Below are 115,343 nucleotides of genomic sequence, written 5' to 3' on the forward strand. Positions count from 1 at the left end.
GTGCAATTGACAATAATGCACAAGCAGCTGGTTCAGTTACTGAAAAGTTTTTGGAAAGAGCCATCAATCAAATATTAAAAGGGGAACAACCTAGCCCCAAACAAGTTAGAGCTGTAGGATGTAATGTCAGAAGTTTCTAATCTGTGAGAATAGCAATCATTTCTTTCACCTCTTCCACTTTTTCCATCTCCCCCAACTTCTCAAACGAATTGCCGAGGTTTCTTAAGGTTCTCAATAAGATTTGGAGATAGGCACATGGTTCGAAGTACTCCTCTTTAGGCTCTAACTTCAGATGTTCCAAATAATTAAAAATATCCTGCTTACTAAAGATCAATCCCTTATTGAAAGCATTAATGTAAAATGTTAGATCTTTTGTTTTATAGGTCAAGACAAACAAATTGGGCAAATTCACTCCATAGATTGGAAGCCCTAATTTTTTTCCTACCAATAAATAAATTGCACAAAGACTGAGTGGGTTTCCTCTTTTGGAATCCAATACTGAGGAAAGCATACTGTTGGCAGGAGAATGAAAATTCTTGGTGTTCGCTGTAAAACGGAGTGTATTAAATAAAACGTTGTTGATAGTCCTTATTTGATCATAGGGAGCTAAATCATTTTTAAATGCCGTCCAAACTTCAAAATAGATCTGGTGCATTTCTGCATTCAGCTTTTCATATTCTAAGTCTGGGTACTGGTAGGTATTAATGATCCAGAGGCCTGTCAGCAAATCACGATCTTCAGATTCTTTCCAATCCTTTAATCTCTTTTTCAATAAGGAAAACTGAAGATCATGAACCAAATCCTCAATTTCCTTTTGAATTTCAGGATTGAAGCTTGTCTCCCACTTTTCTTCCAGAAAAGGAATAATTTCAGTTCCCAATGAAATTATTCGATCTCTCACATGATTTCTTACTTCCAAATCTGTATCATCTAAAAGTGAAATCAAAGCGTTTAACTCTGCTGGAGTCAAGTTACTCATATGCAAATGTCTTGAAAGAATGGATGTTGTAATAATTTAATGAAATTGTCTTTAAGTTTGAATAACTCCTACATTAAATCTCTCTGAAATTGGTGCATGGTTGGCAGCTTCAATGCCCATACTAATAACTTTTCTGGTTTCTTGGGGATCAATCACACCATCCACCCAAAGTCTAGCCGCTGAATAATAAGGACTTAGCTCCTCATTATACTTTTCTATAATTTCTTGGAGCAAATTTTTCTCATCCTCTTCACTTATTTCCTGCCCTTTCTTTTTTAGAGAAGCCACTTTAATTTGTAATAGAGTTTTTGCTGCTGAAGCTCCTGACATGACCGCCATTTGGGCTGTGGGCCAAGAATAAATCAAACGAGGATCGTAGGCTTTCCCGCACATGGCATAGTTGCCGGCTCCATAAGAATTTCCTAGAATGATGGTAAATTTTGGCACCACGGAGTTTGCCATGGCATTAACCATTTTTGCACCATCCTTGATAATACCTCCGTGTTCTGCTTTACTTCCTACCATAAAACCACTAACATCCTGCAAGAATACCAAAGGGATTTTACGTTGATTACAATTCATGATAAACCTTGCAGCTTTATCAGCAGAGTCGGAGTAAATCACCCCTCCCATCTGCATTTCCCCTTTAGCGGTTTTAACAATTTTGCGTTGGTTGGCTACGATTCCTACTGCCCATCCATCTATTCTAGCAGTTCCACAAATCAGTGTTTTCCCGTAATCCTTTTTATACTCATTGATTTCTCCACCATCCACTAACCCAGAGATTACTTCCAGCATATCATATGGTTTCACACGTTCCAAAGGAAAAACTGAGAGAAGTTCCTCTTCTGATATACCAGGAACTTTTGGCTCTATCCGATCAAAACCAGCTTTAGGGTTCTCCCCTATTTTGTCAAAAATACCTCGAATCGCATCCAAACAATCCTGATCACTCTCATATTTATTATCTGTGACACCGGAAATTTCACAATGTGTAGTAGCTCCTCCCAAGGTCTCATTATCCACGGATTCCCCAATGGCGGCCTTCACCAAATAAGACCCCGCCAGAAAAATGGAACCTGTTTTATCTACAATCATGGCTTCATCAGACATAATCGGTAAATAAGCCCCACCAGCTACACAGCTCCCCATAATTGCAGCAATTTGAACGATGCCCATGGCAGACATTTTAGCATTGTTTCTAAACTGCCTACCAAAATGTTCTTTATCAGGAAAAATCTCATTCTGCATGGGCAGAAAAACTCCCGCGCTGTCCACCAGGTAGATGATAGGGAGATGGTTCTCCATGGCAATTTCCTGAGCTCTTAAATTCTTTTTGGCGGTCATGGGAAACCAGGCTCCAGCCTTGACAGTGGCGTCATTAGCTACAATTACCACCATTCTTCCTTGAACATACCCTATTCCTGTAACCACACCTGCAGAAGGACATCCTCCCTCCTCTACATACATCCCATCTGCTGCAAAAGCTCCAACTTCCAAAAATTCAGAACCTGCATCAATCAAATAGTCAATTCTCTCTCGTGCTGTTAGCTTTCCTTTGGAATGTTCTTTCTCAATTCTTTTGGCACCTCCACCCAGTTTAACCTGTTCAGTTTTAGATTTTAATTGATCAAGTAGAGATTTAAAAGTAGGTGTTTCCATAGAGGTGTTTGACTTCATGATAAAATTTGGGTTTATAGTTTTAAAACTCAATTTTAAACTCAAGAGTTTGTTTGAATATAAACAAAAGCCCTTTTCCGAGTTGAAAAAGGGCTAAATGATTCTTGGAAAAGCAACTATTAATTGCCTTCTATTCCTTCTTTATAATCACGGATAGATCTAAAAATAGCTGAAGCCATATATTCCTGACCTTTTTGACTCATCAAAAAACGCTCTTCTTCACTGTTGGATAAAAAACCAAGTTCGATCAACACACTAGGCATAGATGGAGTCCAAAGCACATAAAACGGCCCTTGTTTAACTCCTCTACTTTTTCTTCCCACACGATTCTTAAATTGTGTTTCTACATGGTCAGCAAGCGTGACCGAATTCTCAAAATGTACTTTTGACAACAAATTAAAAGTCATGTAAGACTCTGGTGATTTTGGATCAAAACCCTCATAATTTTCCTCGTAGTTATCCTCTAAATAAATTACGGAGTTTTCTCTTTTCACAATATCAAAATTAGCATCAAAATGCTTCATCCCCATCACAAAGGTCTCAGTACCGTAAGCAGACCGGTTAGGAGCAGAATTGGAATGGATGGAAACAAATAAATCCGCTTTATTAATATTGGCTATAATAGGTCTTTCTTTTAATTCTGGAAAGCTATCATCTTTTCTCGTGTAGATAACTTCCACGTCTGGAAGGTATTCTTCTATATATTTACCTACTAATAGTGCGACAGCTAGATTAATATTCTTTTCTTTGGATCTTGAACCAAGATTCCCAGGGTCTTTACCACCGTGACCCGCATCGATAACAATCTTCTTCATGCGAAACGCTGGCATCATTGATTCGTTAGAAATGAATCCTCCGAAGACAAATGGGATTAGGATAATTAATGAGATAAGAATTTTTTTGCTTTTGGACCGTTCCATGAGGGCAATAGAATTAACTTTACGCGAAATTTTACACAAATTAAACAAAGCGCAATCAACTGTGCAGGGATTTAGACTCCTTTTATTATCACTATTCGGTTTATTGATTGCTCCAGAAATGGTAGCTGCACAACAACCTACGAGACAAACAGAGCGGAGGTTAGTGATACCTGACACCCTGGCCTCACCCCTGTTGGATACGTTACCAGAGTCTAACCCTCCTGCATTAAACGACACTTTGCCATCTGATAGTTTGGCAAAAATTATGCCCACTGGACCAATTACCTCAGATATTACTTATTATGCGGAAGATAGTATCGTATCTGACTTCACTGAAAACAAAGTTTACTTATATAATAAGGCTTGGTTTGAGTATGGACAAATGAAGCTTGAGGCAGATCTAATCGTTATAGATTGGAAAAACTCCATGCTTTACGCCTCAGGAGTCACGGATAGTTTAGGAAATATTACCGGCAATCCATTTTTTAAAGATGGTCCTAGCGTCTATGAAATCAGAAAGGAGATGCGCTATAATTTCGCCACTCAAAAGGCAATTATCAAGGACGTAGTAACTGAGCAACAAGACGGGGTTTTACGAGGAGAAACCATCAAAAAGACCGAGGACGGAAGCATCTACCTGAGTCACGGGTATTATACCACCTGTAAGTTAACAGAACCTCATTGGCATATCTCCTCCAACAAAATCAAATCCATACAGGGGAAGCAAGTGGTTTCGGGACCATTTAACCTATACTTCAATGGAATTCCAACGCCATTAGGATTGCCTTTCGGGATTATTCCTGACACGCCGGAAGAAAAAGCCTCTGGGATTGTGTTCCCTTCTTATGGAAGTGAACAAGTCAGAGGACTTTACCTCAGGGATTTTGGGTATTACTTTGCGATCAATGATTACATCCATGCTAGGTTTACCGGTGATATTTACTCCAAAGGAGGTTGGGGGGCAAAGTCTCAAGCTGTATATAAAAAGCGCTACCGATTTGGAGGAAGCTTTAATATTGATTTCCAAAAATTCGTCTCTCCCGAAACTGAATTAAATCCTGTCAACTATAATACTTTTAGGGTCCAATGGAGTCATACACCTGAATCGAGAGGCAATAGTAGATTTTCTGCATCAGTTAACGCAGGAAGTACCAGCTACTTCAACAATGTGATCAATCAGAATAATTTCCAAAATAACATTACTTCTGAGTTCACCTCTAATGTCGCCTATTCAAAAACTTTCACAGGCACACCTTTTTCCATGTCTGCCAATATGAGGCATTCCCAGAGTGTGACCACTGGGGAAGTGAGATTGGATCTCCCTTCTATTTCTGTCAATATGAATAGGCAGAACCCTTTTAGAAATGTAAAATTTGAACCTTTAAAAACATTAAATATTGCCTGGAATTTTGCTTTACAAAACTCCATTACCAACCGGGTAGATCAATCTTTTGGCGTTCCAACTGACTTATCTACCGGAACGGAACAAACTCAATACATTCCATTCAACCTGGCAAATGCAAGTCTTCTATTGGACAATGCCAGCAATGGAGCGAGAAGTACCATTCCGATTTCCTCTAATTTCACCCTATTTAAATACTTTACAGGTACCGCATCCTTCAATTACCAGGAACTTTGGTACCTCAATAGAATCAATTATTACTACAATGCATCTGAAGAACGTGTGGATAAAATCATTGAAGATGGCTTTAATAGAATAGGCACCTATAGTTCTTCTTTTGCCCTCAACACCAACGTTTATGGATTCTTCAATTTCAAAGGAAATGGAAAAATCCAGACGATCAGACAGCACATCCAGCCTTCCATTGGGTTTAGCTTTAGACCTGACTTTTCAGATCCAAGATTTGGATACTACCAAGAGGTTCAAATAAATGAGGAAGGAGATACTCGGCTTTTATCCAGACATCAAGGTTTCATCTACGGAGGAGCCGCAGTAGGCGAGTCTAGGGCCATGACCTTTAACTTGAGAAATGTACTGGAGGCTAAAATCAGAACGGAATCAGATTCTGCAGAGGCAACTTCCAAAAAAATTCCCTTATTGGAGACCCTCAACTTAAGCACAAGCTACAATTTCGCCGCTGATTCCTTTAACCTTGCACCCTTTAGTATAAGCGCCAGAACCAGCTTTTTTGAAAGGAAACTTTCTGTCAATATGAGTACCACCTTGGATCCTTATGCAACCCGTACTTTCCTGAGTAGTACTGGAGCAGAGACGATCAGACGGATCAATGAATTTGCCTGGAAAAATGGTCAGGGAATTGGTACAATTAGAAATGCTTCCTTGAATATGAATATGTCATTGAACCCTGGAGGGAATAAAACACCTGGAGAAGTAAGGGATGAAGTCACCTCTAATTTCATGCAGCAGGGAGGAGTACTCAATGAATTTGTGGAGAGCGAAATCAATCGAATTGTATCAGATCCAAGTCAATACATTGATTGGAATATCCCTTGGAACTTGAGTTTTGGCTATAATTTGAGTTATAGCAAACAGACAACGGGGACCACCAATATCACCCAAGGAATGAATATGAATGGAGACTTTTCACTATCTGAAAAGTGGAAAATCAACTTCAACACAGGCATAGACTTACAAACACAAAAGATTACCCAGTCCATGATCGGTATTGCAAGGGATCTTCACTGTTGGCAAATGAATGTCAGTTGGATTCCATTTGGCCGATTTACTTCATACAATATTGATATTCGAGTGAAATCAAGCATCCTTCAGGACCTAAAAGTGTCCAGAAGAAGATCTTTCTTCGATAGATAACTTATCAAACAAGCAATCCCTTAAACTCTAGACCGACTTAGAGGCATAGTCATACATCTGGGTCCTCCAAGTCCTCTTGAAAGTTCGGAGGAAGGAATCTCCAATACATCCACTCCCAATTGTCTTAATGCCCGGTTGGTATGGATGTTTCTATTGTAAGAGATCACCCTTCTTGGTCCAATAGCAAATACATTCGCTCCATCAAACCACTGTTCTCGAAGTGAATAATCAGGATTCCCATCAGCTGTGTGGAGAATCTCCAAATGTTGAATTTCACGCTCTAAGATGGTTAAGAGGGACTCATTCAACACCTCTCTTTTGATATGGACTTTATCGTCCTTTATTTCCTTCAATGTATAGCGGGAAGTCTGCAATACTGAGTTTAGTGCATCAGGATAAGTTAATACCAGGTTTTCATCCAATATGGTGAAGACTGTATCCAAATGCATGTAATTCCGCTTGTGAGGAAGATGCACTTCGTAAACCCGTTCTACTGACCCTTCAGCCAACATGGCTTTGGCTGCATGGTAAATTGCTTTTTCATCGGTTCTCTCAGAATTCCCTATGGCCACTGCTTTTCCGGATAAGACTATGATATCTCCTCCCTCAATACTTGGAGGATTATCATGCCCCTGAATAGGATACAATCGATTAACATTATCCTTAAAATCGGTATGGTTTTCAAATATTGTTCGCAATAAATCCGCTTCTCTTTGTCTCCCATCCATTTTCATACTAGAAAAAATAATTCCTCCAGGGGTTAAAGCCATAGGATCACGTTGAAAATACAAGTTGGGACATGGGGAAATCGCAAAGGCAGACTCCATCAATTCACCAGAGTTGAGATTGGGAATTTTCTTTCTTAATTCGTGAATTTTTAACCCAGCAGTCAAAATAGAGGCACATTCCGCAGTAGAAAATCTTTCCAAAATATCTTCCGCCAGATGAACCAAGCCTGACTTTTTCAAAGACTCTCTCACCAACTTCAACAGGATATCCTCATCATATAATACACGGATCAATAACTCCCTCAATTGATACACCTGGGCCCCTGTGGACTCCTTAATTAAGTTGGAGAAAGCATCGTGTTCCTTTTGCAAGGCCTCTAAATAGGGAACATCCTCAAAAAGTAAGAACTCCTTATTGTAGGGCGTCAACCGATCAATTTCTTTTCCAGGTCTATGCATTAATACCGCTCGAAGAGTTCCAAATTCTGAGTTTATTCTAAGATTCATCTATTTATCGATTTATTATCTATAATAGGTTTTTATTAATATTTTTCAAAAAAATAACTGTTTTTATAATAATCAATGAACCCAAACAAGCTTTTCATTAATTACCTAAAAATTAGTTTATAAAAAATCAACTACCACTCAATCTACAATTTTATTGGTGAATCATTTCAGGTACTATTGTTGAATCGATTCTAAAAAAGAATAAAGACAAAAAGCATGAAACTCACTAACTATAAAAATACAGTTTTAATCTTTCTTTTTATTGGACTGATTTCTTCCGGCTGCGACACCATCAATCAACTTGGAGGACAGTTCGGATTAGGAACCCCTACCAATGCAGAGATCAATTCGGGGCTCAAACAAGCTTTGGAATATGGTACCAGCTACGCTACAGAACGACTTTCAAAAGAAGATGGGTATTTGGGAAATTTAGCTATCAAAATAGTTTTTCCTGAAGAAGCCAAAAAAGTGGAAAATACACTTCGTTCTATTGGATTAGGAAACCTTTGTGATCAAGTGATCATCAGTTTCAATCGGGCTGCTGAAGACGCAGCAATTGAAGCCAAACCAATTTTTGTCGCCGCTATCAATGACATGAGCATTACTGATGTGAAGAATATTTTGATGGGAGAAAATGATGCTGCAACCACCTATTTTGAGAATATGACGACAAGTTCTTTGGAAGAAAAATTCAAACCAATCATCGAATCTAGTTTAAATAAGGTCGGCGCCACCAAATACTGGGGAGACGTCATTGGAAGGTATAACCAAGTACCTTTAATAAAGCCCATTGAAGCCAATTTGCCCAAGTACGTTACTAAAAAAGCCATTGAAGGACTCTTTTATGAAATCGCCAAAGAGGAATTAAAAATTCGGGAAAATGTAACTGCTAGAAGCACAGTATTGCTTCAAAAAGTATTTGGCTACGCTGAACGTGAAAAAGCAGGTACAGGAACAGTAAATTAATATTCATCCGCAATCACATTAATTAAAAACCGAGCTAAGGGGTTTGGTTTTTATTTTTTTAAAGCCAGACTAACTAGTGATTATTTTCCAACGACTTTGATCAACATTCCTTTGTTTAATTGATCTGTCAAATGTATCCCATTTAGAAGTGAAAGTTCTTCATATCGCTCAGATGGCATTCCATAATACTTAAAGGCCGCTTCTAATGACATTGAATTTGGAACTGTTTTGATTTTTATAATATCGGGTTTTCGGTTTAGTTTTTCCGAATCTCTTAATTCTTGAAAATCACGTATCGTCTTATTAAAAACTGACTGGTATGAATCAAACTTTGCCAGCTCCGTAACCCCCATCAAACTATAAATATTTCCTTCAAATTGAATAAGAGAAGAAAGGACACGGATGGTACTACCTTGCTCTTGTAAATAATCGGCAACCATTAGTATTGCCGGCATGCTGTTGATGGTCTTTTTCTTAGATTCTACCAGCGTCAGTCCATAATTCTCCAAAACTGTATTTGCAGCTTCTTCCAGGTTAGCTCCTGAGGCTAAAGTCAGAATCATCACTGCATCACCAGCCTTTGGTGCCATTTGAAACTGTTGTGGTGAGTTTTGGTGACTCCAATCTGTAGGAAGTGGAAATTGGATTTTTAGAACTGGATGATAAAAAGTATTATTCTCTACAAATCCCTGCTTTGGATCCTCTCCCACTATTAGACCATCAATTTTTCGCAGATAACTGTCTCGGTTTATTTCAAATTCAGTCATTTTAGACTTTTGCTGCCACTCTAATGCAAGTCTCTCAACAGTCGCATTTCGTTCTTCAGGTGAAGGGTGAGTAGAAAGAAAAGGGGGAATTTCACCCGCTCCAGAATTATCCTGTTGTCTTTCTAGTGTTTCGAAAAATCCGGCCATTTCAGTCGCATCATACCCGATTTGGGAAGAATAATCCACACCTAGCTCATCGGATTGACGCTCCGCATCTCTTCCGAATTTCAGCAAAGCCAACTGCATTCCCTGTGACAAAGGCTCTACGAATTCACTGAGCTGAGGGACTAAAATGATCCCCGCTATAAGACCTAGCTGCCCAAGAATCTGATTCCGCTGCTGTATCACTGAATGCCTAGCGGTAACGTGACCAATCTCATGACCTAACACCCCCGCAAACTCAGCTTCATTATTAAAATGCGCCATAATGCCTCGGGTAAAATAGACAAACCCACCGGGCACCGCAAAGGCATTAATTACTGGTGAGTCCACTATTTTGAACTCATAGGCTAATTTTGGACGATGTGAGATTGCCGCCATTTCATTGCCCTTAGTAGTGATAAATTCTTGGAGTTCTGGATCTTCATAAAGGCCAAAAAAGGCAACAATTTCAGGATCTGACTGCTGTCCCATCTCGATTTCCTGAGCTTCAGACATCAATACAACTTGCTTTTTTCCTGTGACAGGATTGATTGCACAGGAACTTAAACCCAAGAGTATAAATGCTGAAAAGAGGCTTAGGTAATTCTTGTAAGTTCTCATTAGAATATAAGTTTGCCGGGTATTTATTAATGATTCATTGAAAATTTCATTCCAATTAATTTTGGGAAGAAAATTTGCTTTTAGCTGCGGTCAAATGTGATTCGTTAAATCAAAGAGACGAGGATTCCCATAACAGACACCTGGGTTTCTTCATTCATGCAGGCAACTAAACAAGAAACCAATTTTTATTAATCCCCTGATATCTTATCCAATCGAATTACGTTAATTGAGTATCATCACAAAATTCAATTAAAATCCCCCAATGCAAATTTCAAAAAGCTTTCAATCCTCATTCCTTTCAGCGATTCTTTTATTCTTTGTTTTTACGCTAGATACTCATTCGACAATTGCCCAAAGTATCTTCAAACCCACAAATGAACAACTCAACGCCGGATTAAAGGAAGCTTTGGCTTTAGCCACAGACATCAGTGCTGATCGACTTCACTTAGAAGATGGCTATCTGAATAATCTGGATGTAAAAATCCTCTTCCCCCCAGAGGCAAAAAACATAGAAAACACCCTTCGGTCTTTGGGGTTAGGTTCCATGGTGGATCAGGTAATAGTAAGTGTAAACAGGGCTGCGGAAGATGCAGCAATTCAGGCAAAACCAATTTTTGAATTAGCTATCAAAGAGATGAGTATTCAAGATGTGAAATCGATCCTGACTGGGGAGAAAGATGCTGCCACTCAATATTTCGCTAATTCTACCAGTGATAGTTTAGCTGTAAAATTTGAGCCTATTATCGATCAAAGCCTCAAAAAGGTGGATGCAACCAAATATTGGGAAGACGTAACAACACGCTATAATAAGGTGCCTTTTGTCAAAAAAGTGAATACGGATCTGACTGGATATGTCACCAAAAAAGCAATTGATGGACTTTTTATAGAAATCGCCAAAGAGGAATTAAAGATCCGTGAAAATATCAATACCAGAAGTACCTTATTGTTACAAAAGGTTTTTGGATACGCAGATAGCCAAACTCAAGGAAACTAAACTGATTAGTTAAAAAGGTAAGGTTCGGAAATCTGTGATTATCTCTTTAATGAAAAGGTTTCCCATTTATAAAGCGAAGTAATAATGAACAAAAAAACCGGGCCTCACAGCCCGGTTTTACTTTTTATCATTTGATCAAAGTAACTGTACTGTCAAAAGGTCTCCATCCTTTTGCACCCTTGCCACTTCTTTTTTGCTTAATCCTTTCATCGCTACATCCCATTTTTTATTACTCAGGCCTGTTTGCTCTTTTAGCTTACCCAAGTCAATCGGATGTTCTTTTTTCAGCAAATCCAAAACCAGCTTTTCTTCCTCTGTCAACTCTACCGCTTTCTTTTCAGGTCTCATCTGAGGGAAGAACAATACTTCCTGGATGGTGGTATTGTTGGTCAAAAGCATGGTCAATCGATCGATTCCGATTCCTAAACCTGAGGTAGGAGGCATCCCGTATTCCAGTGCACGAAGGAAATCCAAATCCATCGCCATCGCTTCATCGTCTCCTCTTTCTGCCAATTTCAACTGATCCTCGAATCTTTCTCTTTGATCGATTGGATCGTTCAATTCAGTATAGGCGTTTGCTATTTCCTTACCATTTACAAATAACTCAAAACGCTCCACCAATCCTGGTTCCGTTCTATGCTTCTTCGCCAATGGCGTCATTTCGATTGGGTAATCCGTGATATAAGTAGGCTGGATCAAGTTGGCTTCCACTTTCTCTCCAAAGATTTCATCCACCAATTTACCCTTACCCATGGTGTCATCGACTGCAATTCCCATTTCCGAACAAACCTTTCTTAAACCTTGCTCATCCATTTGGCTGACGTCGATTCCAGCATATTCCTTGATGGAATCATACATGGACAGCCTTCTATAAGGTCCGGCAAAATCAATTTCATTCTCCCCTACCTTGATTTTGGTCTTTCCATGAATGGACTCAGTCACCTGCTCGATCAACTCCTCTACCATTTCCATCATCCAGATGTAATCTTTATAGGCTACATAAATCTCCATGGAGGTAAATTCTGGATTATGCGTACGGTCCATTCCTTCATTTCGGAACATCTTACCAAACTCATATACTCCATCGAATCCACCTACAATTAATCTCTTTAGATACAACTCATTTGCAATCCGCAAATACAATGGCATATCCAAGGTATTGTGATGCGTTTGAAATGGCCTGGCTGCAGCACCTCCATGGACAGCCTGTAAAATAGGTGTCTCCACTTCTAACCAACCATGATCGTCAAAATAACGACGCATCTGTGTGATGATTTTGGAACGTGTGATGAAGGTTTTTTTCACCTCTGGATTCACCGTCAAATCCACATATCGTTGCCTATATCTTAATTCCGGATCGGTAAATCCATCATGGACATTTCCATCCTCATCTCTTTTTACTACAGGAAGTGGCTTTACTGATTTAGAAAGGACTTTCAGCTCAGTCACATGAAGAGAAATTTCTCCGGTTTGGGTGGTAAAAATATATCCCTTCACTCCAATGAAGTCTCCAATACCCAACAACTTTTTGAATACTGAATTATAAAGAGTCTTATCATCACCTGGGCAGATGTCATCACGACGTACATAAATCTGAAGTCTTCCGGTGGAATCCTGAATTTCACCAAAAGATGCAGACCCCATGATTCTTCTACTCATCAGACGACCTGCAATCGAAATGCTTTTGTAATCGTTTTTACGATTTTCATAATTTCGATGGATGTCGGCTGCGGTCACATTGATTGGAAAAGCTTCCGCTGGGTAAGGATTGATCCCCAATTTCATCAATTCTTCCCGGTCTTTTCTTCTCTCTATTTCCTGTTCGCTCAAAAGTTGCATTTTTTATCTATCCTCTTTTATGATTCACTATTAATTTCAATTCCTATAGCCTGTTAAGCCACTGCTTTTCTTCGCTTCAATTCCCGTTTGATCAATTCAAATTCACGGCTACTTTGTCCTGCAATACTAGAGTTTTCTGCTGCACGTCTAGTTAAATAAGGCATTACCTTTTCTACAGGACCATAAGGCACATATTTCACTACTCGGTAACCGGCATTGGCCAGGTTGAAGGAAATATTATCACTCATTCCATAAAGCTGCGCAAAGAATACCTGATCAGATTTCGGATCAATATTGTATTTATCCATCAAAGCTGTAGCAAGGAGATTACTATTCTCATTATGCGACCCGCACATCAGGAATACCCGCTCATGATGTGATATACAAAACTCTACAGCTGCATTGTAATCATGATCAGTTGCTTGCTTATTGGGCTGAATAGGACTTGGATACTTCAGGCGTTCCGCCCTTTCTCCTTCTTTCTCCATGTAAGCCCCTCTCACCAATTTTGCGCCTAATAAATACCCTTTTTGTTCTGCAGTTTCTTTGGCCTTTTTCAACCTTCCGAGCATGTCATGGCGGTACATCTGATAGGTGTTGTATACTACACATCGCTCCTTGTTATACTTTTCCATGGCATCATAGGTCAGCTCATCTACTGTATCCTGAAACCAAGACTCTTCCGCATCAATCAATATCTTCAACCCTAGATCATGTGCCGTTTTACAAAGCATATCCACTCTTGCTTTGGTCCTGTCATATGCCTCTTGCTCTTCAACTGTCAGAGGTTCGCCTGCCTGGATTTTGATCATAGGATGGTAATCACCCAAACCGGTAACTTTAATCACCCCAAAAGGCATATAATCTGTTTTGGCAGAAGCAATCATGGTTTGTCGAATTTCTTCTGTCGTCTTTTCGAAGCTTTCCTCATCCCCTTTTCCTTCCACTGAATAATCCAAAATGGCCTCAATACCATAGTTTGCCAAGGACTCACAGGCCTTGATGCTTTCCTGAATGGTCTCTCCACCACAGAAATGTCCAAACATGGTTTGTTTCATGATCCATTTGATTGGTAACTTCAATTTCAAAGCAAAATGGGTCAAGGCAATACCAATATCGGAAAGCGTTTTATTATTCAATAAAGAAAACACCAAGTGCGTTCTTTTTAGCTCTGCATCCGTTTTTGAAGCAAAGGCTATTTCCAGATTTTCGAAAGAAATAGTCGGTTTTGTAGGCATATTTCTAAATAAAGGTGCAAAGATATTAAAAAAACTACTTTTACTCGGTTTTTTTGCTCAATAACACTACTTTAAAACAAAGGAAAACAAGAGTGGTTCAGAATTTAATTTTGATTCTTGAAATCCAAGCAAATTTGATCGTAATCAAAACAGTATTTCAGGATGAGATCATTTTTACCAAAAAAATATCAAAGAATTTTAAAAACAATAATCAATTGAAATCAGAATAATCTCCTGCTCCACACTATTAGAAAGTGGAAAAATAGGATTTTCAAGAAGTTTCTTCCATATAATATTGACTTAATAGAAATAGCTTTAAAAATTAATTTTGATTTTAAAACCTACTGCCTTACATTTGGGCCATGTTAATGACAGCAGCGATCTATTTTACCTTCTTTTACTTTTACTTTCGAAGCCAAAATCGAATCGGTGCCGCCTATTGTCTAGCCAAAAACTAAAAGAACATAAACTAACAAAGAGCCCGATTCGAAAGAGTCGGGTTTTTTCATTTAATGCTTAGCCGTATGAAAACGCACAAACAAATCAAAGACTGGGGCCTGGGACTGACAGGACCAATGATCATCGCCGGCCCTTGTAGCGCCGAATCACCTGAACAAATCGAAAAGATTTGTCTTGAAATGAAAGAGGAAAATGTGATTCCTTCTATGTTCAGAGCCGGTATCTGGAAACCAAGAACAAGACCAGGAAGCTTCGAAGGTATCGGAGAAGAAGGTTTGAAGTGGATGGAAATTGTTCGTCATCACCTCAACATTCCTATCACGGTAGAAGTTGGGAATGCAGCCCATGCTGAAATGGCGCTAAAAAACAATGTTGATGTGGTATGGGTAGGTGCAAGAACCACTGTCAACCCATTTGCAGTACAGGAAATTGCAGATGCGTTGAAAGGATCAGATATTCCTGTGATGGTGAAAAACCCAATGAACCCTGACTTAGACCTATGGATGGGAGCTTTGGAAAGATTCCATGCAGTAGGTTTGACTAAACTGGCTGCTATCCACAGAGGTTTCTCTGATGCTTACGATAAGAGATTCCGTAACAAGCCAAACTGGTCTATGCCAATACATTTAAAGCGTGTTTGGACTGGAATGGAAGTAATCAACGACCCTTCTCACATTGTAGGTAAAAGAGATGGAATTCTAGAAATCTCTCAGCGTGCAATCAACTTTGGATTGGATGGTTTGATGATTGAAACGCACCATGATCCAGACAATGCATGGTCTGATGCCAAGCAGCAAGTCACTCCAAAGAGACTAAAGGAAATTTTGAACGCCATCGACTTCAAAAAGCCTTTGGTATCAGAGCAACCTAGCGAAAAGCTAAACGACTTGAGAAGAGCTGTTGACCACCTTGATGATCAGCTTTTGGATATTCTTCAGGAGAGGTTTGCAGTAATCGACCAAATTGGCGCGCATAAAAGAGAGCACCATTTGACGGTATTTCAGTCAGATAGATGGAAAGACGTGATGGAAAGCAGAACTCAAAAAGGAGTACAGCGTCAGCTAAGCGAAAAGTTTATGAAGGAGTTACTTTATTCTATTCATGAAGAATCCGTAAAGCGTCAAGAAAAACAACTTCGTGAATCTGAAGCTGTTAAGAAGTAAAAATTAAGGCTAAGCATCATCAGGTTTTGGGAGGAATATTTCTCCCAAAACCTTTTGCCTACCTGCTAAAATATCCAATTAAATTCCGGTGGACCCAGTCATTTTCTCATCCTCTATTGCCTCAGATTTGGAAAAAGTGCTCCAAAGCATCTCTTTTTCACAACTTTTCGTCCTAACAGACCAGAACACTGAGCAACATTGTTTACCAAAACTCAAATCCATTTTCCCTACAAAATCCATCTTCAAGAAGGTAGCTGCAGGAGAAAAGAATAAAAATTTAAGTACCTGTTCTGAGATTTGGTCTGCAATGACTGAAGCCGCATTGGATAGAAAGGCACTATTTATCAATATCGGAGGCGGGGTAATTGGTGACATGGGTGGATTTTGCGCAAGCATATACAAGCGGGGTATTCGCTTTATTAATATTCCTACCACTCTCCTATCGCAGGTAGACGCCAGTGTAGGAGGAAAATTAGGAGTAGATTTTGAAGGCCTAAAAAATCATTTAGGAACCTTCAATGAACCTGAAACAGTCATGATTTCCCCTGAGTTTCTCGAGACCTTGCCAGAGGAAGAACTTCGTTCAGGCTATGCAGAAATCATCAAACATGGACTGATTCAGGACAAGGCCTATTTTGAGCAGCTTGAAGTAAATGACTGGAAAAACCAAGATTGGAAAGATTTGATCCGACACTCTGTAGGTATCAAAAAACAAGTGGTTTTGGAGGACCCCAAAGAAGCTGGACTCCGAAAAATATTGAATTATGGCCATACCATAGGTCATGCTTTTGAATCTCATTTTTTGAATACTGAGAAGCACTTGTTACATGGAGAAGCCATCGCAATCGGGATGATTTGTGAAGGATATCTTTCTATGAAAAAATTAAACCTGAACCCAAAAGAGCTGGATAGAATAAACCACACTTTCCAAAGCATTTATGGAAAGTTCTATTTTGAGGATTCAGATTTGGCACCTATCCTGGACCTTTGCCTTCAAGACAAAAAAAATGAAGGATCTGTGCTGATGTTCTCCTTATTGGAAAAAATAGGAAAATGCACTTTCAACATCCCGATAACCAGGGATGAAATCGAAGAAGCAATCCTTTACTATAAAAACTTAGAACTCTCTTAAATCCTATTTCCGTGAGTACCGATATAAAAACTGTTTTGCAGTTAAACCAAAAAAGTGAATTTTCTTCTGCGACGATTCCACTTCCTTCTTCCAAAAGTGAATCCAATCGGGTATTAGTCATTGACGCTTTGACAGAAGGAACTAACAAAATCACTAACCTAGCGGAGGCCAGAGACACGCAGACAATGATCCGCCTACTTAGCAAAAACCCTCCGGTTTATGATGTGTTGGATGCGGGTACCACCATGCGCTTTTTAACAGCCTATGCTACCGTGACGAACCAAAACAAAGTCATGACGGGCACTCCCAGAATGTGCGAAAGACCGATTGGGATCTTGGTAGATGCATTAAGAAGTATTGGTGCTGAAATTCACTATTTAGGAGTAGAAGGTTATCCACCTTTGGCAATTCATGGACTTTCTGCCCAAACTGCCAACAAGGTGAAAATCAGGGGAGATGTATCCTCTCAATATATTTCGGCGATGTTAATGATCGCCCCGATTCTACCTCAAGGGTTGGTGATTGAACTGGAAGGCAAAGTAGGATCCAGAACTTACATAGAAATGACCTTGGAATTAATGGCTCAATTTGGCATTGACTACCAATGGAAAAACAATAAAATATCTGTTGAACATCAGGCTTATCAAGCGACTTCATTTGCCGTGGAGAGTGATTGGTCTGGAGCCAGCTATTGGTTCAGTTTACTTGCCTGTGCAGTTTCAGGGGCTTTATTCTTGGAGGGATTAAAAGAAAATAGTCTTCAAGGAGATTCCAAAATCGTAGAAATCATGGATCATCTTGGAGTCAAAAGCACTTTCAAAGAGGGAGGCATTTTATTACAAAAGCAACCTGTGAAAGGCTTAGAAAAGTGGGATTTTACTCACTGCCCTGATCTCGCTCAGACAGTAGCAGTGACATGCGCGATTCTTGGTCAAAACGCGATCTTTACAGGATTGGAAAGCTTGAAAATCAAGGAAACAGATAGAATCTACGCCCTACAACAGGAATTGGCTAAATTCAATGCAGATCTAAAAGAAATTGAACCTGAAGTTTACCAGGTGATCCCATCTGTTACCATGCCTTCCGAAGTTGAAATTCAGACCTACGATGATCATAGAATGGGAATGGCATTTATGCCATTATTGACCAAAACCAGAGTTTTGATTGAAGACCCTGCAGTGGTAAATAAGTCTTATCCAAGCTTTTGGAAGCATTGTGAGATTTTAGGAATAGAAATGGAAACAAAATCCTAAGCCATGAAAATCTTAAATATCGCCATTCAAGGGGTCCCAGGCTCTTTTCACCATCAGGTGGCCTTAACCAAATTCGGTGAAGAAACGAAAATCCTTTCATTTAACACATTTGAGCCTGTTGCAAAATCGGTGGCCAATGGGGAGGCTGACTTTGCAGTCATGGCTATTGAGAATTCTATTGCAGGGGCAATTTTCCCTAACTATGAATTGCTGGATCGATACGAATTAACGATTAGGGATGAATTTTACTTACCGATTGCTCATCAGCTTATGGCGCTGCCTGGTCAAACATTGAGAGATATTAAAGAGGTACGTTCCCATCCAATGGCATTGCTGCAATGCAAGGCATTTTTTGCCGAACATCCAGACATTGAACTGAAAGAGGATATTGATACTGCCGCAGTTGCAAAGCAGATTTCTTCAGAAAATTGGAAAGGAATTGGAGCCATTGCCTCCACCATTGCTGCAGATATTTACAGCCTCGAAATCCTGGCTAAAGACATCCAAACAGTTAAATCCAATTTCACGAGGTTTTTCATTTTGCAAAAACAAAAAGAAAGTCTGGATTATATTCCAAACAAGGCTTCCATTAAGGTGACCCTAAAAAATGAAAAAGGGGTATTGGCAAAGCTACTTACACTGATGAGTGAAAACGACTTGGATTTAAGTAAAATTCAGTCCGTTCCGGTGATCCATAAACCTTGGGAATATTCCTTCTTTATCGACACGGTATTTGAAAACCATGAGGTATTCAAATCCACAATGGAGAATATTCAGAAAAATTTTGGAGAGGTTAAAATATTTGGTGAATACATAAGCAGAAAATAATGAAAGGATTTTCCGAGAAAATCGAAACTGTAGAGGAATACTATTTTTCTGCTAAATTAAGGGAAGTGAATCAGATGATTGCCGATGGGAAACCAATCATCAACTTAGGCATAGGCAGTCCAGATCTTGCCCCCGATAAAAAAGTAATTGAGGCATTAAAAAATACAGCAGACAACCCTCAAGCCCATGGATACCAAAGCTATCAAGGGATCCCTGAATTAAGAATTGCCTTTGCTGATTTTTATGCCAGAGAATATGGCGTCAACCTTCAACCAGACAAGGAAATCCTTCCTTTGATGGGTTCAAAAGAAGGAATCATGCATATCAGTATGACTTTCTTAAATCCAGGGGATGAGGTTTTAATTCCAAACCCAGGGTATCCCACCTATACTTCCGTGACCAATTTATTGGAGGCAAAGCCAGTATTTTATTCTTTGGATCTGAATCAACATGGAAGGCCAGATTTTGAATCCCTAGAGCGCAGAGACCTTAGTAAGGTAAAATTGATGTGGGTCAACTATCCTCATATGCCTACGGGAGCCCAAGGATCCACTGAAATTCTTGAAGAACTGGTAACCTTTGCCAAAAGGCATCAAATCGTGTTACTTCATGATAATCCTTATAGTCATATCCTGACTGAAAAACCCAGAAGCATCTTAAGCATCAATGGAGCCCAAGAAGTGGCTTTGGAATTAAACTCTTTGAGTAAAACATTCAATATGCCTGGATGGCGAGTTGGAATGCTTGCTGGCAGAGCCGATTGGCTTCAAAAGATTTTGAAAGTGAAAAGCAATATGGACTCCGGGATGTTTCTAGGCCTTCAAAAAGGAGCTATTGCTGCCTTAGGTTTAGGAAGGTCTTGGTTTGACGACTTGGACGAACTGTACCAAAACAGGAGAAAGCTTGTATGGAAACTTGCGGATAAACTGAACCTGACTTATTCCCAAGAGGCGGCAGGTTTATTTGTTTGGTGTAAAGTTCCCGAGGGAAAAACAGCTGAAGAAATCGTGGATTCTCTGCTATATGAAAAATACATCTTCGTTACGCCAGGTAAAATCTTTGGAACAGAAGGGGAAAATCACATCCGATTCTCACTTTGCATGCCTGAATTTAAAATCTTGGAAGCCATCAAACGCATTTAACCATAAATCATGAAATCGAGTAAGTCCTTAATCTTCAAACTGAGAGATAGCTTTATTACTTGCGAGATTCCTTCCGATAGTCATCGGAATGACCTATAAACTATTAATAAACAGATGAAAAAAATACACATCATTGGACTGGGACTTCTAGGAGGTTCTTTTGCATTGGGAGCAAAAAAGAAAATAGCTGATTTGACGATTACTGGATATGATGCAAACCCTCAACATCAAAAGAATGCCTTAACTCTTGAAATTATTTCTGAAGTAAAGGAAATTCCAGATGCCGATACAGATTTAGTAATACTTGCGACCCCTGCTGATACCCTAGGGGATTTATTGCTAGCCACTTTGGACCAAGTGGGACCAAACACCTTGATCTTTGATGTAGGATCTACTAAATCCAAACTAACTAGCTTGGTGGCTGAGCATCCTAAAAGAGCACAATATCTTGCGGCACATCCAATTGCAGGAACAGAATATTCTGGTCCAAAAGCGGCTTTTGAAGATTTATTGGACAGGAAAGTAATGATCATTTGTGAACTGGAAAAGACAGATTTACACCTGAAAGAAAAGGCTTATGAATTATTTGAGGTATTAAATCTAAAGCTTCGTTTCATGGATCCTGAGGAGCATGACCGCCATCTGGCGTTCGTTTCCCACCTTTCTCATATCTCGTCCTTCATGCTTGGAGAAACTGTCCTTCAAAAAATGGCTGATGAGAAAAATATCTTTGATATGGCAGGATCTGGGTTTGCTTCGACTGTTCGTTTGGCAAAATCAAGCCCCGCCATGTGGGCTCCTATTTTCACTGAAAATCAAGAGAACATTTTGAGTGCTTTGGATAGCTACATCGCAAATCTTTCCTCATTCCGTGAAAAAATAGCACAGAAAGACAAGGAGGGACTATTTAATGAGATGGATGAAATCAATAAAATCAGAGATATTCTAGACCTAGAAAAATAAGATCAAAAAGAACCACCTTGAAAACCACGAATTATTCGTGGTTTTTTTATTTCTATACTGTATTGATAAATCAGTAAATTCAATGATCTAAACTCAAAAGACCTATGAAACAGCTATTTCTATTTACCCTCTGCTTAATTTGTTCAGTATCGTTTGCCCAAGAAGATACCTGGAAAATTCTGGAAACTACCAATGAGGCTTCCCCAAGACACGAGAATTCTTTCGTGGAATGTGATGGAAAATTCTATGCGCTTGGAGGTAGAACAGACCGACCTGTAGAGGAATTTGACCCCAAAACGAAAACCTGGAAACAATTGGCGGATGTACCTATGAACTTCCACCATTTTCAAGCCATTGCCTTCGACCATGAAATTTATGTAATTGGTGCCTTCACAGGAGGTTACCCTCATGAAACGCCCATCCCAAATTTTTTAATTTTCAACCCTAAAAAAAATGAATGGCGGGAAGGCCCTGCTATCCCAAAAGAGAGATTAAGAGGTTCTGTGGGCGTATTTACGAGAGATGGAAAAATCTATTTGGCAAGCGGGATCATCGATGGACATTGGGACGGCCATGTCACCTGGTTTGATGAATATGATCCTAAAACAGGAAAATGGACCATTCTACCCGATGCTCCAAGAGCCAGAGATCATTTTAGTGCTACTTTAGTTGGTGACAGAGCTTATTTGGTGGGTGGTAGGAGATCTTCTGCAGTCATTGGAAAAGTGCTGGACCTTACTGTACCTGAGGTAGACTATTTTGATTTCAATACAAACACTTGGCATACAATCGATTCCACTCTTCCAACAGAACGAGCTGGCACATCCAATGTAGCGAATGGCCCCTATCTCGTCGTGATGAATGGAGAGAGTATTACACAGGAAGCTGCTCATTCGGAAGTGGAAATGCTGGATACCAGAAATGGAACTTGGACTAGCTTACCAGAACTTAATCAAGGAAGACATGGCACTGGTGTGGTTTACTATAAAGGAAAGATATATGTAGCCGCAGGTTCTGCCAACAGAGGAGGTGGACCCGAATTGAATAATATTGAAGTTTTGGAATGGAAATAAATAGATTTCTATTGTCTTAAATTTCCTAAAACGAAAGCTAATTCTTAGGCAAACCTCTTATGATCTACCTTTCTGGCCTATCATTTGAACTAGTACACCTAAATCAACATACTAAACCATGAAAAATTTATTTGCCCTATTATTCGGTTTACTTTTAACAATTCCGGTTTTAGCCCAAGAAAACATGAACATCCCTCTTATCGAGGTAGAGGGTTTTTCTGAACGAAAATTAGCTCCTGATGAAGCGGTGTTTTCTATCCATTTGGAGGAAAAGTCCATGAAGGTGACAGATGCAACCGAGATATTGAATACCAAAACAAAAAACTTGGCAAAAGCCTTAGAAAAGGCCAAGATCAAAGATTATAAATTGGTAGCAGACAACTTCTCTGTAACTATTAATCGCATCTATAGAAGCGGTTATGCAAGAGATAGTGGATATGTTGCATCACAAAACCTAATGATTACTACCAGCAGCAAAAATACCGATCTTCAAAAGATTGTAGAAGCTATTCAAGACTCTGGAGACATGAGTTTCAATCTAAATTTCCAAGTATCTGAAGCAACTCAGAAATCATTGGAAAATGAACTTTTGACAGAATCCTTAAAGAACGCTGAAAGCAAAGCCAGATTGGTCGCTGAAACTTTGGGAATCAAAAACATCAGGGTTCATCGAGTATCCATTACCAGTTCTCCAAAACCAGTTTATAAGATGCAGGCGATGAGAGCAAGTGCCGATGCTGGAAATGAAGCATTACTGGCTCCGGATTCCCAATCCCTACAGAAAACTGTCATGGTATATTATACCTACTGAATCAACACACATAATCCGTGAAGGAAGAGACACTAACCAGTGTCTCTTTTTTTGTTTGTAATCTGGTTTTTTATCTGTGCTTTAAAGGATTCTTCCTAGTTTTAATAGCCTGTTGGAACTGAAAGGTCAAGGCTGGAATCAAGTCAATTAAACATCCCTTAGATTAAATCCATGGAAGAGTTAAAATCCCTCCTTCAACATGAATTTGGTTTTGAAAACCCAAAAATCGAAAAGCTAAATGGCTATTTTAATATCAACTACCTGGTATCAGATCCTCATAACTCTTTTATTCTTAAAACCTATCAATTTGATCAGGAGCTGTTCGATACCCTTGAAGCAGAGACTCAGGTACTAATCCACCTTCAGACACTATCCAAAGACAAATATCCTAGACCCATTTCATTTGCAAATGGAGAATTTCTTCAAGTATTTAAGTTAGGTGGCGAAAAAACCATAGGAAGATTACTGTCCTTTTTGGATGGTTCATTTTTGGGAGATACTCCTGCCTCTCCTAGCCTTTTTGCAAGCATGGGGACCTTTATGGGCGAGTTAGATCGTAACCTCGAAAGCTTCTCAAATTATGTTTTAAAGTCAAGGGAATTGGATTGGGATATCCAACACCTTGCGCTTAACAAAAAACTAATTACAGATATCCCTAATCCCTCAGATCGAAATTTGGTTAGACACTTTTTCCTTCAGTTTGAAGAACAGGTTACACCGGTTATTCCAGAAATAAGAAAACAAATCATCCATGGAGATGCCAATGAATGGAATGTTTTAACGGAAAACGAAACTGTTTCGGGAATCATTGATTTTGGAGATTTAAGCTATTCACCCTTGATCAACGAAGTAGCCATAGCACTTTGCTACCTTGTCTATGATAAAGAAAACCCTTTAGAATGGACACAAGAATTTTTGAAAGCCTATCATCAAGTAAATCCTCTTCAGGAAAAGGAGATTGAGATCCTATATTATCTAATTGCAGCAAGACTTTGTATCAGCGTTTGCCAATCTGCACACGCGAGAAAAACTGATCCCAACAACCTCTATGCTTCAGTGAGTGAAAAGTCAGCTTGGAAACTGCTCTATAAATGGGTTGGTATCAGCTCACTGGAAGCGAGCAATTATTTTAAAAAAGCCATCGGGTTACCTATTCCTGAGAAACCAAATGTAAAGGAAGTTCTTCATAGAAGACATCAATCCATCAGTCCAATCCTTTCTGTAAGTTATAAAAACCCTATTCCAGTTATTGGTGCTGCCTTTCAATACATGTACGATGCTGCAGGAAACACCATCCTCGATGCCTATAATAATATCCCTCATGTGGGTCACTCCCACCCAAAAGTAGTGGAAGCAGGCCAGCGACAAATGGCAAAATTGAATACCAATACAAGATACCTATACGATCTTCTTCCTCAGTATGCAGAGCAATTGCTGGCCAAATTCCCCCCTTCTCTTAACAAAGTCTATTTTGTCAATTCAGGAAGTGCTGCCAGTGATTTGGCCATGCGTTTGGCATTTGCGCATACCAAACGTAAAAACATCATGGTCATGGAACATGGATACCATGGAAATACTCAAATTTCTATAGATATCAGTGATTATAAATTCTCCAATAAAAAAGGATTCGGGCAAAAACCCAACATTTTAAAAGTTCCTATTCCAGACACTTATCTAGGAAAATACAAGGCCAATGATGGAAGTGCTGGCAAGCAATATGCTCAGGAAGCTATTTCTTTAATGGAGGAATTTCCAGATGAAATTGGAGCATTTATCACTGAACCAATTGTCGGTTGTGGGGGACAAGTTCCCTTGGCAAAAGGCTACTTAAAAGAACTATATCCAGCGATCCGTAAACAGGGAGGTATCTGTATTAGTGACGAAGTTCAAACAGGCTTTGGAAGAATGGGAGATCATTTTTGGGGATATGAAGCCCAGGAGGTTATTCCTGATATGGTGATTTTGGGGAAACCCATGGGGAATGGCCATCCAATGGGTGCGGTCGTAACTACAGAGGAAATAGCAGATTCTTTTAGCAAAGGAGTTGAGTTTTTTAGTTCTTTCGGTGGAAATCCTGTTTCCTGTGCCATTGGACTCTCAGTCTTAGAAGTAATTGAAGAAGAAAAGCTTCAAGAAAACGCAAGAATGGTAGGTAATTACTATACTGAACTTTTTAAATCCTTACAACCAAGTTATGAATGCATAGGAGATGTTAGAGGGTCTGGGCTTTTCTTAGGAGTAGAAATCGTTCAACCAGGCACCATGAATCCAGATACCCAATTGGCAGCATGGATCAAAAATGAGATGAGGGAAAGAAACATCCTAATTAGTACTGATGGACCTCATGATAATGTATTAAAAACAAAACCCCCTTTGTGCTTTTCCAAATCCAACGCAAAAGAAGTCGTAGATACCATTGAAGATATTTTGAAAGCAACGTATTAAAATTCAACTTAGAATTTAATAACATAGCATTCCTCCTTGACCTTCAAGGAGTCTGAATTCATTTTATCAAACCGAAAATCCACCCTCAAATTGAAGCTAAATCTTTAGAGATTGGTTTTACCATGCCTTCTGACTTATACATAGGATACCTCTTAAAAACGTTGATTGCCAGTAAACCAAAAGGGAATTTTCTGGGGCTAGGAACTGGCATAGGGTTATCTCTTTCTTGAATGGTGGATGGAATGGATACAGATTCAACCTTAACCTCTGTGGATAATGACCCTCAATTAGTTAATATCGCAGAGGATTTTTTTGGAAAAGATGTAAGAATTGATCTGGTTTTAGAGGATGGTGCCAAATGGATTGATGAATACAAGGGTCCTGGCTTTGACTTGATTTTTGCAGATGCTTGGCCTGGAAAATACAGTCATTTGGATGAGGTTTTTTCCCTGCTCAAGGTGGCAAGAATCTAGGTGATTGATGATATGGATGAACAAGCCAATTGGCCGGAAGGACATGCAGAAAAAGCGAAGGAATTGGTGAAGCGATTGGAAGAACGTGAAGATTTTCATTTGTGCAAAATGAACTGGTCCTCAGGAGTGATTCTAATGACTAAAATCAACTAGTCTTCCGCTTAAAAACCATTTCATTTCAAACAATCCTGTATCTTAAGTCTGTTAGAAGATAAAACTTAACAATTAAAGCCCTGACCTTCCATGAAAATCCTTTCTAAATGGATTTATTTGATAGGTATAGCCTCCACATTTTCATGTTCCCAACCTGACCCAATTGTTGGAACCTCGGAAATCACCAAATGGCCAGAAGATAAAAAAGGAGCAATATCTGTCACCTATGATGATGGAATTATTAACCAATTCACGATTGCTAAACCGATCATGGATAGTTTAAACTTACCTGCCACCTTTTATATCATTACCGGGAAAGTTCCTGGTTCTGGAAAAGGCAAATTTATAGGAAGGGATCCACAGGAAATTATTTCTGAAACGCGAGAATTCAAAACAGACTCTAGCAATTTCTTTGAGCGGGCCTCACTCATCGCATTCACAGGCACCACAGAGGCAGAAGATTATCATGCCAGAGTAGGATCATTGTTTGAGTCCGGGAGAGTAGAGGACGCCTATGAACTGCTGGATGAAGGCTATGAAAAACTCCGTAATGGCAAAATGGTGAATACTGGTGAAGTTGTTTTTCATAATAATGTGGAAGATACCACGACTTGGGAACAGTATAAATCTTATGCTGCCCAAGGACATGAAATTGCCTCTCATACGGTGACACATCCCCGATTAGCAGTTTTGGATGAAGTAAACATGCTCTATGAATTAGAGCAAAGCAAAGCCGATCTCAAGAAGTTTATTGGAGAGGAATCCATTTTTTCAGCGGAGGGACCATATGGCACTGAAAACGAACGGGTCATGGAATATGCTTATGAAATCTACCCTACACTAAGAAACCGGATGCCTGAAACTTGGCTAGAAGAAATAAACCGTGGAAGTGATGCTGTTCCGGGAGAATCAAAAAAAGAATACGTGCAATGGCAGCGCGGAATCCTAACCCGGCATTCGTTCGAAGACATGAAATCATGGATTGACACGACCCTGAATCATGACAATATCTGGTTGGTTTTAGTGATTCATGGGGTAGAAAATCTGGGCTGGGAGCCAAAGACTAAAAAGCAACTTGAGGAGTATTTTTCATTTATGAAATCCAAAGAAAACGAGCTTTGGATTGATACATTCCGTGACGTAACAAAATATATCCAAGCTCGGCAAAACACACAAGTCATTAGTAAACTTGAGAATGATAAGATCACAATTACCTTGGATTCAGAATTAGATCCATTTGTTTACTCCATCCCTCTTACCATTAAAACTTATATCCCGGAAAATTGGAAAAAGGTAAAAAGTGGTGATGAGAAAAACCTTGAAATAATGGAAGAAGAATCAGTTAGATATGTTTTATTCCCAATGGCATTGGGACAATCGACCACAATTATTTCTGAGTAATTTAAAATTCATTTTAAGAGAATTTATAGTAGTACACCTATCAATCTTTAGATGAATTTCAAACTTTCAATTATTATCATTCTTGTTTTTTCTTAATTCCCTGAATCATTTGCTCAGAAAAAGTTAGAGGGAAAATATTGGCTCAAAAGTTCTAAAATAATTGATGTTTATTCCAAATATGAATTTTCAAAAGATGGGACATTTACTTTAGAATACGGTAGAGATTTAGGCCCAGAGAGTTATGGGTTCGGAACATATTCGCTTTCAAAAGATAGTTTGATTCTCACTTTTTCTTCAAACCAAGATCCAATTAGGAGCAAAATTTCAATGAAAGAAGAGGAAGAACCATCAACAAAAGATTCAGCCGAATTTCACTTTACATTCTATGATTTAAAAAATGAAATGGAAGTCCCAGCAATTATTTTTAAATTCTTTGAGGACAAATCAAAAAACAAGTATTTCCAATCTAATAAAAATGGAGTTTGCAATATAATTCTTCCAAAAGGACCAGAAATTCATACTTACACTATCTCAGCAATAGGCTATGAATCATTTACAGTCGACTTAATAAGTGAATCTTCACAATTTATAACTATTGGATTAGCGGAAAACATTGGAAAACAAATTATTGGAAAGGTTTGGGGATTTGAAATCGCAAAAGCTAATAAAAAATCAATCTACTTAAAGGGAGGAGACCAACTCATAAATTTTGAATAGCAATTCAAGACTAGTATTGATAAATTGAATCCAATGATTTAAAAACCATTCATTCTCAGTAAATTACTTTTAACAAAAGTATCCTAAAAACAAAAACTGATTTTTAATAAATTATAAATCGAACTTTTAATAATCCCCGATTAACCAAACAGACCATGAAAAAATTGAACAAAGAAGATATCCAACAGGAAGTTTTTGACCTGTATGATGCCTATGCACACAACAAGTTAGACCGAAGGACTTTTGTAGAAAAACTTTCGGCATATGCTGTTGGAGGAATTACGGTAGCCTCATTAATGAGTGCGATGATGCCTAATTATGTGGACACCCGTACCATATTACCAGATGATGATCGCCTAGAATCTGATTATATCATGTACGACTCCCCAAAAGGAGGAGGCAAAATCAAAGGATTACTCTCCACTCCTACCGGGATGACTGGCAAAGTTCCAGGAATCGTGGTGGTACATGAAAACAGAGGTTTGAATCCCTATATTGAAGATGTGGGAAGAAGATGTGCGGTTGCTGGTTTTATTTCCTTGGCCCCAGATGCATTGACTCCTTTGGGAGGCTATCCAGGCAATGATGATGAAGGTAGAGCCATGCAATCCAAAAGAGATAGAAATGAAATGTTGGAAGACTTCATCGCTGCCTATGAAACTCTCAAAAAACATCCAAATTGTACAGGCGAAGTCGGAGTAGTTGGCTTCTGCTTTGGTGGTTGGATTTCCAATATGATGGCCGTAAGACTACCTGATTTGGGAGCTGCAGTTCCTTTTTATGGAGGACAGCCCTCTGCTGAGGAAGCAGCCAAAATCAAAGCTCCGTTGATGCTTCAATATGCTGGATTGGATGAACGCGTCAATGCAGGATGGCCAGCATACGAAGAAGTTTTGAAAGCCAACAATATTGAATACCAAGCATTTGTTTACCCAGATGTAAATCACGGTTTTCACAATAATACCACCCCAAGATACGATGAGGCAGCTGCTACCTTGGCTTGGGAAAGAACCATTGACTTTTTTAATAAAAAGCTCAAAAGTTAAAGTTATTAATACTAAAAAAGGGGAGTGATTTGCTTCCCTTTTTTAATGGGATTTTATTAGTAAATCATGCCTAAATAAATCAAAAAGGTCAATATCCCTAGGGCTAAGCCCAAAATAAATACATTGTAAGCATGTCTTAAGAGCATGTATTTTTTATTGAGGACTTTGGCCTGATAAAACAAAGCGATGGACATTTGCTCCTGAATTTCTTTTTTGGAAGGCAGGATCCGATTTACCTCATTCAAGTACTCTTCCATTGATAAATCCGCACTTGAACCAAAAAACATGATACTGGATTTTGGGTCTATATTGGATGTGGTTTTATTACCCATGATTTTCGGCTTTGCTGACTGAACGGCCAGGATAGTAGAAATAAAACAGGTAAATAGCAGCAACAAAATAGGTAACAAAGTAATAGGTCGCTCTATTTCAATCTGATGAGAGATAGTCCCATATCCCATGATGGCAACCACAGATGAAATAACCAAGGCATTGATACTAATAATGATATTTGCCTTGTTGTCAGCAATCTGAAGAAGATTGCAATTATTCTTAAAAGTCACTCGAAAGAAAGTCTGATGCTCTCTATCCGTTTTTTCTTTTTTTAAAATCAGTTGTTCTTCCATAGTATATGAATGTACCACTGGAATTTACACAATAATTTAAAAGAAGGGGAAATAATCTTATTTCAATAATTTTAACAACCAGCCTTTTTACCAAATAACAGGCACCAAAATAGGTTAAAAGATCAATAATCCTTGCTCTCGCAAAATTTCCCATACCTCAGATTCTACCAACTCTTCAAAATCACCTAGCTGACTTTCATAACTTTGGCGAATGGGTTTGAGCGTACTTAATTGCTGGGTATAAGAAACCTGGGAAAGTAAATCTGCCACCCAAATTCCTAATGCCATAGGTAATTCCATTGCAAAATCTTCTTTCTTCCCTGAAAATACCAAATCACAGGAATCCTCATCTTCCAAGGGGATCAATTCAGGTTGTGCCCCGATCCAGAGAATTCGTTGTTGATCCTTATAGGGAATACCTGATTCGCTTTGAATGGCTTTAGCGATGTACTGACGATCAATGGTGGTCTTTGGCATTTTCTTGGCAAACCAATCTTGTAGAGGAATTTCAAAGCCTATCCCATGCATGTAATTAAATAGAGATTTTCTTAATCCATCTCCAAACTCGCCATGTTCAGCTCCTACCGGGTCCTCAAATTCAAGTTCATTATTGGCAAAATCACCTTCTTTCTCTCCCACTCTGGATACACTAAAGGCTTTCGGATCCAACCCTACTGGGCTATGAGCAGTCATTGCAAATCGATGCCAAAATGCTGATTGCAATACCCCCTTTTCAAAAAGTTGCCGGACCATTTCTAAGGAGTCAACCGTCTCTTGTGTAGTCTGAGTAGGAAATCCATACATCAAATAAGCATGAACCATAATTCCTGATTCAGTAAAATGATTACATACTTGGGCCACCTGAGCTACTGTCACTCCTTTTTTAATTAGGGCAAGCAAGCGATCTGAAGCTACTTCTAATCCTCCTGATATGGCAATGCAACCAGAAGCTCTAAGCAAGCGGCAAAGATCTAAAGTAAAGCTACTTTCAAATCTGATATTGGTCCACCAAACTACTGTCAAGCCTCGTCTCAAAATTTCAATTGCCAAATCTCTCATCAAGGCAGGGGGTGCCGCCTCATCTACAAAATGGAACCCATTATTTCCCGTCTGGTCCATAATCTCTTCAATTCTATCTACCAGAATGGAAGCAGTAATAGGCTCATATCGACCAATATAATCCAGGGAGATATCACAAAATGTACACTTCCCCCAATAACACCCATGTGCCAAAGTCAACTTGTTCCAGCGCCCATCACTCCAAAGTCGATGCATGGGGTTGGCTACTTCAATGACTGATAAGTAATCCTGTAATTTCAAATCCGAATAATCAGGAGTCCCTACCTCTCGCTGGGACACATCTTTCACAGATGAATTATTTAGGAACTTTACCTTACCATCTTCTCGAATAAATGTTCTCTTCAGCTCCTCCAAAGACCTCCTCCCATCCAAATGCTCTAACAATAAGCGAACAGGAGCTTCACCATCATCCAAGGTTATAAAATCGATGTAATCAAAAATCCTCGGATCCTTCAAAGATCTAAGTTCAGTATTTGGGTACCCTCCTCCCATCCAAACACTGATTTCAGGAAATTGAGATTTGATAAATTGGCCACATTTCAAAGCTCCATATAGGTTTCCAGGAAAAGGAACAGAAAATGCGATAGAATTAGGCTGAACCTTTTCTATTTCTTTTAGAAGCAGTTCTAGCATTAATTGGTCTATCAAGCCAGTTTCTTGCTTCAATGCAAATTCCATCTCATCAAAATCACTCGCAGAAACAGCGAGTTTTTCTGCATACCTACTAAAACCAAAATTTGGATCAATGGCTTCTGTGATCAAATCTCCTAAATCTTCTAAATACAAGGTGGCAAAATACCGGGCTTTATCACGTACTCCCAAGGTCCCAAATGCCCACTCCAAATCATCCAATTGCTCAAACCTACTTGCTTCCGGTAGGTAATCTCCTTCCGAAATATGATAAGCCAACGTGGGGTTTTTATCCTGCAAAAAAGAAATGACTGCATCAATAGTTTGAAGGTAATTAGCTTGAAGCCTGACTATTCGGGCAGCATTGTCTGATAACTCCAAATCCTGCTGTTCAATCAAATCAAAAACCTTTCGAAGTCCTTTTTTTGAAAACAATACTAAAATCACCTCCATCCCTAAATCCATTTGATTGGAAGGAATTCCCAAGGTATTTAAGTACCCCTTTAAATAAGCTGTCGCAGGATAAGGGGTATTTAGTTGGGTAAAGGGAGGCGTAATAAATAGAACTTTTGTGGCCACAGGTTTTGATTTAGGAAGATTCAAAGTTCGCAAAGAATCCTTGATTCCAAGTACGACTTTCTAAAATAACCTAAACTAGGGAAAACCATTCCTGAGATAAGCACTTAATTTTTGGTAGATTTACTTATTCACAAAAATTAGAGATGAGAGACAATAAATTCAACATCGCAGTACTAATTGATGGCGATAATGCACAGGCGAAATTAATTAAGGAGATTTTAGAAGAGGTTTCCAAATATGGGAAAGCTACCATCCGTCGTATTTATGGAGATTGGACCATTCCACAGATGAATAGCTGGAAAGAAATGATCAACCTTCATTCTTTCAACCCAATCCAAAAATTTTCTTACACCACAGGAAAAAACTCCACAGATAGCTCCCTGATCATTGATGCCATGGATATTCTACATAGCGATAGCGTGGATGGATTTTGTATTGTGTCAAGTGATTCCGATTATACCGGGCTTGCTAAAAGAATCCGGGAAGAAGGTTTGTTTGTAATGGGTATCGGTCGAAGAATTACTCCCAAAGCCTTTGTCCAATCCTGCGAGATTTTCACATTTGCTGAAAACCTCGGCCCAGATACGGAAGAGGATAAAACTCCCTTTAGAAAAAGCGATAAAACTCCTTCCAATACTTCCAAACAAGGAAATACGAGGTCAGAAGATTCTAAGAAAGAAGAAATTTTAAAAGAGGCTCCTACCCTAGATTTAAATTTAATTGACAAAGCTTTTGAGATTTCTTCGGACGAAGAAGAAGAAATTCACATCGCCAAAATCGGATCATCATTGAGAAAGATAGACCCTAGCTTTGACCCAAGATCTTATGGCTTTAGAAATCTTACGGAATTGTTCCGAAGCCTGAAAAAATACCAAGTAATGAAAAACGAAGTAAATGGATTGAACTACCCTTTGGTCAAATTGAAATAAGATCTCTTGGAATATGGAAGATTCCACCTTCATACATCAAGTTGAACAATTCCTTTTAACATCTAATTCGAAATGGAATACTTCACAGGGAATACTTCAGTCTTTACAAATTGCCTCCATTTCTCCTTTGGAATTGGATGAAATGTTACTGAAAGCGTATCAAAAAAGTAGAGACCATCAATTTCGCTATTCCACCTTGCCTTCTAAGAAAAGCTTAGACGTACTCTGGGGGCATATTGATAAAGTCAAAAAAAGAGAGGGAATGGATTTTTTAAAGCAAGATCAAGAGCTCTTATTGGATGAATTGAATAGAAGTGCGGAAAAATCTATGTTTTTATCCCATAGCTTCAAAGATTCAGATAAGGTAGTTGATCTGGCTAAAGCACTTGCTAAACAAGACCTGCATCTTTGGCTGGCAGAAACTGATTTACTGTATCATCAGCATATCAATTCGGAGGTAAAAACGGCAATTGAAAAGCTACCTTTTTTCGCAGTCTTTTTATCGGAAAACATCTTTCATTCAATCTGGTCTGCCAAAGAAATTGAATTTGCCTTGAACAATAAGAAACAGATCATCGGCTTTTTTCATGCAGAAACATTAGAAAAGCTCCTTCAAATCAATTCAAAATCCTCTATAGCTCAGGAACTATTCAGTAGATTTTTCGACAACCATCAAGAAGTAATCTTTGTAAACTATCCGAGCGAGGAACATTCAATTTCATTTCCATTGGGAGAATTTATGAAAATGGATGAATTGGTAGCTTTGCTAAAATAAAAAAGGGCCCGATTGCTCAGGCCCTCCTAGATTTAAAGGTAAGAGCAATTATTTACTCTCCTTGATATATCCCCAGCCTTCTTGCTGCTTCTTGATGATCTCTAAAATCCCATCAGGAACCGTTCCGACACCAGGGATCAAACTGGAAGTGGTTAGTTTATACCTGTCCAAACTCATTTGGCAAACCTTAAAGGTCACATTCTCTTTTTTTGCTAGTTCCTCCAATTCTTTGGAAACCGAGGACTTATCTTTCAAAACCATGTCTAATGCACTGCTATAGACCACCATTTCGAATTCAGAATCAGGGTATTGATTCGCCATCACAGAAATGTGCCTCATAGCTGATTGATGTACCCCTTCCTCACCGCTTGTCACGTCAAAAACAATTTTAACAGGAGGTGTTTGAGCATATACAGCCATGGAAAGAATCAATCCAAACAGGAATAAAACAGACTTTTTCATCATTTCTACATTTTAGCCTCCAGCAAAAACATAAGCGCAGCCGTGCTCTTGAGCTCTACCCAATGCCCATACACCAGAAGGAACGACTTGGATTCCAGGGTGCACTCCACTTATCATATCTTTGTAAACATCTTCCATTTGCAGGTTCATCTGACCCGCTATAGCCCCACTATACACCTGAAGTGCTAAATCACAAACACAAAACATGGCTCCCCTTGCTTGAAGATCTTTGATCCCTTGAATTTGAGGCATTGGAAAATCGCCCGGTTTTGGCTCATAATATAGATTTCTTAAGGACGGAGCACCTGTGGCAGGATCATTCACTTCAAATACTGCCCCTAATTTATACTTTGACCAAAGCCTATCCTCCAGTGCAAATGGAATGGCTCCATGTCTTAGCACCGTCATGGCAGTAATGTCAGAATCAGGACTATCGGTTTGATTATTGGTTAAGTAAAATGCCCAATTCCAAATAATTGGGAACCCATCATGAGGTGTAGAACCATCATATACAATTCGATGCGAACCTTTGATTTTTTTAAACCATTCGTCAGCTTCATGCATCTTCTTCTTATTTTCTTCTATTGGATTTCCAACTGCTGGATTCAATATTCCAGCTAATCCACCAACCGCAGAACCTAATGCGATTTTTTCAAGAAAACTTCTTCGAGAATTACTATTTGATTCTTTCATTTAAAAATATATTAAGTTGAACTAACACACTTATTCAATTGAGGTAGCTAAAAAATTCTAAATGAATATACTATTAAATTAAAGAAATAGCAATGATTTCCTTGAAAATGAATGACTTAAAACATAGGTTGAATTCGCTTTTTTTATCTACATTCTATTAGAGCCCTATTTAAATGGATTTTGACTCCTTTCTTTGAATAATCCTGTAATAAAGTTTCTGCGTTCTAAGAATAGCCATATTTACCTTTTAATAAAAACAAGCGTGAGTTATTTAAGTTTACTAGTAAAAGAAATAAGATGAATCGATATGTTCTTACTATAATCCTCGGAATTGCCTTCAATTTTCACCAGGTGATATTAGCTCAATCTTCTAAAAAAGGTACCCAAGTCTACCAATCCAAGGATCCGAGTTGGGATGGAACAGGGAAAGTTTACTTAGGAAGAGAAATTTCCCAAGTCATGGGATTTGCAGGAAAAGACTGGCTGGAAAGAGCGAGTAGAGAGCGAGAAGAAGGAATTACTGCAGCTTTAAAAAATCTACCCATCAATTCATCAAGCACAGTGGCAGATATTGGTGCAGGCTCAGGATATTACACCTTTCGAATCGCTCCACTTGTTCCGCAAGGAAAAGTGTATGCTGTAGAGATTCAGAAGGATGCAATTGATTACATCAATGCAAAAAGTAATGAGCTAAACTTAAAGAATATTGAGACTGTTCAAGGATCAGAAAAATCACCTAACCTTCCAAAAGGAGCAATAGACCTAGTGATTATGGTTGATGTTTATCATGAGCTATTTTATCCTCAGGAAATGCTGCAAAGTATTTATGAATCCTTATCTCCAAATGGCAAGGTCCTTCTCCTTGAATACCGAGGGGAAGATCCTACTATCAACATTAAACCATTGCACAAAATGACCGAAAAACAAGTCACCAAAGAGCTGAATGCCAATGGTTTTGAATTGGAGAAAAATGGAAAATTCTTACCCATCCAGCACTATCTCATTTATAAAAAGAAAAAATAATTCAATCCTAAACCACACATTAAAGGCCATAGAAGGCTTTTTTTTAAAATCATTTTTTTAATACTAACTACTACTTTCGTGATTTTCCTTTTTTAAAAAAAGTCCTCATTCACCGATGTAGAGTTAACCTATTTATAGACCTTATGCTCGTACTTAATTTTATTATGGGACAGCTTACTAAGCTCTTCATGACAACTCAGTGTGAAAAGTAAAAATGTACCCCTAAAATAAGCTATATACTGAAAAGCTTCTATTCCTATAGTCTTATTATACAGAGGAATAAATGACATAATTCACTTTCCTTCCAGATTTTAAAGTAACCAATTAGCAAATGCTTCTTTCTTTTAGCCTTCTATTTATCTATTTTGAAATCCAACCTGATACCTTATGAAAAAATTACTACTTCTTGCTGTAACCTTCACATATTTTCAAAGTTTTGCTCAAGAATTAAAGAAATCTGAGCTCGAACAATTAACAGAGCAAAATTGGCAACACGGATTATCCTTACTCCAAGAAATTGTCAGTATGCCCAATGATGCATTTTATCCAGAGCAAATTGAGGTAAACATTGCATGGAGCGAAAAGCAATTTGGAGAAAGGGGCTGGACTACCGAACGACTTGCAACTGATGGGATTCCACTGCTTTTAGTTGGAAAAAGATCCCCGGGAGCTACCAAAACCATTCTGTTTTATTTTCATATGGATGGACAGGCGGTAGATAGAAGCAAATGGAATCAAGAGGACCCTTATTCACCTGTTCTCAAAAGTCAAAATTCCAATGGAGATTGGGAAATCATCCCCACTTCCAAACTTCAAAATGAGTATGATCCAAATTGGAGAATATTTGCGCGCTCCACATCAGATGATAAAGGGCCAGTAGCCATGTTTCTTACCGCTTGGGATGGGTTAGCAAAAGAAAATATCACGCCTGATTTTAATGTAAAAATCATTTTGGACTTTGAAGAAGAACAAGGGTCTCCTAAACTTCCAGGAGCCGTAGTAAAATATAAAGAGAAATTAGCTGCAGATATGATGCTGATTTTAGATGGTCCAAGGCACACGAGCAATGAGCCTACCTTGAGTTTTGGAGCGAGGGGTATTTCTGATTTGACATTGACTACCTATGGGCCAAAATTCCCACAACACAGCGGACATTATGGGAATTATGCCCCAAATCCGGCCTTACTGCTTTCCCAATTATTGGCCTCGATGAAAGATGAAAACGGAAGAGTGTTGATCCCAGGATATTATGATGGGATTGAATTGACTAATGAAGAAAAAGAAATTCTTTCGAAAGTTCCAGATGATGAACAGGCAATCCAGAAAAAACTAGGTATCGGAAGAACGGATAACGTAGGACAAACTTATCAAGAAAGTATCCAATACCCTTCTTTGAATATCAGAGGACTAGAATCTGCCTGGGTTGGAAACGAAGCTAGAACCATTGTTCCTGCCACTGCCATTGCAGAGATTGATATTAGATTGGTTCCAGAATCAGATCCAGAGCGATTGTTTGGATTAATCAAAAACCACATCGAAGAACAAGGCTTCCACATAGTGACCAAAGATCCCAGTGATGAAGAAAGAATAAAATATCCGAAAATTGTAAAAGTGAATTTTTCCATTTCCTACCAGGCATTTCGGACTCCGTTAGACTCTGAAGCGGGTCAATGGCTACGTGCTTCTATGAATCGAGCCTTTGGAAAAGAGCCTGTTCAGATAAGGATTTCAGGAGGCTCTATTCCTATTTCCCCTTTTGTGGATGCGTTAGGAATTCCTGCAATAACTATTCCTACAGTGAATGCTGACAACAATCAACACAGTCCAAATGAAAATATACGATTAGGAAATTACAAAGAAGGAATAACAACCATTATGGCAATCCTTACCGAAAAAACCTTAGACTCACTTCCCAAAAAATAAAGATCTATGAGCTTCAACGGGTAAATTGAAAATGGGACAAATGTTCAGATCATGAAATATTTACCCGAAGCTTCAAACAAGTGTTTTTTTATGCTCCCCTTTTTGGTTATCGATTATTTGTTCCCAAAAAATTGATAACCATTATAAACTCCTTGCCTATTTAAATTATTTCAAACCTTTTTAAAGCTGTACAAATAAGGCGCCTTGTGAGAACCTCCGGTGTATAGCTTATCATGCCTTTCCAAGATTCCAAGACTCAACATTTTGCGTTGGAAATTTGCTCTATTCAATACTTCCCCCAGAATAGCTTCATATACAAGTTGAAGCTCTTTCATGGTGAATTTATCTGGCAATAGATTAAAGCTCAATAACTTGTGATCTAAATGAATTCTCAAATGCTCTAAGGCCTTTTCAACCAACTCCCTATGGTCCATCATCAATTCTGGTAATTGATCATAATCATACCAGTCGATGGAATCAGAAAGGGCATCTGGAGTTGGTGTTACGCTTTCATAATTGATTAAGGCATAATACCCTACTGTGATAAATCTTCCCAACATCCAATGATCCTCTACTTGATGACCTTGCTCCTCCAGGATTCTACGCATTATTTCTGGTTTGAACCTCTGCATTGAACCAAATGTATGAAACTGTTCCAAGTATATTTTATCTAAGCCCGTTCGCTCAGACAAGCCTCTTTTTACTGCCTCATCCAAAGGCTCATCTACTCTTACAAATCCCCCAGGAAGCGCAAAAGTATTCATATTATGGTATTCAAGGATAAGGATCTTCAACTTTTCCCCTGAAAAGCCAAAAATGACCGAATCATAAGAAATATGTGGGAGATACTCATTGGTGGGTAATGACATGGGTTTTCTTTGAAAATCTAGGTTATCTATTGGATTTGTAAAAATATGGAACTACTATTGTTTCATAAAGAAACAATAAACTCATTCCTATGAAATCTGCTTTGAAACTAGTTCAGATTTTAACGCTGGCACTTTTGGTTACTTTACCTTTCCAAATGAAAGCCCAAAACCTAAATGCATTTGCTGTGCAAACTAAAATAAAAAACGGAATTATCGAAGGGTCTTATGATACCAAATCAGGGATTCAAAAATTCTTTGGTATTCCTTTCGCCAAAGCACCGGTAGGCGAACTCCGGTGGAAAGCCCCTCAACCCCTTGACAATTGGTCAGGAATCAAAAAAACGATCCAATTTGGCCCTAGGGCAGTACAGGCTCCAGTGTTTGGAGACATGGACTTTAAATCAGAAGGGTTAAGCGAAGATTGTTTATACCTTAATGTTTGGACACCAGCTGACAGAAACACCAAAAATCTTCCCGTGTTAGTTTATTTCTATGGAGGAGGCTATGTGGCAGGAGATGGTTCTGAACCCAGGTATAATGGAGAAGCAATGGCTCAGAAAGGTATTGTAGTAGTCACCGTCAATTACCGGTTGAACATATTTGGCTTCTTTGCACACCCTGAACTAAGTGCTGAATCACCTTACAATGCATCCGGGAATTATGGACTCATGGACCAAATGGCCTCTTTGAAATGGGTTCAAGAAAATATCGAAGCGTTCGGAGGAGATCCTACAAAAGTGACAATCGCAGGTGAATCTGCAGGTTCAATTTCCGTAAGCTATCAAATGGCATCTCCCCTTTCCAAAGACTTAATTGCTGGAGCTATTGGAGAAAGTGGAGCAGGAATCCACCCTACTTTAGCCCCAGTAAGCCTAGAAGAAGCAGAACAAACAGGAGCTGATTTTGCGTCCAAAGCTGGATACAATAGTTTGAAGGAATTACGCAATTTATCTACCAAAGATATTTATGACATCTACAATGAATCCCAAAGATTTGGTTTCCCGGTAGTACTTGATGGGTATTTCTTACCCAAGACTTTACCAGAAATATTTGAAGCCCAAGAACAGGCAATGGTCCCGCTATTAGCTGGATGGAACTCAGCAGAAATCCCAGGGATGGCATTTATGCAGGGAAAACCTTATACTCCTGAAGCATTTATTGAAGTAGTGAAACAAACCTACCCAAATGACTTTGAAGAGGTCTTGAGACTTCATCCGCATGCCGACATAAACGAAGTAGAATGGTCTGCTACTCATTTGGCAGCGGATAGATTTATCGCATACAGCACCTGGAAATGGTTAGATCTACATGCGAAAAATTCAAACCAACCTGTTTTCAGGTATTTATATAGCAAACTTCGTCCACCTCTTAAAAATGCTAATTTATCCCCTGGACTTGCTGGAGGCACGATCGAAGGTGGACCAAAAATGCCTGAACCCATCGGAGCTCCCCATGCCTGTGAAATTGAATATGCAATGGGTAACCTTCACTTGGTAGATGCGTATGCTTGGACAGAGGAGGATTACCAAGTATCCAAAACATTTATGGAATATTTTGCGAATTTCATTAAAACTGGAAATCCAAATGGAGAGGGACTACCAACTTGGGATGTGGTAATAGGTTCGGACGAAACACCTGCCACCATGATCATTGACGTGGAGAGTAAACAAATAGAGGCACAGGATCAGTTGCGGTATGAATTTCATGATAAATACTACGGAAACATTAAAAATTAATCTATTCCCGTTTCCGAGTTGGGGAGTCCTAAAGACTCCCCTTTTATTTTTTAAAACCCAACCTTATTACCTGCAATGACCATTTTGAGCGTTCCATAATCATATTTCCCATCAAAAAATGCTCTCAAATCACTCATACTCTTTTGCTTTTCCAATTGGTCCCTAATTTCTGCTATGACATCTTGAGTCAAGCAATCCTCCAATTCCACTCTGCCTGTTTCAATCCCATAAGCCAAATGACTTTTGATTGTAGATAGCGCTAAACTCCGCTCCTTAGAAATTTCCTTAATGGTTTTTCCTTCTTGAAACAACAGGAAAGTTACTTCCTGAGAATCTCCTTTTTGCCTTTTGGGTGTTAAAGCTCCTTTCTTTTTTCGGCCGGTTTTAGACTTTATATCTTTTATTTTATCTGCAGCATGCTCCTTGGCCATGAATATAAATTGCCTTCTCAAGCTCAGCATCTCTTCTTCTAAATCTTCCATTTTCTCTGGAACACCACCGCTTGAAATCACTTCAATCAATCTTCCTAGCTTACTGATTTCCAGGTATTTTCTTAACAAACTCTCTTCAACCGCCTCCAAGCCTTCCAAATACTTTTTGGTTCTGGAAAATTGCTCGGCCATTCCCATCTGAGAAATGATTTTTTTTAAGGAATTAGCCATCAGATTTCGGTAGTACTGACCTCCTTTGGCAATTCTTTCCTGTATTTTTTCAGATTCTTTTTCTTGAAGTAAAAAGAGAAGTTGCCTCCTAAATTTCTCCGTATTGCCCACCTCTCTGGAAATCGCTTCATAAACCTCCGGAATGGTTACTTGCATTTCAACATCCTCAAACTCCATACTGCTGCTTTGCTCTTTTTGGAAGCTTTCTAACTCCCTCAAAACAGGTAAAAAATCAAAAGTTTGATCCACCAAACTACCCAAATATCGATATTGGTGCTGAAGCAACAAACCAGATAATTCAGGTTGATTTCCCGCACTTTGAGAAAAATTGACAACTTGTTGATCAGAATACACCAAGTTTGATTGGATTTTACTTCTTAAAACCAAGCCTTCTAAGCTTCTTAACCTAGATAGTGCCACATAAACCTGTCCAGGTGCAAAAGCTCTTCCTACATCAATGATTGCCTTGTCAAAGGTTAAGCCTTGGCTCTTATGAACAGTCACCGCCCAGGCCAATTTGATAGGGTATTGAGCAAATGTTCCCACCACCTCATCTTCCAGTTCCTTTGTATCCGGATTGACTACGTACTTTTTATTTTCCCATACTTCTTTCCTCAAAGTGTATTCTTCATGGGTATCCTGCATTTCGACCAAAATCTCATTCTTTTTGAGATGTAGCACCTTAGCGATTTTACCATTGAAGTAGGAAGCATTCCCAGAACTGTCATTTTTTACGAACATAATCTGTGCTCCTTCCCTTAATTCAAGTTTTTGCGGAAGGGGAAATAAGGATTCTGGAAAGTCTCCCTCAAGCTCCGCCTCATAGAAACTGGAAGAACCGGTCAGATTCTCCATCTCTTTTTGATTGATTTGATCCGCTTTGTAATTATGGGTGGTGATGGTGATGTAATCCTCCAATTCCCCTATTTCTTCTGCTGTTTTATAATATTTATTCAAAAGCTGAATATCTTCATGCGTCACCCTATTATCCCGTAAGTGGTTGAGCACAGTGATAAACTGATCATCTTGTTGACGGAAAATCTTATCCAGTTCCAGATAAACCATTCCAGAATTTTGCAACGCCTTGGCCTCAAAAAAATGCATGCTATTATAAAACCTATTGAGCACTTGCCATTCATCATCTTTGACGATAGGAGGCAATTGATATAAGTCTCCAATCATTAAAATTTGGACTCCACCAAAAGGTTCTTTAAAATTCCTTTTGACACTTTTCAACCTGTAATCGATGGCATCTAAGACATCTGCTCGAAGCATACTGACTTCATCGATCACCAATAGTTCCACAGCTTTTAGTACACTTTTTCGGAGCTGGTTCAACGGGTGTCTTCTTCCCAAGGTATGCTGGGTATAGAAGCCATACTGATCTGTAAAATTCCCCTCGGGCTCTCTTACTGGCAAAAAACTTCCTAATGGAAGCAAAAATTGTGAATGAATGGTCACTCCTTTCGCATGCAATGCAGCAATTCCTGTTGGAGCCAAGACCACATGCCTTTTATGAGTTCGCTTAGCCAAATCCCGTAAAAACGTGGTTTTTCCAGTTCCAGCCTTTCCTGTCAAAAATATTGGAGCGTTGGTATTATTGACAAATTTTGCTGCAAACTCGAGTTTATCAGTGGACTGACTATTCATATAACTAAAATAATAAAAATGATAATTAGTGAAATAAGCCCGATTTTCTCTTTCTTCAAAATTTCCTTTTTAATTTCAGACCAGAATCTTTCAAGCAATGTATATACACCCTATTAATCGCTGGGAAAATGAAGATGAAATAATCAACTTAATCCAGCAAAACCCCTTCGCTACACTTGTATCCAAGGTAGACGGAAAACCATGGGCAACCCACCTCCCATTGCTATTAAGCAAAGACAAAAATGGAGATGCGGTCTTATCGGGACATGTAGCAAAAGCCAATCAACAGTGGAAGCATTTGGGAGAAGAAGAAGTATTGGTTCTATTCCAAGGACCTCATGCATACATTTCCTCCTCCTGGTATAACCACGAAAATGTACCAACTTGGAATTACTTAGCAGTTCACATCTATGGGAATATCCGGATCATTGAAGGGGATGAGTTGATGGAACACCTCAAATCGCTTGTCGATACCTTTGAGGAAGGAAGGTCAAATCCTGTGACAGTGGAAGGTATGAGCGAAAAATATCTCAACAGCCAATTGAAAGGTTTAATTGGGATAGAAATAAAAATCAATGAGGTTCACGCAAGTGCTAAACTTTCTCAAAATAGAGATGAAACCAATTATCAATATATCATTAACCATCTAGAGGAAAGTCCCTACCCGCTAGATCAGGAAGTAGCAAAAGAGATGGTCAAGCGAAAGAAAAAATAAAGGAATTCTTTTCCCTTATTGAGTCTATATCCCACAACATTTTCATCATTTAAAACAAAAAAAACGTTCTATTAAGCATTTAGAGAGATGGCATGGTACTGGTTAATAGTTTAGTATAAAAATTTAAGTTTCACTAAACCAACATAACCATGAATACCGATTATCATTTTCCAATTAGTAGCTCGACTACCCATAATTGCACCATTAAAACTGCAAGAGATGAAAAAGTAGGGAAAATCAAAGATTTAATGATTGACACAGAAACCGGAGAAGTAGTGTATGCTGTATTGGCAGTTGACGAAGGCTTCCTAAATATGGGAACCAAACTTCTGGCTTTACCATGGCAAGCATTTCATTTCCAAACTCAACAAAAAGATGTTATCATTGTCAATGTTGAAAAAGAAAAGCTTGAAAAGGCCCCTGGATTTGACCAAGACAATTGGCCTTCAGGTCCACAGCATGAATTCATTGATGATATTCATACGTACTATGGCTTCGAAAGAAGACTAATTAAAGCATAAAAAACAGAAAAAGGAGGCTACCTTTTAAATAATACAAAAGAGGTGGCCTCTTTATTTTTTCCTTCCTCCAATGATTGTTCTGGCTATACCCACTGGGACTATTTCTATTAATCCCTCCTTCGAGGATTCCCAGATCAAATTAAAAGGACCTCTGTACACGTTTCTACTCGTGTTATAACTGGCAGTTTTATAATTTTTGGAGTTAGGAATATTCTCCTTAGAAGTAAATAAGTTTGCAGCCGAATTAATCAAGGTATTCAGTCCCTTTTTTGAATCATCATCTGGAATCATTTCTAATTTCAACTCCCTATAGTCAAAAGCAAGGGTATTTCTGGATGAATATTTTTGGGCATCCATCGTCAATCTTAAACCTAAAAGAATTCCTGAATCGACTCTGAATTTACCCATCTTCGCAAATAGCTCATTGATAACAGGTAAGTTAAACCCACTAATAGTGGCATTTAATTTAAAAACGTCATTTCCATAAGGAACCTGAATATCCATTTCTACATCAGCATGTCCTCTTAACTTTGCGCGTGAATTCAATTTCATGGTTTTACCCTGTTGCAATGAATCGGTAGTAAGAACATTGTAAAGTTCAGCAGAAACATTTTCAAAAGACAAGTTGGCTGGTTCCGAATTACCCTCCCCAATTTCTTGGTAAGAGATTATAGAGTTTTGAATTCTGATAGTATCTAATCTCAAGGGAAAAGGAATTTTTTCTATCAACCCCTCAAACATAGGTTTAACTGGTTCTGAAGGTCTAGGTTTGTTCTTATCCCTTAGGTCTATTAAATCGAGACTGTCAATCGTGACCAACCCTGCAATAAGAGACAAATCACCATAGATACTGCTCTTAGTATCAATATGACTCAATTTTAATTCTTTAACTTCAAATTCAATCAAATCCTTTTGAAACTCGGTTTGACTTAAGGCATCGAGCAGTCCTGAATTATAGGTGAACCCAATCCCATTAAAAATCACCGAATTTTCCTGAGAGTTGTAAGTCATTTCCTTTACCCTTATAAGTTGATCTGGGTTTACTAAGTATTCTATATTCTTCAGATTGGCTACGAGACTTTCCAATGTAAATGGAATATCTTTTTTGATCAAAGCTGAATCAGATTGTAAATCTTTGATTTCTAAATTTAAATCCGTGAATTGCCCAACTCTAACCAAGCTATCCACATCTCTGAAAAATTCAGCATTACCATTCTCGAGAATAATATCCTTAATCTCCCCTCTGGAAATTATATCCTGAAACAACAACTGGAGAGCCATAGAACTCTCTTGTGCAGTTCCTTTTTTATTTTTTTTTTGAATCAATCGGAAAGAGGGTTCTACGATTTTCAATTCATTAATTTCTAGCTTCCTGTCAAAAATTACTTTCAACAAGTCCATTCCTGACATAGAAATTTCTCTTAAGGATCCACTCACTTTTGTATTTACGGAATCATTTAAAGGAACCAGTCTGATCCCCTGCAAATCAACTTTACTTTGCAATAAATGGATGTTGATTTCTTCAAAAAGTAAATCGTAATCTCTATCCTGTTGTTCATTGAGGATTTTGGGAATTCTCTTGGAAAGCCAATTTTCCAAAAAATAGGTGCCTGCTATACTTAAAATAATAAGCAAAATAAGTGCTATCCCGAGTTTTCTCATCTAACTAACTTTATCCTGAATATAGTTGATTCTACAGGATATTTCTCCTATTGAACTTAATCAATTGATAAATTCAATTTCAAGCCTCTATTATTCTCAAAGCCTATTCCCAACCAATTTGAAAATCGATCTAAAATCTATTTCATCCTTTAAAATCAACCTTTCACCAAGGAAACTGGAGAATTTGATGTATTCCTTTTTACCTTTCAACTGAAAATCCAACACTTAATGAATTAATGAAAACTTTTTTCTTAATGCTTTCTTTTTACCTGCTAAGCAGTGTTCTTTTTGCCCAGGACAAAAATGAAATAGTAAAAGTTCTAACTTACAATATTTACCATGGTGAAAACCCCTTTAATCTAGGACAATCAAACCTGGAAGAAATTGCGGGATTGATCAAAGAACTTAATCCGGATATAGTAGCCATGCAGGAAGTGGACAGTATGACTACCCGAACCGCAAAAGTTTATGGCACCAAAGTAGATTTAGTACAGCAACTTTCGGAGTTAACTGGGTACCATGGCTACTTCGCAAAAGCAATGGATTTTGCAGAAGGAGGCTATGGAGAGGGCTTGCTGATTAAAAATCCGGCTACTTTTGAAACTCAAAACTTATCCATACCTGAAGGAGGCGAGCCAAGAGCTGCTGCATGGGCTACTATCACCTTAGACTCTGGTACTAAAATCGCATTTGCTGGCACCCACTTATGCCATCAATTTGAAAAAAACAGAATTGCCCAAGTTTCGGAAGTAAGTAAAAAAGCAAAAAAAGAAAGAATGCCGACGATTTGGGCAGGAGATTTAAATTTTACACCTACTTCCGAAGAATATCGAAGTATCAAGGGAAATTGGAAAGATGCGGGTGCATTACCTACCCCCTATTCTCCTACCTATGGATCTATGGAAGATGGTAAGAGAATAGACTACATTTGGTTTGACTCTAGCAAATTTTCCCTTTTATCATACGAGGTTTTGAATGTTCCACACTCGGATCATTATCCTGTACTTGTCACATTACAACTGAAATAAAATGAAAAAATCAATCAGCTTAGCATTGAGTTGTCTTACTCTTTTTGCCTGTAGTTCGGGCAACCAAACTTCAGTGGAAGAAGAAGTTCCAAAACTTGAATGGCGAGAGTTATTCAGTGGGAAAGATCTGGACAATTGGATAATCAAAATTAGCAAACATGAGTTGAATGACAACTTTGCCAATACGTTTAGTGTGGAAGACGGAATGATGCAGGTACGCTATGACGGATACGATCAATTTGACCAGCAATACGGCCATATTTTCTATGATGAATCATTTTCTAATTATGTACTTCAAGTCCAATATAGGTTTGTTGGAGAGCAGGCAAATGGTGGGGAAGGATGGGCTTGGAGAAATAGCGGAGCAATGTTGCATGGACAAGATCCAAGAACCATGTTAGTGGACCAAAATTTCCCAATTTCAGTGGAAGCCCAATTTTTGGGAGGCAACGGAACAGATGAACGAAGCACATGCAACCTTTGTACTCCAGGGACTAATGTAGTTTTAGCAGATACACTTTTCACACCACATTGTATTAATTCCTCCTCAAAAACCTATGCAGGAGACCAATGGGTTACCGCCAACTTTATTGTGTTGAACGACTCTGTCATTCACCATATGGTGGGTATGGATACGGTTTTCAGTTACAACAAACCACAAATTGGCGGTGGAAGCGTGGCTCCTTTTGATCCAGCTGTAAAAATTGATGGGCAGCTGCTCAAGGAGGGTTACATATCACTTCAAAGCGAAAGTCACCCGATTGATTTCAGGAAAGTATCAATTGTAGAAATTGATGAGTTGATAGGAAAAGATAATCAATTAAATAAAGCCGTAATCAACCTTCTTTCTGATTCTAAAGACTAATTACCGCCATAAATGACAATTAAAAAACGTGACTTTATCAAGGCTATTCCAGTTCTTGATATCAGGTAAAAGGCGAATTCATTAAAACTCCCCCGACATCCGACAGGAAAGTCTAGGTAGAATTATTTTATAAAATATCCCATCCAATATTGGATGCCATGTTACATGGAAAACTCACGGCTTCCATACCTTTGGAAGTTCCCTAGGATGCATCAGGTGACCGGGATAAGGAAACCTATTTAGAAGTCATAGGTAGGCTGCTAGCTGGTTCGGAACCTTAGTTAGTGTTATGAGACATCAAAAGAGAAAAAACTCTATTACAAGAGGAATTAAGAGAAAAAGCTCTTCTGAGCATCAAACATGCAGTAGATCCAAATTCTCCTAATTACATCATTTGGACTAAAGGGACTCAACCATTAGTAGATGGATCATTTTTGGTTATTGGGATCATGCGATGGCCAAAACAACTTTAGGATCCTTTGGAAACGGATGGTATGGAAATGGTCTTAACTTCCATTTAGACTATCACAATTCTTTCCTCATACAACCTATGATCATCCAAGTACTTGAAGTAGCAGCAACAAAACAAAAAGCTTATGAGACTGATTTGAAAGAAGCTAAAATACGGATGCAGCGATTTAGCAGACAGCTGGAATTGATGATCTCTACAGAGGGAACTTACCCTGTTATTGGAAGATCTTTTTATTACTGGAGGATTTATTTATTACGGATCTTGTGCATTCCATCCTTGGGCAGAATTGGCTCTAAAAGAAATACTTCCAGAAGAATTGAGTAACGGTCAGAAAGAGCTGCTTTGACCAAAGTATACACCCGGCTTTTTTCAGCAAAAGATACCTTTGATCCGAACAACTGGCTTCAACTGGGATTGACGGGACTCCTGCCAGGCCTTGCAGAGCCCTATATCAGTACCGGTAGTTTATTCCTCTATTCACTAGGATTCCTACCCTTAGATCTTCCTGCAAGTCATCCTTTCTGGTCAGACCCAGCAGAAGACTGGTCTAAAAAAGATTTGGAATGGAGAGGATCAAAGGAGAGATCATACGATCTAATAACTAAAAATTGAAGATATCATATTTCGACTCCGCTCAATGTGACACTATGTTCAATAGAAAAAATCACTCATTTTCTATTGAACATTAAAAAAGCCCGATAATTGCTTATCGGGCTTCCAATTTTTATCCTCTTAATGTAATAGGAACTGGCTTGTTGGTTTTCCAACTACCCCCTGTAAAGTCAGGTACATCAATAGAGTTGGAACGATTGGCAACAGACCATTCACTCAATGGTGAAATACTACTCCAAAGAGCAGCATCATATACATCCTGATCCAAAGGCAAACCATTTCTCAAGCAGTCAATTAGTCTCCAGTCCATGATGAAGTCCATTCCTCCATGACCTCCAACTTGCTTGGCCAACTCTCCTACTTTTTGTACAATTTCAGGAGTGTATTTTGTTTCAAGATCCTTAAATTCCTCATCATTCAACCAACCATGTCCTCTTGATACTTTAGGGCTTGGGTATTTCTGAGCATAGCCTTCGGTACCACTTACGACATGAAGTCTAGAATAAGGTCTTGGGCTAGTCACATCATGCTGAATCATGATGGTCTTTCCATTTTTAGTCTTCACGACTGAAGTATTCATATTTCCTCTGTAGCTTTTGGCAGCAAAATCAGAGAAGAAATTATCTTGAGCAGCTAATTCTTCAGCTTTCTCTTTCATCATAAAATCATTAGATGAAACAGAGGTTAAATAATCCATCTGATCACCTCTATTAATATTCAAGATTTGGCAAATAGGGCCTAATCCATGCGTAGGGTATAAATTTCCATCACGGTAATTTTCTTTCAATCTCCACATGCCTTGGTATCCATTTTTATCGAAATTAAGTGCAAGCAAATCATGGATATAAGCACCTTCTACATGTAGAACTTCTCCGAAGTACCCTTCTCTTGCCATTTTCAAGGTCATTAATTCAAAGAAGTCATAGCAACAGTTTTCTAACTGCATACAGTGCTTTTTGGTACGCTCAGAAGTCTCTACTAATTGCCAGCATTCATCTAAAGTTCTTGCAATTGGCACTTCACAAGCCGCATGTTTACCAGCTTCCATGGCATAAACAGCCATTGGAGTATGCCATTCCCAAGGTGTAGCAATGTATATCAAATCCAAATCCGGACGATCAAACATTTCCTTCCAGGAATATACTTTCCCAGAATAACCATCAGGGTTATGGGATGTACCTTTTAATTGCTCCTTGGCCTTCTCCACTCTTTCTGGCATCAAGTCACATAGGGCTTTAATCTCAACCCCTTCAATTTTACTCAAACGATTTACGGCACCAGGACCTCTCATTCCCAAACCAACAATCCCCACTCTTACAGTCTCAATTTTAGGGGCAGCATATCCAGACATATTAAATTTTTGAGCTCTTCCAGCATATTTTTGAATTTGTCCTGGCAGCTCATTGATATTTGTTTCTGCAAAAGCAGATCCTGCTCCAATTAAACCTAAGCCTGCAAGTCCAGAAGCTTTTAGGAACTCTCTTCGTTTGTTATTCTTCATGAATTGGTATTTTTTGATTCAAATTTCAATAGTATGGTAAATATTGAAATTTTCAACTTTAAATTCTTTTAGACGGTGAATTTACATCATAAAAAAACCAGAATCTATTCATTCTGGTTTTAAAATTTTTAGTATTTATAAACTATCTTATTTTACAGTGTTATGATGGCATGTTTTGATTCCAACGAGAGCATACAATGGACAATAGCTGACAAGGCTAGTAATTACGAATACCAGTGCCACTACTAATGAAATGACACCTAAAGTTCCTGAAACTATTCCAGAGAAGTATAGTAGCACTAAAACTGCTGCTACAATCAATCTAATTGCTCTATCGATTGTTCCCATGTTCTTTTTCATGATTTCCAAGGTTTGGTTGATTTAAAGGTTCAGTTGAAAATCTCTTTCAACACAATAAACCTACCCGATTTCTCCTAAGAAATTCATGACTTATGTCACATAAAAGGTTGATTAAACAACGGTACATCACCATACATTTAATTGAATATCAATTTTATACTTGTGGGTTTAACCATATTATTAAAGTATATTCAAATTAAGAAAGCAGGTTCTATCGGTTCCATTTAGTCATTCAGATTTCCAATCAACTATTTGTTTTTTCCTTCTTTCTGTTCTTAAAAATGAGAGTCATATTCATTCAAATTATTGATATGAAACTTTTTAAAATTCTTACTTGCCTTTTACTTTTCTCCTTATTCACTAATGGAGTCTTGGCTAATAACCGTGTAAGCAATATTCCAAACGATACGATTTCTCTTGCTCAAGCCTATATGAATTTGTATTTAACTTCCACTTATTATGACTCCATAGATTCCGATCGGATTTCAAAAATTCTAGCTTTTGAGAAAGAAGAAATCGACCAGATTGAAGACCGAATATTTATTAGAATCTTTCAGCCATTATATAGCTTTACACAATCCATCTGGTATCAAAACCAAGCTAAACGTCTCTACCTCAGTGATTCGAAACTTGATAGAAATACCCTAAGAAGATTTAAAAGTGTGTTGGATCGAGGAATTAATTTTTACAACGCCGCCCAACTAGATGAATATTCGAGCTATCCCATTGAACAGCTATCGTTTTATGAAATCATCAATTTTGACTTGGATGCCGCAGAAGATATTAGATCAGAATTCTATCGAGTGAAAAACCAATACAATGCCTTATTCAACGAAAATATCTATCCGGACTTTAAACGCATTTTTATAAAAGCCAAGGAAAGTAATAAGATTGAATTGGATTCACTTACTTACTACGCAGGACTCTTTGAAATACCTATGAGTATGTCCACATTAAATAATACCATTGATTTTCCAATTTCACCTTCATTTAAAAATTACTCCATTAACCCAATTTACCGGTTAGAAAACAGGCTGGAATTAATTTCCAGGTATTTACAATTAAAATTTCTTGCAAGCCAACGGACTAGACCTCCTGCCAATTTTAATACAGAAACCTTATATACGCACTATGATGAATTTATGGAGCTACTTAGTTTTGAAGAGGATGAGTTTATCAAAAAAGAGCTGACTCCTCAAGTCACCAGTACTCTTCTTAGTCAATTAAAAAGAAGATACCCATCCCAACGATCTGATGGTATCTGGGACGAAAGCATGGCAGCTATTAAAGCACCAAATCCAACCCCAAACATCATGTACTTTTTCCCCAACCCTGCACCAAAATCCTCTGCCCATCTAATAATCAATAATTTCAAACCTGAACTTCATACCTTGAATCAAGTCGACCAATTTTTCAAATCGAAAATGCAAGAGGCAGGGTTTAAGAGTAATCATCTTCATTATTATTACGATATGGATGGATACGCCATGACGACCAGCCTAGAAAAATTCAACGAAGACGGCAGCAAAGTCAGCTCAGACAAACGATTCACTGAAAGCATGGGCGAAGATGGAAAGTTCTCTTACTTCGAGATATTCAAGTCTATCTTTTTTGAAGTAGAATCCGAATTCCGGATGTTCGCATTTGTTGTTGCCTCCAAAGCAGCTACTATGAGTGGCGAGATTATGACTTCCACCTTTGCTGAAGAAATCCTCCAAAATAGCTACCCAACCCTTCCTGATGAATTAAAAAACAAATCACTTCCAACAAAAGAACTGACAATTCTAGTATATCATTTCCACCAAAATGATATTGGTCAAGTACCTGAGTTAGATTTAAGTGGCAGTTGGGATGTACAAGATCACCTCAGAAGCGCGGGGATTCTTTCAATCAATCAATAATTGAAGATTAACTATCCTCTGGTGGATTGGCTTTAAAATATTCCTCATAAGAAAAGTTTCTAGTGATGGTGTCTCCCGCATTCAACAATATTTCGATTTTCATAACTGGGCAATACCCATACCCCAAATAGCCTATCGAAAATTGGGATGAAGGATCTCTTGAAATTCTAAGCCGATCTATAAACCCGGGGCAAAAATGATAATGTACTTCTTTGATTTCTTCTTTGCGGAAAGAAGGCACATCTAACCACATGGTGAAATTTCTGTTATTCCCCCCCTTATTCGAAGGACTAACCGAGGCTTCTATAGAAATTAAACTATCCAAAGGATAGGTCCGCTCTTTATAAAGGATGTCCATCAAAGCAGAGTCGGTTACATCCTCATAATTTCTCCCTCGTCCCTTCATTACTAATCTCAACAATTCTTCTGTTCGATCAAGATCCTTTTGCCTGGCTAAATCTCTCTCTAAATCCGCTATTTGAGACCTTCTGTTTTTTATCTCCCGAATCACAAAAAATGAAATACTAACCAGAATAATACTTGCGATCACACCTATCCATATCCTTCTTTCCCTTTTCTTTCTATTCATTTCTAACAACTTATTCTTTGCTGCTAGATCTTTTTGTTCGCGGATGTATTGTTCACTTTTTTTAATCCAGTCAGTTTCCTCCTTGGTTTGCTTGAACTTCTCTAAATAGGGTTCAATAAACACCAATTGCTTTTCGGAAAAATACTCTCTTGCTTCCTCTTTGATTGACACCTGACTTTTGATCAATCGTTTGATCTCCAACAAGGCTTTCTCCTCCACACTTCGCTTTTCAGCAATAGGCTTGGCTAAAGAATCATGTGCTATTTCAAAAGAATCAATGCTCTCATTGTAGCGGAGCATTCGACTATTAATAAAAGCCAAAAGGACTTCTTCCACGAGCTTTTTATCAAAATCCGGTAACCGATCAAAAAGCTCTTTTTTGCTGATTGGTTCTTTAGTACCTTCTAAAGTAGCAAAAGGAGACAAAATTTTCCAGGTGGTTTCTGCGTTTAACTTCGGGTATTTCCCCTTCAATTCACTGGAAATAGAAGCAACCTGCTCCTCCAAAAAATTACTTAGAATATCCCCAATCTCACCCATTTCATTGACTTTGGCCAATGTAAATTCAGCAGGCTTTTCTCGTTTATGATCCCCAGATATATTCAAATACAGTTTATCTAAAAACACCTGCAAGAAGGGTAATTGAATAGTCAGGGATTTCTTACTGCCTTTAATTTTTTGGAAAATAGCCTCTGCAACTGCATACTCTTCACCTGTCTTTATGCCAATATTCGAACCTTCAAAAGTAGCCGCACCAATAATTACCTGCTTCACTTTTTCTAAGTTCATAGGTTCTACTCGAAGTTTTTTCTGTAGAAGTTGAGGGATTTCGCGCTCGAATTCCACCAAGTATCCCAAATACTCTTCCCGAATCGAAAAAATCATTTTAACAGGTTGGTAGGAATGCAAAATTCCCTTAATAGTTTCTAAAAATTCTTGTTGCTCGGATTTAGACCCTAAAATAAATAGTTCCTCAAACTGGTCAAATATTAGGTATATAGGCCTAAAGGATTTTTGATAGATTGCTTTTAACGCTTTGCTGGTGGGAGTCAACTCTTCCCCGTTCTTACCAGTTTCATTATCCCAATCGTCTACCCATTGTGAACTTTCCTCTTCTGCATCTCCACCCGCGTTTTTCAAAATGGTTTTCAAGGAGGTATTAATATTATTTCCACGTCTGACCATCAGATCTAACCAGTCGTGCGGTTGAAACTTTCCAGCCAGTCCACAATTTATCAAACTGGTTTTACCAGTTCCTGAAGCTCCATAAACCAAAACCACAGGAGACTGAAATACCATTTCATACAGGGTGTTAATCTCCTCATCCCTTCCAAAAAATACGACCCTATCTTCTCTATCATAGGAATCCAGAAATTTGAAAGGATATTTTTTCATGAAATTATCTTTTAAGTAATTGGGAAATCAAAATAAATCTTCCGTGGTTTCTTCTTCAATGCCAGTTAAGGTCTTCTTCGCATGATAAAACAAACTATAGACCTTATCGAAATTCATGTCTTTCCTATTCTCCTTTTTGGAAAGCCACTTATTCAAAGCATTTAAATCCTCCTCATCCGGTTTAGGGTTATTGGATTTTTTGATCACCACATTGCTATTATCCTCGATAAACTTAAAGTTCAGATTGCCATCATCGTACGTATTGCAATAGGAATAAAAACAAATTTTGGAACCTCCTGTCAGAGCCAGACCATTGTAGTCTATGATAAAAGGGTCTAAGTTAATATTCTTCCTGTAATTGTCTTTGAACAAAATCACAGCATGGGAAATCACAGGAGAAGACTCTCTTCTAACATTACTTTGGCCAGTATTATTAGCATGACTTTCTCCTACTAAAAACGTGTAATTATGCAAGTACAATCCCTCCTCGTCGTTCCGCTGTTGATTAAAATCAATCTCATTAATAGAAATCATTCTATACTCGGCAAGAAAGCTCAAATCCCCTAGAATTACGGCCAAATTCTCCTCCGCATCCAAACAGTCTTTTCCTGAAAGTTCTTTTCCTTTTGCTGATTTCTGAAGTTCCATCAATTGCTCGCAAGCTTGGTAAAAGGCAGTCCCTTCTTGAAGTTGTGGAAGAATTTCTAATGATTCGGAAATCAAAAACCCCAATTTATTGTCTTTGAATGCTGTGATCAGGTTTTCCATTAGTTCCAGAAGTCCCATCAGATCCTCCTCCGCAGCATTCTTAAAAAACTTCACAATGGCTTCCTTTTGCATAGGAGAAAATTCAGGTTTCTTCTCTAAATGATGATCCCACAAGGTAGATATCAAAGAATAACTGATCAATTGAAGGCTTCGCTTCGCAGCCAGTTGACAGTTTTCAATATACCTCGTCAACTTACTGGCAGAAAAGGGTTCCTCTCCGATGGACATCAGTTTCCGGATTTGTACTCCAATCACTCCCACATATCCATTGATGATGATCCTTTTAGCCGTTCTTACGAGCTGTGGGTTTTCTGCCCAATCCGAATTTGCACCTAGAAAATCTGCAGCTTTTTTATTATGCTTGCTAATAGCTTCTAATAATCGTTTTGTTAATTCTTCATTGAAAAAAACTTGTTCAACTTGGCTTTCTTGCCCCCCTTTTTTATTGGCAATTGGATCTTTCCAAGAACTTATCTCCTCTTCATAAATTGCCAAAAACTTATCCAGCTGGAACCTATACTGATTTATCAGATTATCAATATTGGTATACTCTGTATAGAAATGGCCCAAGTCTCCTATTTTCTTTTTGAATGCAAGAAGGGTATTGATTTCATCGGTAATAGACCCAGTGTTGATTTGAGCATTCTTAAAATAAGTCCAAATCCTAGGCTTCCCTTTTTCTTTAAAAACTTGGTATGCAGTATCAAATTCTTCTGCAGTATACTTCCCTACTTTCGTGAAAAACAAACACAATACGATATCGCAGTTACGGATAGCCTCATTGTATTCATTTTGAAGTCTAGAGTCAGAAATTGCATCTAAAAAATTTTCCCATTGCACCAACTCCAGATACAAGCCTTTCTTATGAAGAAAATCATTTTGTTGACTAATAAAATTTCTGAATTGATCCCTATCTTCTTTCAATTCTGAAGATGAAGCAATAAATATCCGGATCGTTTTCATAGAAAAATCAAATTATCGCAGGAATGGCAAATCACCTTTTCTTTTTGTAAATGTTCAATTATTCTAAAATACAGATTTTTATCAGAATAAAATTTTCATGTACATACCTTATCGAACCTTTACCAATCAAGAGAAACTTTAAAAGTGATAAGCATTATCTCCGTAACCTGAGGTGGCTCAGGAATCTTGATTTTTTGAAAAGTACTTGGCCATCACCAATTCTGCCTTTTTCCCCTGAGGAGTAAAATCAGGTTCCCGATCATGTCTGTTGGGATACCACTTCCAGAAATACACACCTGCCAGCCAACTTTTGGGCCATGCTGATTCAAAAAATGCTTCATAGCATAAAGCTTGTGCCGTTTCCGAAAACTCAATTTCTTTCCGTTCATTTGGCCAAACCCAAGGCTCAATGGCTGCATCCACAGTATTGCAATAGCCGATTTCAGTAAAAAGAACTGGCTTTTGATACTTTTTAACCACCTTTTCAACTTTCGGAAGTTGCCTTTTCCAACCTTCTTTTAAATCTTCGAGACTAGGGTTATGAGCATCTGCTAAAGGAAAGTAGGCTTGAATCCCAATGTAGTCCAGCTTATCCCAAAAAGTAATGTGTTCAAATTCGGTGAAATTCGCCGCATAGACCAGTTTACCAGAATAAACCTTTCTAATAGCTGTAATGATTTGCTCCCAATCTTCTGACCTTTCGCTTGTCATTTCCAGCTCAGTCCCAATACAAAGCATTGGTATCCCTAACTTCTCTGCGAGGTTGGCATAATCTAAAATGAATTTGGAGTAATTATTAAACCAAGCCTCCCAATCGGCCTTATTTTTCATTTTAATTTCGCCTGGCCAACTACCCCTTACCCAAAGGTGAGGTTTCAGCATGTTGGTAATTCCCAAAACTTTGGAGGAATCATGAGTTACTTGAATACCCTTACCTGATTCTCCCCACCATTGTCGCTCTGCATCCACCTCCCAACGAATCTCAGGACTATTGACATCACTTTGCCATCCGAAAGGAGTTTGAGAAATAGCATTGGCTCCTATGGCTTTCAAGGCTCTTAACTCACTTCCATCCAAAGGAGACCGGCTACCTACCCAACATACTCCTTTCCACTTTTCTGAAGCCACGAGTATTTCCTCTTCCGGCATGACCCACCACAGCATTCCAAAGGCTAGAATAACCGTAAAAGAGCTTAACAAATACCTGCTATACCAAAGCTTCATGGTTTTTTAATAAGTGTCTGAATTACAATATCTTCATCTAAGGTACGATGTACCGGGCAACGATGGGAAATTTCCAAGAGTCTTTGTCGCTGATCTTCCTTCAAATCTCCCTCCAATTCAATGATTCTGGTAAATCGACTGACTTTTGATTCCTTTTCATTTGGGTTTTTACTATCATTCAAATGAACTTTGTCATGATTCAAGTATACCGTCACTTCCTTCAAATCCCATTTCTTCCTATTTGCATACATTTTGAGTGTCATAGCAGTACAACTCCCCAAAGAGGCCATTAAAAAATCATAGGGATTTGGTCCAAGATTATTTCCTCCAACTTCCAATGGCTCATCCGCAATCATATGATGATAAGGAGTCTTAATTTCTGTTGTATATCCTGGACCTGATAACCTTACTTTAACCTGGTTTCCATCTGTCAGGTATTTTTCACCTTCTTTCCTCTCTACTAAGACATATCGTTTGCTCCAACTTGAAATAAGTTCACCTACATATTGGCTATCATCTTTTTTGCTAACCATATGATCAGAACCATCCAGCGACACAAAACTCTTCGGATGTCTAGCAGCATGATATATTTCAGAAGCATTCTTAATTTCTACAATTTCATCCTGTGGGGAATGGACGATCAATAGTGATTTCTTGAGATTTTTCAACAGATCTTCCAATGGTTTCTGATCCAAATCATCTAGAAATTCTTTTGATATTCGAAAAGGTCTTCCCCCAATCTTTACCTCCGCACTACCTAATTTTTCAATTTGCTCTAAGGTTTCTGTAAAAAGATGGGTCACATGTTCAGGAAAAGCTGGAGCCCCTATGGTCACTACTGCAGTAACTTTTGGTAGATCCAAACTGGCGTACAGAACAGCTGCACCACCAAGAGAATGGCCTACTAACATTTTTGGGGCTTGATAGGTGTTTTCTAAGAAATCGGCAGCATCTTTTAAATCAGTAATATTCGAAGAGAAATTACTCCGTTCGAATTTTCCTTCACTATTTCCCAATCCAGTAAAATCAAAGCTTAAAACCGCTATTCCTTGCTGAGAAAGCGCAATACTGATCCGCTTTACAGCAGAAAAGTTTTGAGAGCAGGTAAAACAATGTGCAAAAACCGCATAGTAAATAGGAACTTGATCCAAAGGCTCATACAAATGCGCTGCTAGATCTAGGCCTTTCCTATTTTTAAATGTCAGTTTTTTTGGATTCATAATTAGGTCATTCCAACTTCCTCACTTCTATATTTTCAAGAATAATTTCAGAGAGTACTTCCAATTTATCATTAAGATACAACTCTTGCATGTCCTCCACTGGAGTTTGTTCACTTTCTGGCTTTAAGTTTAAATAATCTTGAAACCGAATCCCTCCAACTTCATTTACTTTCAACACGGACCTCATTCTCACTCCACCTCCATCAGTAAGGTAATAATAGGCCATATAATCCATCAAATAATCATCCTTTCCTATCCAGTAAAGAAACTCATCTTCAAAATCCTCTCCACCTCCATCTTCAGAAAACGTGACCTTGATCAAATGATATTCTTCACCATTAATTTCAGTAATTCCAAGATCCGTTTTGATAGCTGCCTGATCATTCAAACCATAAGGTAAGAAAGCAAAATAAGCCACCGAATTCACCGAACGAGTATATTTCCCTATCCACTCGGCATTTAAGGTATCTAACTCTACCCCATTAACCGTCCTTTTAAATCCATCATTATTCAAAACGTCTTTGACTTCGCCTGACGGATGGGTAAACTCTCTAATGTATTCAAAGGATTCAGGGGTCTTATAAATCGTATAGTGTATATCCCTAAAATCAAACTCAATGATAGAAGACTGGTATGCCTCACCACCATGGGCTTCAATGGATTTATCGACTATTTTTTCGGCCTCGGTTCTAGAATCACAGGAAGATATCAGTACTATGGAAACTAAAAGCAGGGTGTAAAAGAAGGATTTCATAATTAGGGAGAAAGGATTATTACTTTTTATTATTTCTCAAGAGTGATTTCAAAATCAGAATATTGGTACTCAGCACGAACGTAGAGTTTTTCTCCTTGTTCATTGACTCTATAGCTGGTTCTTTTTCCATATAAAAGGAAAGGACCGGCTTGTTCCATGGTATCATTTTCTACCAAACTTCTATGGTCCTTTAATTGAACCTCATTTCCAAGCATTTGATAACTAACTGGATCAAAATAATACCACCAAACATCATTCTCAGGCCCATAATTTACTCTAATAATTTCTGCTAATTGGCCAGAAGCCAATTCTTTTTGACCTTCATAAAACAAGGAGGCTCCCTCATCTTCCAGTAGTTTCCAAGGTTGGGCAATGACATAATAAGCCGCATCAAAATCCTTCTTTTTGGATTGAAGAAACCCTTGATTCTTAACGGAATTGCCTCCCATGGTATAACTCATAGTAGACCCATTAAAAGAAGAAATATGCTCAATGCTATCAGAAACCCAAGAAATGGATCCCTCCAAATAAGGCTTCATCCGAAGTTCAATCAATTGATCAGTTTCGCTTTCTACTGATCCATCCTCAAGCAATAATCTGGTCCATTTTCTAAATTTCAATGTTTCCAGTTGATCCCAAGCCTCTTGTCCACCATGTGCCTGTATCGCCTTTTCTAAAATTGACTTCGCTTTTTGCTCTGGGCTTTTAGTACATGATCCAAGCAAAAAAAGAGAACAGACAATGATGTAATATGTTTTTTTCATTCTGAATCAATGGATAGGTTTCAAATTAAAGTTATCCTTCTTGAAATCCCAAGCCAATCCAATACCAACAATCAAATACTCTAAGAATAAAATCCAAGGATTTTCTATGAAATCAACCTGACTATAGGCATGATAGGAAAGTATGGCTGAAAAAGTCCAGAACACCATGGATTTCATTTGTGTCAAAAGGCTCAATCCAAAAGCCGGAATGATATACCATGGGTGAATGATTGGTTGAAGGAGTAAATAAACTAAATAGATCAATACCCACATTTCAGCCAGTTGAGTCATTGATTCAGTTTTTTTCTTCCAAGAAATATAAATGATCCCAAGGAAGGTAATCCCACTGAGAATTTTGGTTAATGTTGCGATGGTATTGTATCCTTTTATCCAAAAACCTACCTCTCTAAGAAGGTAATAGACGGATGCATTGAATTCAAATTTCCCTTGATACAAGAGTAAACTGGTTTGAAGGCTTTTCCAGGAATTATCAATTACCAATGGGAGAAAACAGATCCCAAAAACAATTATTCCTCCAACCCAAAAACCCGCAGACTTCCTGACCGTCTTTATCCCCAAAAAGGAAGGAAGCAACATCAAAGGCAGTATTTTCAGACCGACGGCTAAAGACCAAAATGATCCTGAGGCAAAAAATTGCTGCTTTTTAAAGGCCCAAAGCGAAAGCAACAAAGCTAGCAAAACCAATCCCTCAAAGTGAAGATTTCCACTAAGCTCAAGTATCACAAAAGGGTTTAACCAATAAAGAATCAATTTAGAATCCCCTCGCAATAGTTTCCATAATAAAATAAATACGCCTACTTCTGAAAGAATCAAAAGCATCCTGAGCCATATAATTCCATTCGAAACGTTTTGCTTAGAAAGATAGGATGCCCCAAAAAACAGAAGTTGGTTACTAGGTGGGTAAACGGAATAATAATTTGGAGAATTCATCAATCCGAATAGACTGTCCAAAAAACTGGTTGAATCCTGAGCATGCGTTGCGATCCAATCCGAAGGCGTTTCAAGGTAAGGATTCTGATGAATTCTGATTAGCTCCCCATCCCATAAAAATCGGGCATAATCTTCGGACCATTGAGGAGTGGAATTGAATAACAAGAGCCTTAAAAACAGGCCTGCAGTAAAAACTCCCAACCAATGGATTTTAAAGTTCGAACTCCTATAAATCAATAGTAAAGCTGCAAAGCAGCAAGAATAAACCAGTAAGACTAACCCAAAGGAATCCCGTGGAATTTCACTTAAAAAATAGATTCCTACAGCTAAAATCAGCCATAATAAGAGTTGCCAAACTCGTTTAAGATTTTCCTTCAAAGCCCAAGAGCCCTTCTCAGCTCTTCATCATCTGTTCCGTTTCTATTCCAATAATCAAGCATTTCCATGCTTTTTCTAGTTCCTACTGTTCGCTCCACTTCTCCATTATCTTTGGTTTGAATTTCTTCCCAAGACAAAATCTCAAAAGGGAAGAATTTCTGATAACGGATGTTTAGCTTCCTATTGATGGATTTATATTCTATCGTAATTTCGGCTTGATTTCCGGAAACTTCTTTTTTGGAAATGGAGGCTCTCTCTACTTTTAAAGGAATATGGGAAAATCGCTGGAATATTAATGAAGGGATCAATCGAACATCTCCCTCGGGAACAATAGACGGGTTAAGTCGGATGGTATTAAATATTTCATCTTCTGCTGCACCATCCAAGCTCAATTCTTGGTCCCCTTCCGATTCGAAGTAAGAAAACAACCGTGCTTTATATGAGCCATTTTTCCAGTTTAATTGGGTAAATGACTGCCCACACCATTCCGTGACAGAGGCGGTAATTTTAAAGGCATTTTCCTCATCATATACTGGCGTAAAAACTGATAGCATGGTATGATAAGGATAGATTCCAGTCACAAACTCCCTAGTCATATTCATTTTCAGTACTTTACGGGCATCTGCCCCTGCATCTTCAGGGTTATCCAGTTTCACTTGTTTTCTCCTCGAAAAGTCTTCTGTCACGAAAATCATCACTGCTTCTCCTTCACGCTTTTCCCCGTAACGGTATTGCTCCAAATCAAAAACATTTATTTCAGCCTTCCCTTGGTACCAGTATTTGGAAAATTGATCCTCGTCAATACCTGATCGAGGCTTGACACCACAGCCGAAAAGCATGATGAAAGAAAAAAAGATTGCTAATTGTCTCATTTTAAATCAATTTACCAATATTTAAAAATCGTCCAAATTATTTTGTAACCTGCACCGATCACTCCTTTTACAGTTCCGCTCACTTTGGAGACACCTATCCTTTTTCTATAATTCACAGGCCTTTCTATATATCTAAAGCCTTTTTTATGCGCCTTGATTTGCATTTCAATGGTCCAACCAAAGTTTTGATCTTCCATATTCAAGCCCAATAACTTCTTCCAAGCAATCGCTCTAAAGGGACCAAGGTCGGAATAATTCGCTTTTTGAATATAGCGCATCATCGTGGTGGCAAGCCAATTTCCAAATACCTGAGGCAAGGTCATGGAACCTGCCTCCTTTTGACCTTTTGCTCTCGAACCAATTACCAGATCTGCTTCATTCGCTATAATAGGCTCAACCAAACCCTTCATTTCCTCGGGGTAGTCACTGTAGTCTCCATCCAGAAACACGACTATGTCTGGCTGGACCTTTTGTTTTTCAATCCAAGACATGGCCGTTAAACAGGCTTTTCCATATCCTTTTTGAGGTTCAAAAACGACCACTGCACCCTCTTTTTCAGCAGCATCTTTGGTCCCATCAGTGGAATTATTATTGGCTACTACCACATGTCGGACGAAATCAGGAATTTCTCTGATCACAAGCGGGATGGATTTTTCCTCATTGTATGCAGGAATAATCACATCAATAATAACTGGATTATTGAAATCGTTAGGATTTACCAAGACTATAAGCTTTGAATGAGGTAACAAAAACCAAACTATATCCCAGGGCTAACATGAGATGAAAAGGGAGCATTTCGTAGGTTCCCCATTGGATATGGAGGAAAACCATCCCCCAAAAGATCAGTGCAAATAAGCCTTCGAAATAGGTGGTAATCGGTATTCTGAAATTAATATAATTATTCGATTGCAGACCTTGTTTTCCACCCTCCAAATTAAACTTTGGGGTTCGGATAAATGGAGATTTCTTTCCCGAAAGCCCCTCCCAAACCGCCTGCGCATTGTGAAGGGCCAATCCCATAGAAACAGAGAGGAATAAAGGAAGCTGCCAAAACACTTGGCCAAGGCTTTTGATAAATGACCTTCTGGCATAGAAATAAGAAACCAGGTATACCCCTGCAATGATTACGAATCCAATCATAAATACTCCTGCTAACTTGAAAAGTTTTTCAGGAATCAATCCGGTGACACCTGCCCACCATACTCCGATGCTACTAAAACTCACCAGTAAAATCGCGATGAAAATACTACTGTTAAATAAATGGGCGAAAGCATGAAATTTCACTCGAAAAGGAAGAGTCTGAGCCATCACTCCATGTATATGTTTGACAGCGCATTCTGCTCCCCCTTTGGTCCATCTAAACTGCTGAGATTTCACAGCCGACATAATAGGAGGAAGCTCAGCAGGAGATTCGATCTCCGGCCTATATACAAATTCCCATCCTTTTCGTTGAGCACGATAACTTAAATCAAGATCTTCTGTGAGAGTATCATCATGCCAATTTCCTGCATCAAGGATACAGCTCTTCCTCCAAATTCCACCTGTTCCATTAAAGTTGATGAAAGCTTGCTGATTATTTCTACCCATTTGTTCGATGAGAAAATGTGCATCTAAAGCAAATGCCTGTAAGCGGGTTAGCAAAGAATAATTTCTATTCAGATGAGTCCATCTAGTCTGGACCATACCAATCTTATCTGTGCTGAAAAATGGCAAGGTCTTGAGGAGAAAATCGGGATCCGGAACAAAATCCGCATCAAAAATTGCAATAAATTCACCACTTGCTTTTTCCAGCCCATCCTTCAAGGCCCCAGCTTTAAAACCTGCTCTATTGGTTCGATGTATATATTGGAAATTTATATCGGGAAATTGGGCAATCTTACTTTTCAGTAAGTCCGCAGTTTCATCGGTGCTGTCGTCTAACACTTGGATTTCCAATAATTCTTTAGGGTAATTCAATTTGGAGGCAGCCTCAATCAGGCGTTCTACCACATATAATTCATTGAATACGGGAAGCTGAACTGTCACTTTCGGCCAATTTTCCATTTCCTTTACCGGAATACTAGCCAACTTTTTTCTAGCCTTCCAAAAATTCCAAAGGAGGTTACCTTGGGCAAGGCTATAAACAAATATAAATAGCATCCCCAGGATATATGTTCCTATCAATAGGTAAAGAAAGATCATTTAGGCGTTCAACTTTATGGAATCATTTCCAATAATAATGGGCAATTCATTGATTCTACCTTCTTCCGAATCATTCTCCAGTTTTAACACCCCTCTTGGGCAAACTGAAGAACAAACTCCGCAACCCACGCAGCTGGATCGGACAATGTTTTGGCCTCTTTGAGCATACCATCGTACATCAATCCCCATTTCGCAATAGGTAGAACAGTTTCCACAAGAAATACACTGCCCCCCGTTGGTAGTAATTCTAAACCTAGACTTAAATCGCTGAACGATTCCTAAATACGCGGCGAGAGGGCAACCAAATCTGCACCATACTCTATTGCCCATAAAAGGATAAAATCCTGTCCCAACTACTCCTGCAAAAGCTGATCCTATAGCAAAACCATAAAACGAATGTAACTGGTTCGTTACATTTCCCAAAAGGGAAAATCCTGAAAAATAATTGGCAATAGTCAAAAGCGTCATTACCACAGCTAAAACCAATACACTATGAATAATTACCCGTTCATATTTCCAGGCTTTTAAACGCTTGTCAGATAACTGTCTATACGGGTCACCTAAAGTTTCAGCCAAACCACCACAACCGCAAACCCAGGAACAATACCATCTTTTTCCAAAGAAATAGGTGAATACCGGTACCCCAATAATTATCAGTAATATCCCCCAAATCAACATAAACATACCTACTCCTCCTCCACTAAGAAAGGTGTCTATCTGGTAGTCATAGAAGAAATCATAATCCAGAGGCCATATGTTTTTAAAATCAAAATAAGGCTGATTAAATAACACCAGAATTTCAGGTATCAAAAAAGCAAAGGCCGTTTGAAAAAACATGACCGAGGCAGTTCTAAGCTGTTGGTATTTATTCCCTCTATACTTTCGAAACATCCTGATTCCCATCACTAGGATTGCAAGGGTGTAGATAAATCCATAGAGAAACCATTGACTGGCCGGATTACCACTTAAAATCTGACTCAAGGGATCCACCATGGCCACCAAATTGACCAGATAAGCTGGATACCAATACAAGATGATGTAAAAGAGAATTAGATAGGCACCGGTTATCATCCCCATCCAGCCCCTATTTTTCATCGCAGAATGAAATATCCCATTATTCTTAACCCCTTCGGATTCGCCTTGATAGCTAGGAAGGTTGTACATCAGTCCCCCTATGACTGCTAATCCTACCGAAAGCAGTAAGAAGAATATTGGGTTATCCTTTACGGGGCTACTTAGTGAAGCTTTCGCCAAAGGAAAACTATAATCGTCCCAGATGACTTCATCCCATAAGGACTGTGCTTTTAATTGGTCATTATATTGATTGAAATATTCGTTGAAACTTCCAATAAAAGAAAAGTTAGAATCGAATTCCTCCCCATAAATTGGAGCAAGAATTTCCACCATCTTTTCTTGGTGTATATCCTTTGTGTTTTCTAATACTAGCGTTTCTGTCAGTTTATAACTCCCTATAAATGGAATTACAGTAAAGAGTCCTAGTCCAAACAAAAACAGTAGTATGCCTATTTTTTGAATCAATTTCATATGCTTGCTCCCAGAAGTTTTTGGATGAAAGTTCTCTTCCCAATTTTAATAGCTGTTCCAAATTGGGCATTAAAAGCTTTTTGAATTTCTTGGATGTAAGGGGCAAAAAACTCAGGATCAAAATTGGCCTTCTCCAGCTGTGCAATAACTTGTTCTCCCTTCCACTTCTCATGGATGACTTTGTCAAAGAATTCATGTTTCAGACGAAATCCAAAATTATTCACGCCTTGAATGGTGCCATCTTTTAGCATTAACATCCGAAATGCTACCTTTCCTGATGAATGTTCCCAAAAGAAAGAGTCAAATTTCTCAGATGACCATTGGGGAGGAACAGCCCCATAAGTCTGGTACTCAATATCCAAAAACTTTGCAGAATTAAACCAAACACCCGGTTGATAGGGAGTGGGTTTTCCATGTAGTGTATAAGCCAATGTCTCCCCATGCATTCTTCCAGTATACCATACCTGCTCCACTACATTTCTATCTGGTGCCGGAATTTGATGAAACTCTGCACAATCTCCAATTGCATATACATTCGGGATATTGGTTTGGAAGAGGGAGTCTACTTTTACTCCTCTGTTTACTTCCAGTTTACTTTCTCTAAGAAAATCAATATTTGGAGTCACCCCTGCTGTCAAACCTACAAACTGGCAGTAAATTTCCTCTCCAGAGGAAGTAATCACAGATTTTACCCGTCCATGTTGATCTGAAACAATTTCCTTTAATTCAGTTTTCAACCTTAAATCAATATGATGCGTCAACACATGCCTTCCTACCAACTCCGACTCTTCTTTTGGTAGCACATTATTCCAAAAACCTTCCTCTCTCACCAAAAATGTCACGGGGATCTTTCGATAAGCCAACATTTCAGCCATTTCAATCCCAATCAAACCTCCTCCTACAATCACTGCTTTCTCCACACCACCCTTTGTCAAATCTTCCATCGACTCTAAATCCTGCTTCGAATACAGCCCTTGTACCCCCAATAGATCCTGCCCTGGCCAACCAAATTTATTTGGTTTTGATCCGGTGGCAATCACCAACTCATTATAGTTTAATTCGGTCGTCGATTGAAACTTGAGTATTTTGTTATCAAAATCAACCTCCTTCACCCAATCTTGGAGCAGTTCAATTCGATTCTTTTCCCAAAACCAAGGCTCATAGGGTTGCGTATGTTCAAACTTCATATGCCCCATGTAGACATACATCAAGGCTGTTCTTGAAAAAAAGTACTTCGATTCCCCTGAAATTAAAGTAATCCGAATCTGATCATCCAATTTCCTTAATTGACGGGCACATGTGACTCCGGAAATTCCATTGCCAATAATCACAACGTGTCGGGTTTCACTCATTAAAAGGGCTGGTTTTCTGAATTTTGTAAACTATTACCTGAATCTAAAATCATCAATTACTTCTTATTGAGATTCCAATCGTAATCCAAGTAACTGATTTTTGCATTCTTATCAATTTTCACGCGGCTGTATTGATTCAAATAATCAATTAAACTGCCCTCATTCGTGAAATCTCCCTTAAACCAAGAAAAGATCGAGGAAATCTGAATAGAATTTTTGGTGATTTTATTCCTTACCCCATCATTTATAAATGCAATAGCTTGTTTGTTGAGTTGCTCCTCAAGTTTTGAAACCATAAATGCCTCATTCAAAAGAGGTGGGCACGATATAGAAGCACAGTTCACCGCAAAATGAATTCTTGGTTCATCAAATTCTTTCCTCAAGATCCCATGTTCAATTTCATCCAAGTTAAATTCTTCTCCTCCTATCTCAAAGAATTTATAATGCCATACATCACTGATCATTGGGATTTTTAAAACAGGTCCTAGGTCCTTGATACTTTTGGTAGGATAATTATCTACGATTAATTTAACTGTAAACCCATTGTAAGCATTGATCCAATAGACTAATTGCTCTTCCTTGGACCAGGTTTCTTTATTAGGCGGATGATCACTCAAAGTCTGGAGGTAAAAGTTGAGTTTGGATTGATCAGATACAAAACCCTCATAATCTACCATACCCTTTGCGTCCACATGTTTTTTCAGGAGTTCATCCCAAGCCTGATGGTCAGGGACTTTTACCTCTTTCGATTTTACCGATGGCCCTTCAGGTACTATTTTTGTTCCCCTCGAAGCCTCAGAGTTTGAACTTTGACATGCTAAAAAGAAAAATGCTATTCCCGCAAATAAATAGTTTTCAATACTGTTCATGATGTTGTTTTTCATCTCATACGGTCTATACCAGTCGAAGATCAGGCAAAAGCAGCTATGTCATCCACTTGACAGATTTCCTTCAATACACTTTTTCACCTTTATTGAGCCAGATTCCCCAGCTTTTGGAATAAGTATGTACTTTTTGGGTTCGTTTATCTTCATGATAAAGTGGAAGTCCCTCATTCGACCATTGGATAATTCCCCCATAAAGGTTGTACACATATTTGAACCCATTGGCTTTTAATTGTTCACCAATATTCTGAGATCTAGCCCCTACGGTACAATATACCAACACTGGTTTTTCCTTATCCAAGTCTGCTACATTAGCTAAGTCAAAAGTATCATATCCGACCCAATGAGCTCCCTTTAAGTGGGAAACTTCAAATTCTTCTTTTTCTCTAGAATCTACCACTTGAAATTCTGACAAATCGTTGATTTCAGATGGTTTAAGGACAGGAAAATCACTGTCATACAGAGTGCTTAACAAGGTTCTGTAAGCGATTGATTGGGCATTTCCATTCAATGCTACGAACATCACCAAAATGAATAAGAATAATTTAGGGAGATAAACTGGAATGCGATTCAAGGCTGTCATAATAATGAAACCTACGAGCCTCCCCAAGGGTTCATATTATGCGTAAAAATCTGACAATCTTGCCAAACCTCTTCTGTCTTTAATGACAATACGCTTGCCTTCCAAAGCTATTAAATTGTCTTTCTTGAACTCAGAAAGTAAACGAATCACTGATTCAGTTGCTGTTCCTACCATACTTGCAATCTCTTCCCGGCTCAATACCAAATCAATTTTCTGACTTTCTCCACCTTCTACGCCATAAGAGTTTCCCAATTGAAGAAGTACAAATGCCAATCGCTCTCTGATACTTTTTTGTGTAGCATCAGTCAATTTTTCTTCCATCACTCCAAGTTCATGGCTCAATGCTTTTGTAATTCTTTTAAAAAATGGGGTATTACTGGATAAGGTAGTCAAAAAGGCTTCTTTAGGAATGAAACAGATTTTGGCATCTTCAACGATCATTGCAGAGTTCGTATAATTCTCTTCCCCTAGCAATGCAGAATAACCTAAGAAGTCCCCTTTTTGAGATAAGTGAATGATTTGCTCTTTTCCATTGGATGCAGTTTTATAGATTTTTACTACTCCGGAATTGATACAAAATATCCCTAAAGGCTTGGTCCCTTCATAATAAAGAATCTGGCCTTTTTTATGAGAAATAAGGTTTTTATTATCCGAGATTGTGCATACATGCTGCTCTGGTAAATCCGAAAAAAGAGAGAATTTTCTGCTTGCACAAAGCTCACAAGGCGTATTTCCAGAATGACCACTCATAATTAGCTAATTATTTGGGTGAAATTTATAAAAAGACTGACATATATCATAAGAATCCCGTCTATTTTGGAGGCTCTGGTAGAGATTTCAATTGATGAAACCGCTTACCTAATTCATCCCACTCTAGACAAAGATGATTTAATCCATTAGATATAATCATAAATTTAGCCTTGATTTTTTGGTGATAAAGGCATGCCTGCTCCATGGTCTTCTGAGTCAGTTTGACCTTTGGAGCCTTACATTCAATAAGAAGAAAAGGTCCACCTTCTTTATCCCAAACCACCAAATCAGTTCTTTTTTGAAGTTTATTATAAACCAACCCCTTTTCAAGGGCGATTAGGCCTTTGGAATATCCCAAATGATTTATTAAAAAATTAATCCAATGCTGCCGAACCCATTCTTCAGGAGTTAATATCAAATACTTCTTTCGGAGACTATCAAAAATACCTAATTTCCCATCCAATTCTTGAAGCTTCGGTTCAATAGGCGGAAGATTGAGATTTGGTAATTGAACACGATCCATTCTCTGATTCATAAACAAATATGTACATAAATCCTCAGTCAAAATTAAAGTTCTTTACAAAGTTCTTCACTTCATCAATCCTAAGTGGATTGTTTATTTTGGTTTCATGCCAATCCCCAAAAATTCAGGCAGACGTAATTTACTTTGATGGAACGATTTATACGGTTAATTCTGAATTTGAAATAAGCGAAGCACTTGCTATTAAAGACGGTAAATTTCTTGCCGTAGGATCGAGTGACGAAATCCTAGGAGGATATGATGCGGCCGAAAAAGTGGATCTTAACGGCAAGTCGGTTTACCCAGGCTTCATAGATGCCCATACCCATTTCAATCGATACGCAGAAGGATTACGAGTAGTAGACTTAGTTGGGGCCAAAAGTTATGATGAACTTATCCAACGGGTAAAAAACTATGCAGATGCTAACACAGATGAAGCTTGGATTTTAGGTAGAGGTTGGGATCAAAACCTTTGGGAGGGGCAAGAATTTCCTACCCGAGAAAAACTGGACGAGCTTTTCCCAAATACACCTGTTCTCCTAACTAGAATTGATGGACATGCTGCTCTGGTTAACCAAAAAGCATTGTCAATTGGTGGGATTACTTCCCAAACTAAGATGCTTGGAGGTAGTGTGATCTTAGAAAATGGAAAAACCACAGGAGTACTTGTGGATAATGCCATTGATTTAGTCAGTAATAAAATCCCGAAAACTACATCGGAACAAGCTAGAAAAGCCCTATTAGCTGCTCAGGAAAATTGCTTTGCGGTAGGACTTACCTCTGTAGTAGATGCTGGGCTAGATCAGGAAATCATTGAATTATACCAACAACTTCATCAGGATTCCTTATTGAAAATGAGAATTTATGCCATGGTCAATCCAACTCAGGAAAACATGGACTATTATTTTGATAAAGGAATTTATCAAGATGACCAATTAACCGTGAGAAGCTTCAAAATCTATGGAGATGGGGCTTTAGGATCTAGAGGTGCGGCGTTATTAAAACCATATTCTGACAAACCTGATCAGACAGGCTTTTTGCTGAGCACGGAGGATGATTTCAAAGATTTGGCAGCAAAAATGTATGAGCATGGATTTCAAATGAATACACATTGCATTGGAGATTCAGCGAATAGAACCTTACTGAATATTTATGCTGATGTTTTAAAAGGAAAAAACGACTTACGCTGGAGAATTGAACATGCACAAGTGGTAAATCCAGAAGATGTATCCAAATTTGCCGAATATAGCATTATTCCATCGGTACAACCCACCCATGCGACCTCAGACATGTACTGGGCAGAGCAACGTTTAGGTCCGGATCGGATCAAGCACGCCTATATTTTTAATGAACTGTTGGAACAAAATGGAATGATTGCTTTAGGAAGTGATTTCCCGGTAGAGTTCATCAATCCTCTATATGGTTTCCATGCCGCGGTTGCCAGAAAAGACAAGAACAATTGGCCGGACGAAGGTTTTCAAATTGAAAACAAACTAACTAGAGAAGCTGCCTTGAAAGGCATGACCATTTGGGCTGCTTATGCAAACTTTGAAGAAAGTTTAAAGGGAAGTATTGAAGTGGGAAAATTAGCCGACTTAGTAATAATGGAAAAAGACATCATGGTTGAAGATGCGACAAACCTGAGAGAACTCCCCATAGATCGGACCATCATCGGAGGAGAGGTTGTCTATCAAAATGCCAAATAAGGAGCAATTTTATCAATCCATTGAGGTTTGAAAATTTTAATTTCTTTTAAGTCCTCAATGGATTGATATGCACCATGTTGTTTTTTGTAAGCCAAAATAACTTTTGCTTCCGAATAAGAAATATAGGGATGCTTAGCAAGTTCTGATTCCGTAATTTGATTGATTTCCATTTTCCTGAAGACCAATTCATCGAACTCAAAGTAATTGCAAAGTTTCTCGATTGTTTCCGGCGTTAACCCATAAACTTCTGATAATTGGCTTACGTCATGAAAGCCACCTAGTTGCTCTCTATACTTTATTATTCTGCTGGCAAATGCCGGACCGATCCCAGGTACGATTTGCAGCGTAGCAGAATCAGCTTCTGACAAAGGAATCTTTTTTAAATTCTCGAATTCCTGATCCTGGGCTACGGGTTTATTTTTTACAGTATCCTCTGGATTAAAGACAAGATCCGGGGAGGAAACCAATTCTACTCCAGCCTTTCTTAAAGAATCAATTTTCAACTGAAATTGAAACTGATAGTCTTCCGCAGCCCTATCTCTTATGTAGCCAAAAAGTGTTGGAATCAATAACAAAATGGTCAAAAAAGGGAGCAAGAATAAGAACCCTCTGGACTCTTTGTTTGAAAAACCCAAATAGGATTTTAGCCAATAAAAAATAGTGCCTTTCATATAAAAATTCGGATCACTTGAAAGAATTGATTCTGTCTATGATGTATAATTTAAGAATATTGGCATCTTAATTCAAAATTCATGAAATTTGCGATATCTAGATGTTTTTTATTTAGATAGATTCCAAATTGGAATTTCGATAGGCAAAAAAGCTAATTACATGCCTATTGTATTTAAATTTGCGTTGTAAGACTTGTCCCTATGCAAATCAAGTTCAGAGCATTAAGTTTATCACATAAGACCGCACCCGTCCAGATTCGAGAGATTATCGCTCTCAGTGATCAGGAAATACAGCGAACATTATTGAAATTGAAGGATTTCTTCAGTTTGAATGATGTATTGATACTTTCTACCTGCAATAGAACTGAGGTGTATTACAGTCATGATCTTGACTTGAGTACAGAAATCATCAAATTAATTGGACTTGAAAAAGGTCTTCCTGATGTTGTCAATTACCTAGAATACTTCCAGATCTACAATACCGATAGAGCAGCGATTGCTCATTTGTTCCGTGTTTCAATGGGATTGGAAGCACAAGTAGTAGGAGATATTCAGATATCCAATCAGGTAAAAAGAGCGTATCAAGCATCTGCGGATTTAGAAATGGCAGGACCATTCCTTCACCGATTGATGCACACAGTCTTCTTTACCAACAAGAGAATTGTACAAGAAACTGGTTTTAGAGAAGGTGCAGCATCACTTTCTTACGCAGCCATTGAATTAATAGAAAGTCTTACTTCCAATACTTACCAACCAAGAATCTTATTGATCGGAGTTGGGGAGATTGGAGAAGATGTTGCTAAAAACATGGTCTATCTTCCTAATGCAAAAGTGAAGGTAACCAATAGAACACTTTCCAAAGCAGAGGAGATTGCAGCTCCTTTGGGATTTGAAGTTATTCCTTTTGAGAATTGTTTCGAAGCCATGGAAGAGGCCGATGTAATCGTATGTTCGATTATGAAAAACGAGCCTTTTATCACCAAAGAGCTGATTAAATCTTTCGACATTCCTAGTTATAAATTATTAGTAGATCTTTCTGTTCCAAGAAGTATCGAAACCAGTGTAGAAGATGTGCCTGGAGTAATCTTGTATAACGTTGATAATATCCGCAGTAAGACTTCTAAAGCTTTAGAAAAAAGACTTGCTGCTGTTCCTCTTGTTGAAAGCATCATTGAAGAAAGCATCGAAGAGTTTTATAATTGGAAAAAAGAAATGATGGTTTCACCTACCATCAACAAACTGAAGCAGACACTTGAGCAAATCCGATTGGAGGAATTAAGCAGGTATTTGAAAAATGCAGATGAAAAGGAATATGCGGTGATTGACAAAATCACCAAAAGTATGATGCAGAAAATCCTGAAAGTTCCAGTAGTTCAACTGAGAGCTGCATGCCAGCGAGACCAGGCAGAGGAAATGATCGAATTCATTTCTGATCTTTTTGATCTTGATCGGGAAAACACGAAAAAGTAATCTATTAAATACTTAAAGAGAAATGACCAAAGGATTGTAAAAACCTTTGGTCATTTTATATTTGATCCCTATTCAAAAATTCTGCTCCATAACAAATGAAAGCAATCAAGTTTGTACTCCTTTTATTAATTAGCACAATTTGCTCCCTGCAACCTATCTTTTCCCAAACTTGGGAGGTGTATGATGATGAGTACAGATTGCAAAAAAGACTTCTTTACGATCAAGTTGAACTGTTAAGCGAGACTGTCAGGATTGGTAAAAAAGATTCTGTTTTAAGTTTATTATCCTCAGACCTCACTCCCGCTGTTTCTCTACAGGGAAGTGAAGTATATCAATACCTTGAACCATGGATTTTGGTAAAAGGGCCTAATGGATTAGGTGCTTTTCATGAATACGGTCAGCAAGTACTTCCTTTAGAATACGACGAGATTCAAACCTACTTCAACTTACTGTTAGCAAGAAAAGGAAATAAGTACTGGATTTTTGAAAGAGGAAGTGGCAAAACTACTCCATTAGGGACTTTGGACCGAGCTTCATTGACAAAAACAGGGATGCTCATTACCCAAATAGGAGCCGAGTATTTTATTCCTTTGTCTAATGCAGGCCAAAAATCATTTCAGTTATTGGAAGAATCTGAAGGAGACTTCCTTCTAGCAAAAGAAGAGACTGGGTATGGATTAATCAATCGGGAAGGTGATTATGTACTTGCCCCAGTAATCGATGAACTAAAGCATAATAAAGGGAATTTCTATTTTGGTTTTGAAGACAATCAATTTTTATTGATTGAAGGAAATGATATGAAAGCCAATGTTCGATACAACTCCTATCATAGAATCACATTAGAAGATGGGTTGATGTTGGAATACATCCATGGAAAGCTTCGTAGGGTCATGAAAGAGGGCGGAATTCTGTTGGATGCAGTGGGGATGGAAGAAGTAACAAGAATTGGCGAGGACCTTTACAATATAAGATTCAGAGATGGTAATCTAGGATTGCTTGGTAAAGGAGGCTGGTTAGTTCGACCCAATGCTCCCTTAGAAAGAATACTTATGGGATCGAACGGACTATTTCCAGCTTTGAAAGAAGGTTCTCTTGGCTTTGTAAACTCTATGGGGGAATGGATCATTCAACCGCAATATGAAGATCTGACTCTTTTTTCAGAATCCTTGGCAGGGTTTAAAAAGGGAGGAAAATGGGGAATCATAAAAGCGAACGGAGAAGTCTTAGGAAACACCTCTTGGGATGAAATAAAACCATTCAAAAAAGGTTTTTCCATTGCTAGATCAAACAATCAATTCTATCTCTTGAATGCTAATGGAGAAGTAGTCAATCAGGAATCCTTCGATCAGGTACTTAGAACCAATGATGGGTATTTCATTGTAGAAAAAGCTAATAAAACAGGTATTTTGGACCCAGCTGGTAAAGAATTAATCCCAATTGAATTTGATCGTGTACATCGTGCTCAAAGGGACTTAATTGTGGTTCAAAAAGATGGAAAAACAGGACTGCTTTCTGACTCAGGAGAGGTGCTACTTCCATTGGCATTTGAAGATGTTTTAATTGATTCCGGCACTGGGAAAATCTTAACTAAAAACCTCTATGAACCTGTAGTAGTCATTGAACCGGAAACCACAGGGAGGAAAAAAAGCAAAAAGTAATCCTTAGAAATAAAAAACCCCAATGAATTCTTTCATTGGGGTTTTAATCTTTTATTAAGGATTCTATTTGTCCGATTTACCTTTTCCTGAATCTTTTGAGTCAGTATCAGATTTGGCAATGGAATCTCTCATGGAAGTATCTGATTTGATATTTTCCATTCGGTAATAGTCCATCACCCCCAGTTGACCACTTCTGAAAGCCTCTGCTAAAGCCTTTGGTACTTCTGCTTCCGCTTCTACGACTTTCGCACGCATCTCTACATTTCTTGCTTTCATCTCCTGTTCCAATGCTACCGCCATAGCTCTTCTTTCTTCAGCTTTTGCTTCTGCTACCTTTAAATCTGCAGAGGCTTGATCGATTTGAAGTTTCGCTCCTATGTTGGTTCCTACGTCAATATCTGCAATATCAATGGAAAGAATTTCAAAGGCAGTTCCCGCATCCAATCCCCTCTCTAAAACCAGTTTGGAAATCTTATCGGGGTTTTCCAAAACACTTTTATGGTTGGACGCAGATCCTATGGAAGTTACAATTCCTTCCCCTACCCTTGCTAAAATGGTTTCCTCTCCTGCACCACCTACCAGTTGCGCGATATTGGCACGAACAGTCACCCTTGCTTTTGCGATCAGTTGAATCCCATCTGCTGCCACAGCAGCTACATTTGGAGTATTGATCACTTTAGGATTCACTGAAATCTGTACAGCCTCGAAAACATCCCTTCCCGCCAGGTCAATCGCTGTTGCCTGTTTGAAAGAAAGATTAATATTGGCTTTATCCGCAGAAATTAAGGCTCTTATCACATTTGGCACATTCCCACCGGCTAAGTAATGCGTTTCCAGGTCATTAGTGGTAAGCTCCAGACCAGCTTTAGTAGCTGTAATCAAAGAATTCACTATCACACTCGGTGGCACCTTTCTTATTCTCATTCCTACTAGCTCTAGTAAACCAACCCGAACATTTGAAAACTGAGCGGTAATCCAAAGATTAACAGGTACAAAATAAAGAAAGATGAAAAGTAAAATGATCCCTGCTACCGCAGCAACCAGAATAAACAATGAGCTATTTGGATCCATGTTATTTAACTAAAATTTGATTGTTTTCAATTTTCATAATGATGATCTCTTTGCCTACTTCTATAAAACCAGACTCAGATTTCACTTCATAAACTTTCTCTTCTACTCCAAAAGATGCCTTTCCAAAAGGTTTTAAATCTGAGATCGCTTTTCCTGGCATTCCTACTTGTAATCCTTCAGTCCTTCCATCAAAAGTACGACCTTGGTTGGTTGTTTTAAGAGAAAATTTGTTCCATACTCCTGATCTAAAGCTGTATACAATAGCCAGCAGATTTGATATCACCGCAATTCCTGTGATCCACCATGCTGTCCCCGCATCAAAAGATACGAATGCGTAAATAATACCTGCAGCACTTACTATAAGCCCAAATACACCCACCACCGTGGTACCGGGAACAAATAGGACTTCCGCAACCATCAAGATTAAGCCTATTAGTAGTAAAGTGGATAAAATAATTATAGTCATCACGGGCTGAACTAGAATCCTAAAATACGAGAATCCTGATTAGAGTATTCAATAAACATAAAAAAACCCGGAAAATTCCGGGTTTCTCATTAATAAGCTTTGGCAAAATAAACTCTTCCTTCAGAAGGCTTCCCTGTCAATATACAGGTTCCTGCTTCCTCTTTCCTATTCAGAGGAATACACCTGATGGTCGCCTTCGTCATCTCTTTAATTTTATCTTCCGTCTCTGGAGTTCCATCCCAATGGGCAGAAATAAATCCTCCTTTATTTTCCAATACATCTTTAAATTCTTCCCAAGAATTTACTTCGGTCGTTTTCTCTTCTCTAAAAGAGTAAGCCTTAGAATAAATAGACTCTTGGATTTCAACCAGCATCCCCCCGATTTTTTCAGCAATTGGTTGGGAAGCCAATTCAAATTGGGATTTAGTCAAATTATCTCTTCGAGCAATTTCTATTGTTCCATTTTCTAAATCTCTAGGCCCGATAGCAATTCTTAGAGGAACACCTTTCAATTCGTATTCGGCAAATTTAAAGCCTGGCTTATGCGTATCTCTATTGTCATACTTCACAGATATCCCCGCTTTTCTCAACTCAACCATTATTTCATTGGCCTTTTCAGAAATCGCTTCGAATTCCTCATCTTTTCTATAGATAGGGACAATAACGACCTGGATTGGGGCCAATTTTGGAGGCAATACTAGACCGTTGTCATCAGAATGCGCCATGATCAATGCCCCCATTAATCGAGTACTTACTCCCCATGACGTTCCCCACACATATTCCAATCCACCTTCTTTAGTGGCAAATTTTACATCAAAGGCTTTCGCAAAGTTTTGTCCCAAGAAATGAGATGTTCCTGCCTGCAATGCCTTTCCGTCCTGCATCATCGCTTCAATACAAAGTGTATCATCCGCCCCGGCAAATCGTTCATTGGCAGATTTTCTTCCTCTCACCACTGGCAAAGCCATAAATTCCTCTGCGAATTGTGCATACACATTCATCATTTGCATGGTTTCGGCTTTTGCTTCTTCAGCTGTGGCATGTGCTGTATGTCCTTCTTGCCATAAAAACTCTGCTGTCCTTAAGAATAGTCGAGTCCTCATTTCCCATCTTACCACATTGGCCCACTGATTCACTAATAAAGGCAGATCACGGTAAGATTGTATCCAGTTTTTATAGGTGCTCCAAATCACAGTTTCAGAAGTTGGCCTAACGATCAGTTCTTCTTCCAACTTCGCTTCTGGGTCCACAATCACACCACTTCCATCCTCCGCATTCTTTAATCTATAGTGGGTTACGACAGCACATTCCTTGGCAAAACCTTCGACGTGATTGGCTTCCTTACTTAAATAAGATTTCGGAATAAATAAGGGAAAATACGCATTGGTATGTCCAGTTTCTTTGAACATTCGGTCCAATTCTGCCTGCATTTTTTCCCAAATAGAATAGCCGTAAGGTTTGATCACCATACAGCCTCTTACTGCAGAATTCTCTGCCAAGTCAGCTTTTTTAACTAATTCGTTGTACCAAAGTGAATAATCTTCACTTCTCTTAGGTAGTCCTTTACTCATTATAATTGATTCAGATACTTTTTGTCCTTAATTTTGCTAAATTGAGCATGGCAAATATAAAGTAAAAAGTATAACCCTTCACTTTTAAGACCGTATAAGAAAGTAACAATCTAACTTCGACTATGAAGAAAATTTCATTATTAACATCATCTGTAATTCTGGGAGCCATTGCGATCAGTGCTTGTAGTACAAATAGACTAGCTAGTACTGGAGGGGAACAGGATAATTTGTATTTCATGGCTTCAGATGCAAGAATTGCAACTGAATTCGCTGTGCAGAACAATAATCCTGAATCTTTCGAAAGTTTAGGTTCTCTAAATACCGAAACCTATCAAGGCGAAAATTTCAGTACTCGAAATGTAAACCCTGAGTATATCGCGAGATATTCTGCAACAGAGGACACCTCCTCAAATGACATGGTTTATTTTGACGAGGGAATTGCTTCTGCCGGAGAAGGTGATATTAATGCCTACGATGATTTTAGAGTAAATAATTCAAATACCTCATCCTTTGGATCAGGCTTCAATCCATCTATTTCTTTTAGCCTTGGCTACATGGGAGGTTTTAGTCCCTGGGGAATGGGATTCTATGATCCATTCTACATGCCAGGAATGTTTCCATCCTATGGATTCAGACCAGGATTTAGTTTAGGATTCGGAATCGGATTTGGATTTGGTTCCATGTTCGGCTGGGGTCCAAGTTTAGGTTTTGGTTGGGGTTATCCAGGATTTGGTTATCCGATGTTTGGAATTGGATATCCAGTTTATGGATTCCCAGGATATGGTTACCCAGGATATGGTTATAACAGACCTATCTACATCTTGCCAGGTGGTGAATACGGTGATAGAAGAGTAGTGAGAGGTTCAAGAGGAACTAGAGGAGCTGGCTTAGCTACCGCTTCTTCAAGATCCAGAAGTTCTGCAATTCTACCTAGCACTTCTAGAGCGCAAGCAAGAAGAGATGCCATCAATTCTCCTACCAATAGAAGTTTAGTATCTGGTAATAACACCAGATCTGCTTCCAGACAATTTAGTAATTCAAAAAATGATTACTATACCAATGGTAGAACGCGGGTAGGAACTACTAGAAATGTGAGCTCTCCAGCAGTTACCAGAAGTGCCACAAGATCTAGAAGTGCAATGCCTTCTGCTAGACCAAGCTATTCTGGAACCAACTCTAGATCTTCTAATCCTTATTATAACAGCCCAAGCAGAAATTCAAGAACTTATAGAAGCACAAGTCCTTCTTACAATAGATCGGCAAGTCCTTCATACAATAGAAGCAATATTCCTGCAGGAAGAACACCATCTTATGGAACCTCTCCTTCAAGAATGTCTTCACCTTCTAGAAGCAATACAAATACAAGAACTTTTAGCACTCCAAGTAGAAGTTCAGGAAGCGGAATTAGTACTGGAGGTTCGAGAAGCAGCGGAGGCGGTGTCTCCAGTGGATCATCATCCAGAGGAGGAAGGGGAAATTAATTCCCCTTTTTTTTTGACCAAAATGTCACAATTTATCACCCTATCCGTTATCTATAAAACAAATTATTGATTCGATGAGGCTAACTCCCTTTATTTTCTTTGTCGTATTATTCACATCCAATTTAGCATTTGGGCAGAGTGGATATTATGAAGATGCATATAGATTCAGCCATGTTAAACCAGCAGGTTCATCCAGAGTAATGGCTATTGGTGGAACTCAATGGTCTCTTGGTGGAGATGTATCCAACATTGCTGGAAACCCCGCAGGTTTAGGTTTTTTCAGAACCTCAGAAGCTAGTATCTCATTAGGATACTCAGACTGGAAAGTCAATACTAATTATTTAGATCAGCAAAAATCCTATAATACTACCAATTTTAATCTACCAAACCTTAGTTATGTAATGGCTAATCCAAAAGAAGGATTGGGTCGAGGTGCATTTAAAGGTGGGGCTTTTGGTATCAGTATTCAAAGGATTGCCAATTTTAATACAGAATATGGTTTCTTTTCTGATCAACTAGGAAATACTTCTATTATAGATTTTTATTTACAGGATGCAAATGGAATTCGTGAAAGTCAAATTGAATCCTATGGCTTGACAGGTTTGGCTTACTCTACCTATCAAATCAATCCTATATTTTTCGATGAGGATGGAAATGTAATTAATGATCCTAGTACCTATGATTCCTTTGTGACAGGCTTTCCTTTTCAAGACGAAAATATCAGGCAAGAAGGAAGTTCCAATCAAATAACCTTCAGTTATGGAGCTAATTTTAATCATAAGGTATTTGTAGGCGGATCTTTAGGAATAAGAAACTTGAATTTCAGTTCCACCAAGACCTATAACGAAGAGTTTCCAGACGGACCATTAATTAACTCGTCACTCACCGAAAGACTTTACATCAACGGATCCGGAATTAACCTAAATCTTGGATTAATCTATAAACCAATTGACTACCTGAATTTAGGTTTCACATTCCAAACACCTACCTGGTATGCCTTGAATGAGGAATATGAAGCGAGCATGTATGCCAACTATGACAATTATGAATATGAGCCAGAAGATATTGTCTTGGGAGAAGTAGATGCATTATCAGATTATATACTAGGTTCATATAATCTAAACACCCCTTTAAAAATCGGAGCTGGAGCTACTTTCTTTTTAGGGAAAAATGGGTTTATCTCTGGAGATGTAGACTTTGTTGATTACAGCAACTCTACGATCAAAAGCAGAGATTTTGATGAAGGACCTGATAACCAAGTAATCCGTACTCGTTATACCAGTACTTTAAATTATAGACTGGGAGCTGAAGTTCGATTAGATGTCTTACGTTTAAGAGGTGGATACGCTTATTATGGTGATCCAATCTCTAATTCGGACTATGACCGAAGTACCAATCAAATCAGCGGCGGTATTGGAGCCAAATTCAACAAGTTTACAATTGACATGGCTTTGATTAGCCAAAAGGCTAACGGTTTATATTCCAGCTATCAGGTATTAGATGGACAAAACAATAACATTGGGCCGGTAACTGAACTTGAAAATAGAATCTTTACAGGAATGCTAACCCTAGGATTTAGTTTTTAATAAACTGATCAATTCTGACATTAAAAGCTCAGCGGAAAACTCTTCTCCGCTGAGCTTAATTTTTGCCTGATTATAAAAATATTCCCGGTCGGTAAGTAAGCTTTTTAGTTTCATTACAGTCTCTTCCCGGTCTAAATCCTGAAACATAGGTCTGTTTTGGATTTTGGATACTCCTAACCTATTTGAAATCTCCCCTATCGGCACATCTAGGTAAACCGAAACTGCATGCTCATTGATTAGCTCCATGTTGTCATTGAAGCAGGGACATCCTCCTCCAGACGCCAACACGTAGGACTCATGAGCTTCCAATATTTTTTTTAAAGATTCAGTTTCCCACTCTCTAAACTGACCCTCTCCGTATGATTTGAAAATTTCGGGGATTTTCATTTTATAATTTGACTCAATCAATGAATCCAAATCATAGTATGGAAAATCCAACACCGAAGCAAGTTGCCTTCCAAAGGTGCTTTTCCCTGAACCAGGCAATCCTACCAAAACAACTTTAAGCTCTTTTGTCATTGTACATAAAGATCAATAACCTCTTCGGCAGAAGGAGTATTGTTATGATGGTATTTAGCTAATACTTCCCCATCTTTTAATACCATGATACCCGGATTAGATCGAATAATAGTTTTCACAACAGTGGCATCTGCTTGAAGACCAGTAATCCCCCATCCCCTTTTATTTATTAATGCATTTATTTCTTCCTCTGTAGCTGCTGCGACAAAGACCACTTCTAAAGGAGAGCCATTTAAACTTTGTACCAACTCATCGATCACTTCCAAATTTGAGTCATCCATCTTTGGCATACTGCTTACTAAAATCACAACTTTATTACCTGTAAACATCTCAGACGAATAGTCCCCATTTTCATTCCAAACAGCAAAATCAGAAATTTTTGGCAGGCTCTCAGGGTTCTTTAAGTTCATTTCCACAAACTCGTAGCTTTCATCTGAAGGATATTGATCCATCACTACAGTTTGACCATCTTTTTGCATGACATAGGAATACAATAAAGGAGCTGAAGGCTCCATAGCCCTCGGGATATTCACACCTACCTTATAGGCTCTAAAATCTATAAATGGAAGGTTTCTAATAGCTAAAATGGAAACAATCAAGGAAGAGACAACGACTACAACTACTGTTATATTCGCCCATTTGGCAGAACTTTTGGGTAAGTCTGCTTGAAAAATGAACAATATAGTAATCAGGACCAACAGTATAATATCCTTGTAGAATGATTCCCAAGGAGTCAATTTGATGGCATCCCCAAAACACCCACAATCAGTCACCTTATTGAAGTAAGCAGAATAAAAAGTCAGGAATGTAAAGAACAAGATCATAAGACCCAATGCCCAAACCGTAAATTTACTTTTTACTCCCAAAATCAGCATAACTCCCAATGCTACCTCCAAAATCACTAAAAACACCGCTATTTCAAGGGCAAAAGGTTCGAAAACTGAAAAAAAGCCAGCAATGTCATTTGAAAAAACATCAAAATATTCTTCCAACTTAATAGAGGTGCCAACTGGGTCATTCACCTTTATTAATCCAGAAAAAATAAAAAGTCCTCCTACTAACAAACGAAGGACCCAAAGAAAGCCGTCTTTAATCATGGTGATATCCTAGTTTAATCAAACAAAATACTGAGTAATTTATCATATCCTGGTAATTAGCTTCTATTCCTTCAGAAACTAAAGTTTGGCCCGCGTTGTCTTCAATTTGTTTGACACGCAAAAGCTTCATTAGAACAATATCTGTCATTGAGCTGACTCTCATCTCTCTCCAAGCTTCTCCATAATCATGGTTTTTGTTTTCCAACAATCCCTTGGTCTCGCTTACCCATTTATCATAAACCGGTTCCAGATCCTCAAAAGGAATTTCCATACGGTTATCCTCAGAAAAACTAATTTGAAGTAAAGCAATGAGGCAATAGTTTATAATCCCCACAAACTCATCCACGATGGGATCATTTACTTTTTGACTTCCTTTCTCTTGAATGGAGCGAATTCGCTGGGCTTTGATGAAAATTTGATCGGTGATGGAAGAAAGTCTTAAAATCCTCCAAGCCGTCCCATAATCGATGGTTTTCTTACGAAATAATTCTTTACAACGGCTGATAACTTGTGTATATTCGTTGCTAGTTAGCGTCTCCAAATTTTATTTTAGTTTAATGTTTCCTGTTAAGGGAGTTTCTTCATTCGAAGATAGAGTATTTCCCCAAAAATATACATTTCAATTTAACGGACAGCTCCAAGTTTGGAATAGTCCGAAAATTATGGGTATATTAAATGTAACCCCTGATTCATTTTTTGGAAAAAGCAGAACCAATTTTACTTCAAATGACTTTGCAAGACAAGTTGAAAAACTGATTTCCGAAGGAGCTGACATTTTAGATATTGGGGGATATAGTACAAGGCCCGGTGCAGTAGAAGTTTCTGAGGCGGAAGAAATAAATAGGGTGGTACCTGCAGTAGAATGGATCTCTAAGAATTTTCCAGACACCTTACTTTCCGTAGACACTTTTCGTGCAAATGTTGCCCATCAGGCAATCGGTTCTGGAGCCCATATCGTAAATGATATTTCTTCAGGTGATTTGGACCCCGAAATGATTCCAACCGTAGGAAGGTTAAAAGTTCCTTATATAGCGATGCATATGCGCGGAAATCCTGCGAATATGCATGAACTAACAAATTATTCTGATATTTTAGGGGAAATATTGAATTATTTCGCTGAAAAACAGGAACAATTTAAAAAGTTTGGCATTAAAGATGTAATAATTGATCCTGGCTTTGGATTTGCAAAAACGATTGAACAGAATTACTTTTTGCTTAAAAATTTAAAGCAATTTCAACGTTTATCATCTCCTATTTTGGTAGGAATTTCTCGTAAATCTATGATTTACAAAACCCTTCAAACAAATGCTGATGGTGCATTAAATGGGACTACTGCTTTAAATATGTTTGCACTTTGCCAAGGAGCAAACTTACTTAGAGTACATGACGTTAAAGAAGCAAAAGAAACATTAAAATTATACCACACAATTTACTCTTGACATTTTTATTTAAAATAGGATTTTTAGACATCTCCATCGTCAATATGATAGATATTGCGCTGGTAGCTGCGCTATTATATCAGGTTTATAAATTATTGAAGGGTAGTGTGGCCATCAAAATATTTTTAGGGTTCCTATCCATTTACCTGATTTACCTCTTGGTAAGAGCTTTGAGAATGGAGCTTCTTTCTGCCATATTAGGTCAATTTATGGGTGTTGGTGTGATTGCGGCCATTATTATTTTCGCACCAGAAATCAGAAAATTCCTCCTGATCATAGGTAGATCCTCCTTCCTCTCTGATGATAATATGTGGAAAGACCTGCTTTTTTTCTGGAGAAAAAGAGAAAACTCAGTTTTCAATATCAGCCCAATAATAGATGCTTCCAAAACCTTGGCCGGAAGTAATACCGGTGCATTGATGGTTATTTCAAAAAGTACAGAATTGAAATTCTATGCAGAAAGTGGTGATATTTTGGATGCTGACCTTTCTAAACGCTTATTGATTTCCATTTTTAACAAATATAGCCCATTACACGATGGGGCAGTGATCATTTACAATGGTAAAATCAAAGCTGCCCGTTGTATTCTTCCAGTAACAGAAAGAGAAGTGCCAGCCCAATTTGGATTAAGACATAGAGCTGGCATTGGCATGTCGGAAGCGACAGACACATTAATTCTGATCGTCTCCGAGGAAACCGGACAGTTATCAATGGCAAAAAACGGAAAAATTCTTCATAATATGTCTTTTCAGGAAGTCCGAGAAACCATCAATGACTACCTAAACAATGAGGATGTGGATTCCAGATTTGAAGATATTGAAGAGTATGAATTGAAAAAAAGACGGAAAATGGCCATGACCAGTAAGTCAACTTAAACCAGGGCAAACTGAATAGTTTGCCTTTCTTATTACTAAATATTTCAAAAGACCTTTCAAAGCTATTTTTAAACTCTCAACTTAACTACTAAGCCTATTATCCCATCGCCGACTTTTCGTTTAATTTACCTTCTATAAACTCTTAGTGCCCGAAAAAAAATTTATTCTGGGATTTTACGTTAGAAAATTGGACCTTAATTTGTTCAAGGGGCAGACTACACCCACATTCTAGGACAACGTATGCGTTCAAACTTTAGAATGGTTTAATCTTTGCTCCATTTATTGTCACTAAGAAAAAATTAAAAAGGAATCAAGTATACCTCACCTATGAAAAAACCGTCTTTCATTCACCTAGCCTTTTTTTTCATACTTTTTTCGGCAGGTGCGCTGGCAACACAAGGTTACATGCCAGAGTTGAAACAGCAATTAAAAGATACCTATACTACTCTTACTAATATAGCAGACTCAAAGGTAGAAAAGCCTGAAATGCCTGATGCAATCGAGGTTGATTTGCCCGAACTTAGAGTAGTCCCTCCTATTCCGAAGGAGGTCACCAAAGAATATGACAAACATCTGTTTGCTGCTGAGCATAATGGATTTGGGTTAATTGAAGACGAAAATCATTTCAAAAAACTCATTGAAGAAGAAAAACTAGTACTTATTGACGAGGGTACTGGCTATGAGGTAATGAAATTAACACATAGTCATCCTTATATTACTCCTTATTCTAAAGCAGTCTTGGAGGAAATTGGAGTCGCATTTCAAACCATTATGGAATCTGACAGCTATTTCACCCTTACATCTGTTACACGTACACCCGAACAGCAAAAAAGCTTGAGAAGAAGAAACAGTAATGCAACCAATGGAAACAGCTCGCATTCATATGGCGCATCATTTGATATCTCCTACATCCGATTCAATGGTAAGAAAAACTGGAGTAGAAAATCACAGAAAAAACTAGAAAAGGTCTTGGAGGAATTTCAAAAAGCCGGCAAAATCTTTTACCTCAAAGAGAGAAAGCAACGATGCTACCATGTAACCGTTAGATAATACCTTGGCAAGTATCATATTTCAAAAAGTAAGCCGGGAATCTTAATAAGAAACCCGGCTTTTTTATGTCATTAAGGACTTTTCAAGCAAAAGGTCGATTGACCTTACTTGATCACTCCCAATTCTTTTCCTACTTCAGTAAAAGCTGCAATTGCTTTATCCAAGTGTTGTTTTTCATGTCCTGCGGAAATCTGAACACGAATTCTTGCCTGCCCTTTAGGCACAACAGGGTAATAGAATCCTATTACATAGATCCCCTTTTCAAGAAGTTTTTCTGCCATTTTTTGGGAAAGTACTGCATCATATAACATGACTGGTACGATTGGGTGAGTTCCAGGCTTAATATCGAATCCCACAGCAGTCATTTTATCTCGGAAATAGGTAGTATTTTCTTCCAACTTATCTCTAAGAGCGGTCGTTTCCGTCAACAAATCAAAGACTGCAATGGAAGCACCTGTAATCGATGGAGCTAAGGTATTGGAAAACAAATAAGGTCTGGATCTCTGTCTTAGCAACTCAACAATCTCCTTACGTCCTGAAGTAAATCCTCCGGATGCACCACCTAAGGCTTTTCCTAAAGTTCCTGTGATGATATCAATTTTACCCATGACGTTGCAATGCTCATGAACACCTCTTCCTGTTTTTCCCATAAAACCTGTAGAATGACACTCATCTGACATTACCAAGGCACCGTACTTTTCTGCCAATGCAACTATCTTATCCAATTGTGCAATGGTGCCATCCATAGAGAACACACCATCCGTTACAATTATTTTTTGCTTTGCTCCTTTGGCATCAGCATCTTTCAATTGGGCTTCAAGATCATTCATATCATTATGCTGATACCTAAATCTCATTGCCTTACATAATCTGACCCCATCAATGATAGAGGCGTGATTCAATGCATCCGAAATAATTGCATCCTCTGGACCTAATATCGGTTCGAATACCCCCCCATTTGCATCAAATGCAGCTGCGTACAAAATCGTATCTTCTGTTCCCAAAAATTCCGAAATCTTCTTTTCCAATTCCTTATGAATATCCTGGGTTCCACAAATAAATCGTACGGAAGACATCCCGAAACCATGGGTATCAATCGCATCCTTTGCTGCTTCAATAACTTTTGGATGAGAAGAAAGTCCTAAATAATTATTAGCACAGAAATTCAATACTTTTTGTCCACCTGCTATTGTGATTTCTGCAGATTGTGGAGAGGTGATTATTCTTTCCTTTTTAAATAGTCCAGCTTCTTCGATACCTTTTAGTTCTTCAACCAATTTGGGTTTTAATCTGTCGTACATTTGTAGTTATGAATTAATAGTTCAAATACTTTCTTAAGCCATCAATCAAAAAGTCCTGCAAGACTTTAGATTTTTCTTACTTTTGCCATCGCATTCCCAAATATAAACAAAAACCTAAAGCAGGGCTTTGGGTGTTTTTTGAAAGAATTTAAAATGGAAAAAATCCTTGTAATCGGAGCTGCGGGACAACTTGGTTCCGAACTGACAAAATCTCTAAGCGATCTATATGGTGGTGAGCAAGTTATCGCCACAGACTTGAACGAAGCAGCCAAATCCAAGTTTGATTACTGCCGGTTTGAAGTGCTTGATATTATGGATCAGGAAGCCGCAAAAGATTTGATAAAGAAGGAGAATGTAAAGCAGATTTATCACTTAGCAGCAGTACTTTCCGCTACAGGCGAGAAAAAACCTCTGTTTGCGTGGGATTTAAATATGGAAAGCCTACTTTTTGTATTGGAAATGGCTCGGGAATTTAAACTAGATAAGGTTTATTGGCCTTCTTCCATAGCTGTATTCGGTCCAAACACTCCTAAAGTCAATACCCCTCAGTATTGTGTAAAAGAACCCAATACCGTATATGGGATCTCTAAGCAGGCGGGTGAAAGATGGTGTGAGTATTATTTCCAAAAATACAATGTGGACGTAAGAAGCCTTAGGTATCCTGGATTGATTGGCTACAAATCCTTACCGGGAGGCGGAACTACCGATTATGCAGTGGATATTTATCATAAAGCTATTGCAGGCGAAAAATTCAATTGCTTCTTGCGAGAAGACAGTTACCTTCCTATGATGTATATGCCTGATGCCATAAAAGCAACCTTGGACCTCATGCATGCACCTTCTGAATCAGTTAAAATTAGATCCAGCTATAATCTATCTGCCATCAGCTTTGCTCCAAAAGACATCTACCAAAGTATTTTGAAGCATTACCCTAACTTTGAAATTGAATACCATCCAGATTTCAGACAAGCAATTGCCGATTCCTGGCCAGACAGCATCGATGACAGCCCAGCACAAAATGACTGGGGCTGGAAACCTGACTATGATCTAGACAAGATGACAAAAGATATCTTGGATAATCTTCCAAATTTTTCTTTTTAAGAAACTCTAAAAGACTTGAAACATTCCTTTCAAGTCTTTTTTTTGGTCTATTTTGATATGAGAAGGGACTTGATTTTTGAAGTAGTTTTAAAATAACTATTTTTCGAATCAGCATTAAATCCATGTCAAATAATCGCATCATATTACTTCTTTCTATAGCGGTCTTCCTGACTGTAATGGGATTTCTTCTATTTGGAAAAACACAGGAAGTAGACTTTAGTACCCAAATCAAACCCATCTTAAACAAACATTGTATATCCTGCCATGGCGGTGTAAAAAAAAGTGGTGGATTTAGTGTATTGTTTGAAAATGAGGCATTAGCAGTAACAGAATCTGGACATCCTGCGATCATTCCCGGAGACCCCAACAACAGTGAATTAATTAAAAGACTGACGGAGTCTGATCCTGAGCTAAGGATGCCTTATGAAAAACCTCCTCTTTCTCAAGAAGAAATTGATTTACTTAAATCTTGGATTAATCAAGGCGCAAAATGGGGGAAACATTGGGCTTACGAACCGGTGCAAGAGCCTGCTTCTCAAGAAATCAAACTGGAAGCTGGAATAGGATCAGAAAAAACCAATTCTAATTCCAATCCAATCGACTTTTATGTAGAGAAAAAACTAGAAGAACTGGATTTGAAATTTTCCCAAGAAGAAAACCCTAACAAACTTTTACGAAGAGTTTCCTTAGACATAACTGGCCTACCTCCTTCCGATTCATTGGTATCACTTTATGAGAATGAGAAGATATCCTACGAAGAAGTGGTCGATTATTTATTGGAGCAACCTACTTATGGTGAAAATTGGGCGAGTTGGTGGCTAGACTTGGCAAGGTATGCTGATACAAAAGGATATGAGCGAGATGTTACAAGAACTCTTTGGCCTTTCCGGGACTATGTAATCAATTCTTTCAATAAGGATAAACCTTTCGATGAGTTCACCATTGAACAATTGGCAGGTGATTTATTGCCTAACCCAACGACTGAGCAATTAACGGCTACTGCCTTCCACCGAAACACCATGAATAATGATGAAGGTGGAACCCAAGATGAAGAATTTAGAGTTTCGGCCGTTCTAGATCGCCTAAATACTACCTACGAGGTATGGCAAAGTACCACCATGGCCTGTGTACAATGTCATAGCCATCCTTACGATCCTATCAGGCAGGAGGAGTTTTATGAATCTGCCGCTTTTTTTAATAATACTCGTGATGAAGACACCCATGACGAAGAGCCGAAGCTCCGATTTTATTCGGATGAGGATAAAATTGATGTAGCGAACATTGTGAATTGGGTAAAGGATCTCCAAGGAGCTGAAGAGGCAAGAAAGAGAAATGATTTCTTAACCTTTTTTGAACCAAAATATGAGGCACATATAGCGACAGATTTTGACAAAGCTGAATTGATCGATACCAAATGGCTAGGCATGTGGCCTGGAGGGTCTGCATATTTAAGAAATATTGACACCCAAGGCTCAGATCAACTATTAATAGATTATTGGACTAGCATTGACGGAAGCAAGATCACCATTCAAAAAGATGGTCCAGAAGGAGAAGTCCTGAGCACCTTTACCATTAATAAAACAAATGGCGAAACCATATCTGCATTTCCTTTCAAGCCAATTCATGGTATCAATGATTTATTTATTTCGGTGGTCAGCCCAAATGCTAAACCCCAGCAAAATACTTCCGCCATCGTTTGGTTTGCATTTGTACCTACCCTTCCCGGAAAAGAAAAAGAAGGATATAAACCTATTCAAGAAACCTGGGAAAAACTACTGAAATTTAAAGGAACGAAGCTTCCGATCTTGATCGAAAATCCGGATTACATGAAGCGAGAAACCCGAATTTTCGAACGGGGGAATTGGTTGATGCTTGGAGACAAGGTTAATCCAAACACCCCCGATGAGTTAAACCCTTGGAAAGAGGAATGGCCAAAAAACAGACTGGGATTCGCATATTGGTTGACGGATAAGAAAAACCCATTAACCTCTAGAACATTTGTAAATCGAATTTGGGATCAACTATTTGGAAGAGGCTTGGTCAGCACATTAGAAGACATGGGCACACAGTCTGACCCTCCTTCGCATCCTGAACTTTTGGATTACCTAGCTTGGGTCACTATGAACGAGTATGACTGGAGTATGAAAAAACTCATCAGGGAAATCGTCACTTCCAGAACCTACAAGCAAAGTTCGGTAGTCTCTCCTACACTTTATTTTATAGATCCTCAAAACAAATGGTATGCACGAGGACCAAGGATACGTTTGAGTGCGGAGCAAATTCGCGATCAATCTTTGGCAGTCTCTGGATTGCTTTCCAAAAAAATGTTTGGGCCAAGTGTAAAACCTCCTCAACCTGAGGGAATTTGGCAGACAGTTTATAATGGAGAATCCTGGACCGAAGCGGAAGGAGAAGATAGATATAGAAGAGGAATTTACACATTCATCAAAAGGACAAGCCCCTACCCTTCGTTCATCACTTTTGATGCAGGAAGTAGAGAGGTATGTCTAAGTAGAAGAATCGTTACCAATACCCCTCTCCAAGCCTTGGTAACTTTAAACGATCCAGTCTATTTAGAAGCTGCTGCGAATTTGGGTAATATCATGAAGACAAAAGATTCGAATCCTTCTAAAGCAATCTCTTTTGGGTACGAAAAATTGATGCTAACTCCTATCAGTGATCAGAAACTAGCTGCCTTGACCTCTTTGTATGAAAGTTCTTACCAAGAGTTTAAAAAAGATACAGCCGCAATGAATGCTTTTATAAAATTAGAGGATGTGAAGACCACCCCTGAGTTAGCAGCCATGGCCGTAGTGGCAAACGCATTATTGAATTTAGATGAATTTCTAACCAAACCATAAAATGAAACAAGTCGAAAAGTTATTAAATGAGCTGACCCAGCAAAAGCTGGAAAGGCAAACACGACGACATTTTCTAATGGATTGTGTTAGTAAAATGGGAGGTCTGGCTTTGGCTCCTTTGATGTTTGGATGTGACACAGGCACGGCAAAAAAATCCGGCGGTCTTGATCTAAGTCAGAGGGATTTAAATCCTTTAGCTCCATTACCTCCTCCATACGGAGGCAAAGCCAAATCAATTATTTACTTGCATATGGCAGGTGCCCCTTCCCAATTGGAGTTATTTGACTACAAGCCCGAATTGGCAAAATATCATAATCAACCTTGCCCGGAATCCTTATTGGAAGGAAGAAAATTTGCTTTTATCCGTGGGGTCCCGAACTTATTGGGACCTCAAGCTAACTTTGCCCAACATGGAGAGTCTGGTGCATGGGTATCTGATTTCTTACCTCACTTCTCCAAAGTGGTAGATGAGGTAGCCTTCTTAAAGGCTGTACATACCGATCAATTCAATCATGGTCCTGCCCAACTTTTTATGCAGACAGGAAGCCCAAGATTAGGCCGCCCTAGTTTGGGTAGCTGGGTAACCTATGGATTGGGAACAGAAAATCAAAACTTACCCGGTTTTGTAGTATTGACTTCAGGAGGAAAAACTCCTGATGCTGGGAAAAGTGTATGGGGAAGTGGATTTCTCCCCTCCGTATACCAAGGTGTTCAATGTAGATCCAAAGGCGATCCTGTACTTTATCTCCAAGACCCAGATGGAATGTCCAGAGACATGAAGAAAAACTTGATTTCGGCAATCAATACGGTCAATAAAGAAGAATTCAACAATTATGGAGACCCTGAGATTTTGGCTAGAATAAATCAGTATGAGATGGCTTACCGGATGCAGATTGAGGTACCTGAGGTAATGAACATCAATGATGAACCTGAGTACATTCATGACCTCTATGGAACCAAACCTGGTACAGAATCTTTTGCTAATAATTGCTTGTTAGCCAGAAAACTGGTAGAAAAGGGAGTTCGCTTTGTACAGCTTTATGATTGGGGATGGGATACGCATGGTACTGATCATGATGGTTCCATCGATATGGGACTTAGAAATAAATGTAGAGAGATTGATCGTCCCATGTCAGCACTTCTTCTAGATCTAAAACAACGAGGTTTACTGGAAGATACCTTGGTAGTCTGGGGCGGTGAATTCGGAAGAACTCCCATGCAGGAAAACCGTGAAGGAAAAACCCAAAGCTTTTTGGGTAGAGACCATCATGGAGATGCCTTTACCATGTGGATGGCAGGAGGTGGAATCAAGAAAGGAGCCAGTTATGGATTGACGGATGACTTTGGATTCTCAGGGATAGGCGAACAGGTGTCTGTTCATGATATTCATGCGACTATCTTACATTTAATGGGTTTTGACCACGAACAATTTACATACGAATTCCAGGGAAGGCCATTCAGACTCACTGATGTAGAAGGTGAATTAATCAGAAAAATTTTAGCATAAACATGCGATTGATCAATAAGACAATCCTACTCCTAGTTTTAGGATTACTCCCACTTACCCTGTTGGCCCAAAATAAACTAATGTTCTTCCAAACTGATTGGGGAAATGAGTTGCCTATGGATGAGTTTTTGGCCAAGGTAAAATCCGATGGCTATGATGGGATTGAGGTTTGGATGCCTGGATCTGGTGAAGCCAGAACTAACTTAAAAGTAGGACTGGAGAAGTATCAATTGAAAGTCATTTTCCTCCATGGAACCAATAGAGGACTTCCATTTAAGGAAGCTTTAAAATCCTATGAAGCTGGATTGAAAGAGATTTTATCCTGGAACCCTGTCAAGGTCAATAATCATACGGGTAATGATTTCTGGACTTCTGAACAAAATCTGGAATTTATAAAATTAGCAGACGCATATTCTAAAGAATCTGGAATTCCAATCATCCACGAAACCCATAGAGGTAGATTTTCATACACCTTGCCTGCTGCGGTTTCGATGTTAGACCAATTTCCTGATTTAGAATATACCTTGGATATCAGCCATTGGATGGTAGTCCACGAACGATTAATCTCCAAAAATGATCCCAATCTTCAAAAAATCATGCCCGCTGTCAATCATATTCATGCCCGAGTAGGTTTTGCTGAAGGACCGCAAATCAACAACCCTGCTGCTCCAGAATGGGAAAATGCAGTTAAGGTTCACTTGGATATTTGGGAAGAAATTATCCGAAATTCCAAAGATGAAATTTTCACCATTACCACGGAATTCGGTCCTCCCCCTTATTTACCTACCATTCCATTTACCAATAAACCCATTGCAGACCAGTGGGAAGCCAATGTGTATATCATGAAAGCTATCCAAGCCCGTTTCGCACATGATTGATTTCATTTTACCTTTATTTGGAAGGTTCCACCCTATCCTTGTTCACCTACCTATAGGCATACTCGCATTTGGAATCATACTTGTTTTTCTTTCTAAAAAAGGCTCCAATCAACACTTGGATGCGATTCGACTTGCTTTTTTGCTGGGAGGAATAGCTGCAGTCCTTTCCTCTGTTTCAGGCTTTCTCCAATACCAGTACGAAGGGTTTGCCTGGGATACAGTACAGTTTCACTTTATTCTAGGCTGGTCTACAGTGCTTGCTTCCTTTTGGCTTTTTTATGAAGTCAATAAAGAATCAGTATTTCCAAAACATTTAAAATGGAAATCCACAGGGCTTTTTGGTCTGATGCTTCTTACTGGACATTTGGGGGGAAACATTACCCATGGAGAAGAATACCTTATTGAAGTGTTACCACCAGAAGTCCTAGAGCTGATGGGCGTAGCTTTGCAGGCTGAACAAGGTTTGGTCATCCCCGAACAAGGATGGGAACAATTGGCTTATTATGATCAGGTTGTGCAACCTATCATCAATCAGAATTGCAAGAGTTGCCATAACCCCCAAAATTTAAAAGGAGAATTAGATCTGACCTCCTACGAAGCACTATTGAAAGGAGGAGAAGGTGGAAGTGTTTTGGTGGCAGGGAATGCTGGGGAAAGCTCCTTGTACGCTCGGTTGATTCTACCAAAAGATGATGAAGATCATATGCCTCCTGAGGAAAAAAGACAACCTCAAAAAGAGGCCATAGAACTAATCAAAGCATGGATAGAATTAGGAGGAACCACCAATTCCAAACTTGGAGAATCCAATATTTCAGCAGAAACCCTCGAACCTTTCTTTCATCGGGTTGAAAAGCCATTTTACCCAGAAGAAATAGTAGAAGCCGCTTCAGCCGAAACCCTTGATCAATTAAAATTTGAGGGATTTTTTGCCGAACATGTATCCGAAGAGTCGAATTGGCTACTAATTTCTTGTATCAATTTTCAAGACTTTAACAATCAGGACTGGACTAAATTAACCCCTATAAAAAACCAAATTGTTTACCTTGATTTGACAGGCACAGAAATTTCAGACCCCATACTGGACAGCATTTCGAGCCTTCCAAATTTGACTGTTTTGAAGTTAAACCAAACGGGGATTTCAGGTTCCACCTTAGCAGCTTTAAATTCAAATCAGCATTTAAAAAATCTTTATCTGAATAAAACAGCCATCAGTATTGACCAACTGAATCTTCTGAATAATCATCCCTCTTTGGAAAAAGTTTTTGCATTTGAAACGCCCCTATCAGAAGCTGAAATCCCAAAGGACCTCAGCTTCTACTTAGAAAATGATTTATATCAACTTCCGCCTCTTCCCACTGATACGATTGAATATTAAGCCAACTGTTCACTGATCGCTTCTGGATCAAAGCCTAATGTCAAAGCTCCATTAGGATAGACGATGACAGGGCGTTTAATCATGCTGGAGTGATCAATCAATAAGTCTATTGCTTTGGAAGAATCATTTAAAGACTCTTTGGTTTGATCATCTAGTTTTCGGAAGGTCATTCCTTTCCTGTTGATCAATGAATCCAAATCCGTCTTAGTCAAGAAACTTTCTAATAATTCTTTGGTAGGTTTTTGTTTTTTGTAATCGAAAAACTCGTAATCAACTCCCTTTTCCTGAAGGAATTCAAATGCCTTTTTCATCGTATTACAATTCTTGATTCCGTACACTTTTACTGCCATGTTGCTATAATTTTAAAACAAATTTAAGGGTTATATCGAAAGCTGTATTAATTTGAAGTTGATTGATTTTATTTCCTGAAAAACGAAAAATTGAAAGACTCGAGAAAACTGGATCATTGCCTCAATTGTGGCAAAATGCTTACGAATGAAGATAATTTTTGCCCATTTTGTGGGCAAGAAAATGTTGACCAGCGGGTTACCATTATCCGGTTTTTAAAAGACTTTGTTTCGAATTATTTAAACTTTGAAACGGTCTTTTTCCAAACACTTCCGGTGTTCTTATTTCATCCCGGGAAACTTACCAGCACATTTAATGAAGGAAAAAGAAGAAAATACATTCATCCCATCCGTTTGTATTTAATCACCTCCCTTTTTTACTTTTTTATCGTCTCCTTAGTCATTCCTGCAGATCTAGTAGATCGGATCATGAGTGGCGAAATTACTTCAGAGGGGATTGAAAAAGATAGTCAGGGATTAATGAAGATAAATTCGAGAGCAAGTGAAACATTCGATTCCCTAAAGAAAACCGGTCAACTGGATGAAATAAAAAATCTTGGAATCAATTTGGACTCCATGCAGTTGAACGCCGAAAACCTGGAAAACATAGATCAGTTGGCTCAAGATTCAATAAAAAGCTCCCAAAACCTGTGGAAAAGACTAAGGGCAATGTCAATTGACCCGGAAGTTTCGGATTCAGCCTTTTCTGAAGCATTATCCCAAACATCCTTCAATGTTTCAATAGGTCTGGATGTGCCTCAAAAAAGGAAATTCGTAGCCAATTCCAGTCTGTTCATTTCAAGCGCTGCCCAGAACCTTCCCTTGATGATGTTTTTATTATTACCATTCTTCGCTTTTCTTTTATGGCTTTTAAATATCCGAAGTAAGAAATATTATGTAGAACATTTAATCCATGGACTTCATATTCATTCGTTTGCCTACGTTCTTTATGGATTGGCAATTCTCTGGATGTCAAAATTGCAAATAGCTATTCCATTGACTTTCTTATTGGCCTTTATTGGAGTCTCAACTTACACCTACTTATCCATGTTGAATGTTTCCAAACAAGGTTGGTTTGTAACACTAATTAAATTCTGGGTTTTAGGTCTATTTTATTTTACAGGCTTGGCTTTCGCAATGATTTTTGAGTTATACATTTCCCTGAAAACCTTTTAAAAAAAAAGAAAACCTGCATGAAACAGGTTCCCAAAAAATAGAAGAAAAAATGGTTTTAATATCAATTTAAACTAAGCAACCTCCTCTTCCTTTTGCTTATCAATTAAATCAAATATACGTGTTCAGGCCTTCCTAGGAAATACTCATAATTGGGTATTTTTGGCGAGTTTTCTATTTTTTAGAAAAAAAACCGGCACTAGGCCGGCTTCTATTAGTTCATCAGTTCAATCATGCTTTCCCGATGGGCCTGAAGAATTTTTTCAATCAGTTCATCCGATAACGCAGTGGATAAAAACAAACTCTCAAATTGGGATGGAGCTAAATAGACTCCTCTTTTCAACATTGCCTGGAAGTATTTTCCAAACAAGGCTGTGTCCGATTCTTTGGCCGTAGCAAAATCATATACTTCTTGGTCAGTGAAGAATAAAGAGTACATACTTCCTAGTCTGTTGACCGTATAATTCAATCCAAGCTCCCTATTGATCCCCATAATCCCTTCGGAAATCAACTCTCCAATATGATTCAATCTTGCATATTCTTCTGGATGCGCATTAAGATGATTCAACATGGCCAATCCAGCTGCCATGGCAATAGGGTTTCCAGATAAGGTTCCTGCTTGATAAACAGGCCCTGAAGGAGAAACAAATTCCATAATTTCTTTCTTCCCACCATAGGCTCCGACTGGCATTCCTCCACCTATAATTTTACCCAAAGTAGTCATATCAGGAACAACTCCAAAGAGCTCTTGGGCTCCCCCTTTTGCCAATCTGAATCCGGTCATCACCTCATCAAAAATCAATACAATCCCTTCTCGTGTACATATATCCCGAAGGCCTTGCAGGTATCCAACTTTAGGAAGGCAAAGCCCCATATTTCCAGGCACTGGTTCTAAAATCAAGGCAGCAATTTCTCCCTTGTTGGCAGCCACCAATGTTTCTATGGCTTCCAAATCATTATAGGGCGCCAACAAAGTGTCCTTGGCTGTTCCTTTTGTGACCCCAGGAGAATCTGGATTTCCCATGGTCATGGCTCCAGATCCTGCTGAAATCAAGAATGAATCACCATGTCCATGATAATTACCTTCCATTTTGATAAACTTATCACGGCCAGTATAACCTCTGGCTACTCGGATTGCAGACATAGTTGCCTCTGTTCCGGAGTTTACCATTCTTACTTTCTCTACCGAAGGTACCATACTGACAATTAATTCAGCAATTTCAATTTCCTTGGCGGTTGGAGCTCCGAAGGAAGTACCATCTTCCATGGCTTTTAATACTGCTTCTTTAATCATGGGATGATTATGTCCCAAAATCATAGGCCCCCAACTATTGATTAGTTCTATGAATTGGTTTCCATCTTCATCAATCAAATAGGCTCCTTCTGCCTTTTTAATAAATAGAGGCTCTCCTCCCACTGCACGAAATGCTCTTACAGGAGAATTTACTCCTCCAGGAATGAATTGTTGAGCATGGGCAAATAGCCTTTTACTTTCTGAAATTTGCATGTATTACTGTAATGGTTTCAATTCCCCTTCTTCCATTTTGAAGATAGGGACATATCGATTGTTATTGCTATTCTGGAAATTAAATCCCCAAGTCACTTTACCAGTTTGGAAGGCGGACTGATCCAAATTTCTTCTCAAATCAAAGCCCTTGGTTGGTCCCATATTAGAAGATAACCAAAACACCAACTCTCTCCCTATAGTTGCATTTAAGCTCGGATATATTAGATTTTGGGAATAGAAATTATCTTTAAACTGCTGCATAGCTTCCGCATGGAACCTTGGTGTATTATTGGAAATAAAGTGAAAATTGGGGAACTCCAACATTTCATAATTCGCAAAATTGAATCCCAACCAAGAGTCCATTACCAAAAATGGAACAGAAGCATTCACCGATTCCATCAGTCCAAAGGTAGGCTGGGCAATAGAAGGATCATCTGTTAATAAGATGATTTGATCTACTTCCAATTCCACACTATCCATACCTGTTCTTATGCCTTGTCTTTGTAGGAAATCAATCACATTCCTTGGGGTAACTTGCTGCTCATCAATGACTGAAAATCCTGCTGCAGTAAGTTGATCCTTCAATAGAAGGCCTGTGCTTTCGTCACGTGAACTTCCACTGTATCCAATCGCTACTTTTCTTCCCCAATCCTGCTTCTTCATTGCATCCACTATTCCTCTCGAAAGAGAGGCTACAGAAGGTCTAAAAAGATAGCTGTATTCTGTATTTTCAAATCGCTCACCCAAATTAGAAAGAGGATGAATCAATGGAATTTTGGAAGTTTCAGCAAATGAACTCACCAAATCCACTTCATCCTGATAGATAGGTCCAATGATTGCATCAGCTTTTGCAATCACCGGGTCTTTCAAAAGCTCACTCAAGTGGTTCATATCCCGCTTGGAATCAAAGGTGTGAAGCGTTACCTGCTTCCCTTCTTCTTTCAAGCGATTGACCGCGAATTTGATTCCCTGATATAACTCAAACACAAAACTGGATGCTTCCACAGAAGAAGCTGGTGCATTTGGAGAACTTGTAAATGGTAAAATCACTACAAAATCCAAGACAAAGTCTTTGACTGCATTTACCCCCTGTGCATTTCCCTGAAGCTCGTAATAGGCAGCTCTTTCGGTTGCCGACAAAATTGTCTGGCTTTCCAAAACCATTTTTAGCGCAGCGGTATATCCTTTATTTTCTTTAAATTCCTGTAGATTGGCCACCATAAAGCTGGCACTAGTTTGCTTGAGGTATTCGAAAGTTGCATTCTCTGCCAATTCCCTCACAGATTCTTTCTTGATTCCTTTAATGGTTTTTAATGCCTCTTGATTTTGTTGGTTTTGAAAATAAGCCAATGCCAATAAATACTTGGATTCATCTGACTTTGTCCAAACTTTTTCAGAAACCAAACGAAGTGCAGTGATAGCTTGCTCAGGCTGATTAGCTCCTAAAGCGGCTTCACCAATATGGAATGCCGCATAATTTGAAAGATTCCCATATTTATCAGCATCCAAAAACTCTCGAAACAAAGGCATAGCCTCCCAATAATTTTTAGAATTCAGAAAATTTTGGGCCTTCTGATAGTCCGCCGGAATATTCTGAGCAAAAGTGTGGGTGATTATGAAAAACGCGGAAAGTAATAAGAAATATTTTCTCATGTATTTGAAAGTGTATCGAACATCAAAACAGGGTTTGCAAATTTAACCCAATATTTTCAAACCCAAAGTTTAGGCCGAAAGCTAATCAAAATGAAAAACCCGAAGCTTTTACTTCGGGTTTTACCAATATATAATACAACAGCTTGTTGTACAAGACCTTTGATGCTTAAAAACTGTCTTTATGGATTATTCCCATTCGATCGTTGCTGGCGGCTTGGAAGAGATATCATAGACTACTCTATTTACCCCTTTGACACGATTGATTATTTCATTGGATATTTTGCCCAAAAACTCATAAGGCAAGTGAATCCAATCTGCAGTCATTCCATCTACAGAGCCTACTGCTCTCAATGCAACTACCTTTTCATAGGTTCTTTCGTCTCCCATGACCCCTACTGACTGAATTGGCAGCAACATAGCTCCTGCTTGCCAAACCTGATCATATAAACCATGATCTTTTAGGCCTTGAATGAAAATATGATCTACCTCCTGCAGTGTTTTAACTTTTTCAGCAGTGACATCTCCCAAAATTCGGATTCCTAAACCTGGCCCTGGGAATGGGTGCCTACCAATTATTGTTTCCACAATTTCCAATGCTCTACCTACTTCACGAACCTCATCTTTGAACAAAGTATTCAATGGCTCCACCACAGAAAGCTTCATGAAATCGGGTAATCCTCCCACATTATGGTGAGATTTGATTGTTGCAGATGGACCTTTCACTGAAACAGATTCAATCACATCCGGATAAATCGTTCCTTGACCCAACCATTTTACTCCTTCTATTTTATGTGCTTCATCATCGAATACTTCGATAAACACACGACCTATCGCTTTTCTTTTATCTTCAGGATCAGTTAATCCTTTCAAAGCATCGTAAAATCTCTGCTTGGAATCCACACCAATCACATTCAAGCCCATATGCTTGTAGGAATCCAATACCTCTTCGAATTCATTTTTACGAAGCAGTCCATTATCTACAAAAACACAGGTCAATTGATCACCGATTGCTCTATGTATCAAAGTAGCTGCCACGGATGAATCCACGCCTCCAGAAAGTCCCATCACCACTTTATCGGATCCGATTTTCTCTTTCAATTCAGCTACCGTAGCATCTATAAACACATCAGAAGTCCAATCTTGCGCACATCCACAGATGCCAACTACGAAATTCCTAAGTAGGTTTTTACCTTCTGTAGAGTGCGTTACTTCCGGATGAAATTGAATACCGTAGGTTTCTTCCTCCTTTACTTTGAAAGCCGCTACTCGTACCGAATCAGTGCTTGCGATCACTTCAAAACCTTCGGGAAGCTCCTTAATTGTATCTCCATGAGACATCCACACCTGTGAACCATGACTCATTTCTTTCAACAGGTCATAATGGGTGTCAATATGACTTAAATTCGCTCTACCGTATTCGCGTATTTCGGAAGGAAGAACCTCTCCTCCATATTTCTGAGCTAATAATTGGGAACCATAGCAAACGCCCAACAATGGTAATTTACCCCTTAATACATCCAAATCCAGATCAGGAGCACCTTCTTCTCTTACCGAACAAGGAGATCCTGAAAGGATCACTCCTTTAACATCGGAAGTGATTTCTGGAACTTTATTATAAGGATGGATTTCACAATAAACGTTCAGCTCTCTAACTCTTCGGGCGATGAGTTGTGTGTACTGAGAACCGAAATCAAGGATTAGGATTTGTTCTGCCATGCGCAAAGGTAAGCAGGTCAGGCAAATTGAGGAAATGATATGAAATATTTTACCGAATAATGTTTGGTTTATTTTTCTATGCTACCCAAAACTATAGATAGAATTACTTCAGTGGATAGGTTCTCAAACTAAAATCAATAAAATTTACAGTTCATCCCGAATTGAGATTTTCCTTATGCAAAAGTTAAGCATCCTTTGTCTATTCCTTTTTATCCAATCTGTTTCAGTCTTTTCCCAGAATAAAGACCTCTTTCAAACCACCAATTCTTATTTTGAATTAGTCAGACCCAAATTTGAAGGAAAAGAGGCCTATGAAACCGTTGCCTTCGTGGAAAAATATTGGAGAGTAGCAGGGAATACAGGGTTCAACAACACGGTGTACCGTATTTCCTCCAAATTGGAAGAAGCAGGTTATGTTTTAGAGAAAAATGCCACTAGTGAAGATCGCTTGACTTTCCGAATCGAAACTAGAAAAATGGAAAGACCCACCTGGGAACCCGTGGATGGATCTATTCAAATTATTGGGCAAACTGAGAAATTGTTAGACTTTTCCACCAATCGGCACTTGATGTATCAATATTCTTCCTCTACTCCAAAAGAAGGGATTACGGCAGAAGTTATTTACGTAGAAAACAAAAAAGCCTTGAAAGACCTAGATGTAGAAGGAAAAATCATCTTCGCAGGCGAAGGGGGCTACCGCGCCTTTCAATCCGCAGTAAAAGAGGGTGGAGCATTGGGAATCTTTACGTATGATATGCCGGATTACCTTCAGCCCAAAAAGAATACTACCTCCATTCAGTTCAGAAGCCTTCGATATGATGCAAAAAAACCTACTTGGGCAGTGGCGCTCTCCTACGAAGCCAAAGAAAAACTGAAAGCTGCATTAGAAAAAGGCCCTGTTTCTGTGCATGTAAACATCCAAACCAAGATTTATGATTCGGAGGAACTAACTGTGGTAGCGAATGTAAAGGGCTCTGAGCTTCCAATGGAAAGCTTAGTATTTTCGGCACATATACAAGAACCTGGTGCCAATGACAATGCTACCGGCGTTGGAACTCAACTAGAAATGGCTCAGATCACTGCAGATCTCATTCAAAAGGGTGAATTGAACCTAAAAAGAACTCTTACCTTTTTATGGGGAGATGAAATTATTTCTACCCGTAGATACATTGAGGAAGAAGAAAAAAGAGAGCCTAAAATCAATTGGGGTATTTCACTGGATATGGTAGGTGAAAATACAGAGGTCACTGGGGGAACCTTCCTGATCGAAAAAATGCCTGATCCCAGTGCCATTTGGACCCGTGGAGAAGACCAACATTCAGAATGGGGCGGTAGGCCTTTGGAAAAAGAAGATATGAAACCCCATTACCTGAATGATTTCATGATTTATGTTTTTGAGGAGCAAGGCGCCTATGCAAATTGGGTAGTTAAAACCAACCCTTTTGAAGGAGGTTCAGACCATACCCCATTTTTAAGAGCCGACATCCCGGGTTTATTGCTTTGGCACTTTACCGACCAATTCTACCATACCGATCAGGATCGATTAGACAAAGTTTCCCAAAATACGATGGTCAATGTCGGGACTGCAGCTTTGGTTTCAGCCTATACCCTTTTGAATGGGGGAAATCAAACTGCCGAAGGAATGATCGCGTTAATATCAGCAAGTGCGCAGAAAAGATTAACCACTGAATTTAAGCTGAGCAAAAAAGCTATTACTGAAGGAGCATCCAAAGAAGATGAACAATTGATCTTAGATACATGGGCGGACTATTATGCGAAGGCTATGGATTCGATCAAGGACTTGGTTCCTGCTGATGATGAAGGAACATTGAGGAGAATAACTTTAGCAAAAGAAGCAATTAAGGCAAAGGTGCCTCAACTCTAAAAATAATGGAAATACATCTCGAAAATGCGCAATGGCACAGAGCAAGTTTTCTTGAACATTGAATGGAATAAAAATTTTACATAAAAAAAGAGCGCCATTGAATAACGCTCTTTAAAAAAAATCATATTATTAATTTTCCTCAGGAGAAATATTCATCACCAATTCATAAACAATACTATATTCAAATCCTTGTGGTAGAATTTCAGCCATTTTTGTCTTGGAAATAATATCATTCCAATCACTACTCGTATTTTCTTCAGAAGTATATCTCATATAGTTCATCACATCGGACATCTTATTAAAGCCATCCCAAGTGAGTACTGAAAAACGAGATAGATTACCTTTTGGTGCTATTACGGATAACATTCCCCAAGACGAAACTCCCATAGTTCCAGCCGCAACATTTTTTTCAAAAAAAGGCTTCCAAAGCGTCCTGTTTTCTTCAATAAAAGCACCTAAATTATCTGGCATTGCATAATTGATTATAGCATATTTGTAGTCACCCGGAATCATATCCTCTACCTGTGTCCAATAATCAAACGCTGTTGGTGCAAATGACTGCGTTTCAACCATCTCAGGAGGAACACCCATAGTTTTCATGTTGCTTTCCGACCAGATTGCAGCAGGGTCAATATCATCAACACTTTCAAAAATATTTACCAAAACATAATTAGGATCGTCTGCACTGGTAACATTAGCTTTTCTCCAGAGCGACCATCCAACCATTTGTCCATTATCCATTGCAGTTTTAGCAACTTTTGACCAATATTTGGTTTCCTTCTCAACAAATTCGGCTTGGCGGTCCAAAGGCACATTCCTAAATTGCATATAAACCACTTGAGCAAATGAACTACCTGTAAAAATAAAACTCGCAATTAAAATCAATAGCTTTTTCATAGTAGGATTTTTTAATTGTTATTAATTGATTTATGTATCTAAATAAAAATAATGAGCACAAAAATTCACCTTCTATAAACTAGAAAGCAACTAAATAAACTAGATATTTATATATAAAACTATAATACTTAAAACAGAGAGGAAAAACTTTTTAAACTAAATCAATATTTAAACTATATAATTTTTTAATTGACCTCACGCAATATGAAATAAAAGGAAAAATAACTTATGTTAGTTAATAAATTAATTACATATTACAAAGTTCAAACTGCACTTTATTGGCTTTTTTGCTTATAAAAAGGTAATTAAAATACTCCAAGATAATTTTTTAAAGAGATTTTCTTTTTGAATAGATCATACATTTACTTAAGGAAAGTATCTGGACATTTTCAGACCGTCTGAGAAATGTGTATTTTTCATACATTCAATTCGGATTTTCCCTTGGTTTAAAATCCATTCTCTATTGGGATAGACAATAAAAAAGAACTGATAAAAAAGCCCTAACAATGAAAAGATTCCTGCTTGGTTTAAATTCTCTTTTACTTTTTCTGCTTTTGATAGGATGTAACTCCAATACTAAAGAATCAGAAACTATTACTGGTTTTAACCTTCAGGAATCAGACCTTCCCGATTATGAAAAGAAGATTGATCATCAACGGTTGATATCTGCCTGGGGAGATCGGCAAGGCGAGTCCATTCGAACCGGAGAACATATTTACAACAACATTTGCTTTAATTGCCATGGAAATCCAGATCAGGAAGGTTCCATGCCGAATGCTTTCAAATTTTGGAAAGATGAATTTAAGGTAGGCAAAGATCCTTATTCCATCTACCAAACTCTGACCCGAGGCTATGGATCCATGCCTCCACAAGTCAATTTAACCCCAGTAGAAAAATATGATCTCATCAATTACTTGAGAGAGACTTTTTTGAAAGAGGAAAACCCAGGACAATTCGTTGAAGTAGATTCCACCTATTTGGCAAGCCTACCAGTCGGAACCAACATAGGTCCGGAGCCCAAGGAATTCAAGCCATGGGCCGAAATGGATTATGGCAATTTCTTGATCAATACCTATGAATTGGCCGATTTGGATGCTGCTCCAAGGGAGCGGTCCTCAGGCAAAGCTCCTCTTCCCGATGAAAACCTAGTGAATTCTAATTTTGCCTACAAAGGTATTGCTATTCGATTGGATCAAGGCGCTGGAGGTGTAGCAGCAGGAAAAGCCTGGATGATGTTTGACCATGACTTGATGCGTGTAGCAGGGGCTTGGACTGGAGAAGGTTTTATTGATTGGGAGGCAATTTTATTCAACGGTAGACACAATATCTCACCAAGAACTATTGGTGAACTTCATTTTGAAAATCCAGTAGCTCCCGGCTGGGCAAGCCCTAAAACCGGAAGTTTTGAAGACCCTAGGTTTACAGCTCGAGATCAGCGAAAGTTTGGTCCTTTACCTAGGGAATGGACGCATTATGAAGGACTTTATCAATTTGAAGACAGGGTAGTGTTGTCCTACACCGTAGGAAACACTAAACTATTGGAAGCTTTTGGCTTGGAAACACTGAATGAGCAGCCTGTATTCACCAGAACATTCCACCTCACCCCTTCAGGAGAAACCCTAAAAATGAGAGTAGCCCCGAGCAGTACTGCAGTGGCCTTGACGGGAGAAGGCGCCAGTTTAACCAAGGAAGATGGTTTCCATGTCTTGAAAATTGAAAGTGGGAAAACCATCCAATTGAAATTATGGATGGCCAAAGCAGGAACTTCTGGGCTACAGGAATTGGCCAACTCTTCTCCAAAACCAGAAGACTTAAGTAGCTTTACCAAAGGTGGGCCTGCCAGGTACCCTGAAAAGCTAAGCACTGAAATTTTAAGAGGTGAGCAAGATGGACCTTTTCAGGTAGACATCATGAACCCACCCTTTGACAGTCCCTGGAAGAATCAATTCAGGTTGAGCGGGCTGGACTTCTTCAAAGATCCTAATAAAGGGGTGATTTGTTCCACAGATGGCGATGTCTGGCTGGTAGAAGGCTTTTTGGAAAATCCCGGAAAACTTAGCTGGAAGAGAATCGCTTCTGGACTATTCCAACCCCTAGGAATCAAGGTGGTCAACGAGGAAATATTTGTTACTTGTAGAGACCAGCTAGTTCGGCTTCAGGATTTGAATGGAGATCTGGAAACAGATTTCTATGAAAGTTTCAACAATGACCATATGGTCACCGATCACTTCCATGAATTTGCCATGGGACTTCAAGTGGATGAGGAAGGTAATTTTTATTATGCCAAAAGTGGCCGACACGCCCGGGAGGCCCTGACTCCACAACATGGAACTTTGATTAAAGTAAGCAAAGACGGACAAAATACGGATATCATTGCCAGCGGATTTCGAGCCGCCAATGGAGTATGTCTCAATCCAGATGGCACTTTTATCGTGACGGATCAGGAAGGTCATTGGAACCCGATGAACCGAATCAATTGGGTCAAAGAAGGTGGTTTTTATGGAAATATGTTTGGCTACAACCCACCTAAAGACAGTACCGAAAGTGGTATGGAGCTTCCATTAGTTTGGGTGGAAAGGGATGTTGATCAATCCCCCTCTGAACTTCTCTGGGTAGAAAGTGAAAAATGGGGACCACTCAATGGAAAGCTTTTAAACCTCTCCTATGGGTATGGAAAAGTATTTGTAATTCCTTATGAAACCATTGGGGAACAAGTACAAGGAGGAATCGTGGAATTACCCATCCCAAGATTCTCTACAGGAGTCATGCGAGGGAGATTCAACCCTGGTGATGGACAACTATACCTGTGTGGACTTTCTGCCTGGGGATCCACTCAACCCCAATTAGGTGGACTGTACAGAATTCGAAAAGTAGATCAACCTCTAATTGTTCCTGTTGGAATCAAAGCCACTCAAAATGGCATTGAATTAACGTTTTCAGCCTCCTTAGAGGAGGGAAGTGTTCAGCAGGTCGCAAATTATACTGTCAAAACCTGGGACTTGTTACGATCCAGAAACTATGGATCCAAGCATTACAATGAGAAGAGCGTAAACGTGGAGAAAGCAGAATTGGCCAAGGACGGAAAAACGGTTTTATTAAGCATCCCTGAAATCCAACCTACTTGGGTCATGGAAATCCAATACCAACTTCAAGATGAGGATGGAAAAGAAATAGTAGGTTCCATACAGAACACCATTCACCAATTGGGGAATTCTTCAGCTCTGTAAAATTCTCAAAAAGATGAATTGAAGGCTAGCAGCTTTTAAAGAATTGCTTTTGCTCTAATCTGCTTTCGATTTCTTTGGCCGTTTTGGTAATAGAAAGGCCTCCCAAATTGGTACATCTCAAGGTATTTGGGATGCTTTTGCCTACCGCATACATGGTTTCGATCACTTCGTCCAAAGGAATTAGATGATCGTAGCTGGCCAAAGCCATATTGGCGCAGGACAAGGCATTAGAAGCCGCCATCACATTTTTATTGAGACAAGGGGCTTCTACTCGGTTTCCAATCGGATCACAGATCATTCCCAAAGAACTTTGCAAGGCCATGGAGGCAGCAGCAATACTTTGTTTCAAACTGGCCCCAGCCAAACTCACGATGGCAGCAGCAGCCATGGTAGAACCTGAACCGCATTCTGCCTGACATCCTCCTACTTCAGCAGCAAAGGTGGAATGCGCAGCGATAAATACTCCAATTAATCCGGCGACTAACAAGGCTTTATTGGTTTCTTCTTCTGAAAGACCCAAGGAATCCGAAACTCCTAATACTGCACCTGGCATGGCTCCACAGGATCCTGCTGTAGGTGCTGCAACGATGACGCCCATGGAACTCTTTACTTCCATAATGGCAGAAACGTACATGATAATCCGATTGAGCACATCTGCGTCGATCAGTTTTTTCCCTTCCATCATGGATTTGAAATTAACCGATTGAGGTCCTAAAATCCGATCTTCAAACTCCGTCCCTTTCAGTCCGGTTTCAACTGCATTTTTTAGAATAATCCGAATAGAATTTGCTTTGGATAGCACCTCCTCCTCAGAGATATTGCCCCGCATGCTTTCGTATTTAAGTGCCAATTCCCACAAACTTAAATTCTTGTCTTCATTGTAGGCCAACATTTCATCACAGGTGATGAAGGGTACTTTAGGGTTTTTGCTTGCCAGAATAGGCAGTACCGGTTTGAGCTGTTTGATTTGGGAGACACCATCCAGCTCTTTTAACTCTTCCAGAAGGGGAGTTTCTAAAAATGACAATCCGGTCAACATTACAAACTTCCCTTGTCCAGCAATGACATCAAAATCCTCCAACACCCCAGTTTGCTCCAAATAATGATTCACGATTGCTAAATCATTTGCGTAAATCAAGGTAACGTATTTATCTCCTGCCAAAGAGATCGAAACTCCATCAATTTCTATTACCTCAATCATTCCTCCTCCTGTAGAATTGGCAATGACCTGGTGTTTTTCCCAAGGGTTACTTAAGGTGATTTGATAGGTATTTGGATGTTTGGACTCCAGTTCTTTGATCGTAATTTTAAATTGAATCCCTGCAGCTCCTAAATGAATTTCTGAATGGACTAACCGTTCATCGTCTGCTTCCCAACCTAAAAAGCCACCAAACAAGCCCATATCCGAACCTTGGTCCTTATGGGTAGTAGCCAATGAGCCATTGGGGTCAAAATCAATTTCAATGGTTGAAATACGGCCATCCATTAAGTCATGGCAAATCCTGCCAATTCGTAAAGCAGCTGCACAATGGGAACTAGATGGTCCTCTCATCACGGGACCAAGGACGTCGTTGAAAATGCTTGGGTAACTCATAAGGTCAATAATTAGCTAGTTCAATATATTGATTTTTAACTGATTAAGACAATAATCCAGAGACAGAAATGATCCCCTGAAAAAAAATAGATCCCCTCAGTTTTTTATAACCAATTGGGTTGAATTGAGTTAGGTGAGTATGATCAACTTGAGATTATTCTTCATCATATTTTTATTTATGGTCATTTCCCCAAGCAATGCACAGCGTCTTTCCTCTCATCAATGGAAAGATCGGCTGGTAATTATTCAGTCCGAAAATGCTACCAATCCCTTATTCAAGAAACAAATAGAGGAGCTTGAAAAAGATCCTGAGGGATTGGAGGAACGGAAAATTGTAGTATACCTATCCGTTGCCGGGAATTACAAAATGGGACTAGAGGAAAGAGAGGATTGGAAAAAGGCTGGAAAAGACTTGGAAAAATTCAAAAACCCAACTTCCGAATTCGAGGTGATTCTGATGGGATTGGATGGAGGGGTTAAACTCCGAAAAAATGAGCTACTTACTCGCGAAAGTCTATTTAGAACGATCGATCAAATGCCTATGCGGATGTCTGAAATCCGAAGAAAGAAGAAAGACAATCAGCTTTGAGAAAAGTGAATTAAGAATCTCCCTCCTGTCCTTTTCCAAATGCAATTTTAGGATTTTCAATCAACAGCAAATCCCAATCTGACTGCTTAAATCCTTTTTCATTTAGTGCAGGCATGAGCTTTTCAAAAATATTGGTAAAGGGCTGAAAGTCTCCTCCATCTGGTTTGGCTGGATCATACCATCCTGCATCATGGGAGATCAAGATATGTTCTAAAATACCATTTGATTTCGCAAAGGTCAGGCGATCCACGTACTCGTCCACCCCCCAGCCTATTCCATCCAAACTGATCCATACCCCCAAATTGGCTGCTTCCAGGTAATTCTGAAAATCCTGTTCCGCCTGAGCATGCACCCAAATAAATCCAGAAGGATCAATGCCCATATTTTGTAAAATTTCAACTTCTTGCTTCGCTGTATTCCAGGTTCCCGTGTGGGAAGCTATCTGTAGGCCAGTTTGCACATGCGTTATGCCTGCCGCTCTTACCAACTTGGCATCTACCTCTCTTAACGGTTCCTCTTCATTGACAGAAATCTTGATAAATCCCGGTTTGATTCCAGTAGAATCAATACCAGAATTAAATTCTGAGATCCAGCGATCAGCAAGCTGAGAGGCATTTTCCTGAAAGATAAAATCTGATAAGTATTTCCCGCCTACAGCCCCGTAAAAGCCTGTATTGGTCACAATCCGGATTCCGGATTTTTCGCTAAGTTCTTTCAACAACAAGGGGTCTTTTGCCAGGTAAGAAGGCGTACAGTCAAAAATCGTTTTGACTCCAAATTGCTTTACTTCCAATAAATAGGGAAGCACTTTATTGATCACCTCTTCCCGATCATAGCGATTTGGAGAAACCGAATCTGCCCCAATAAAATCCACCAGCATATGTTCATGGATCAACGTCAAACCCAATGAGTCGATTAGAATTTGCCCAGTTACCGTATTGATTTTAGGGGAACTAGTCGGGGTACTTTTCTCTTTTTCCTTACATGAGGAAATTGTTAAAAGAAAGACACAAAAAGCAAAGAATAAATTTCTCATAGCTCAATCAAGTTACTGTTCCGGAATGGTACTACTGAACCTCATTCATTGGATTTCAACTCCGAATAAAAACCTTAGATTTTAAAACTTCCTAAAATACTTTGAAATTACTAATCTCGAAAAGCAAAAAAAACAGTTGAGATTTATGAAAACTTGAAGTTTTCCTAAATACTTTTTTCTCTGAGGTCAATACCTGCCATTGCTTCATAGTCAATTAAAAAGGGTCAACAGAAAATCCTTTAATTCAAATTACAAATTATTGGGTAGTTTAGGGTATAAAAGCCAGACACTTAATGAATAGGCTCTATCATTGTCCTTGATAATGACAAAAAATAACCCATGATTAATTTCTTTAGAAAAATTCGCCAAAATCTACTTTTAGAAGGCAAAACTAGAAAGTATATAAAATATGCTTTTGGAGAGATTGTGCTTGTGATGGTTGGGATTCTTTTAGCCCTTCAGGTGACTAATTGGAACAATCAGAGGTTAGATAGATTAAGGGAACAAGCGATCTTAAAAAATCTACAGATTGATTTCCAAAACAATATCGCAAACCTTGAAACGGCCTCCGCTAGTTTTGAAGTGGCGTATCAAGCATCGGTTGATTTACTCGAAATCATCAAAGGGGATCAGCAAATCAATCCCGAAGAAGTGGACCATTTGGTTGATATTATAGTGAATAAAACCATGTCTTATGATCTGATTACCGGGTCGATCAATGAAATTTTTAATACAGGTTCTCTGAATTTAATTCAGGATTCAGCACTAAAAAAACAGATCTCCAATTGGTCTTTTTATTATTCCGACACAGAGGATGATATCGTGATTTATCGGGACTATTTATTCAGCTTTCTAGTTCCTTCACTCACCGACAAAGTTCGAATGAGAAATATGTCCGTACCGGATTTTTTTGAAAAAGATCTTGACTTACCCCCAATTTCCAAGTCTGAGTTCCAGGTGAATTATGAACAAACAATCCGGACCTTTGAATTTGAAAACGAGGTTTACAATAATGCTTTGAATTACATGTATGTCTTGAACTCTTACAAGGTTTTTCAAAACTACCTGACTGAAACGCTAGCGCTAATTGACAAAAATATTCATTGAGCCAATAGCCCTGCTTTCAGCCATTCAGGACCTAAAATCCTGAACCTGCCCCGACGGATTTTCAACCTGGTTCAAGCGCGAGAATAAGACTATTACCCATACGATTACCTTTCGAGATTGAAATCACGAAAAGCAAAAAAGCCAAAGACAGAACTGCCTTAGTCCATTGGTGGAATTCAGATAAATCCTAAGGTAATATTCCTTATTTTAAAGTTCCCAAACAACACACAGACCATGAGCAAAGCATTACTCAGTTTTTTATCACTCCTTTTAATCTCTACCATTACCCTGGCCCAATCCTCGCTTGATGAGCAATTAAACAATCATCAGTTTCGGTTTATTGGGCCTGAAGGCAATCGTGCGATTGCGGTTATAGGCGAACCAGGTAATCCACAAGTTGCCTATATTGGCGCTGCTTCTGGGGGACTTTGGAAAACGGAAGACATGGGCATCAACTGGCGCCCCATTTTCGATGATCAGGACATATCCTCCGTAGCTGCGGTGGAACTGGCCCCTTCAGCCCCCAATCAGGTGTGGGTAGGAACCGGAGAAACATTTATCATTAGACCAGCCCATGCCATGGGAAATGGGATTTACTTCTCTCCTGATGCAGGCAAAACCTGGGAACACAAAGGTTTAGAAAAAACAGGTCGTATCGGCAGGGTTTTAGTTCATCCGACTAATCCTGAAATAGTTTATGCAGCCTCCTTGGGACACACCTATGGGCCCCAAAAAGAAAGGGGAATCTATAGAACCAAAGATGGTGGGGATACCTGGGAACATGTCCTATTCATTGATGAAGGAACCGGGGCTTCAGATTTAGCAATAGACCCCGAAAACCCTGATATTCTTTATGCTGCCATGTGGTCCATCCACATCAATACTTGGGGGCTCAACTCAGGTGGAGCAGGTAGTGGCATTTATAAATCCACTGACGGTGGGGATACCTGGGAACCCATGAGCAAGAATGGCTTGACCTTCGGAGCAGAGAGACCCGTAGGCAAGACTTCCGTAGCCGTTTCACACAGCGACCCCAATGTGGTCTATGCACTTTTTGAGGCGGAAAGCCCTGAAGTATGGCGCTCTGAAGATAAGGGCATGAGCTGGGAATTGATGAGCCAGGAGCATGACTGGAACGAGCGTGCACCCTACTATACGCGACTCCGTGTTAACACAGGAGATCCCAATGAAATTTATTCCATGTCGGTACGTTTTGTCCATTCCTTAGATGGAGGCAAAACCAGAAATCCTAGACCGCCCCGTGGCGGAGGTGACAACCATGACATTTGGATTGACCCCACCGATCCAGACCGGATTATGGTAGCCCATGATGGAGGGGTAAGTATCAGTTTCAACCATGGAGCTTCTTTTCAACGGGTGGTGTTGCCGATTGCACAGATGTACCATGTGGCAGTAGATGACCAGATTCCCTATAATGTTTTTGGAAATAGACAAGATGGTTGGTCTTATATGGGTCCCAGCAATTCATTGGCAGGATACATTCCTCTGGGACTTTGGAAAGGCGTGGGGGGTTGTGAAAGTGGCTTCGCTAAACCAGACCCGGTGGACAACCATATCATTTGGTCTGGCTGCTACGATGGCGGATTGGAAAGACATGACTTGAGAACTGGCTATTCCAGAGAGGTGCGCGTATGGCCAGAAGCAGGCTATGGTTGGGCTCCGGCAGATATGAAATACCGCTGGCATTGGAATTTTCCACTGGCTCATTCTCCTCATACCAAGGGAAGAGTCTATGTGGGAAGCCAGTTTGTGCATAAGACAGATGATGAAGGTCAAAGTTGGCAAATCATATCCCCTGATCTGACTTTGAACCTGAAAGACCATCAGCAAAACTCGGGAGGAGTAGCGACTGATAACCTCATGACTTTTGATGGAGCCACTCTTTTTGCCATTGAAGAATCGAAGTTGGAGGCGGATGTGATTTGGGTCGGGACCAACGATGGGCAAGTTCAATTGACCAAGGATGGCGGAAAAAATTGGACCAATCTGACCGCAAATATTCCTGATCTTCCAGAATGGGGAACCATCGCTAACATTGAGCCTTCTCGCTATGACAAAGCCACGGCCTATATCACGGTGGACCTACATCAAATGGGCGATTTTGATCCTTATATTTTCAAAACCACTGATTATGGACAAAGTTGGACCAAGATTTCCGAGGGTATTCCAAGCTCGGAATCAAGCTTTGTACATGTGGTCAAAGAAGATCCAAAAAGACCAGGCTTACTCTATGCAGGTATAGACAAAGGTATTTATGTCAGCTACGATGATGGACAAAGCTGGAGTCGCCTAAAACTCAACCTTCCCCCTGCTCCTGTTTATTGGTTGGAGATACAGGAACGTTTTGATGACCTGGTAGTCGGAACCTATGGTCGTGGGTATTACATTTTAGATGATCTTGCCGCAGTCAGAAATCTGGATAAAACACAAGATATCGCATTCTATGAAGTTCGGGATGCGTATCGCTTTAACGAGCGAGAAAACATCAAAACGGATGGGGTCAGCTTCAATTCAGGGCGTAATCCAAGTTATGGGGCTAGTCTGAATTATCATTTACCTGAAACTTTTACAGGGGATGCTAAAATTGAGATTAAAAATGCCAATGGGGAATTGGTACGTAGCTTGCCTGCTCGAACCAATGCTGGTGCCAATCGTGTACAATGGGATTTACGATATGAGCCCACCTATACTCCAAAACTTCGAGTGGC

95 protein-coding genes and 1 pseudogene (2 of these 96 only partly in view) are annotated in these 115,343 nt (G+C 38.9%); 49 read left to right on the forward strand and 47 right to left on the reverse strand.

The genetic code is table 11. The features are described from left to right. A protein-coding gene (locus tag JYB62_RS07810; protein WP_205644840.1) for a redoxin domain-containing protein crosses the window boundary here: on the forward strand, positions 1-140 show its end. Its footprint begins 439 nt before the window's first position; 140 of the gene's 579 nt are visible here — the last part of the coding sequence; its start codon lies beyond the left edge, outside the window; it ends in the stop codon at positions 138-140. On the opposite strand, the gene JYB62_RS07815 is transcribed toward JYB62_RS07810, so the two are convergent. The 3 genes from JYB62_RS07815 to JYB62_RS07825 all read right to left on the reverse strand — a co-directional run bounded on the left by JYB62_RS07815 (position 137) and on the right by JYB62_RS07825 (position 3,579). Beyond that, a complete protein-coding gene (locus JYB62_RS07815) occupies positions 137-979 on the reverse strand; it encodes a transglutaminase-like domain-containing protein (RefSeq protein ID WP_205644841.1) in 843 nt (280 codons plus the stop codon). The genes JYB62_RS07810 and JYB62_RS07815 overlap by 4 nt on opposite strands. A 51-nt stretch (positions 980-1,030) precedes the next feature. Beyond that, positions 1,031-2,641, reverse strand: a complete 1,611-nt coding sequence (locus tag JYB62_RS07820) for an acyl-CoA carboxylase subunit beta (RefSeq protein WP_205645429.1) — start codon at positions 2,639-2,641, stop codon at positions 1,031-1,033. 137 nt (positions 2,642-2,778) lie between these two features. Next, positions 2,779-3,579 carry an N-acetylmuramoyl-L-alanine amidase family protein gene (locus tag JYB62_RS07825; protein WP_205644842.1) on the reverse strand — a complete coding sequence of 267 codons (801 nt, stop codon included), beginning with the start codon at positions 3,577-3,579 and terminating at the stop codon, positions 2,779-2,781. Between the two features lie 118 nt (positions 3,580-3,697). Between JYB62_RS07825 and JYB62_RS07830 the strand changes: the two genes are divergently transcribed. Continuing rightward, positions 3,698-6,373 (forward strand): putative LPS assembly protein LptD, encoded by a 2,676-nt coding sequence (locus tag JYB62_RS07830; protein ID WP_205645430.1) that lies wholly within the window; start codon positions 3,698-3,700, stop codon positions 6,371-6,373. 20 nt (positions 6,374-6,393) lie between these two features. Here the strand turns inward: JYB62_RS07830 and JYB62_RS07835 are convergent, their stop codons facing one another. After that, positions 6,394-7,608 (reverse strand): arginine deiminase, encoded by a 1,215-nt coding sequence (locus tag JYB62_RS07835; RefSeq protein ID WP_205644843.1) that lies wholly within the window; start codon positions 7,606-7,608, stop codon positions 6,394-6,396. 216 nt (positions 7,609-7,824) lie between these two features. Between JYB62_RS07835 and JYB62_RS07840 the strand changes: the two genes are divergently transcribed. Beyond that, complete coding sequence (locus tag JYB62_RS07840) at positions 7,825-8,574, forward strand: DUF4197 domain-containing protein (protein WP_205644844.1); 750 nt, start codon at positions 7,825-7,827, stop codon at positions 8,572-8,574. A gap of 80 nt (positions 8,575-8,654) precedes the next feature. Here JYB62_RS07840 and JYB62_RS07845 read toward each other — a convergent pair whose 3' ends face one another. Then, a complete protein-coding gene (locus tag JYB62_RS07845; protein WP_205644845.1) occupies positions 8,655-10,103 on the reverse strand; it encodes a M48 family metalloprotease in 1,449 nt (482 codons plus the stop codon). A 262-nt stretch (positions 10,104-10,365) separates the two neighbouring features. On the opposite strand from JYB62_RS07845, the gene JYB62_RS07850 reads away from it, so the two are divergent. Beyond that, positions 10,366-11,097 carry a DUF4197 domain-containing protein gene (locus JYB62_RS07850; protein WP_205644846.1) on the forward strand — a complete coding sequence of 244 codons (732 nt, stop codon included), beginning with the start codon at positions 10,366-10,368 and terminating at the stop codon, positions 11,095-11,097. A gap of 135 nt (positions 11,098-11,232) precedes the next feature. Here JYB62_RS07850 and lysS read toward each other — a convergent pair whose 3' ends face one another. Continuing rightward, positions 11,233-12,936, reverse strand: coding sequence for a lysine--tRNA ligase (gene lysS / locus JYB62_RS07855; RefSeq protein WP_205644847.1), 1,704 nt, complete (start codon positions 12,934-12,936; stop codon positions 11,233-11,235). 53 nt (positions 12,937-12,989) lie between these two features. After that, positions 12,990-14,174, reverse strand: coding sequence for a proline dehydrogenase family protein (locus JYB62_RS07860; RefSeq protein WP_205644848.1), 1,185 nt, complete (start codon positions 14,172-14,174; stop codon positions 12,990-12,992). Positions 14,175-14,698: 524 nt separating this feature from the next. On the opposite strand from JYB62_RS07860, the gene JYB62_RS07865 reads away from it, so the two are divergent. From JYB62_RS07865 to JYB62_RS07925, 14 genes are all read left to right on the forward strand, one after another. Beyond that, positions 14,699-15,796: a chorismate mutase gene (locus tag JYB62_RS07865; RefSeq protein ID WP_205644849.1), complete on the forward strand. Its 1,098-nt coding sequence runs from the start codon at positions 14,699-14,701 to the stop codon at positions 15,794-15,796. A gap of 88 nt (positions 15,797-15,884) precedes the next feature. Continuing rightward, positions 15,885-16,928 (forward strand): 3-dehydroquinate synthase, encoded by a 1,044-nt coding sequence (aroB, locus tag JYB62_RS07870; RefSeq protein ID WP_205644850.1) that lies wholly within the window; start codon positions 15,885-15,887, stop codon positions 16,926-16,928. 11 nt (positions 16,929-16,939) lie between these two features. Beyond that, entirely contained in the window at positions 16,940-18,181 is a 1,242-nt protein-coding gene (locus tag JYB62_RS07875; protein WP_205644851.1) for a 3-phosphoshikimate 1-carboxyvinyltransferase, read from the forward strand. A gap of 3 nt (positions 18,182-18,184) precedes the next feature. Continuing rightward, the gene (locus tag JYB62_RS07880; protein ID WP_205644852.1) at positions 18,185-19,009 is read left to right on the forward strand and encodes a prephenate dehydratase; all 825 of its coding nucleotides are present in this window, start codon (positions 18,185-18,187) and stop codon (positions 19,007-19,009) included. Next, positions 19,009-20,151 (forward strand): pyridoxal phosphate-dependent aminotransferase, encoded by a 1,143-nt coding sequence (locus JYB62_RS07885; RefSeq protein WP_205644853.1) that lies wholly within the window; start codon positions 19,009-19,011, stop codon positions 20,149-20,151. Before JYB62_RS07880 ends, JYB62_RS07885 begins: the two co-directional genes overlap by 1 nt. A 114-nt stretch (positions 20,152-20,265) precedes the next feature. Next, positions 20,266-21,114 (forward strand): prephenate dehydrogenase, encoded by an 849-nt coding sequence (locus tag JYB62_RS07890; protein ID WP_205644854.1) that lies wholly within the window; start codon positions 20,266-20,268, stop codon positions 21,112-21,114. 104 nt (positions 21,115-21,218) lie between these two features. Continuing rightward, positions 21,219-22,187 (forward strand): Kelch repeat-containing protein, encoded by a 969-nt coding sequence (locus JYB62_RS07895; RefSeq protein WP_205644855.1) that lies wholly within the window; start codon positions 21,219-21,221, stop codon positions 22,185-22,187. Positions 22,188-22,305: 118 nt separating this feature from the next. After that, complete coding sequence (locus JYB62_RS07900) at positions 22,306-22,998, forward strand: SIMPL domain-containing protein (RefSeq protein WP_205644856.1); 693 nt, start codon at positions 22,306-22,308, stop codon at positions 22,996-22,998. A gap of 171 nt (positions 22,999-23,169) precedes the next feature. Further along, a complete protein-coding gene (locus JYB62_RS07905) occupies positions 23,170-25,443 on the forward strand; it encodes an aminotransferase class III-fold pyridoxal phosphate-dependent enzyme (RefSeq protein ID WP_205644857.1) in 2,274 nt (757 codons plus the stop codon). A gap of 242 nt (positions 25,444-25,685) precedes the next feature. Next, the gene (locus tag JYB62_RS19845; RefSeq protein ID WP_243431461.1) at positions 25,686-25,916 is read left to right on the forward strand and encodes an O-methyltransferase; all 231 of its coding nucleotides are present in this window, start codon (positions 25,686-25,688) and stop codon (positions 25,914-25,916) included. Between the two features lie 12 nt (positions 25,917-25,928). Further along, positions 25,929-26,069 (forward strand): hypothetical protein, encoded by a 141-nt coding sequence (locus JYB62_RS19850; RefSeq protein WP_243431462.1) that lies wholly within the window; start codon positions 25,929-25,931, stop codon positions 26,067-26,069. Between the two features lie 90 nt (positions 26,070-26,159). Beyond that, positions 26,160-27,470, forward strand: a complete 1,311-nt coding sequence (locus tag JYB62_RS07915) for a polysaccharide deacetylase family protein (protein ID WP_205644858.1) — start codon at positions 26,160-26,162, stop codon at positions 27,468-27,470. Between the two features lie 327 nt (positions 27,471-27,797). Beyond that, positions 27,798-28,187 (forward strand): hypothetical protein, encoded by a 390-nt coding sequence (locus JYB62_RS07920; RefSeq protein ID WP_205644859.1) that lies wholly within the window; start codon positions 27,798-27,800, stop codon positions 28,185-28,187. A 155-nt stretch (positions 28,188-28,342) separates the two neighbouring features. Next, positions 28,343-29,233: a dienelactone hydrolase family protein gene (locus JYB62_RS07925; RefSeq protein WP_205644860.1), complete on the forward strand. Its 891-nt coding sequence runs from the start codon at positions 28,343-28,345 to the stop codon at positions 29,231-29,233. A 56-nt stretch (positions 29,234-29,289) separates the two neighbouring features. On the opposite strand, the gene JYB62_RS07930 is transcribed toward JYB62_RS07925, so the two are convergent. Both JYB62_RS07930 and JYB62_RS07935 read right to left on the reverse strand, forming a co-directional pair. Continuing rightward, positions 29,290-29,859, reverse strand: coding sequence for a Pycsar system effector family protein (locus tag JYB62_RS07930; RefSeq protein WP_205644861.1), 570 nt, complete (start codon positions 29,857-29,859; stop codon positions 29,290-29,292). Positions 29,860-29,973: 114 nt separating this feature from the next. Continuing rightward, a complete protein-coding gene (locus tag JYB62_RS07935; RefSeq protein ID WP_205644862.1) occupies positions 29,974-32,148 on the reverse strand; it encodes a B12-binding domain-containing radical SAM protein in 2,175 nt (724 codons plus the stop codon). Positions 32,149-32,291: 143 nt separating this feature from the next. Here JYB62_RS07935 and JYB62_RS07940 point away from each other — a divergent pair, with 143 nt between their 5' ends. Beyond that, complete coding sequence (locus tag JYB62_RS07940) at positions 32,292-33,077, forward strand: NYN domain-containing protein (protein ID WP_205644863.1); 786 nt, start codon at positions 32,292-32,294, stop codon at positions 33,075-33,077. A gap of 13 nt (positions 33,078-33,090) precedes the next feature. Next, on the forward strand, positions 33,091-33,852 hold the full coding sequence (locus JYB62_RS07945; RefSeq protein ID WP_205644864.1) for a toll/interleukin-1 receptor domain-containing protein: 762 nt from the start codon (positions 33,091-33,093) through the stop codon (positions 33,850-33,852). 48 nt (positions 33,853-33,900) lie between these two features. Here JYB62_RS07945 and JYB62_RS07950 read toward each other — a convergent pair whose 3' ends face one another. Continuing rightward, positions 33,901-34,314 carry a DsrE family protein gene (locus JYB62_RS07950; protein WP_205644865.1) on the reverse strand — a complete coding sequence of 138 codons (414 nt, stop codon included), beginning with the start codon at positions 34,312-34,314 and terminating at the stop codon, positions 33,901-33,903. A gap of 12 nt (positions 34,315-34,326) precedes the next feature. Further along, positions 34,327-35,007, reverse strand: a complete 681-nt coding sequence (locus JYB62_RS07955; RefSeq protein ID WP_205644866.1) for a Tat (twin-arginine translocation) pathway signal sequence containing protein — start codon at positions 35,005-35,007, stop codon at positions 34,327-34,329. A 297-nt stretch (positions 35,008-35,304) separates the two neighbouring features. Here JYB62_RS07955 and JYB62_RS07960 point away from each other — a divergent pair, with 297 nt between their 5' ends. Together JYB62_RS07960 and JYB62_RS07965 are read left to right on the forward strand one after the other, a co-directional pair. Further along, positions 35,305-36,030: a class I SAM-dependent methyltransferase gene (locus JYB62_RS07960; RefSeq protein WP_205644867.1), complete on the forward strand. Its 726-nt coding sequence runs from the start codon at positions 35,305-35,307 to the stop codon at positions 36,028-36,030. Positions 36,031-36,417: 387 nt separating this feature from the next. Beyond that, positions 36,418-37,953, forward strand: coding sequence for a M20/M25/M40 family metallo-hydrolase (locus tag JYB62_RS07965; RefSeq protein WP_205644868.1), 1,536 nt, complete (start codon positions 36,418-36,420; stop codon positions 37,951-37,953). 170 nt (positions 37,954-38,123) lie between these two features. Here JYB62_RS07965 and JYB62_RS07970 read toward each other — a convergent pair whose 3' ends face one another. Then, entirely contained in the window at positions 38,124-38,822 is a 699-nt protein-coding gene (locus JYB62_RS07970; protein WP_205644869.1) for an NUDIX hydrolase, read from the reverse strand. Positions 38,823-38,977: 155 nt separating this feature from the next. Between JYB62_RS07970 and JYB62_RS07975 the strand changes: the two genes are divergently transcribed. After that, positions 38,978-40,558, forward strand: a complete 1,581-nt coding sequence (locus tag JYB62_RS07975) for a carboxylesterase/lipase family protein (RefSeq protein WP_205645431.1) — start codon at positions 38,978-38,980, stop codon at positions 40,556-40,558. A 50-nt stretch (positions 40,559-40,608) separates the two neighbouring features. Here the strand turns inward: JYB62_RS07975 and JYB62_RS07980 are convergent, their stop codons facing one another. Then, the gene (locus tag JYB62_RS07980) at positions 40,609-42,870 is read right to left on the reverse strand and encodes a helix-turn-helix domain-containing protein (RefSeq protein ID WP_205644870.1); all 2,262 of its coding nucleotides are present in this window, start codon (positions 42,868-42,870) and stop codon (positions 40,609-40,611) included. Positions 42,871-42,967: 97 nt separating this feature from the next. On the opposite strand from JYB62_RS07980, the gene JYB62_RS07985 reads away from it, so the two are divergent. Together JYB62_RS07985 and JYB62_RS07990 are read left to right on the forward strand one after the other, a co-directional pair. Then, entirely contained in the window at positions 42,968-43,585 is a 618-nt protein-coding gene (locus JYB62_RS07985; protein ID WP_205644871.1) for an FMN-binding negative transcriptional regulator, read from the forward strand. A gap of 149 nt (positions 43,586-43,734) precedes the next feature. Next, positions 43,735-44,106 carry a PRC-barrel domain-containing protein gene (locus tag JYB62_RS07990; RefSeq protein WP_205644872.1) on the forward strand — a complete coding sequence of 124 codons (372 nt, stop codon included), beginning with the start codon at positions 43,735-43,737 and terminating at the stop codon, positions 44,104-44,106. Between the two features lie 51 nt (positions 44,107-44,157). Here JYB62_RS07990 and JYB62_RS07995 read toward each other — a convergent pair whose 3' ends face one another. After that, a complete protein-coding gene (locus tag JYB62_RS07995) occupies positions 44,158-45,768 on the reverse strand; it encodes a hypothetical protein (RefSeq protein WP_205644873.1) in 1,611 nt (536 codons plus the stop codon). Between the two features lie 236 nt (positions 45,769-46,004). Here JYB62_RS07995 and JYB62_RS08000 point away from each other — a divergent pair, with 236 nt between their 5' ends. The 4 genes and pseudogenes from JYB62_RS08000 to JYB62_RS19855 all read left to right on the forward strand — a co-directional run bounded on the left by JYB62_RS08000 (position 46,005) and on the right by JYB62_RS19855 (position 48,745). Then, a complete protein-coding gene (locus JYB62_RS08000; RefSeq protein ID WP_205644874.1) occupies positions 46,005-46,796 on the forward strand; it encodes an endonuclease/exonuclease/phosphatase family protein in 792 nt (263 codons plus the stop codon). A 1-nt stretch (position 46,797) separates the two neighbouring features. Continuing rightward, positions 46,798-47,661: a 3-keto-disaccharide hydrolase gene (locus tag JYB62_RS08005; RefSeq protein ID WP_205644875.1), complete on the forward strand. Its 864-nt coding sequence runs from the start codon at positions 46,798-46,800 to the stop codon at positions 47,659-47,661. Between the two features lie 353 nt (positions 47,662-48,014). Beyond that, positions 48,015-48,134, forward strand: a complete 120-nt coding sequence (locus JYB62_RS20105) for a hypothetical protein (protein ID WP_394369691.1) — start codon at positions 48,015-48,017, stop codon at positions 48,132-48,134. Further along, a pseudogene (locus JYB62_RS19855) lies at positions 48,116-48,745 on the forward strand (DUF2264 domain-containing protein). Before JYB62_RS20105 ends, JYB62_RS19855 begins: the two are co-directional and overlap by 19 nt. Positions 48,746-48,857: 112 nt before the next feature. Here JYB62_RS19855 and JYB62_RS08025 read toward each other — a convergent pair. Next, on the reverse strand, positions 48,858-50,246 hold the full coding sequence (locus JYB62_RS08025) for a Gfo/Idh/MocA family protein (RefSeq protein ID WP_205644878.1): 1,389 nt from the start codon (positions 50,244-50,246) through the stop codon (positions 48,858-48,860). Between the two features lie 147 nt (positions 50,247-50,393). Beyond that, positions 50,394-50,606: a YgaP family membrane protein gene (locus tag JYB62_RS08030; protein WP_205644879.1), complete on the reverse strand. Its 213-nt coding sequence runs from the start codon at positions 50,604-50,606 to the stop codon at positions 50,394-50,396. A gap of 311 nt (positions 50,607-50,917) precedes the next feature. Here JYB62_RS08030 and JYB62_RS08035 point away from each other — a divergent pair, with 311 nt between their 5' ends. Next, positions 50,918-52,507: a hypothetical protein gene (locus JYB62_RS08035; RefSeq protein ID WP_205644880.1), complete on the forward strand. Its 1,590-nt coding sequence runs from the start codon at positions 50,918-50,920 to the stop codon at positions 52,505-52,507. A 7-nt stretch (positions 52,508-52,514) separates the two neighbouring features. On the opposite strand, the gene JYB62_RS08040 is transcribed toward JYB62_RS08035, so the two are convergent. The 16 genes from JYB62_RS08040 to JYB62_RS08115 all read right to left on the reverse strand — a co-directional run bounded on the left by JYB62_RS08040 (position 52,515) and on the right by JYB62_RS08115 (position 70,215). Next, positions 52,515-54,491, reverse strand: a complete 1,977-nt coding sequence (locus JYB62_RS08040) for an ATP-binding protein (protein ID WP_205644881.1) — start codon at positions 54,489-54,491, stop codon at positions 52,515-52,517. A 27-nt stretch (positions 54,492-54,518) separates the two neighbouring features. After that, positions 54,519-56,222, reverse strand: coding sequence for a hypothetical protein (locus JYB62_RS08045; RefSeq protein WP_205644882.1), 1,704 nt, complete (start codon positions 56,220-56,222; stop codon positions 54,519-54,521). A 177-nt stretch (positions 56,223-56,399) separates the two neighbouring features. Beyond that, entirely contained in the window at positions 56,400-57,446 is a 1,047-nt protein-coding gene (locus JYB62_RS08050; protein WP_243431463.1) for a glycoside hydrolase family 113, read from the reverse strand. Beyond that, complete coding sequence (locus JYB62_RS08055; protein WP_205644883.1) at positions 57,443-58,666, reverse strand: bifunctional alpha/beta hydrolase/OsmC family protein; 1,224 nt, start codon at positions 58,664-58,666, stop codon at positions 57,443-57,445. Before JYB62_RS08055 ends, JYB62_RS08050 begins: the two co-directional genes overlap by 4 nt. A gap of 7 nt (positions 58,667-58,673) precedes the next feature. Then, positions 58,674-59,420 carry a DUF6503 family protein gene (locus JYB62_RS08060; protein ID WP_205644884.1) on the reverse strand — a complete coding sequence of 249 codons (747 nt, stop codon included), beginning with the start codon at positions 59,418-59,420 and terminating at the stop codon, positions 58,674-58,676. Positions 59,421-59,449: 29 nt separating this feature from the next. Then, a complete protein-coding gene (locus tag JYB62_RS08065; protein ID WP_205644885.1) occupies positions 59,450-60,184 on the reverse strand; it encodes a hypothetical protein in 735 nt (244 codons plus the stop codon). Positions 60,185-60,190: 6 nt separating this feature from the next. Continuing rightward, positions 60,191-61,513 (reverse strand): glycosyltransferase 87 family protein, encoded by a 1,323-nt coding sequence (locus JYB62_RS08070; protein ID WP_205644886.1) that lies wholly within the window; start codon positions 61,511-61,513, stop codon positions 60,191-60,193. Next, positions 61,510-62,385, reverse strand: coding sequence for a hypothetical protein (locus JYB62_RS08075; RefSeq protein ID WP_205644887.1), 876 nt, complete (start codon positions 62,383-62,385; stop codon positions 61,510-61,512). Before JYB62_RS08075 ends, JYB62_RS08070 begins: the two co-directional genes overlap by 4 nt. A gap of 11 nt (positions 62,386-62,396) precedes the next feature. Then, positions 62,397-63,107, reverse strand: a complete 711-nt coding sequence (locus JYB62_RS08080) for a glycosyltransferase family 2 protein (RefSeq protein ID WP_205644888.1) — start codon at positions 63,105-63,107, stop codon at positions 62,397-62,399. Then, positions 63,094-64,566, reverse strand: a complete 1,473-nt coding sequence (locus JYB62_RS08085; RefSeq protein WP_205644889.1) for a cellulose synthase family protein — start codon at positions 64,564-64,566, stop codon at positions 63,094-63,096. The genes JYB62_RS08080 and JYB62_RS08085 overlap by 14 nt, the downstream gene beginning before the upstream one ends. Then, the gene (locus JYB62_RS08090) at positions 64,567-66,111 is read right to left on the reverse strand and encodes a 4Fe-4S binding protein (protein WP_205644890.1); all 1,545 of its coding nucleotides are present in this window, start codon (positions 66,109-66,111) and stop codon (positions 64,567-64,569) included. It lies immediately after the preceding gene. Beyond that, positions 66,108-67,463 (reverse strand): NAD(P)/FAD-dependent oxidoreductase, encoded by a 1,356-nt coding sequence (locus JYB62_RS08095; protein ID WP_205644891.1) that lies wholly within the window; start codon positions 67,461-67,463, stop codon positions 66,108-66,110. Before JYB62_RS08095 ends, JYB62_RS08090 begins: the two co-directional genes overlap by 4 nt. 56 nt (positions 67,464-67,519) lie before the next feature. Continuing rightward, complete coding sequence (locus JYB62_RS08100; protein ID WP_243431464.1) at positions 67,520-68,347, reverse strand: DUF547 domain-containing protein; 828 nt, start codon at positions 68,345-68,347, stop codon at positions 67,520-67,522. A 67-nt stretch (positions 68,348-68,414) separates the two neighbouring features. Continuing rightward, positions 68,415-68,930: a rhodanese-like domain-containing protein gene (locus JYB62_RS08105; RefSeq protein ID WP_243431465.1), complete on the reverse strand. Its 516-nt coding sequence runs from the start codon at positions 68,928-68,930 to the stop codon at positions 68,415-68,417. A 36-nt stretch (positions 68,931-68,966) separates the two neighbouring features. Continuing rightward, positions 68,967-69,680 carry a Crp/Fnr family transcriptional regulator gene (locus JYB62_RS08110; protein WP_205644892.1) on the reverse strand — a complete coding sequence of 238 codons (714 nt, stop codon included), beginning with the start codon at positions 69,678-69,680 and terminating at the stop codon, positions 68,967-68,969. Between the two features lie 61 nt (positions 69,681-69,741). Beyond that, on the reverse strand, positions 69,742-70,215 hold the full coding sequence (locus JYB62_RS08115) for a type I restriction enzyme HsdR N-terminal domain-containing protein (RefSeq protein WP_205644893.1): 474 nt from the start codon (positions 70,213-70,215) through the stop codon (positions 69,742-69,744). 8 nt (positions 70,216-70,223) lie between these two features. Between JYB62_RS08115 and JYB62_RS08120 the strand changes: the two genes are divergently transcribed. Then, complete coding sequence (locus JYB62_RS08120) at positions 70,224-71,906, forward strand: amidohydrolase (RefSeq protein WP_205644894.1); 1,683 nt, start codon at positions 70,224-70,226, stop codon at positions 71,904-71,906. On the opposite strand, the gene JYB62_RS08125 is transcribed toward JYB62_RS08120, so the two are convergent. Next, positions 71,891-72,577, reverse strand: a complete 687-nt coding sequence (locus JYB62_RS08125) for a ComEA family DNA-binding protein (protein ID WP_205644895.1) — start codon at positions 72,575-72,577, stop codon at positions 71,891-71,893. The two genes, JYB62_RS08120 and JYB62_RS08125, sit on opposite strands and share 16 nt — an antisense overlap. A gap of 201 nt (positions 72,578-72,778) precedes the next feature. On the opposite strand from JYB62_RS08125, the gene hemA reads away from it, so the two are divergent. After that, on the forward strand, positions 72,779-74,047 hold the full coding sequence (gene hemA, locus JYB62_RS08130; protein WP_205644896.1) for a glutamyl-tRNA reductase: 1,269 nt from the start codon (positions 72,779-72,781) through the stop codon (positions 74,045-74,047). A 95-nt stretch (positions 74,048-74,142) separates the two neighbouring features. Further along, positions 74,143-75,705, forward strand: a complete 1,563-nt coding sequence (locus JYB62_RS08135; protein ID WP_205644897.1) for a WG repeat-containing protein — start codon at positions 74,143-74,145, stop codon at positions 75,703-75,705. 63 nt (positions 75,706-75,768) lie between these two features. Here JYB62_RS08135 and floA read toward each other — a convergent pair whose 3' ends face one another. The 3 genes from floA to proS form a co-directional block, all read right to left on the reverse strand. Continuing rightward, on the reverse strand, positions 75,769-76,776 hold the full coding sequence (floA, locus tag JYB62_RS08140; RefSeq protein ID WP_205644898.1) for a flotillin-like protein FloA: 1,008 nt from the start codon (positions 76,774-76,776) through the stop codon (positions 75,769-75,771). Position 76,777: 1 nt separating this feature from the next. Then, positions 76,778-77,242, reverse strand: coding sequence for an NfeD family protein (locus JYB62_RS08145; RefSeq protein WP_205644899.1), 465 nt, complete (start codon positions 77,240-77,242; stop codon positions 76,778-76,780). 89 nt (positions 77,243-77,331) lie between these two features. After that, positions 77,332-78,813, reverse strand: a complete 1,482-nt coding sequence (proS, locus tag JYB62_RS08150; RefSeq protein WP_205644900.1) for a proline--tRNA ligase — start codon at positions 78,811-78,813, stop codon at positions 77,332-77,334. 122 nt (positions 78,814-78,935) lie between these two features. Between proS and JYB62_RS08155 the strand changes: the two genes are divergently transcribed. Further along, positions 78,936-80,294, forward strand: a complete 1,359-nt coding sequence (locus JYB62_RS08155) for a hypothetical protein (protein ID WP_243431466.1) — start codon at positions 78,936-78,938, stop codon at positions 80,292-80,294. 74 nt (positions 80,295-80,368) lie between these two features. After that, a complete protein-coding gene (locus JYB62_RS08160) occupies positions 80,369-81,880 on the forward strand; it encodes an OmpP1/FadL family transporter (protein ID WP_205644901.1) in 1,512 nt (503 codons plus the stop codon). On the opposite strand, the gene JYB62_RS08165 is transcribed toward JYB62_RS08160, so the two are convergent. From JYB62_RS08165 to JYB62_RS08175, 3 genes are read right to left on the reverse strand one after another with little or no spacing between them, the layout of a single operon-like run. Then, positions 81,863-82,399, reverse strand: a complete 537-nt coding sequence (locus JYB62_RS08165) for a shikimate kinase (protein WP_205644902.1) — start codon at positions 82,397-82,399, stop codon at positions 81,863-81,865. The genes JYB62_RS08160 and JYB62_RS08165 overlap by 18 nt on opposite strands. After that, positions 82,396-83,496 (reverse strand): BT_3928 family protein, encoded by a 1,101-nt coding sequence (locus JYB62_RS08170; RefSeq protein WP_205644903.1) that lies wholly within the window; start codon positions 83,494-83,496, stop codon positions 82,396-82,398. The genes JYB62_RS08165 and JYB62_RS08170 overlap by 4 nt, the downstream gene beginning before the upstream one ends. Further along, the gene (locus tag JYB62_RS08175; RefSeq protein ID WP_205644904.1) at positions 83,489-84,037 is read right to left on the reverse strand and encodes a DUF1599 domain-containing protein; all 549 of its coding nucleotides are present in this window, start codon (positions 84,035-84,037) and stop codon (positions 83,489-83,491) included. The genes JYB62_RS08170 and JYB62_RS08175 overlap by 8 nt, the downstream gene beginning before the upstream one ends. 16 nt (positions 84,038-84,053) lie before the next feature. On the opposite strand from JYB62_RS08175, the gene folP reads away from it, so the two are divergent. The 3 genes from folP to JYB62_RS08190 all read left to right on the forward strand — a co-directional run bounded on the left by folP (position 84,054) and on the right by JYB62_RS08190 (position 86,860). Continuing rightward, a complete protein-coding gene (folP, locus tag JYB62_RS08180; protein WP_205644905.1) occupies positions 84,054-84,935 on the forward strand; it encodes a dihydropteroate synthase in 882 nt (293 codons plus the stop codon). Next, positions 84,932-85,810 (forward strand): diadenylate cyclase CdaA, encoded by an 879-nt coding sequence (gene cdaA, locus JYB62_RS08185; protein WP_205644906.1) that lies wholly within the window; start codon positions 84,932-84,934, stop codon positions 85,808-85,810. Before folP ends, cdaA begins: the two co-directional genes overlap by 4 nt. 327 nt (positions 85,811-86,137) lie before the next feature. Continuing rightward, entirely contained in the window at positions 86,138-86,860 is a 723-nt protein-coding gene (locus JYB62_RS08190; protein WP_205644907.1) for a DUF5715 family protein, read from the forward strand. 104 nt (positions 86,861-86,964) lie between these two features. On the opposite strand, the gene kbl is transcribed toward JYB62_RS08190, so the two are convergent. Further along, complete coding sequence (gene kbl, locus JYB62_RS08195; RefSeq protein WP_205644908.1) at positions 86,965-88,161, reverse strand: glycine C-acetyltransferase; 1,197 nt, start codon at positions 88,159-88,161, stop codon at positions 86,965-86,967. Positions 88,162-88,314: 153 nt separating this feature from the next. Here kbl and JYB62_RS08200 point away from each other — a divergent pair, with 153 nt between their 5' ends. The 5 genes from JYB62_RS08200 (at position 88,315) to JYB62_RS08220 (ending at position 95,883) form a co-directional block, all read left to right on the forward strand. After that, a complete protein-coding gene (locus JYB62_RS08200) occupies positions 88,315-89,262 on the forward strand; it encodes an NAD-dependent epimerase/dehydratase family protein (protein WP_205644909.1) in 948 nt (315 codons plus the stop codon). A 122-nt stretch (positions 89,263-89,384) separates the two neighbouring features. Then, on the forward strand, positions 89,385-92,123 hold the full coding sequence (locus JYB62_RS08205; protein ID WP_205644910.1) for a DUF1553 domain-containing protein: 2,739 nt from the start codon (positions 89,385-89,387) through the stop codon (positions 92,121-92,123). Position 92,124: 1 nt separating this feature from the next. After that, complete coding sequence (locus JYB62_RS08210; RefSeq protein ID WP_205644911.1) at positions 92,125-93,630, forward strand: DUF1501 domain-containing protein; 1,506 nt, start codon at positions 92,125-92,127, stop codon at positions 93,628-93,630. Positions 93,631-93,632: 2 nt separating this feature from the next. Further along, positions 93,633-94,508 carry a sugar phosphate isomerase/epimerase family protein gene (locus JYB62_RS08215; protein WP_205644912.1) on the forward strand — a complete coding sequence of 292 codons (876 nt, stop codon included), beginning with the start codon at positions 93,633-93,635 and terminating at the stop codon, positions 94,506-94,508. Beyond that, positions 94,501-95,883 (forward strand): c-type cytochrome domain-containing protein, encoded by a 1,383-nt coding sequence (locus tag JYB62_RS08220; RefSeq protein WP_205644913.1) that lies wholly within the window; start codon positions 94,501-94,503, stop codon positions 95,881-95,883. Before JYB62_RS08215 ends, JYB62_RS08220 begins: the two co-directional genes overlap by 8 nt. Here JYB62_RS08220 and JYB62_RS08225 read toward each other — a convergent pair. Then, entirely contained in the window at positions 95,880-96,233 is a 354-nt protein-coding gene (locus JYB62_RS08225; protein ID WP_205644914.1) for a Spx/MgsR family RNA polymerase-binding regulatory protein, read from the reverse strand. The genes JYB62_RS08220 and JYB62_RS08225 overlap by 4 nt on opposite strands. A 135-nt stretch (positions 96,234-96,368) precedes the next feature. Between JYB62_RS08225 and JYB62_RS08230 the strand changes: the two genes are divergently transcribed. After that, positions 96,369-97,406, forward strand: coding sequence for a DUF3667 domain-containing protein (locus JYB62_RS08230; protein ID WP_205644915.1), 1,038 nt, complete (start codon positions 96,369-96,371; stop codon positions 97,404-97,406). Positions 97,407-97,617: 211 nt separating this feature from the next. Here JYB62_RS08230 and hemL read toward each other — a convergent pair whose 3' ends face one another. From hemL to guaA, 3 genes are all read right to left on the reverse strand, one after another. Beyond that, positions 97,618-98,910 carry a glutamate-1-semialdehyde 2,1-aminomutase gene (hemL, locus tag JYB62_RS08235; protein WP_205644916.1) on the reverse strand — a complete coding sequence of 431 codons (1,293 nt, stop codon included), beginning with the start codon at positions 98,908-98,910 and terminating at the stop codon, positions 97,618-97,620. 3 nt (positions 98,911-98,913) lie between these two features. Continuing rightward, positions 98,914-100,563 carry an ABC transporter substrate-binding protein gene (locus JYB62_RS08240; RefSeq protein WP_205644917.1) on the reverse strand — a complete coding sequence of 550 codons (1,650 nt, stop codon included), beginning with the start codon at positions 100,561-100,563 and terminating at the stop codon, positions 98,914-98,916. A 186-nt stretch (positions 100,564-100,749) separates the two neighbouring features. Continuing rightward, the gene (gene guaA, locus JYB62_RS08245) at positions 100,750-102,279 is read right to left on the reverse strand and encodes a glutamine-hydrolyzing GMP synthase (RefSeq protein WP_205644918.1); all 1,530 of its coding nucleotides are present in this window, start codon (positions 102,277-102,279) and stop codon (positions 100,750-100,752) included. Between the two features lie 175 nt (positions 102,280-102,454). On the opposite strand from guaA, the gene JYB62_RS08250 reads away from it, so the two are divergent. Continuing rightward, positions 102,455-104,164, forward strand: a complete 1,710-nt coding sequence (locus JYB62_RS08250; protein WP_205644919.1) for a M28 family peptidase — start codon at positions 102,455-102,457, stop codon at positions 104,162-104,164. Positions 104,165-104,293: 129 nt separating this feature from the next. On the opposite strand, the gene JYB62_RS08255 is transcribed toward JYB62_RS08250, so the two are convergent. Continuing rightward, positions 104,294-105,061: a hypothetical protein gene (locus JYB62_RS08255; protein WP_205644920.1), complete on the reverse strand. Its 768-nt coding sequence runs from the start codon at positions 105,059-105,061 to the stop codon at positions 104,294-104,296. Between the two features lie 506 nt (positions 105,062-105,567). Between JYB62_RS08255 and JYB62_RS08260 the strand changes: the two genes are divergently transcribed. After that, positions 105,568-108,288: a DUF6797 domain-containing protein gene (locus JYB62_RS08260; protein WP_205644921.1), complete on the forward strand. Its 2,721-nt coding sequence runs from the start codon at positions 105,568-105,570 to the stop codon at positions 108,286-108,288. A 25-nt stretch (positions 108,289-108,313) separates the two neighbouring features. Here the strand turns inward: JYB62_RS08260 and JYB62_RS08265 are convergent, their stop codons facing one another. Further along, positions 108,314-109,882 (reverse strand): L-serine ammonia-lyase, iron-sulfur-dependent, subunit alpha, encoded by a 1,569-nt coding sequence (locus JYB62_RS08265; RefSeq protein WP_205644922.1) that lies wholly within the window; start codon positions 109,880-109,882, stop codon positions 108,314-108,316. Between the two features lie 139 nt (positions 109,883-110,021). Between JYB62_RS08265 and JYB62_RS08270 the strand changes: the two genes are divergently transcribed. Then, positions 110,022-110,471: a DUF4174 domain-containing protein gene (locus JYB62_RS08270; protein ID WP_205644923.1), complete on the forward strand. Its 450-nt coding sequence runs from the start codon at positions 110,022-110,024 to the stop codon at positions 110,469-110,471. 10 nt (positions 110,472-110,481) lie between these two features. On the opposite strand, the gene JYB62_RS08275 is transcribed toward JYB62_RS08270, so the two are convergent. Next, positions 110,482-111,507 (reverse strand): phosphotriesterase family protein, encoded by a 1,026-nt coding sequence (locus JYB62_RS08275; protein WP_205644924.1) that lies wholly within the window; start codon positions 111,505-111,507, stop codon positions 110,482-110,484. Between the two features lie 339 nt (positions 111,508-111,846). Between JYB62_RS08275 and JYB62_RS08280 the strand changes: the two genes are divergently transcribed. Together JYB62_RS08280 and JYB62_RS08285 are read left to right on the forward strand one after the other, a co-directional pair. Continuing rightward, positions 111,847-112,614, forward strand: coding sequence for a hypothetical protein (locus JYB62_RS08280; protein WP_205644925.1), 768 nt, complete (start codon positions 111,847-111,849; stop codon positions 112,612-112,614). A 234-nt stretch (positions 112,615-112,848) separates the two neighbouring features. Next, positions 112,849-115,343: the 5' portion of a VPS10 domain-containing protein gene (locus JYB62_RS08285; protein ID WP_205644926.1), read on the forward strand. The gene runs 682 nt beyond the window's last position; only the first 2,495 of its 3,177 coding nucleotides appear in the window; the start codon lies at positions 112,849-112,851; the stop codon falls past the right edge of the window.

This window comes from Algoriphagus lutimaris (assembly GCF_017051705.1).
GTDB lineage: Bacteria > Bacteroidota > Bacteroidia > Cytophagales > Cyclobacteriaceae > Algoriphagus > Algoriphagus lutimaris.

What these genes read in the sequence shown, in the direction of transcription:
- JYB62_RS07925 (WP_205644860.1), top strand. Translation starts at nt 28,343, where the DNA reads ATGAAAAAATTGAACAAAGAAGATATCCAACAGGAAGTTTTTGACCTG.
- JYB62_RS08240 (WP_205644917.1), bottom strand. Translation starts at nt 100,563, where the DNA reads ATGAGAAAATATTTCTTATTACTTTCCGCGTTTTTCATAATCACCCAC.
- JYB62_RS08040 (WP_205644881.1), bottom strand. Translation starts at nt 54,491, where the DNA reads ATGAAAAAATATCCTTTCAAATTTCTGGATTCCTATGATAGAGAAGAT.
- JYB62_RS08125 (WP_205644895.1), bottom strand. Translation starts at nt 72,577, where the DNA reads ATGAAAGGCACTATTTTTTATTGGCTAAAATCCTATTTGGGTTTTTCA.
- JYB62_RS08230 (WP_205644915.1), top strand. Translation starts at nt 96,369, where the DNA reads ATGCTTACGAATGAAGATAATTTTTGCCCATTTTGTGGGCAAGAAAAT.
- kbl (WP_205644908.1), bottom strand. Translation starts at nt 88,161, where the DNA reads ATGTACGACAGATTAAAACCCAAATTGGTTGAAGAACTAAAAGGTATC.
- JYB62_RS08210 (WP_205644911.1), top strand. Translation starts at nt 92,125, where the DNA reads ATGAAACAAGTCGAAAAGTTATTAAATGAGCTGACCCAGCAAAAGCTG.
- JYB62_RS08115 (WP_205644893.1), bottom strand. Translation starts at nt 70,215, where the DNA reads ATGAATCAGAGAATGGATCGTGTTCAATTACCAAATCTCAATCTTCCG.
- JYB62_RS07940 (WP_205644863.1), top strand. Translation starts at nt 32,292, where the DNA reads ATGAGAGACAATAAATTCAACATCGCAGTACTAATTGATGGCGATAAT.
- JYB62_RS07920 (WP_205644859.1), top strand. Translation starts at nt 27,798, where the DNA reads ATGAAAGAAGAGGAAGAACCATCAACAAAAGATTCAGCCGAATTTCAC.
- JYB62_RS07825 (WP_205644842.1), bottom strand. Translation starts at nt 3,579, where the DNA reads ATGGAACGGTCCAAAAGCAAAAAAATTCTTATCTCATTAATTATCCTA.
- JYB62_RS19850 (WP_243431462.1), top strand. Translation starts at nt 25,929, where the DNA reads ATGGATGAACAAGCCAATTGGCCGGAAGGACATGCAGAAAAAGCGAAG.
- JYB62_RS08165 (WP_205644902.1), bottom strand. Translation starts at nt 82,399, where the DNA reads ATGACAAAAGAGCTTAAAGTTGTTTTGGTAGGATTGCCTGGTTCAGGG.
- JYB62_RS08265 (WP_205644922.1), bottom strand. Translation starts at nt 109,882, where the DNA reads ATGAGTTACCCAAGCATTTTCAACGACGTCCTTGGTCCCGTGATGAGA.
- JYB62_RS07990 (WP_205644872.1), top strand. Translation starts at nt 43,735, where the DNA reads ATGAATACCGATTATCATTTTCCAATTAGTAGCTCGACTACCCATAAT.
- JYB62_RS07835 (WP_205644843.1), bottom strand. Translation starts at nt 7,608, where the DNA reads ATGAATCTTAGAATAAACTCAGAATTTGGAACTCTTCGAGCGGTATTA.
- JYB62_RS08100 (WP_243431464.1), bottom strand. Translation starts at nt 68,347, where the DNA reads ATGAAAAACAACATCATGAACAGTATTGAAAACTATTTATTTGCGGGA.
- JYB62_RS08065 (WP_205644885.1), bottom strand. Translation starts at nt 60,184, where the DNA reads ATGAAAAAAACATATTACATCATTGTCTGTTCTCTTTTTTTGCTTGGA.
- JYB62_RS08145 (WP_205644899.1), bottom strand. Translation starts at nt 77,242, where the DNA reads ATGACTATAATTATTTTATCCACTTTACTACTAATAGGCTTAATCTTG.
- JYB62_RS07890 (WP_205644854.1), top strand. Translation starts at nt 20,266, where the DNA reads ATGAAAAAAATACACATCATTGGACTGGGACTTCTAGGAGGTTCTTTT.
- JYB62_RS08090 (WP_205644890.1), bottom strand. Translation starts at nt 66,111, where the DNA reads ATGAAATTGATTCAAAAAATAGGCATACTACTGTTTTTGTTTGGACTA.
- JYB62_RS07830 (WP_205645430.1), top strand. Translation starts at nt 3,698, where the DNA reads ATGGTAGCTGCACAACAACCTACGAGACAAACAGAGCGGAGGTTAGTG.
- JYB62_RS08260 (WP_205644921.1), top strand. Translation starts at nt 105,568, where the DNA reads ATGAAAAGATTCCTGCTTGGTTTAAATTCTCTTTTACTTTTTCTGCTT.
- JYB62_RS08105 (WP_243431465.1), bottom strand. Translation starts at nt 68,930, where the DNA reads ATGACAGCCTTGAATCGCATTCCAGTTTATCTCCCTAAATTATTCTTA.
- JYB62_RS08155 (WP_243431466.1), top strand. Translation starts at nt 78,936, where the DNA reads ATGAAGAAAATTTCATTATTAACATCATCTGTAATTCTGGGAGCCATT.
- JYB62_RS08095 (WP_205644891.1), bottom strand. Translation starts at nt 67,463, where the DNA reads ATGAGTGAAACCCGACACGTTGTGATTATTGGCAATGGAATTTCCGGA.
- JYB62_RS07850 (WP_205644846.1), top strand. Translation starts at nt 10,366, where the DNA reads ATGCAAATTTCAAAAAGCTTTCAATCCTCATTCCTTTCAGCGATTCTT.
- JYB62_RS08275 (WP_205644924.1), bottom strand. Translation starts at nt 111,507, where the DNA reads ATGAGAAATTTATTCTTTGCTTTTTGTGTCTTTCTTTTAACAATTTCC.
- JYB62_RS07815 (WP_205644841.1), bottom strand. Translation starts at nt 979, where the DNA reads ATGAGTAACTTGACTCCAGCAGAGTTAAACGCTTTGATTTCACTTTTA.
- JYB62_RS08045 (WP_205644882.1), bottom strand. Translation starts at nt 56,222, where the DNA reads ATGAAAACGATCCGGATATTTATTGCTTCATCTTCAGAATTGAAAGAA.
- JYB62_RS08280 (WP_205644925.1), top strand. Translation starts at nt 111,847, where the DNA reads ATGATTAATTTCTTTAGAAAAATTCGCCAAAATCTACTTTTAGAAGGC.
- JYB62_RS08225 (WP_205644914.1), bottom strand. Translation starts at nt 96,233, where the DNA reads ATGGCAGTAAAAGTGTACGGAATCAAGAATTGTAATACGATGAAAAAG.
- JYB62_RS08050 (WP_243431463.1), bottom strand. Translation starts at nt 57,446, where the DNA reads ATGAAGCTTTGGTATAGCAGGTATTTGTTAAGCTCTTTTACGGTTATT.
- JYB62_RS08270 (WP_205644923.1), top strand. Translation starts at nt 110,022, where the DNA reads ATGATCAACTTGAGATTATTCTTCATCATATTTTTATTTATGGTCATT.
- JYB62_RS07885 (WP_205644853.1), top strand. Translation starts at nt 19,009, where the DNA reads ATGAAAGGATTTTCCGAGAAAATCGAAACTGTAGAGGAATACTATTTT.
- JYB62_RS08120 (WP_205644894.1), top strand. Translation starts at nt 70,224, where the DNA reads ATGTACATAAATCCTCAGTCAAAATTAAAGTTCTTTACAAAGTTCTTC.
- lysS (WP_205644847.1), bottom strand. Translation starts at nt 12,936, where the DNA reads ATGCAACTTTTGAGCGAACAGGAAATAGAGAGAAGAAAAGACCGGGAA.
- JYB62_RS07915 (WP_205644858.1), top strand. Translation starts at nt 26,160, where the DNA reads ATGAAAATCCTTTCTAAATGGATTTATTTGATAGGTATAGCCTCCACA.
- JYB62_RS07965 (WP_205644868.1), top strand. Translation starts at nt 36,418, where the DNA reads ATGAAAAAATTACTACTTCTTGCTGTAACCTTCACATATTTTCAAAGT.
- JYB62_RS08005 (WP_205644875.1), top strand. Translation starts at nt 46,798, where the DNA reads ATGAAAAAATCAATCAGCTTAGCATTGAGTTGTCTTACTCTTTTTGCC.
- JYB62_RS07860 (WP_205644848.1), bottom strand. Translation starts at nt 14,174, where the DNA reads ATGCCTACAAAACCGACTATTTCTTTCGAAAATCTGGAAATAGCCTTT.
- JYB62_RS07995 (WP_205644873.1), bottom strand. Translation starts at nt 45,768, where the DNA reads ATGAGAAAACTCGGGATAGCACTTATTTTGCTTATTATTTTAAGTATA.
- hemL (WP_205644916.1), bottom strand. Translation starts at nt 98,910, where the DNA reads ATGCAAATTTCAGAAAGTAAAAGGCTATTTGCCCATGCTCAACAATTC.
- JYB62_RS07840 (WP_205644844.1), top strand. Translation starts at nt 7,825, where the DNA reads ATGAAACTCACTAACTATAAAAATACAGTTTTAATCTTTCTTTTTATT.
- JYB62_RS08060 (WP_205644884.1), bottom strand. Translation starts at nt 59,420, where the DNA reads ATGAAATCCTTCTTTTACACCCTGCTTTTAGTTTCCATAGTACTGATA.
- JYB62_RS08055 (WP_205644883.1), bottom strand. Translation starts at nt 58,666, where the DNA reads ATGAATCCAAAAAAACTGACATTTAAAAATAGGAAAGGCCTAGATCTA.
- guaA (WP_205644918.1), bottom strand. Translation starts at nt 102,279, where the DNA reads ATGGCAGAACAAATCCTAATCCTTGATTTCGGTTCTCAGTACACACAA.
- JYB62_RS08025 (WP_205644878.1), bottom strand. Translation starts at nt 50,246, where the DNA reads ATGAAGAATAACAAACGAAGAGAGTTCCTAAAAGCTTCTGGACTTGCA.
- JYB62_RS08035 (WP_205644880.1), top strand. Translation starts at nt 50,918, where the DNA reads ATGAAACTTTTTAAAATTCTTACTTGCCTTTTACTTTTCTCCTTATTC.
- JYB62_RS07865 (WP_205644849.1), top strand. Translation starts at nt 14,699, where the DNA reads ATGAAAACGCACAAACAAATCAAAGACTGGGGCCTGGGACTGACAGGA.
- JYB62_RS08200 (WP_205644909.1), top strand. Translation starts at nt 88,315, where the DNA reads ATGGAAAAAATCCTTGTAATCGGAGCTGCGGGACAACTTGGTTCCGAA.
- JYB62_RS08030 (WP_205644879.1), bottom strand. Translation starts at nt 50,606, where the DNA reads ATGAAAAAGAACATGGGAACAATCGATAGAGCAATTAGATTGATTGTA.
- JYB62_RS07880 (WP_205644852.1), top strand. Translation starts at nt 18,185, where the DNA reads ATGAAAATCTTAAATATCGCCATTCAAGGGGTCCCAGGCTCTTTTCAC.
- JYB62_RS08085 (WP_205644889.1), bottom strand. Translation starts at nt 64,566, where the DNA reads ATGATCTTTCTTTACCTATTGATAGGAACATATATCCTGGGGATGCTA.
- JYB62_RS08110 (WP_205644892.1), bottom strand. Translation starts at nt 69,680, where the DNA reads ATGAGTGGTCATTCTGGAAATACGCCTTGTGAGCTTTGTGCAAGCAGA.
- JYB62_RS08250 (WP_205644919.1), top strand. Translation starts at nt 102,455, where the DNA reads ATGCAAAAGTTAAGCATCCTTTGTCTATTCCTTTTTATCCAATCTGTT.
- JYB62_RS07900 (WP_205644856.1), top strand. Translation starts at nt 22,306, where the DNA reads ATGAAAAATTTATTTGCCCTATTATTCGGTTTACTTTTAACAATTCCG.
- JYB62_RS08000 (WP_205644874.1), top strand. Translation starts at nt 46,005, where the DNA reads ATGAAAACTTTTTTCTTAATGCTTTCTTTTTACCTGCTAAGCAGTGTT.
- JYB62_RS07955 (WP_205644866.1), bottom strand. Translation starts at nt 35,007, where the DNA reads ATGAAAGAATCAAATAGTAATTCTCGAAGAAGTTTTCTTGAAAAAATC.
- JYB62_RS07975 (WP_205645431.1), top strand. Translation starts at nt 38,978, where the DNA reads ATGAAAGCCCAAAACCTAAATGCATTTGCTGTGCAAACTAAAATAAAA.
- JYB62_RS07905 (WP_205644857.1), top strand. Translation starts at nt 23,170, where the DNA reads ATGGAAGAGTTAAAATCCCTCCTTCAACATGAATTTGGTTTTGAAAAC.
- JYB62_RS08215 (WP_205644912.1), top strand. Translation starts at nt 93,633, where the DNA reads ATGCGATTGATCAATAAGACAATCCTACTCCTAGTTTTAGGATTACTC.
- JYB62_RS19845 (WP_243431461.1), top strand. Translation starts at nt 25,686, where the DNA reads ATGGATACAGATTCAACCTTAACCTCTGTGGATAATGACCCTCAATTA.
- hemA (WP_205644896.1), top strand. Translation starts at nt 72,779, where the DNA reads ATGCAAATCAAGTTCAGAGCATTAAGTTTATCACATAAGACCGCACCC.
- JYB62_RS07985 (WP_205644871.1), top strand. Translation starts at nt 42,968, where the DNA reads ATGTATATACACCCTATTAATCGCTGGGAAAATGAAGATGAAATAATC.
- floA (WP_205644898.1), bottom strand. Translation starts at nt 76,776, where the DNA reads ATGGATCCAAATAGCTCATTGTTTATTCTGGTTGCTGCGGTAGCAGGG.
- JYB62_RS07895 (WP_205644855.1), top strand. Translation starts at nt 21,219, where the DNA reads ATGAAACAGCTATTTCTATTTACCCTCTGCTTAATTTGTTCAGTATCG.
- JYB62_RS07970 (WP_205644869.1), bottom strand. Translation starts at nt 38,822, where the DNA reads ATGTCATTACCCACCAATGAGTATCTCCCACATATTTCTTATGATTCG.
- JYB62_RS07930 (WP_205644861.1), bottom strand. Translation starts at nt 29,859, where the DNA reads ATGGAAGAACAACTGATTTTAAAAAAAGAAAAAACGGATAGAGAGCAT.
- JYB62_RS07845 (WP_205644845.1), bottom strand. Translation starts at nt 10,103, where the DNA reads ATGAGAACTTACAAGAATTACCTAAGCCTCTTTTCAGCATTTATACTC.
- JYB62_RS08135 (WP_205644897.1), top strand. Translation starts at nt 74,143, where the DNA reads ATGAAAGCAATCAAGTTTGTACTCCTTTTATTAATTAGCACAATTTGC.
- JYB62_RS07820 (WP_205645429.1), bottom strand. Translation starts at nt 2,641, where the DNA reads ATGGAAACACCTACTTTTAAATCTCTACTTGATCAATTAAAATCTAAA.
- JYB62_RS08255 (WP_205644920.1), bottom strand. Translation starts at nt 105,061, where the DNA reads ATGAAAAAGCTATTGATTTTAATTGCGAGTTTTATTTTTACAGGTAGT.
- JYB62_RS07945 (WP_205644864.1), top strand. Translation starts at nt 33,091, where the DNA reads ATGGAAGATTCCACCTTCATACATCAAGTTGAACAATTCCTTTTAACA.
- JYB62_RS08170 (WP_205644903.1), bottom strand. Translation starts at nt 83,496, where the DNA reads ATGATTAAAGACGGCTTTCTTTGGGTCCTTCGTTTGTTAGTAGGAGGA.
- JYB62_RS08075 (WP_205644887.1), bottom strand. Translation starts at nt 62,385, where the DNA reads ATGAGACAATTAGCAATCTTTTTTTCTTTCATCATGCTTTTCGGCTGT.
- folP (WP_205644905.1), top strand. Translation starts at nt 84,054, where the DNA reads ATGTTTCCTGTTAAGGGAGTTTCTTCATTCGAAGATAGAGTATTTCCC.
- JYB62_RS08160 (WP_205644901.1), top strand. Translation starts at nt 80,369, where the DNA reads ATGAGGCTAACTCCCTTTATTTTCTTTGTCGTATTATTCACATCCAAT.
- JYB62_RS08205 (WP_205644910.1), top strand. Translation starts at nt 89,385, where the DNA reads ATGTCAAATAATCGCATCATATTACTTCTTTCTATAGCGGTCTTCCTG.
- JYB62_RS07950 (WP_205644865.1), bottom strand. Translation starts at nt 34,314, where the DNA reads ATGAAAAAGTCTGTTTTATTCCTGTTTGGATTGATTCTTTCCATGGCT.
- JYB62_RS07980 (WP_205644870.1), bottom strand. Translation starts at nt 42,870, where the DNA reads ATGAATAGTCAGTCCACTGATAAACTCGAGTTTGCAGCAAAATTTGTC.
- JYB62_RS08190 (WP_205644907.1), top strand. Translation starts at nt 86,138, where the DNA reads ATGAAAAAACCGTCTTTCATTCACCTAGCCTTTTTTTTCATACTTTTT.
- proS (WP_205644900.1), bottom strand. Translation starts at nt 78,813, where the DNA reads ATGAGTAAAGGACTACCTAAGAGAAGTGAAGATTATTCACTTTGGTAC.
- JYB62_RS08220 (WP_205644913.1), top strand. Translation starts at nt 94,501, where the DNA reads ATGATTGATTTCATTTTACCTTTATTTGGAAGGTTCCACCCTATCCTT.
- JYB62_RS07960 (WP_205644867.1), top strand. Translation starts at nt 35,305, where the DNA reads ATGAATCGATATGTTCTTACTATAATCCTCGGAATTGCCTTCAATTTT.